Genomic DNA, 115,343 nt, shown 5'->3' on the forward strand with positions numbered 1-115,343 from the left:
GGTAAGGGAACGCAGCCGCAGCACATGCAACTTGAAGTATGTTACTGCAAGATACGCAATGGTTCAAAAGCGTCTTTATTCTGTCATCCGTATTAATTAAGATGTCACCACGACCAGAAAAATATCGGAACGAAGAGATGTATGACTAAAGAAGCTGTAATCTTTCTATTTATCGCCATCGTGGTAGAAGTTATCGCCACGATCTCATTAAAATTATCGGATAGTTTTACGCGTCTGGTACCGAGCATCGTTACCATCATCGGATATTGTATCGCGTTCTGGTGCCTTACCATCCCTATGCGAACCATCCCTGCGGGTATCATTTATGCCATTTGGTCTGGGGTAGGGATTGTTCTTATTGGATTGATAGGATGGTTGTTTCTTGGCCAAAAACTGGATGTGCCGGCTATTATTGGCATGTTGCTTATCATCTGCGGCGTAATCGTAATCAATCTGTTTTCAAAAAGCGTCAGTCACTAGGCGATGATGATGGTTGATTTGAGCCCGCACTCTCTTATGCGGGCTCGGGTATTTAGCGCACTACCAGTACGGAGCATTCCGCATGACGCACAACGGCTGCGGCGTTGGAACCCAACAGATAGGTAGTAATATCCGGACGATGCGAGGCGATAATCACCATATCGGCCGGTAATTTTTTTGCCATTTCCAGAATCTTATCTTTAGGAGAGCCTTCTGCCACGTGCGCCTGCACGCGGTCCGCGGGAAGGTTGAATTTCTTGATAATCGCTTCCAGTTGAGATTTGGCTTCGGCTTTCAAATCGTCCATTGCGGGAAGCTCTGCTGAATAAGCCAGTCCCAGGGAAGCGTAATAGGGCAAAGACGGGATTACAGTCAAAAAGTGCACTTTAGCGTCGTCAATCTTTGCTTCGGCTTCAACATGCGAAATCACGCGTTGAGTTAATTCTGAATCTGAAATATCGATGGGTACAAGAATCGTTCTGTTCATAAAACCTCCTGTTTAAGTATCCACTGAAATTCTACTCCCTAAAGGCACTTTATGTACAATGACATACGTCACATTTTAGGTGCTGCTCCACGATACTCTGCGGGGACTGCCTACAGGGGAGGGCGACGTAATATTACGCGTATTCCACGTAAATAATCAGCGAGTTGACGTTAAAACGTTATTTCTGCCTTGTCAGGAAAGACCTAAAAAGAGATGTTACCGTTTAATTCAATAATTAATGAAATAATTCGCAGTGAAATAGATATAATTTATACGAATGCTTTTGGGGGTATTATATGAAATAAAAATTATACAATATCATTCGGTTACGATATTCTACGCCTGTTATATGCCTTTATTGTCACATATTCATTTTGTCGCTGGGCCATTGCGTTAACCTTTGCTTTCCAGCGTATAAATTGACAAGCCCGAACGGATGTTCGGGCTTTTTTTGTTTCCAGGCTAATCCTTAGAATATTTTTTAATCTGCGCCGGGTTTTTCCGCTTTTCCTGCCAGCAAGGCAAGAAAGTCATAGCGTTTTTGCAAATCCAATGCGGCATCCCGCCATAATTGTTCAGCTACTTCAGGCTGTTGCGCATTCAGGCGACGGAAACGCTGTTCATTAAGCAACGTTTCCGCCAGGGCATCAGACGGTGGCCGAGAGTCCAGAGCCAGCGGCGGCTTGCCTTCATCCGCACGGCGGGGATCAAAGCGGTATAACGGCCAGAAACCAGTCGCCGTTAACTGGCGCATCTGGTCATGACTTAGCGCCAGATCGTAACCATGTTCCTCACAGGGGCTATAGGCAATGATCAGCGACGGCCCTGGCCAGGCTTCGGCCTCCTGGATGGCTTTCACCGTCTGGTTTAACTGCGCGCCCAGCGAAATTTGCGCGACATAAACATGACCATACATCATCATGCTGACGCCAAGATCTTTACGGGCTTTACGCTTGCCATGTTCGCCAAATTTAGTGACGGCGCCAAGCGGCGTCGCCTTCGACGCCTGGCCGCCAGTATTGGAATAACACTGCGTATCCAGAACCAGAATATTGACATTCTCCGTCAGGCTTAACACATGGTCTAAACCGCCAAAGCCGATGTCGTATGCCCAACCATCGCCGCCAATCAGCCAGATTGATTTTTCTACCAGCGCATCAGCATCCTTTAACAGTTCCTCTGCGCCCGCAACCGATTTCAGATGTTGGCGTAATGCGGCGACCTGTTCACGCCGAACGTCAGGCGTTGCTTCGGTATGCAGAGCATCGTTTAATTCCGCCGGAATGCGATCGGCGAATTGCGCCAGTAAACGCATGACGCGCGCCCGGTGCTGATCCACGCTCAGACGGAAACCGAGGCCAAATTCCGCGTTATCTTCAAATAACGAATTCGCCCATGCCGGGCCGCGCCCGTTGGCATCAGTGGTATAAGGCGTAGAGGGTAAGTTACCGCCGTAAATAGAGGAACACCCCGTGGCGTTAGCGATTAACATTCTGTCGCCATATAACTGAGTCAGCAGTTTAATATACGGCGTTTCACCGCAGCCGGAACAGGCGCCGGAATATTCAAACAGCGGCGTAATGAGCTGCGACGTGCGGATATCAATTCGTTCCAGTTTGCTGCGATCGATTTCCGGCAAGTCGAGGAAAAAGTCATAATTCACTTTCTCTTCTTCCACATGCTCAAGGCGCGACATCATGTTAATCGCCTTGATCTGTGGATTTTGCCGATCTTTAGCCGGGCAGACCTCTACGCATAAATTACAGCCAGTACAGTCTTCCGGCGCGACCTGCAGCACATATTTCTGGCCGCGCATATCGCGGGACTTCACGTCCAGCGAATGCAGACTGGCTGGCGCGTTCTCCATCGCCTGCGGGGAAACGACTTTCGCACGAATCGCCGAGTGAGGGCAGGCGGCGACGCAGTGATTACATTGTGTACACAGCTCCTCTTTCCAGACAGGAATCTCTTCGGCGATATTGCGTTTTTCCCAGCGGGTGGTGCCCATCGGCCATGTTCCGTCCGGCGGCAGGGCGGAAACAGGCAGTGCGTCGCCGAGGCCCGCCAACATGGCGGCGGTAACGGTTTTCACGAAATCCGGCGCGGCGTCGGAGACAACCGGCGGGCGATGCGCGCTGTGCGGATTAACCGCCTGCAACGGCACTTCCGCCAGCGATTCCTGCGCCAGAGCCAATGCCTGCCAGTTACGCTCAACCAGATCCTGACCTTTGCTGCTATAGCTTTTGGCAATCGCGCCCTGCAGCTCAACCAGGGCGCTATCGCCCGGAAGAATATGCGTCAGGTGGAAGAAAGCCATTTGCATGACGGTATTGATGCGGGCACCAAGTCCACATTCGCGGGCGATTTTCGCCGCGTTAACCACGTAAAAACGCGCCTTTTTCTGATTCAACACCGCCTGAACTTCTTGCGGCAGACGCGGCCAGACCTCGTCGGCGCTGTACGGCGTATTAAGCAGAAAGATACCGCCTGGCTTCAGACGTTCCGCCATCTGATATTTATCGATAAACTGTAATTGATGGCAGCCGACAAAATCCGCCTGAGCAATTAAGTAAGCGGAACGAATGGGTTTTTCGCTGACGCGCAGGTGCGATACCGTGAGCCCGCCAGCTTTTTTAGAGTCATAAACGAAATAACCTTGCGCATACCACGGCGTAGAATTACCGATAATTTTAATATTATTTTTCGTGGCGGATACGCTGCCGTCGCTTCCCAGACCGTAAAATAACGCTTCAAGTTTAGCGCTGCCGGGCAGGGTATTTTCCGGTAATGGCAGCGAGAGATTAGTGACGTCATCATAAATGCCCACCGTAAACCGTGGTTTGGGTTTCGCGCGGCTGAGTTCATTAAAGACCGCCAGTACGCACGCCGGGCCGAACTCTTTGGATGATAGCCCATAACGGCCGCCAATGGTGCGCGGTAATGTTTCGCGCTCGCCATTATTAAAGGCCTCCGCCAGTGCGGTCATCACGTCCAGATAAAGTGGCTCGGCCTGCGCGCCTGGCTCTTTAGTGCGATCGAGCACGGCGATAGCGCGAACGGTTTCCGGTAATGCCTGTAACAAGTGTTTGGCGGAGAAGGGGCGGAACAGACGGACTTTCAGAACGCCGACCTTTTCTCCGCGTATCAGTAGCTCGTCCACGACCTCTTCGCAGGTGCCGAGGGCGGAGCCCATCATAATGATGACGCGTTCAGCCTGGGGATGACCATAATATTCAAATGGCTGGTAGTGGCGGCCCGTAGCGTCGCCAAATGCCTTCATCGCCTCTTCAACATGATCATAAACGGCGTTGTACCACGGATTGGTCGCTTCACGAGACTGGAAGTAGGTGTCCGGATTCGCTGAAGTTCCACGAATCACCGGATGTTCCGGATTCAGCGCGCGGGCGCGGTGAGCGTCGATCTCCGCCTGCGGCATCAGGTTCAGAATGGTTTCATCCGTTAGCGGTATAATTTTGTTGATTTCATGCGATGTACGGAAGCCATCAAAAAAATGAATAAACGGAACGCGGCTTTTCAGCGTAGCCCTGTGTGCGATCAGCGCAAAATCCTGCGCTTCCTGAACGCTGGCGGCGCATAACATCGCGCAGCCTGTCTGGCGGACCGCCATCACATCGGAATGGTCGCCAAAAATAGAAAGCGCGTGTGTGGCGACGGTGCGCGCGGCAACGTGCAGTACAAACGGCGTGAGCTGCCCCGCCAGTTTATACAGCGTTGGAATCATCAGCAGCAGCCCCTGCGATGATGTAAATGACGTAGAAAGCGAACCGGTTTGTAACGCACCGTGAACGGCGGCGATCGCGCCGCCTTCCGACTGCATCTCTACCACACGCGGCGTATCGCCCCAGACATTTTTAAGCCCATTACCGGCCCAGGCATCCGCTTGTTCAGCCATTGTTGAACTGGGCGTAATCGGGTAAATGGCGATAACCTCGCTGGTACGGAACGCCACCGACGCTACTGCGCCATTACCGTCAATTGTTTGCATATGACACCCTTACATTGCGCAAAAAAGAGGGACACGCATAATCGTGAGCGCATCCTGTAGTTATCCTTTTATTTTAGCAAAGCCCTTCAAGCCCCATTTTCGCTTTTGTGTCCCTGGCGGGAGGAGAATGGCGATTTCTTGCCGAAAAGACGTAAAAAATTGCCAATAAATGTTAATGAAGCGCATAAATGCGCGCTTTGCCTCTCGACGCGTTAGTTTCTGCTGCCTATTATTTAGGGCGGTGTCGTTTGGATGAATAAACAGAGGGGAGAGAAATGCGCGCAGCGTTTTGGGTGGGATGTGCCGCGTTATTATTGTCGGCTTGCAGTAGCGAACCTGTTCAGCAGGCAACCGCGGCGCATGTTTCGCCAGGGATGAAAGCGGCGATGTCCAGCGCCGGCGAAGCGAATTGCGCTATGATTGGCGGTTCGCTTTCAGCGGCCCGGCAGCTTGATGGTTCAGTAATTGGTATGTGCGCGCTACCCAACGGCAAACGTTGTAGCGAACAGTCGCTTGCCGCCGGAAGCTGCGGGAGTTACTAAGCGCGGCGTTTCGCCTGACGCGTATAACTTTTCACTTAATGGCTTAGTGCGCTAAATCCGCCAGTTTATACATTAGCGTTGTTTCTGCCGTCGCCAGCGTTAATTGGTTCGCAGTTAAATCGACCTGCGCGCCTTTGCTGAAGAGCTCGCTGAGGGTGCCGTCCAGCGCATTAAGCTGCGGATCGGCGCACATCATTCGGGTCATCGCTAAATTTTTCACTTTTAATTCGCCGTCCGATAGTTTTCCTTCGCCGGTGAATTGATTGCACATTTTGCCGGATACCGTCATGTCCTCGCCAAAGCTGAGCTCCGGGCCGGTGACCGTTTTACCGTTTACGCTTTCCAGAACAAAGCGGTGGTGCTCCAGTTGCTCGCGTTTGACGGACACTTTTCCACTGCTCACACACCCCGTCATTATGATGCTCAGGGCGACCAGCGTGACGATTTTCTTCATTGATATTCTCTGTAATCTGATAGTTAACACTGACTATAGTAATGATATGACCGGATAGATCTTCAGGGGTTATCCGAAAATGCTCCCCTGAGCGCAGGGGAGCGACAGGATTAGAACAGCGCGTTCGGGCAGGCTTCGCCATTCTCAAGCTGGCTTAAGTTTTGTAACGTGGTTTCAGAGATGCTGATCAGCGCTTCTGCGGTCAGGAATGCCTGATGCCCCGTAAACAGTACGTTATGGCAGGCCGACAGACGGCGGAAAACATCATCCTGGATAACATCGTTTGACTTGTCTTCAAAGAACAGGTCGCGTTCGTTTTCATACACATCCATCCCCAGCGAGCCGATTTTCTGATTCTTCAGAGCTTCGATAGCCGCCTGGGAATCAATCAGCGCGCCACGACTGGTATTAATGACCATAACGCCATTTTTCATTTGATCGAATGCCGCATGGTTCAGCAAATGGTAGTTTTCCGGCGTGAGCGGGCAGTGCAGGGAAATGACATCCGATTCGGCAAACAACGTTTGCAGATCCACATACTCGACGCCGAGATCAAGCGCGGCGGTGCTGGGATAGGGATCAAACGCCAGTAAACGCATTCCAAAGCCTTTCAGGATACGCAGCGCGGCGACGCCGATTTTACCGGTACCAATGACGCCAGCGGTTTTTCCGTGCATGGTAAAGCCGGTCAGTCCCTCAAGGGAAAAGTTAGCGTCGCGGGTGCGTTGATAAGCGCGGTGAATACGGCGGTTCAATGTCATCATCATGCCAATCGCATGTTCAGCGACGGCTTCCGGAGAATAAGCCGGCACGCGGACCACCTGCAAACCGAGCTCTTTAGCGGCATCCAGGTCGACATTATTAAATCCGGCGCAACGCAGCGCGATGTATTTCACGCCGTGTTTTTTCAGCTCTTCCAGTACCGGTCGGCTCCCGTCGTCATTCACGAAGATACAAACTGCTTCACATCCATTGGCGGTTTTCGCTGTTTTCTCGGTCAGCAGAAAATCAAAAAACTCCAGTTCAAAACCGAACGCTTCGTTCACTTGCTGTAGATATTTCTTGTCATACTGTTTGGTACTATAGACGGCGAGTTTCATATGACCTTCTCCAGTGATGTTAGAATCACACAAATATGCTTAAAATTATCTTACAAAAAATCAAAAATAATTGATAGTCATACATATAATGAATAATTTTAGGTTATCATTCTCCACAACGCCTCAAATAGCCGGAGGGCGCCCCTGCAACATGAACTATTAGGCTATGTACGGGCAATCATGCCAAAATAAAGAGATAGCCGACTGAATTTTTCGTTAAATCAGGAAATTAATGGCCCATGAAGGGTAAATATAAAGCCGCCCTTGCGCTACTGTTACTGCTGATTCTTGTCCCTCTGACGCTACTGATGACCCTCGGGCTGTGGGTTCCCACTCTGGCGGGAATTTGGCTACCCGTCGGTACTCGTATCGCTCTGGAACAAAGTCCACGCCTGACACGTCATGGGTTAGTGATTCCCGATCTTCGCTATCTGGTCAATGATTGTTCGTTAGCGCATATTACCCAGGCGGAACTGACGCATCCCAGCCGTTGGTTGCTGAATATTAAAAGCCTCAAACTGGATGCCGCGTGCCTGGCGAAACTGCCCGCTACGGAAGCTTCTCCCGCCGCGCCGCGTACGCTGGCGCAGTGGCAGTCAATGCTGCCCAATACCTGGATTAACATCGATAATGTCATTCTCGCGCCCTGGCCGGAATGGCAGGGCAAGCTGGCGATCTCCATGACGCCGGTCATTCAGCAGATACGTTATCAGGGCGAAAAAGTAAAATTTCAAGGGCAGCTACGCGGTCAGGCATTGACGGTGAGCCAACTGGAGATCGCCGCGCTGGCCAACCAGCCTCCCGTTAGCCTGGCGGGGGAGTTTATGTTGCCGCTGGTACCGGATGGCCTGCCGGTCAGCGGTCATGCGGCAGCGACCTTGCGTCTGCCGCAGGAACCGTCGCTGGTGGATGCGGAACTGGAGTGGCGTGATAACGCCGGACAGCTCATCGTGATGGCGCGAGGTAATCCTGACCCGATTCTCGATCTCCCCTGGGCGGTAACGCGTCAGCGGCTTACCATCAGCGATGGCCGCTGGAACTGGCCATATCAGGGATTCCCCTTGAGCGGACGTCTGGCTTTTAATATCGATAACTGGCAAGCCGGGCCGGATAATGCGCGAGTCAGCGGACGCCTGAATATTCTGACCCAGGGCGATGCCGGTAAAGCGAACGCTGTACTGACTATCGGCCCGGGAAAACTCAGCATGGATAGCAGTGAGATGCCTCTACAGCTTACCGGCGAGGCTAAACAGAAGGATTTAATCTTTTATGCCGTATTGCCCGCTATGTTCCGCGGCAGTCTGGCTGATCCGCAGCTCACCTTTGCACCTGGCGCATTGCTACGCTCGCGCGGACGGGTGATTGATGCGTTAGATATTGATGAAATTCGTTGGCCGCTGGCGGGCGTTAAGGTGACGCCGCGCGGCGTTGATGGTCGATTACAGGCTATTTTACGGGCGCATGAAAATGAGATGGGCGATTTCGTTCTTCATCTTGATGGCCTGGCGAATGATTTTCTCCCTGATGCTGGTCGCTGGCGGTGGCGCTATTGGGGGCAAGGAAGCTTTACGCCAATGCGCGCCCGCTGGGATATTGCCGGACATGGCGAATGGCATGATAACACCATCAGGTTGACCAGTTTGTCCACCGGTTTTGATCAGTTGCACTATGGCGCAATGACCGTCACATCGCCAAGACTGGTGCTTAATAAACCTATTGTCTGGGTTCGCGACGCCACAACGCCGTCGCTACAGGGCGCGCTGTCTCTGGAGGCGGGAAAAACTGTATTTACCAGCGGGAGCGTGCTGCCGCCTTCTACCATTAATTTTAGCGTTGAAGGGCGCGAGCCAACCCTGTTTCAGTTTAAAGGCGACCTTCGGGCGGGGGCGATAGGGCCGGTACGGCTGAATGGGCGCTGGGATGGCGAACGCCTTCGCGGACAGGCCTGGTGGCCGAAGCAGTCGCTTATCGTTTTCCAGCCGTTGCTTCCACCAAACTGGAAAATGACGCTGCGCGAAGGCTCACTGTATGCGCAGGTGGCTTTTTCCGCCGCACAGGGGCAGGGGTTTGAAGCAGGTGGACACGGCGTGTTAAAAGGCGGTAGCGCCTGGATGCCGGATAACAAAATCAACGGCGTCGATTTCATTCTGCCATTTCGCTTCCACAACGGCGCGTGGCAATTGGGGACGCGCGGGCCCGTCTCGCTGCGTATTGCCGGGATAGTCAACCAGGTCACGGCGAAAAATATCACCGCTGATTTACAGGGCGGTTATCCCTGGAGCGAGTCGAATCCATTACTGCTAAGCGATGTCAGCGTAGACGTGCTGGGCGGTCAAATCATTATGAAACAGTTGCGAATGCCGCAGCACGACCCGGCGCTTTTACGGGTGCAAAATATTTCATCCAGCAAATTGATTAGCGCCATAAATCCAAAGCAATTCGCCATGTCTGGTCCGGTTAGCGGCGCGCTGCCGCTGTGGCTGAACAATGAAAAATGGATAATCAAAGATGGCTGGCTTACGAATCCTGGGCCCATGACGTTGCGTATCGATAAAGATACTGCGGATGCGGTGGTGAAGGATAATGTTACGGCAGGCTCGGCGATTAACTGGCTACGTTATATGGAGATTACGCATTCGTGGACGAAAATTAACGTTGATAACCTGGGCGTGCTAACGATGCAGGCGGCCATTACCGGCAAAAGCCGGGTAGATGGTAAAACCGCGATCGTTAACTTGAACTATACCCATGAAGAAAATGTGTTTACGCTGTGGCGCAGTTTGCGTTTTGGCGACAATTTACAGGCATGGCTTGAACAAAATACAGCGTTGCCGCAACCTCCTTGTCGGAAAGACAAGGACTGTGAGGATAAATAATGAAAATGAGTATTGCCATGCTGTCAGCGCTTGCGTCATTTATCGTGGTGGGGTGCACGCCACGTATTGAAGTCGCCGCGCCGGAACAGCCGATTACCATCAACATGAATGTAAAGATCGAGCATGAAATACATATCAAAGTCGATAAAGATGTTGAAGAACTCCTGAAATCACGCAGCGATCTATTCTGAGGCCATAATGAAAAAGTATTTAATGCTATGGGTGCTGACGCTGAGCTTGCTCACACCTTCTGTGTGGGCCTTAACCCTGGACGAAGCACGCACGCAGGGCCGGGTTGGGGAAACGCTGAATGGCTATCTGGTGGCCTTAAAGAATGATGCCGAAACCCAGAAGCTGGTGCTTGATATCAATCATGCCCGCCGCGCCAGTTATCAGCAGTTAGCGGATAGCAATCATCTTCCCGTGGACGAGGTGGCGAAGATGGCAGGGCAAAAACTGGTTGAGCGCGCCAGGCCGGGAGAATATGTCCAGGGAATTAATGGCAAATGGATGTGTAAATAACCGCTTCCCGACAATTTTTTTACCGCAAAATGCATTTTTATATGGGTAATTTCTGAATATGAAGGTCGTATTTACATTAGGCGAACCGGAAGGCTATTTCTATACTGTTGACTGGTATCACTATTCGCGAGAGTAACCAGGTATGACATCTGAAAAATTATCTGCTGCCTGCCATTGTGGCAGCGTCGTGTTTACCGTTCAACTTAGCGATGGCTTTCATACCGCCAGGCGCTGCAACTGTTCGTTTTGCCGGATGCGCGGAGCAGTGGCAGTGTCTGCGCCGCTATCGGGTATTAAAGTGCTAAAAGGGCAGGATAAGCTTACCGAATATCGCTTCAATACGGGCAAGGCGGTGCATTTTTTCTGTTCGGTATGCGGGATATATACTTTTCATCAGCGCCGATCCAATCCCGATCAATATGGGGTCAATGTGGCGTGCATCGAAAATGTGTCGCCTTTTGATTTCGCCTGCGTTGAAGTCAATGATGGGGTAACGCATCCCAGCGATGGCGGCAGTAGCGGCGTGGTAGGATATTTGCGCTACGAACCTAAGAAGTCACCTCCCGTCGAAACGGGAGGCAAAAATATTTAAGCGGCCACTACGCTGTCAATCGCGGCTTTTGCATCGGCCTGAGCTTTAGCCGCCACTTCCGGCCCGTAGGCGATGCCTTCGGCAAAGACAAAATTCACGTCGGTAATACCGATAAAACCAAGGAACACTTTCAGGTAAGGCGCAATCAAATCCGTCGGGGTGTCTTTATGGATACCGCCGCGACTGGAGAGAACCACCGCGCGTTTACCGGTTACCAGACCTTCCGGGCCTTTTTCGGTATAGCGGAAAGTGATACCGGCTCGGGCAATCAGATCAAAGTAGTTTTTCAGCTGCGTCGGAATATTGAAATTGTACATCGGTGCCGCAATAACGATGACGTCGTGGGCTTTCAGTTCAGCAATGAGTTCATCAGACAGCGCCAGAGCGTCCTGTTGACGTGGCGTTAAAGGCGCATCGCCCGGACGCATCGCGCCCACCAGCTCGCCATCCAGCACCGGAACAGGGTTGGCCGCCAGATCGCGGACAGTAATTTCATCTGCGACGTGTTTTTCGCGCCATTGTTCAATAAAATAGTCAGTCAACTGACCAGACTGAGAGTACCCTGCCAGAATACTGGATTTAAGAACTAATACCTTGCTCATGGGTGTTTCCTTTTATGTGTTTGAAGGGGCGTGCCCCGTTGCTTGTTGACACTTTATTCACAAATATGTCGCAGGGATAGCGCAATATATCGAACCCTTTGTTCGAAATTATTGAACAACACAAAAAAAGCCCCAATGTGGTACTCTATACCTATCATTTAAAACGATTTTAAACAGGCAGAATGCTGCCCAAGAGCTTTATGACTGAACAATCTACGTTGACGCTTCAGGTGTTACAGCAGCGGCTGGATGCACTGATGCTGCGCGACAAACAGCGCTTTGCGCGCCGCCTGCATGGCGTAAAGAAAGTAAAAAATCCTGATGCGCAACAGGCCATTTTCCAGACGATGGCGAAAGAAATTGAACAGGCTGCGGCGCAGGTCGCTCTCCGCGAAGCGGCGCGCCCCTCAATCACTTATCCGCAAAATTTACCTGTTAGCCAGAAAAAACAGGACATTCTGGAAGCGATCCGCGATCATCAGGTAGTGATCGTGGCAGGGGAAACCGGTTCCGGTAAAACCACCCAGTTGCCGAAAATTTGTATGGAGCTGGGACGCGGAATTAAAGGACTTATTGGACATACTCAGCCGCGTCGCCTGGCGGCGCGCACCGTCGCTAACCGCATTGCCGAAGAGTTGCAAACGGAGCCTGGCGGCTGCATCGGCTATAAAGTTCGTTTCAGCGATCATGTCAGTAGCAACACCATGGTCAAACTGATGACGGACGGTATCCTGCTGGCGGAAATCCAGCAGGACAGGCTGCTGATGCAGTACGACACCATCATTATTGATGAAGCGCATGAACGAAGCCTGAATATTGACTTCTTGCTCGGCTATCTGAAAGAGCTTCTGCCGCGTCGCCCCGATCTGAAAGTGATTATTACCTCTGCGACCATCGACCCGGAACGCTTCTCGCGCCACTTTAATAACGCGCCGATTATCGAAGTCTCTGGCCGAACGTATCCCGTAGAAGTTCGTTATCGCCCTATCGTGGAAGAGGCTGACGACACTGAACGCGATCAGCTACAGGCAATTTTCGACGCTGTTGATGAACTGGGGCGTGAAAGTCCCGGCGATATTCTGATTTTTATGAGCGGAGAGCGGGAAATCCGCGATACCGCCGACGCCCTGAACAAGCTGAACTTACGGCATACCGAAGTGTTGCCGCTGTATGCACGCTTGTCGAACAGCGAACAGAACCGCGTTTTCCAGTCGCACAGCGGACGCCGTATCGTGCTGGCGACTAACGTGGCGGAAACCTCGCTAACGGTGCCGGGTATCAAGTATGTGATCGATCCTGGCACTGCGCGCATCAGCCGCTACAGCTACCGCACTAAAGTGCAGCGCCTGCCGATTGAACCGATCTCACAGGCTTCCGCCAACCAGCGTAAAGGGCGTTGCGGACGCGTATCGGAAGGGATCTGCATTCGTCTGTATTCGGAAGATGACTTTTTGTCACGTCCGGAATTTACCGACCCGGAAATTCTACGTACCAACCTGGCGTCGGTTATTTTGCAGATGACCGCCCTGGGGCTGGGTGACATCGCTGCCTTCCCGTTTGTCGAAGCGCCGGATAAGCGCAATATTCAGGATGGCGTGCGTTTGTTGGAAGAGCTGGGGGCGATTACCGCCGACGAACAGCAAACGGCATATAAGCTGACGCCGCTGGGCCGACAATTATCCCAGTTGCCGGTCGACCCGCGCCTGGCGCGTATGGTTCTGGAAGCGCAAAAGCATGGCTGTGTGCGCGAAGCGATGATCATTACTTCCGCACTCTCTATTCAGGATCCGCGCGAGCGCCCAGTGGACAAGCAGCAGGCTTCCGATGAGAAACACCGGCGCTTCCATGATAAGGAGTCCGATTTTCTGGCGTTTGTTAACCTGTGGAATTACCTCGGCGAGCAACAAAAGGCCCTGTCGTCGAATCAATTCCGCCGTCTGTGTCGCACCGACTATCTGAACTATTTACGCGTGCGTGAGTGGCAGGATATCTATACCCAACTGCGTCAGGTGGTAAAAGAACTGGGGATTCCGGTAAACAGCGAACCCGCAGAGTACCGGGAAATTCACGTTGCGTTGTTAACGGGGCTGTTGTCGCATATCGGGATGAAAGATGCCGATAAACAAGAGTACACCGGCGCGCGTAACGCCAGATTCTCTATTTTCCCCGGTTCCGGTTTATTCAAAAAACCGCCGAAATGGACAATGGTCGCAGAACTGGTGGAGACCAGCCGTTTGTGGGGGCGCATCGCTGCCCGCATTGAGCCAGAATGGGTGGAACCGGTAGCCCAGCACCTGATTAAACGTTCATATAGCGAACCGCACTGGGAACGGGCGCAAGGCGCGGTGATGGCGACGGAAAAGGTTACTGTCTACGGTCTGCCGATTGTCGCCGCGCGCAAGGTGAATTACAGCCAGATTGACCCGGCGTTGTGTCGCGAGTTGTTCATCCGCCATGCGCTGGTGGAGGGGGACTGGCAAACCCGTCACGCCTTCTTCCGTGAGAATCTAAAATTGCGTGCGGAAGTCGAGGAACTTGAGCACAAATCTCGCCGCCGCGATATCCTGGTGGATGACGATACCCTGTTTGAATTTTATGACCAGCGTATTAGCCATGACGTTATTTCCGCCCGCCACTTTGATAGTTGGTGGAAAAAAATCAGCCGCGAGACGCCGGATCTGCTCAACTTTGAAAAAAGTATGCTGATTAAAGAAGGCGCGGAAAAAATCAGCAAACTGGATTACCCGAATTTCTGGCACCAGGGCAATCTCAAGCTGCGTTTGAGCTATCAATTTGAACCGGGCGCGGATGCTGACGGCGTGACCGTCCATATTCCGTTGCCGCTACTTAACCAGGTTGATGAGAGCGGTTTTGAATGGCAGATCCCAGGACTGCGCCGTGAATTAGTTATTGCGCTGATTAAATCGTTGCCAAAACCGGTACGTCGCAACTTTGTTCCGGCGCCAAACTATGCTGAAGCGTTTTTAGGTCGCGTAACGCCGCTGGAGCTGCCGCTGCTGGACGCTCTGGAGCGTGAACTGCGCCGGATGACCGGCGTCACGGTCGACCGGGAAGACTGGCATTGGGATCAGGTGCCCGAGCATCTGAAAATCACGTTTCGCGTGGTGAATGACAAAAACAAGAAACTGCAGGAAGGGCGTTCGCTCGCCGAGCTTAAAAATGCGCTGAAAGGCAAAGTGCAGGAGACGCTCTCGGCGGTGGCGGATGACGGCATCGAGCAGAGCGGGCTGCATATCTGGAGTTTCGGCGAGCTGCCGGAAAGCTACGAACAGAAACGCGGTAATTATAAAGTGAAGGCGTGGCCGGCGTTAGTGGATGAGCGTGACAGCGTCGCTATCAAATTGTTTGATAATCCGCTGGAACAACAACAGGCGATGTGGTGCGGTTTACGCCGTCTGCTGTTGCTCAACATTCCTTCACCGATTAAGTATCTGCATGAGAAATTGCCGAATAAAGCCAAGCTGGGACTGTACTTTAACCCGTACGGCAAAGTACTGGAGTTGATTGATGACTGTATTGCCTGCGGGGTAGATAAACTGATAGATGCCAACGGCGGACCGGTGTGGAGCGAAGCAGGTTTCACCGCGCTGCACGAAAAGGTACGCGCCGAGCTGAATGATACTGTGGTGGATATCGCGAAGCAGGTTGAGCGGATCCTGACGACCGTATTCAATATCAATAAGCGTCTGAAAGGGCGGGTGGATATGAGCATGGCGTTGGGGCTTTCCGATATCAAGGCGCAGATGAGCGGTCTGGTATACCGTGGTTTTGTGACTGGCAACGGCTTTAAACGTCTCGGCGATACGCTGCGTTATCTGCAGGCAATTGAAAAGCGGCTGGAGAAACTGGCTGTCGATCCGCACCGCGATCGGGCGCAAATGCTGAAAGTCGAAAGCGTCCAGCAGGCGTGGCAACAATGGATAAATAAATTGCCTCCAGCGCGTCGCGAAGATGATGATGTTAAAGAGATCCGTTGGATGATTGAAGAACTGCGTGTCAGTTATTTCGCCCAACAGCTCGGTACGCCTTATCCTATTTCCGATAAGCGTATTTTACAGGCCATGGATCAGATTACGGCCTAAAAAGCCAGGCGACGATGTCTTTCAAAGAGATCCGGTACAAGTTCGGAACAAAAAGGAGGAATTATGAATACAACGCCATTTCCGGTGCTCTCTGCGGAAACATTGCTGGCGGTGAATACCGTCGGACAGTGGCTGGCGCAAAATGATTTTTCCGGCGAACAACCTTATTCGTCGGATTGTGTCGTCCTGGCGGGCAATGCGGTGATCCCCACTATCGACGCTGCCTGTCGCATCGCCAAAGCGCAAGACGTTCCTTTACTGATTAGCGGCGGTATAGGTCATTCAACGCCGTTTTTGTACGCCGTGATTGCCCGGCATCCGCGCTACCACACAATTCGCACAAGCGGACGCGCTGAAGCCGCTATCCTCGCGGATATCGCGAACCAGTTCTGGCATATTCCGGCTGAGAAAATTTGGCTGGAAGATCGGTCAACTAATTGCGGCGAAAATGCCCGTTTCTCCTGCGCACTGATCCGTCAGGCGAAAGAAAACATTAACACGGCTATCGTTGTGCAAGACCCCACCATGCAGCGGCGCACTATCGCGGCGTTTCGGCGCGTGACAAACGACGACACCGATGCGCCACGCTGGCTGAGTTTTCCTGGCTTTGTTCCGGTACTGCGCCACCTTAATGACGGTACACGTTTTGCCAATGTTGAAGAGGGCATCTGGACGGTGGAGCGTTATCTGTCTCTGATTGCCGGCGAGCTGCCACGTTTGCGTGACGATGAAACAGGGTATGGACCGCGTGGTAAAGATTTTATCATTCATGTTGATATCCCACGCGATATTGAAAACGCATGGCAGGTATTGCAGGCAGATACGACGCTGTGCAGTGCGTTAGAACAGAGAGCTTTACGGTAAAAATCGCCCGTTTGCGAGGGTGAACGGGCAAGTGCGACCACCATCTCATAAATTTGATGAATTATTTATAAAAGCTGGTTATGTTGTCGCTTTACGGTTTTCATTCAGGACGCGCTATGGGCAATAAGTATTCCGGCCTGCAAATTGGTATTCACTGGTTAGTCTTTTTTCTGGTTATTGTGGCTTACGCCGCGATGGAGCTACGCGGTTTTGCGCCGCGTAGTTATCGGCCCTGGTTTAATATGACGCACGTTTCATGTGGTATCACTATTTTGCTTTTAATGGTGGCACGCTTGTTTATTCGGCTGAAATATCCCTCGCCGCCCATTGTTCCTCGTCCAAAACCGATGATGACCGGAATGGCGCATTTAGGACATCTGGTGATTTACCTGTTATTTATCGTGCTGCCTGTTATTGGTCTGGTCATGATGTATAACCGCGGCAATCCTTGGGTCGCATTTGGCATTACTATGCCCCATGCCGCCGAAGCTAACTTTGAACGCGTAGATATGCTGAAATCCTGGCACGTCACGCTGGCGAATCTGGGCTATTTTGTTATTGGACTTCATGCCATCGCTGCTTTGATGCATCACTATTTCTGGAAAGACAATACGCTGTTACGGATGATGCCGCGTAAGCGTGACTGACCGTCCTGTATGACGTTTGTCGCAGGCGGGGTTAACCGCTTTAGGCAAACAAGGCATCTATCAGAGGGGATGGCGTATTCCATACAGAAAACGCCTGCGTCTAACCAAGACCCGTGACGCAGGCGAAGGAGGACGGGTCTACATCGGAAGCGGGTATTATACTTATTTGTATGACAAATAAAATAAGCAATTGCTATTCCGTAATCCAATGTTTAATCAACGGGTTAAACCCACATGATCGCGCTGCCCGACCGCTCGGGAGTGCCTATACTTACGATGAACGTGGCGTAGTGGCGGAAAATAGCGCAACGGCGCCATGTTGCTCCAAAGTCACCTTAGCAAAATGTTCGTCCAACACGCTGCGTAACGTATCGGCTGAATCATTGGTATTACTGAATATTCCTTTCTTGTTATAAACAGCCATCAATTTCTTGCCAAAAGCATTGTGAGGAACCTCTTTGCCCAGAATCGTGGCACCAAAAAGTGTGCCGCCGGGTTTAAGCGCCATACCGGCATTTTTAATTGCCTTCGCTTTTGTTGTCATCTCACCAGGTAAGCAGTGCAGAAGATAGTACATCGAAACGGAATCGAAGCGCCCGTGCCAGTCCGCCGGGAACGTGTCGAAAACATCGTGTTGTAGTGTGGCGCAGATTTTTGTATTACCCACTCGGCTGGCGGCTATTTTCAGGCTATCCGGATTTAAATCCATCAGCGAAATGGCATGAGTCGCAGGTGCATGCTTCAGGTAATAACCTGTACCTACGCCAATATCCAGGTGAGTCTCGCCCATGTGATGCAGGAAGAAAGGAAGTAGTCGCGTATCAGTAGGGCACTTCCAGGCATATTTGTTTGAGATATTGAGTACCCACCAGTCATATAAGCTAAGCGTGAATGGGTTATAGACTTTTGCGCCTGATTGTTGTGTATGCTTCATTGTTCTCTCACTAAATAATTTCGCGCTGGAATTAAAACAACGAAGCAATCGTTAGGCAAGCATTAATCAGGTGAGTGAGTAATTTAATGCGACGAATAAAGGCGATATTATGAGTTAAGCGGTTATCTTAAAGAAGATAGAGGATAATAATAGCTGGCAAATGAATTGGACAGTTATATTATTATAAGCTGATAATTAATAATCGTTAATATACACATATTAAGCCCTATGATAATAGCATGCAATTAAATGCAGGAGGAACAATATTTATTCATACACATAAAGCGATTATTGCACATTAATTGATATTTTAAATGTTACGATGAGATAGCCATCGTGATTTAATATCACCTACCCGGAGGCGATATGATTGAGGTTTTTGAAGCGTTTGGCTGGACCTTACTTTTAGGCGGTCTGGCAGTGGCAGTACTGTTTATCACTGCACTGGATAAAAAACGGTAATCATTGCATTTGACGCGCCTGTTGAGTTGGTATTACAAATAATTGTACCTGAAATCTACCACTTCTGAAGTTTGCGATATTTTGCCATTCTGACGGCAAGGGGGAATCCTGACTAAAGTTACCGCCGCTTATCAACCAGACACGATGGTAACTTTTTGAAAGCGTTGTCAGAGTATCAATATATGTCTGATCGGCTTGCGCATAAAACAGTGATCCAAAGCCATAGGCATTCGGTCTGCCTGATGTTCCGTGTGCGTTAGGCGGTGTATAAAGAAACGTACGATAATCTCGCTTATTATAATACACATAACTTAAATAATCGAACATTTTACTGACTACCACGGCATCATTAGGCTGGTGACGGGTATTAATATAGTTTACCAGTGGTTTAAACTCGTCTATGTGCTCAGGGTTATTATGATATGAACCATAGCCGAATAATAAGGTGAATAAGATAAACCAGAAGCCACAAACCGCTTTTTTTGCGCGGGTAAGTAATACCGCGAGCAGGGGAGGAATGCTCAGCGATGAGAAGAAGAAATAACGATCGATAAATAACGGCATCCACCAGGAAATGATGAAGACCAGCATTACAGGGATGACCAGATTACAAAATAATATCAGCTGATATCTTTCATATTCTCCGTTGCATAAAGATATTCGCCCCACAGTACCGATAAAACTTCCCACAGCCAGCCACAGAATGATCGACGGAAAACCCTGTCCGTTGTTTCCGGTAAAGAAATGCCAGTACATTGCAGGCAGATCACGCCATGTTACGGGGGGAATCCAACCGATATCATTACCGGCTCTCAACTGCGCCAGATGAGTCAGTAAATTAAACAATACGGGTAACCAGGGGAGATAAGCGACAGCAATTGCCAGGTTAGCAAACCACCAGCCAGGAAGTTTAAGGTAGCAGGCCGTTTTATGGCTTTGGCAGGATAATATTGTTACTGCGATCCAGTGGGCAATAAGTGCAAATAGGGTGAAATAATGGGTGTAAAAACTGAACGTCATAAGTAAAGCATACGCGACAAGATAGCGATTATGGGTGGGTGTTTTTATCCACATCATCAATGCTAACGCGGCAGCGAGCGTTAGCATTCCCATTAACGCGTACATGCGCGTTTCTTGACTGTAATGGACTGCCATCGGCATCAGGGCGGCGAACCATCCCGCCAATAAGGCTGTACGCTCATTTGCCAGCCATCGCGTAAGCGCGATAACCAGCACAACTGTCAGGATCCCAAAGAGTAGACTGAGAGAGCGTACCGCTGCAATGCTATCACCCCATAATATCATCCAGTCATGCAGTAACAGATAATAAAGTGGAGGATGCACGTCAAAAGCGGCATGGAAGAGCAGATTGTTTACGTTATGGCGACTAATCAGCACGCTGGACGCTTCGTCACACCAAAGGTAGCGGTCAGTTAAAAATAGCAACCGTATAAGGGCGGAGAACATGACAATGAGACAAACATGATATTTATATTTTATTTTTCTTAACCCATCGCCGGGCTGCCATATTGATAGTTGTGGTAGCGCCATAATATCCTCAATGGAGTAAGATTTAGACCAGAATGGACACCTGACGCAATAATGAAGGTTAAAATCTTAACCAACACTAAATAAAAATAACTTTGATAATGTCAGCGGTGAATTAATCAGAATAGTGCAGTGCAACTCAGTAATCCTGACCGTAATGGCGAAGCAGTCTATGCTCTAAAAACCGGGTCAAGCCGACAATAAAGGTAACGCCAATAAGATACACTATGGCGGCAAAAAGGTAAGCATGGAAGAATTTAAAGCTAGTTGCAGCAACCTCCTGAATTCGCGCGAAAAACTCAGTATATTGGATAAGAAAAACGATGGTGCTGTCTTTAAGATTATTAATCACCTGATTCGTTAAGGCTGGAATGGAAGACAGCAATACCTGAGGCAGTATAATCCACAAAAAGACCTGCCGTTTGTTCAACCCCTGAACGACTGCGGCCTCCGTTTCATACTTATTTAATGCGTTATAGGCCGTTGTCATGTACGCGGCATTATATGCGCCGACATTTAAGGTAAACCCTGTAACCGCCACGGTAAAAGAGGACAGGTGAATGCCAGATTGAGGTAAACCATAATAGATAACAAACAGAATAAGAATGAGTGGCGTACCGATAAAGAAATCCATGTACAGTCGAGTTAAGGCTTTTACCACGGGTCGATGGCTCAGGCTCAGAAAAAAAATGATAATTCCCCACAAAAAACCGGTGATGGAAACAATCAGCGCAAGTTTACAGGTTTCTTTAATACCGTCCACAACAAGTGGCAGTTGTTCAGTCAGGTCATTAAAGAAGAGAGACCAGCCAGCGATCATCGTTGTGCCTCGCTAAAAAAACAGTGGATATCTGGATCCGTTTCTCGTAAAGCAAGATCGGTAAAAGCACCTTCTGCACGAATCTTGCCATGATTAAGAAACGTTACGTTATCGCTTAGTAATCTGGCGAGGTGAACATCATGAGTGACGCATAATATAGTGACGCCATTGTCGTGAAGTTGCTTAATCAACATTCCGACTTCACGAGTCATGAGCGGATCAAGCGCAGACGTCGGCTCATCAAAAATAATGAGTTCTGGGTCGGTGACCATTGTGCGGGCCAGGGCGACGCGCTGTTGCTGCCCGCCCGATAATTGCGAAGGGTATTTCGCGCTATGCGAGACCATATCAAGTTTTTGTAGCTCATGTAAGGCTTTCTCCCGGGCTAGTTGTCCCGACATGCCAAACACTTTACATAGGGCAAGGGTAATGTTATCCATGACGTTAAGATGGCGATACAAAGCGTAATTCTGGAAGACACAACCAACTTTTTTTCTGAACTCAAGAAGAGTAAATTCCTTGTCATAAATATTTCTCCCGTGAAAATAAATATCACCATAATCAGGCTCTTCTAATCGAAGCAGACAGCGTAAAAGCGTCGTTTTTCCACTACCGGATGGCCCCATGACTACTTTCATGTCTCCCGATTGAATTTTCAGACTAACCGTATCAAGAACCTTTTTTCCTGAATATTCCTTACTTATCTCTTTTAGTTCCAGTAAAGCCATGAGTATCACCTCTATTTTTATGCTTCAACTGATGCGATATTTTTTCTCAAGCACTCCGGCCAGAAGAGTAAAAACTTTATAAATAATGAAATATAATACCCCGGCAAGAGTATAGATCTGTAACCCGTTCAGCGTGATGGCTGTCAGTGACATTGCCTGCTTCGTTATTTCAGCGATACCTACAGTATAAGCAAAGGGCGTCGCTTTTAATACAGAAGAAAACTCATTGATAATACCGGGCACAGAAAATCGCAACATCTGTGGCAACTCAATATTTAATATAATCTGTAATTGACGCATTCCTGCTACTTTCGCTACCGTGATTTCGAATGGCTCAACTAATTTAAGCGCCCCTCTGAACACCTCGGCAAGATAACTTCCGCTGATTAAGCCGACGCTGAGGTTCATGGCCACCAGAGGTGAAACATATATGCCAATCGATGGCAATCCAAAATAAATAAGAAAAACAGCAATAAGTATTGGAATTCCCCGAAGAATAAAGACCAGTACGTCGAGTATCTTCTGTAGTGGAAGGGGGGATAGTCGCCGTAATACGGCGACTGTAAGCCCGGTCAAAAACGCTGAGAGAAAACAGGTAAAGGTTACAAGCAGCGTATTACCAATCCCTTCCAATAGGAAATAAAAGATAGCCAGCATATTACCTGATGACATAGCTTACTATTTCATCCAGCTATCGACGATGCCAGATATTTTTTGTGGCCCTTGCTCTTTAAGCCATAAGTTAAAATCATCGCGCACGGGGGAGCCTTTCTTAAAGGCAATGCCAAGTTGATCAACATTCTTGAAAACATAACGACTTTCTATCGGCATCTTTTTCTTATTTTTGAAGGTAAAATAAACCGGCTCTTCTATAAAAGCCAGATCAAGATTACCATTTTTTAGATCAGCCATCGTCTCATTATATGTTGGATACAATTTTACTTTACTTAACGAGTAGTATCCTTTGGGCTCCAGATCGTTTTTGATAAGGTCGGAGTAAGCCATTCCTCGAGGGTATCCAATAGAATATTGATTTAATTCATTGAGGTTATTGAGCGTTATTTTATGATTGGCCATACTGACCAGATAAAAAGAGTTGATGTAATAAGGTTCAGAAAAATCAATAACTTTCTTACGTTTATCTGTGATTGAAATTCCCGAAAATGCGACATCTGCCTGACCACTCGCCACTGCGCCAAGCATTCCATCCCAGGCATATTCGGTGATGTTTAGCTTACAATGCCGTGACTGACAGTAAGACGAAAAAAGCTCCAGATCTATCCCCTGCAATTTGCCATCAGCACTTTTAAATAACATAGGGGGAGAGGCCGGTGATACTGCGACATTGAGTGTTTTCCCTTCAACGAAGCTATCAGCAAAAGCTGAAGACGACATTATTCCCAACACTATCATCGATAAGCCAATTTTTTTGGATAACATGCTATCTATTTCCTGTGGTAAGGTAATGCGTATTATAAATTAAGCATTAGGGCGTGAACCTGACATTTGCAGGCGTAAAGTGCTTAACGTTATGTATTCCATCGCTGTTAACTAATTTAATCAGGAGGTTTGACAGGAATCATCAAAGGGAATGGATTGAATATACCATGAGATATCAACTGGATATGAGTGCAGCGACCCCATGAAAGGTGAAAATGTAAAGATACCATAGACATTAGTATACTGGACATAGTTTATGCTCCATTTACGCATATATATTTACATGATAAGCAGATAAATGCTTCAGTGACGGTGCCTTTAATGTCTCTAAGTATCATCTTGCCACTCTATCCAGGGCCAATATAAAGACTTATCTTTGCTTGTCAAATACATTTTCTGAGCTAAGTTGATTTGCGTGCTATCTATATTTGCAAGCATATAAATTATTTGTCTTATGAACAAGCGACAACAAATCAGGAGTTCTGACGATGTTGTTATGTTTATCAAAACGTTAACTTGTTTTAATCGATAATAATCTTAATTCAGAAATATCTTAATATATACGGTTTTCGAGATAAAATTCTCAAATTAACATCGTACATCTTATGTAATAAATATAAATACGATAAATAAATCCAAAACTAAGACTGCCAACCGGATAACAAACAGCAATAAAGAGGGTTCTTCATTAAGTTATCCTGGCAACGGTTAAGGTGGTAACATTTTCGGTGGCTTTACCCATTTTAATCGTGTTCACAACACGTTAATTACCTTATGATTACCATGGTAATTAAAAATGAATCCTTGATGACTCGTTGGCTGAGTGAAAAGAAAATTCTACATCACATAGGCGCATGTATCGCGTATAATGGGCTTCGATGCCCCTAATCCTTGCTATGACATAATAATATGTATCTTAACCGCTTTTGTTATTTGCTCCTGATCTCCGCTGCGGTCGGAAGCATTTTTACATCGCATCCCGTCGCGATGTGGTTCCTGCTTGCCAATGTGCTAACGCTGGCGATCTACGGTATAGACAAAACGGCGGCACGTAAAACCTGGCGCAGAGTGCCGGAATCCACTTTATTGGTGTTTGGGGTTGTCGGTGGGTGGCCTGGTGCGATTGTTGGTCAACAACTCTTCCGTCATAAAACGCAAAAGCAGCCATTCAAAACATACTTTATCGTCAGTGTGATAGTGAGTATTGTAGTTACGGTGGCGATCTATCGACTCTATCCATTTTTGTCCTACTGAACATAGAGTATGGATCACTTATTGACCAACCGGCAGCAAAGACAACCTCATATTTTCATGCCACTGGCACTATGATATTGAACGATGTTTTACTCACGGCGTACCGCAGCCGATGGAACTTTATTCAGTGGAATAATGATGAGCTATAAAACTTTCTAACATTGTGGCAAAACAATGATGGACTTCTTGGGTTGGATGGACCAGGTCGTTGAAGACGTATTGTGGACGTATATCCAGCTGAGGGTCTTTAGCCCCGGGAACATGTACATAGCCGTGATGTGTATAAGGGTTTTCCGTATCATAACCAATATTACTGGCCACATCCATTATCACCTTAAATGCATCGGCAGTCTCGTAATAGCATATTTTGTGCTGGGGGTATTTTTCTTTTAATTCTTCAACATTAGTTTTTAACAGGGCATTGTGAGCGATGCTTTCATCCTTAAGTTTTCTTTTTTCATCAGAATGTTTGCCATAGGGTGTTAAAGACAAATCGGGAATTCCCAAGACCAATACATTATTAACTCCACCGGAAATTATTTTTTCAATATCATCAATTTGTTTCTCAACGACCATCATTACATTGTCTTTGTGTAGTGTCATATAGTCATTAGCCCCCAATAAAAATATCGCCAGGTCCTGGTGAGAAGGGGTGTAAGATGCGATTTGTCTGTCCGTATTTGATACAAAGTCGCCGAGGCAATTAAAGCATGAATAGCTTGCCGATGTACTTCCCCCTTCAGCAAAATTAAGCATCTCTTTACCTAAGAAGTGTGGGGACGATAAAAACTCAGTCCAGGTAAATCCATTAGTAAACCTTCCGCCAAAGTATTGACCATAGGAGGGTAAGATATGATGTGTTTTTTCAAACATACGCCCCATGGAGTCAGATAAACTGTCGCCAAAAAATACCAGTCTGGTAATATCACCCAAAGAAATATTTTCTGGCTTGGGATGTAACTTATTGATTTCTTTGGCAAGGCCAAAAGCTTCCGGATGACATTCAACCTCAATAGATAGAATATCTTCACCATTATCACCTTTAATAATCAACTTGTCGGCGTGTTCCTGTGATTCTATAATAAACTGTTCTTTACATCCCTGAGACGCTAAGGCTCGAAGTTTGATGTAGGCTCCACGAACCTGTACCGGTGTTAGATTCAGTTCCTGATAGTGGTAAAGTTTAAAGATACATTCGAGCGCCTCTGCATGGTGGGTGGTGAAGAAGTACGCTTTGATTTTCTCCCATAAACTTAATTCCGGAAGGCGTGCGCTTTCTTTTATCGCATTAAATTTTTCAGAGCTGATAGATGATGTGAAATAACCCTGTCCAACACTTAATGGCATAGTGACCTCCTTACTATATTAAACGCTTTAGCAAAGTATTAACTAGCAAATATTAGCAAGAAAAGTAATCAGGTAAATAGTGTATATTGAACTACGCTTCTTTAACAGTTTGTCGCCGTCAATGAAATATATACAGCGTTTATTATTTTTCAGGGATGTAAATATATCATCAACAACGTGAAGTTAATACCGGGTACATATTATCTGACTACTATCATTATTGAGTGTGCGCCTGGCTGAGGAAAAGTTATCAAACAGTATGCATTCCTGTTTTTAGTGTGCTGGCGTGAGTATGAGCTGGCTTGATACTCAGGAAAAACAGATAAACTTATCATCCGACTAATATTGCTAAAGTGCTAGTGTTTTATGTAACGTCTTGATTTCTATTTTCATATTAAATGTTTTTTAAGTGAGCTAACTATAATGAGTGATGATTCAATTATTAAAAACTCTTCGATGCTTTTGGCCTATTTAGGTGGTTTGGGATGGGGAAGCGCCTATTTTTATGGTTGGGGCGTCTCCGCGTACTATGGTTTCCCGTGGTGGTATGTAGGCGTCGGCCCTGACAACATTGCCCGAAGTCTATTCCATGCGATTAGCCTGATGGTTATATTCATAATTGCGTGGGGGGTAGGTATTTTATTATTTTTTTTAGTAAAGCAAAAAGCACGTATCCACGACCTTAGCTTTTTACGTCTTTTTTTGGCAGCTGTTTTGTTCTTTATTCCAATTGTTATTGAGTTTTCTCTCTTAACAAAGTCGTTTTTGTGGGAGCTTTTTTTTATCATTTTACTGGTGGCTTTATGCTTATCGGTGGGGATGCGTTTTTATAGTAAATTGATGCCAGTGATTTGTTTTACGCAACTCAGTTGGGTGCGAAGACATTGTTTCACTATAGTTATGATTGGTTTTATTATATATTTTTTTATATTTTCTTTTTTTGTTGGGATCTATAAGCCACAATTAAAGAAAGAATACGAAATGATATTGTATGATGGAGGCTGGTACTACGTCCTGGCCAGGTATCATGATAGTTTTATTTTGTCGAAATCCTTTACTAAAAATAACAATAGATTTATTATTTTTAGACCAGAAGATGGACACTCTTATGAAATTACCCTGGTAAAAGTCAGACTTTAATAAAATACTGGTTGGCAAGAGCGTGAAATGACGCCAGAGCTTCCCATAGCAGGGATTAGAGAAAGAACTGAGCGCCCATATCTGTAGGCTGTGGAATAGCAATGCCGGGAAGGGCATGGCATGACACTTTATCTGACATTACCATCTGAGTGGCAGTTTAGCAGATGTTTCAGGCCAATCCCAAGCTGAATTGGAGCGCTCAGAAGCTGATTACCTATATAACAAATATTGGCCGCAAGCTTATGCTGTGGGCGGAATATACGACCGCTATTATCCAGATTGGCTGTTAACTTATTTATTTTCCCATAGTAACCTATAACAGGGCTCCCTGAGGCATTGGCTAGCATCTGTGCATTGGAAAAACAGCTTCCATTTGCACTATAGCAACTTATAAAGTTTATTGCCTCATGAGAGTTGCTAATATGGCGGATTGATTTGAAAAGTGATGATGACTGACTTGCACCGGAACCGTACCCATTTTCATGTTGAACAACAAAAGGAGCACCATGTTTACAAATCGAAATAGGCATGGATTATTACCTGAGATTGATTTCAAATTAACAATAATGATGACGCTTTTGGGTATTAAAAATCTTTCAAATAACGCTCATTTGATTTTTTGTCCACATTGACTAAGCCAGGAAAGACACAGGGTTGAGATATTTTCGCTAGCCGTCGGCGGTGTATCGCAGTTGTGATGTTACGTTCTTACAAGACTGACATCTGCATATCATAACCTTTATTCATTACCACCTGGTGAGTAAATAAAAACTATTGAGCAAATATTTACTTCTGGGTAATGGGACTGGATTCACCGGCATTACCTCTGTACTCCAGTCGGGCAAAACATTGCAGCATATAAAAGAAGCTTTGGCGTTTATTGTCTGTAGCCTGAAAAAGTTCTCGTGAGCTGAATATGCTGAATGTGAACTGATTCTTGATGGTCTATGCCGGAAATCTATAAGCTATTGATTTTTATATTGTGTGTAATTTTACAATTACATAAATATAAAATTCTGATAGTATACCCCCCTATAGTATATGGAGGTCGAATGCCGCATTCACCTGAAGATAAAAAACGTCTTCTTACCCGCGTTCGTCGCATTCGCGGGCAGGTCGAAGCGCTGGAGCGGGCGCTTGAGTCTGGCGAACCTTGTCTGGCTATTCTGCAACAGATTGCCGCCGTGCGCGGCGCGTCTAATGGCCTGATGAGTGAAATGGTTGAGATCCATCTGAAAGATGAGCTGGTCAGCGGGGAAACTACGCCAGATCAGCGCGCGGTTCGGATGGCGGAAATCGGCCATCTTCTTCGCGCTTATCTAAAATAACAATTTCCCTCACCGTAACAGGAAGAGATATATGAAATCACGTGCAGCAGTTGCTTTTGGTCCCGGTCAGCCGCTAAAAATTGTCGAGATTGACGTTGCGCCGCCGAAAAAAGGCGAAGTTCTGGTCAAAATCACCCATACCGGCGTTTGCCATACCGATGCTTTTACCCTTTCCGGCGATGATCCGGAAGGCGTATTCCCGGCAGTCCTGGGTCACGAAGGCGGCGGCGTGGTAGTCGAGGTCGGCGAGGGGGTCACCAGCCTGAAACCCGGCGACCATGTTATTCCACTGTACACGGCGGAATGCGGCGAGTGTAAGTTCTGTAAGTCAGGTAAAACTAACCTTTGCCAGGCCGTACGCGCCACTCAGGGAAAAGGGCTGATGCCGGATGGCACTACCCGCTTTTCTTATAACGGCGAACCCGTTTATCACTATATGGGAACCAGCACGTTCAGCGAATATACCGTTTGCGCGGAAATTTCTCTGGCGAAAGTGAACCCGCAGGCGCCGCTCGATAAAGTGTGTCTGTTGGGCTGCGGCGTGACGACGGGTATTGGCGCCGTCCATAACACCGCTAAAGTGAAAGCGGGCGACACCGTTGCCGTTTTTGGTTTAGGCGGTATTGGGCTGGCGGTTATTCAGGGCGCGGTTCAGGCTAAAGCCGGGCGTATTTTAGCTGTCGACACGAATCCGGAAAAATTTACGCTGGCGGGCGAAATGGGGGCTACGGACTTTATTAATCCGAATGATTACGACAAACCGATCCAGGACGTTATTGTTGAGCTTACTGATGGCGGCGTAGATTTCAGTTTTGAATGTATCGGCAACGTTAACGTGATGCGAGCGGCGCTGGAATGTTGTCATAAAGGCTGGGGCGAAAGCATTATTATTGGCGTAGCGGGAGCAGGGCAGGAAATCAAAACCCGTCCCTTCCAGCTAGTGACCGGTCGCGTCTGGCGTGGCTCCGCCTTTGGCGGCGTGAAAGGGCGCACGCAGCTGCCAGGGATGGTCGAAGATGCGATGAACGGTAAAATCCGTTTAGATCCTTTTATTACTCACCGCCTGCCGCTGGAGCAGATTAACGATGCCTTTGAACTGATGCATCAGGGTAAATCCATCCGTACTGTTATCCATTTTGGCGATAACTGATTCATCCGCCAGCGGATTTTCCGCTGGCGCTTTTCTGAATTTTCTGGAATGAATGTTGTGAAAATGTGACGAAGGCGATGCTTTTCGCGATAAGCAAACGTCACGAAGTGCCGATGACTATCTAACGGGCGTGTTTTACGCATAAAACTTACAAGAGAGTCGACGGTCATGGGCAACACATTCTCGATGCAAGCCTCGCATAAACTGGGCTTCCTGCATCATATTCGGCTGGTTCCGCTGTTTTCCTCCATTCTCGGTGGCATCCTTCTTCTTTTTGCTTTGAGCGCCGGGCTGGCAGGCTATTTTCTGTTACAGGCCGATCGCGATCAGCGTGATGTCACGGACGAGATTCAGGTACGGATGGGATTATCCAACAGCGCTAACCACTTACGTACCGCACGTATCAATATGATCCACGCTGGCGCGGCGAGCCGGATTGCTGAAATGGATGAAATGAAAGCCAATATTGCCGCTGCGGAAACGCGGATCAAGCAGTCTCAGGACGGCTTTAACGCTTATATGTCCAGAGCGGTGAAAACACCCGCCGATGACGCATTGGATAACGAGTTAAACGCCCGCTACACCGCCTATATCAACGGCCTGCAACCGATGCTGAAATTTGCCAAAAATGGCATGTTCGAAGCGATCATTAATCATGAAAACGAGCAGGCAAAACAACTGGATGCCGCATATAACCATGTCCTGTTGAAAGCGATTGAACTGCGCACCGAGCGGGCGAGACTACTTAGCGAGCAGGCTTACCAACGTACCCGGCTCGGTATGATGTTTATGATTGGCGCATTTACGCTGGCGCTGGTATTGACGTTAATGACCTTCATGGCGCTGCGTCGCACGGTGATACAACCCTTGCAGCAGTCTGCGTCACGTATCGAACGCATTGCGGCCGGCGATCTGACCATGGCTGACGAGCCCACAGGACGCAGTGAAATTGGTCGCCTGAGTCATCATCTTCAGCAGATGCAGCATGCGTTGCAACAAACGGTAGGGGCGGTGCGTCAGGGGGCGGAGGAAATTTATCGAGGCACCAGCGAAATTACTGCTGGTAATACGGATTTATCTTCTCGTACTGAACAGCAGGCTGCCGCCATTGAACAGACCGCAGCCAGTATGGAACAGTTGACGGCAACCGTTAAGCAGAATGCGGATAATGCGCATCACGCCAGCAAACTGGCGGAAGATGCTTCCGGTAAAGCCAGCCGCGGAGGCCAGATGGTTTCCGGGGTCGTACAAACGATGGGGAATATTTCCACCAGCTCGAAAAAAATCTCGGAAATTACCGCCGTCATTAACAGTATCGCTTTCCAGACCAACATCCTGGCGCTGAACGCGGCGGTCGAGGCGGCACGCGCCGGGGAACAAGGACGCGGTTTTGCGGTGGTCGCCAGTGAGGTTCGTACCCTCGCCAGTCGCAGCGCGCAGGCGGCAAAAGAGATTGAAGGCTTGATCGGCGCATCGGTCAGCCTGATTGAACAAGGATCTGAAGAGGTTATCGCTGCGGGGAGCACCATGAATGAGATTGTGGATGCCGTCAAACGCGTCACCGATATTATGCTCGATATCGCGGCAGCCTCTGATGAGCAAAGTCGCGGTATTGTTCAGGTCAGTCAGGCGATTTCTGAGATGGACAAGGTTACGCAACAAAACGCGTCGCTGGTCGAAGAGGCGTCCGCGGCGGCGGCTTCGCTTGAAGAACAGGCCGCCCACTTGACGCAAGCCGTTGATGCGTTTCGTTTACAGAATACTGGCGCGACGATGCGATCATCCTTCCTTTAATAAGCGTTGCGCCAGCGGGCTATTTTAGCCGCGGGCGCGCTTAATGTCCGACAGCCGCTATCACAGCGGCATCGATTTACGGATCGCCGCAATCAGCATTTGCGCCCCGGTTGAGAGCGGGATATCAACTCGCGTAAGAATACCTATCGGTTCGCCTGCGCTCTGGGTCGGCACGGGTAATGAGACCAGCGTCGCCTGGCGAAGATCTTCTTTAACCGCGCCAGAGGGGACGAACCAGACGTAATCGTAATCTACGGTCAGTTGTCGTGATAACGATGCGGATAGCGTTTCGATACATCCGGCAGGCATTTTACACCCCTGGCTTTGCAACAGGGCTTCCGCATTCTGGCGCGGTACCGTGCCTTTTGGCGAGACGACTACCGGCCACTCCATAACCCGACTGAGCGTGATCGTCTCCTGTAACAGGGGATGACCGGGGCGTACCACTAATTTAAGCGATTCTAAAAACAGCAGTTCGTAATTTAAACCGCCCATTAATTCCGGGTCCGACATACGGCCAATACCCAGATCGATCTCGCCTGATTTCAGACCTGCAAGCAACATCGTATTGTTCATGGTCGCGACCTGTAACGAGGTCGATTTTTGCTGTTGATGGAACCGCCCAATAGCCGCCGGGAGTATACCCAGCGCAGCGGTGGGGAGCGCGCCAATACGTACCACATCGGCGCTGGCGTCCTCTTTGCGATTCAGCGCCTGCCCGGCGGTATTTAATGCATCTAATACTTTTACCGCATGAGTCAAAAATTGTTCGCCAGGAACCGTTAATTGCGCGCCCAGTCGCCCGCGTTCAAACAGCCGGGTTCCGGTGAGTTGTTCCAGTTCGTTCAGCGTTTTAGAAAGCGCTGGCTGGCTCAGGTTAAGGGTTTCAGCCGCGCGCCCCAGAGTTCCCTGTTGCGCAACGGCGACAAATGTATGAAGGTGGCGCAACCGAATGCGCTGACTAAACAGACCATTTTTTTCCATAAGCGATGTTAAAAACAGATCCGTGCGGGTGACAAGTAAAGTTGTTTGTTTTTGATAACCTGATAGCAAAATATTATTAACATTTTACCATTTCAAGTTACAACTGTTTTATTTTACTGATGATTCAACTGCCGTTAAGCGTGTTAAGCCGCGATCTGGTCGGGGATACGCCAGCTCATGTCAATCCGTCCTACACAATGAATTCAGGCCGGATCACAGTTTGTAAATTCTTCTCCCCGGAATGGATGAGGTTTTCTACACTCCAGGTAACATTCACTGGAGGCATGACATTATGGCGAACACCATCACGGCAGATGAGATTCGGGAACACTTTTCGCAGGCAATGTCAGCAATGTACCAGCAGGAAGTTCCGCAGTACGGTACGTTACTGGAACTTGTGGCTGACGTGAATCTGGCGGTGCTGGAAAATAATCCCAAACTGCATGAGCAGTTGGCTAATGCCGATGAACTGGCGCGATTGAACGTGGAACGACATGGTGCCATTCGTGTTGGAACCGCAGAAGAACTTTCTACCTTGCGTCGGATATTCGCCATCATGGGGATGTACCCAGTAAGTTATTACGATCTCTCTCAGGCGGGCGTGCCTGTGCACTCCACGGCATTTCGTCCCATTGACGAGGCTTCGCTCTCGCGTAATCCCTTTCGCATGTTCACTTCGCTATTACGCCTGGAGCTCATTGAAAACGCGGCATTACGCCAGCGGGCGGCGGAAATCTTATCGCAGCGGGATATTTTTACATCGCGCTGCCGACAATTGCTGGATGAGTACGACGAGCAGGGCGGTTTTAGTGCTGCTCAGGTCGAAGAGTTCGTCCGTGAAACGCTGGAGACTTTTCGCTGGCATCGTCAGGCTACCGTTGATGAAGAAACGTACCGCAGCCTGCATCGTGAGCATCGTTTAATTGCCGATGTGGTCTGTTTTCCGGGATGTCACATTAACCATCTGACGCCGCGTACTCTGGATATCGACCGGGTACAGGCCATGATGCCGGAGTGCGGCATTACGCCTAAAATTCTTATCGAAGGTCCGCCTCGCCGCGAAGTGCCTATTCTGTTGCGGCAAACCAGTTTCAAAGCCCTGGAAGAGCAGGTGCTCTTCGTTGATGAAAAGCAGGGTACGCACACGGCGCGCTTCGGCGAAATTGAGCAACGTGGCGTCGCGCTGACGCCAAAAGGTCGTCGATTATATGATGAACTATTGCACAAGGCGGGAACGGGTAAGGATAACTTCACGCATCAACTCCATTTGCAGGAGGTCTTTAACGCCTTTCCGGATAGCGAATTTCTGCTTCGCCAGCAGGGGCTTGCCTGGTTCCGCTATCGCTTAACGCCTTCCGGCGAGGCGCATCGTCAGGCGATCCATCCTGGCGACGATCCGCAGCCGCTTATTGAGCGCGGTTGGGTGATCGCGCAGCCGATTACCTATGAAGATTTTCTTCCGGTCAGCGCAGCCGGCATTTTTCAGTCGAATTTGGGAAATGAAACGCTGGCCAGAAGGCACGGTAATGCCAGCCGCGACGCCTTTGAACAGGCGCTGGGATGTGCAGTACGGGATGAATTTTCGTTATATCAGGAAGCGGAAGAACGCAGTAAACGCCGTTGCGGTCTGCTTTAAAAGCGGTAAGCTTCACAGGCTGTGAGGATACTGTAAAAGGAAGGCGTTATGTTGAATCCCTCCATCCCGCTGGTGGCGACGCGTCACGGTAAAATCGTGGGCGTCGTACAGGAAGAGATCCATATCTGGCGCGGTATACCTTATGCCGCGCCGCCAACAGGGGAGCTACGCTGGCGTGCGCCGCAGCCTGTTACGCCCTGGCAGGATGTGCGCCAGGCGGATTGTTTCTCCTGCGCCAGTTGGCAGGATATTACCTGGTGTCGTGAACTCGGCGGTGGCGATCCGGGAAATTTTTCCGAAGACTGTCTCTATCTGAACGTCTGGGCTCCCGCCGTGCGTCATGAACCGTTGCCGGTCATGGTCTGGCTACACGGCGGCGGTTACACCATTGGCGCGGGGAGTTTGCCGCCCTATGACGGTCAAGCGCTGGCAAAGCGCGGCGCGATCGTGGTGACGGTCAATTATCGGCTTGGCCATCTGGGCTTTTTCGCGCATCCGGCGCTGGAAGGCGAAGGGGCGGAGTGTATTCATAATTTCGCTTTACTCGATCAAATCGCTGCGCTGCGTTGGGTGCAGGACAATATTGCCGCGTTTGGCGGCGATACGCAGAATGTGACGTTATTTGGCGAATCCGCCGGCGCCCGCAGCGTGCTGTCGTTGATGGCTTCGCCGTTGGCGAAGGGGCTTTTTCATAAAGCGATTATTCAGAGTGGTTATACGCTGCCGGATACGCCCCGCGAGGTGGCGCTAAAAAAAGGCGTTGCGCTGGCGGAACATCTTGGCTTAGCCCATGCCACTGCCGAACAGCTACGCGCTTTACCGGCAGAGACGTTTTGGCCGCTGGACGCGCCTTTTAAAATTGCGCCGACGCCGATTTCCGGCGACGTCGTACTGCCGCATCCGATGCTGGAAACCTTCTTTGCGGCGAAACAGCATCCGATACCGGTGATGATCGGCTCGAATAGCGATGAAGCCAGCGTATTGGCAGTTTTTGGCGTCGATATTGCCGGTCAAATTCAAAAAATGCGCCGTGAGCGGCGTGTTGGTCTGGGGTTAATCCGGCTGCTTTATCCTGGAGTGAAAGGCGACGAAGCGCTAGGGCGGCAGGTCTGTCGGGATATGGTATTTACCACGTTGGGTTATGTCGTCATGCAAGCGCAGCAGCGGATCGGCGAACCGTGCTGGCGTTACTGGTTTGATTATGTCGCCGAAGCGGAGCATAACACTTACGCGAATGGTGCCTGTCATGGCAATGAAATACCGTATGTATTCGATACGTTAACGCGGGCTGAGCCCACATGCCATTATGTGAATGAGAATGACCTGGCCTTTGCCTCGCAGGTGGCGGATTACTGGGTGAATTTCGCTCGTCATGCCAGCCGCACGCGCGACGTGCTGCACGGCCCGGTTCGCTGGCCCGCCAGCATTCGGGGGCGAGATCGTCTGTTGCGGATTGGGCTGAACAAACTTGCCGGTTTTAAAGTGGAAAACCGCTTTATGCGTGCGCGTCTGGCGCTGTTTAAACGAGTCATGAAACATCACGTTAGTCTGGAATAAACTTTTCATAACCTGAAGAATGCTGCGTGAGGTTTACATCCGATTAGGTCGGTTCTTATCGACATAAAATATTTACGCTTTTGCACAGTTTCCAGGCGACCAACAATTGGATTATTAATGAATTTTGTCTAGAGTGAGCGGTCAGAAACGGGCACATTCTTGCTGCTGAAAAAACCAGCGCGGGACCATTCACAAGACCAGAAGGACTCATTTTCAGGTATGAATCGTAGACGATTTATTAAAGGTTCAATGGCAATGGCCGCCGTGTGCGGTTCCAGCGGTATTGCTTCCCTCTTTTCTCAGGCCGCGTTTGCCGCGGAATCCGATATTGCGGATGGTAAAATTGTCCGTTTTGATTTTGCTGGTCTGCAATCAATGGCCCAGGCGTTAGCGAAAAAGCCCTGGGGCGGCGCGCCGGGACCCTTGCCGGATACGCTCGCCAATCTGACGCCGCAGGCCTATAACAGCATTCAGTATGACGCGGCGCATTCACTCTGGAACGGTGTTGCCAACCGGCAGCTCGATATTCAGTTTTTCCACGTAGGGATGGGCTTTCGTCGTCGCGTACGCATGTTTTCCGTTGATACGACGACGCATCTTGCTCGCGAGATTCATTTTCGCCCGGAACTGTTTAAATACAACGATGCCGGCGTCGATACGACGCAACTGGAAGGGCAGAGCGATCTCGGTTTCGCCGGTTTCCGTGTCTTTAAAGCGCCGGAACTGGCGCGGCGCGATGTCGTCTCCTTCCTGGGCGCCAGTTATTTCCGGGCGGTAGATGATACTTATCAGTATGGCCTGTCGGCTCGCGGGCTGGCGATAGATACCTATACTGACGGTCAGGAAGAGTTCCCTGACTTCACCGCATTCTGGTTTGACACCGCGAAGCCGGGCGATACTACGTTTACCGTTTATGCTTTGCTGGACAGCGCCAGCGTGACGGGCGCGTATAAATTTGTGATTCATTGCGAAAAATCGCAGGTGATCATGGATGTAGAAAACCATCTCTACGCCCGTAAAGATATTAAGCAACTTGGCATTGCGCCGATGACCAGTATGTTTAGCTGTGGGAATAATGAACGCCGGGTATGCGACACCATTCATCCACAAATTCACGATTCCGATCGGCTGGCGATGTGGCGGGGTAACGGCGAGTGGATTTGCCGCCCGCTGAATAATCCGCAGAAATTGCAGTTCAATGCATATATGGACGATAACCCGAAAGGGTTCGGCCTGCTGCAACTCGATCGCGATTTCTCGCATTATCAGGATGTGATGGGCTGGTACAACAAACGTCCGAGCCTGTGGGTGGAGCCTCGCAGTAAGTGGGGGAAAGGCGCGGTTAGCCTGATGGAGATCCCAACCACTGGTGAAACTCTGGATAATGTGGTCTGTTTCTGGCAGCCGGAAAAAGCGATCAAAGCCGGGGATGCGCTGGCGTTCAATTATCGTTTGTACTGGAGCGCGCAGCCGCCGGTACAATCGCCGCTTGCGCGGGTCATGGCGACCCGTACAGGGATGGGCGGCTTTCCCGAAGGTTGGGCGCCGGGCGAACATTACCCGGATAAATGGGCGCGCCGTTTTGCTATTGATTTTGTCGGCGGCGATCTGAAAGCGGCCGCGCCAAAAGGCATTGAGCCGGTAATTACGCTCTCCAGTGGCGAGGCGAAGCAGGTTGAGATCCTCTACGTTGAGCCTTTCGACGGTTATCGTATCCAGTTTGACTGGTATCCGACCTCGGATTCTACGGCACCGGTGGATATGCGTATGTTCCTGCGCTGTCAGGGGGAGGCTATCAGCGAAACCTGGCTGTATCAGTATTTCCCGCCTGCGCCGGATAAGCGCCGTTATGTCGACGATCGTATCATGCGTTAGTCTGTTTGCCTTCTGTACCGCCACAAAGGCGGTACAGGTTCCGGAAATTGCCCTGGCATAAACTCATCCGTGAGCCGCTGTTTTTGTGACACGGCCTTTCCATCGTTCTATTTTTGCAACAGTCCTTCCTGTTTATCCCTCTCGATCCTGCGGACAGGGGACATTAAGATAGCTTCACCTTATTTAAGATATAAAGTGAATATAATGAAAAAGAGTTTTCTTGGTGCTGTCCTGTCTCTGGGTTTATTAAGTGCTGCTCATGCAGATGTATATAAATTTGATAATACGCATACCAATGCGGTATTTAATATCGATCATTTCCAGACCTCAACCAATCATGGCGGGTTTTATGCTATTAGCGGCGAACTGAAATATCAGCCGGAAAAGCAAGTCGCAGAGATGCGTGTGACGATTCCTGTGAGCGCCTTAAATACCGGGGTGGATGCGTTTGATAACCATATCCGCAGTAGTGATATTCTGGATGCGGAAAAATATCCAGAAATAGTATTTAAATCGACAAAATGGCATTTTGAAGATAATAAACCAGTTTCAATTGACGGTTTGCTAACAATGAAGGGAGTAACTAAGCCCGTTACCTTAACCACCACCAAGTTTGGCTGTTATATGAGCCCGATATTCAAGGCGCAGGTTTGCGGTGGTGATTTTGTCACGCAAATAGATCGCACCCAGTGGGGTGTAGATTATCTGGTCGATATGGGGATGACGAAAGTTGTCGATATAAAAATCCAGGCAGAAGCGGTTAAGCAATAAAAGGAATAATGATGAAAACTCATCACCTCATTCGGGTAGTGGCCTCGCTGGCGATGTTGGCAACGTCAGGCCTGGCTTATGCTGAAGAGTACAAAGCCAGCACGGACGAAAAAGCAATAAAAATGACGAACGTAGCCTCTCTGGAAGCGCGCGTTCAGGCCAGAATGGAGAAAGGGGCATTTGGTTATATTCGCGGTGGAGCCGAAGATGAGAATAACCTTCGCAGCAACACCGAAAGCTTTGACAAAAAATATATTATGCCGCGCGTATTACAGGGCATTGAGTTAAAAGAGATCGATTTATCAACGCAGCTACTGGGTATTCCGCTTAAAACGCCTATAATCCAGGCACCGATGGCAGCGCAGGGCCTGGCCCACGCCTCCGGAGAGTTGGCGACGGCGAAAGGCATGGCGCAGGTCGGTTCGATTTTCTCGTTGAGCACTTATGGCAACAAGACCATCGAAGAGGTGGCTAACGTTTCCGGGAAAAATCCGTTCTTCTTCCAGCTTTATATGAGTAAGAATAATCAGTTTAACGAATTTATTCTTGCACAAGCGGTAAAGCATGGCGCTAAAGCGATTATTCTGACCGTAGATTCGCCTGTCGGTGGTTATCGGGAAGAAGATATTAAAAATAACTTCCAGTTCCCGTTGGGCTTTGCAAACCTGGAAATGTTCGCCAGAAAAAATGACGATGGTTCAAAAACCGGCAAAGGGGCAGGGATAAGTGAAATTTACGCGCAGGCTAAACAAGCCTTTACGCCGGAGGATATTGCCTATGTACATCGTGTTTCCGGTCTGCCGGTTATCGTAAAAGGCATTCAGTCGCCGGAGGATGCTGAAATTGCTATCCAGGCCGGAGCCGCAGGAATATGGGTTTCTAATCATGGTGGTCGTCAATTAGACAGCGGGCCGTCCTCATTCGATATGCTTCCTGCGATTGCAAAAGTCGTCAACAAGCGAGTGCCTGTTATTTTTGACAGTGGAGTACGCCGTGGTTCGCACGTATTCAAAGCGTTAGCCAGCGGGGCGGATATTGTGGCGGTTGGCCGGCCTGTATTATACGGTCTTAATCTTGGCGGCGCTCAGGGTGTGGCATCAGTGATTGAACAGCTAAACAAAGAGCTGACAATTAACATGATGTTGGGTGGCGCCAGGAATATTGAACAAGTGAAAACGACACGCTTGTTAACTGAAAAAGAGCTGCCCCAGTAATATAAAGGTCGGGTACTATACCCGACCTTTTCCTGTATGATTTTCCTCAACAACGCTTCCGGTAGAAAATGACGCGTTCTGTTTCCTCAAATCCTAACGCCTGGTGAACTTTCTGGGAAATTGTATTTTCCGGCGAGGTATCGGAGGCCATTTCCCGACACCCTTTATTCGTTCCCCATCGTTGCACCGCTGCAATCAATTGTTTCGCTACGCCGCGTTGACGGAATGAGGGGAGAACAAAAATACCTTCAAGGAAAACCACGGGCGAACTGTCACAGCCATTGACATAATCGTGGCGGATTGAGGCATCCGCAAAGCCAATCGCCACCCCGTCTGCCATCGCAATAAATGATGCCAAATGATCGGCTTGCAGGATTTCTTCGCCGTCTGCCAGATGGGCGTCATCCGGGTGACCGGGCCAGAGCTGTTTTCGCAATCCGCGCCAGTGCTCCAGATGGGTTTTGTTCATTTGCCTGATGTCCATTAACGCGCTCCTGATGAGGGGTCTGACATGATGAGACGGCATCCCGCCTGCTGATAACGTCGCGCGATAGCAGACGGGAGCGCACTGTCGCTAAGAATGGTAGTAATACAGGACAGCGTCGCAACCGCATGGGGTTCTACAGTATCAAACTTTGAATGATCGGCCATCAATATGACCTCGCGTGAGCGCTGAATAATGCGCGTTTTAACGCCCACTTCAAACATGGTAGCGTTGGTGATGCCCGTTTCAATCGACAGCGCATCGCAGGAGATAAAGGCGCGTTCAACGGCAAAGGCGTTAATCATCTCCAGCGCCAGACTCTCGCCCACCGAAAAGTAACCGGGGCGGATCAGTCCGCCGATAATGTAACTCTCTACGTGTGGGAAGCCACCCAGTTCATTAGCGATTTTGATGTCATTGCAAATGACTTTTACTTTGGCGTCGACCAGACATTTTGCCAGTTCCAGACAGGTGGAGCCGGAGTCGAGAAAAAAGCAGTCTCCATCCTTGATGAACGTGCGGGCGAGGGCGGCGATTTCGCGTTTCGCCTCGCTTTGTAACGTTCGCTTAACGTCGAAAACATATTCTTTATCTTCCGTACTGTCGTCGAAGTCAATACAACCATGGCTGCGAACCATACCGGGATAACGGCTGGCGATATAGTGAAAATCCCGGCGCACGGTTGCCTCTGCATAGCCAAAAAGCTCAATAGCTTGTTGTGTTGAGAGGTGCCTGTGTTGCCAAAGGTAATGCAACATCTGTTTGATACGGTCGGGGCGCTGTTGGCTCATCAGCATATGACTCCTTTATAGCGCGGTGAATTGTGACAACGTCACATCATAGTTCGCCGTCGTGAATAACGCCCGGCCGATCACCAGATGCTGTGCGCCTGCGGCGGCAAGCAGCCGTGCGGCGCGAAGTGTAATACCGCCGTCCGCCCAGCATTCCGCAGCAGGGAAATGCTCTCTGCTCTGGCTCACTTTTTCACACATCGCGGCGATAAATTGCTGTCCGCGTCCGTCGGGTTCGCTGGTCATGATCATCAGCGCATCCAGTTGCAATGCCAGATAACGATAAGGCAATAGCGGCGTTGCCGGGTTAAGCGCCAGTCCTGCTTTCGCCCCGATAGCGCGAATATCCGCCAGAATCTCCGAGGGGTTTTGCACGCTTTCGGCATGAATGAAAATCCAGCCGGGGCGAATAGCTGCAAGCCAGGGTAACCAGCGTTGCGGTGATGAGACCATCAGGTGCAATGAGAGCGGATGGCGAGTGTATTGTGCGACTGCCTGAATGGTTTTCATACCGAAGGTAATATTGTTGATGAAACTGGTATCTTCGATATCCAGATGCAGCGAGCCGAGGGGCGCATCGTGTAAAGCGGTCAACGCCTCGGCATAGCGCAGCGGATCGGCGGAGGCCAGTGAAGGGTGCAGGATCATCGAAACCTCCATCAGCGCAATGCGGTTAATTGCGCGAAAAGCGCGGCATCATTTGGCGCATCTTGCAGCATCGCGACGCTTTCTGGTGAGTCGAGCCACTGGCTGATGCGTTGAATGGTACGAATATGTGCTTCGGCATCCGTGGCGCTGGCGCAAAGCAACAGCCAGATGGGATCGCAATCCGCATTGCCGAAAGCGACCGGCGTTGCTAACGTAGTGACGCTGATTTGATTATGGTTGGCGCCTTGCTCCGGTCTGGCATGGGGCAGCGCAATCCCCGGCGCGATAAGATAATATGGCCCCCATTTAAGGGTGTTCTCAATAATACCGTCCAGGTAGCAGGGGGCCGCCGCGCCGAAGGTAATCAGCGGACGAACGGCGATATCCAGCGCGTGTCGCCAGTCGCTGGCATGGCGTTGCGCCTGAACCCACTTAACATCATTAATCATCGATCGTTGACTCCTTGCCGGTTCGGGTTACTCTGAAACCGATCCCCGGCGTGTCTTTTGGCGAAGGCGACGGAGATCGGCAGAAGAGTTATCGCTCTCTGCAGGGGATAAGCGTTTTGCTTATCCCCATTTTATTGTCGGATATGGCGTACTTTCTCCATAAACTTCGCCACGCGCGCCTGGTCGACAAAGTTGGCGAAGACGCCGTCTTTTTTAAACGTGGTTGCCGTTACGCATCCGTCGGCAATGCAGATCTGCTCCTCGACGTTTTCCAGACACACCCCGGTATTCGCCAGCACGACCGTGTCGGGAACGGTCTCTTTTACCCGCTTCAGTATGGCGCTATCCGTGCGGGCGCCCGCCGTCAGCCCCGAGACGCACAGGGCATCGGGGTTATTGTTAAATACGGTCGATTTCGCAATTGAACAGACATCCCGGTTTCCCAGATACACCGCCGCTTCCGGCACGATGTTAAACAGCGTTTTCACGTGGCCTGCGCCGATGCGATGCTGATGGCGAATGGTTTCGCCGACATTCGTATCCCAGACGCCAAAATCGCTGGCGTAAGCGCCGGTGAAAATTTCGCGAATAAATTTTGCGTCGGTCGCCATCGCCAAATCAAACGAGGCCACAGGGTCCCACAACACGTTTACCCCAAACGGTACGCGAATTTCACTCATTAACTGACCGATGATTCTTGCCATCGCGGTGGTCGTTTCCGGTCTGACTTTCGTTAAATAAGGCAGACTAAATTCGTTGGAGAACATCACCGCATCCACGCCGCCATTTTGTAGCGCCATTAAATCGTCATGGGCGCGGTCAATTACCCAGTTCATGCCTTTCCTGGTATCGAACCCGGGATCGCCCGGCAACGCCCGTAAATGGCACATGGCGATAACGGCTTTTTCTGTTCCTATTACCTCTTTTAGCCAACTCATTCTGGGTTGCTCCTTATTCCGGTAGTTCACGTTTACGTAAGACAAGTATGATGCTGGCGACAATGCCGACCACAATAACCACGCCAATCATGCCCAGCGACATCAATTCAGATATTGACCAGCCAAACATATTTCCCACCGACAGCGCGGTAATTTGCGCGTTTTCAGCGGCGAAGCTAAAGCCGCCTTTGAGCGCCATATCGGTAAAGTACGGTGCGAACTGGGTGGCGATCAGCAAAACGGTAATCATGACAATGATGCCGCTGAGCAGAGTACGAATCAGATCGCCGCGATGAATAACCGTGGCCATGCAGATAAAAAACGGCGCAACCGGTAAATCAGCCAGCGGCAGGACTTTATTGCCCGGCAGTATGCTCGCCAGAATTAACATGATGGGAATTAACAGCAGCCCAACCGCGATGGTGGTCGGGTGGCCTAACGTCACTGCGGTATCCAGACCGATAAAGACTTCGCGCCCTTTAAAGTGTTTCTGGAAGAACTTACGCGCGCCGTCGGAAATGGGCATTAACCCCTCAACGATAAGGCGAATCATGCGCGGAAACAGCACCATAATCGCCGCCACGGTAATCATTAAGGTTGCGCACCCTTTAAAGCCTTCGCCTGCGGCAAGTCCGAAGATCAGCCCGAGAACAACGCCAATGATCACCGGGTCGCCGACCATCCCATACCGTTTTTGGATCTCCTGAGCGTCAATATTGCGTCCTTTCATAAACGGTATTTTTTCGTATATCGCATCCAGCAATACGAACAACGGCACGGAACTGGAGCCATACCCTTGCGGAATAGAAATCCCTTCCAGACCCACAATGTTCTGTACTCGTTTCGCCGTCCAGTCGGCCATTTTCAACGACAAGGCGGCGTGACAAATCGCGCCCAGTACGCCATAAATCAGACTGCCGGTCATCAACTGGACGACCGTTCCGGTAATGGCGTAGTGCCAGTAGTTATAAATATCAACGTTCATGGTTTTGGTCAGACGAGTCACCAACATACCGACGTTGAGCAGAAAGATAACGGGAATGATCATCGCGCCGATGGCCGTCGCATAGCCGACGCCGGACGCGGGCCCGGCGCCGACGTCAAACACATGCAGCGTCAGGCCAAAACGCTCAATCATCACTTTAATCGGCGGACTGAGACTGTCGATCGCCATGACGATCACCAACCCCATGCCGACAAAACCGATGCCGACCGTCACCCCGGCTTTCACCGCCTGCAGCCAGGGAATACGAAAGATTAAGCCGATGATAATCATAATGATGGGCACAAAGACGGTGCCGCCGAGAGACAGGATGTAATCAAACATAATGCCCCCTTTATTGTGTTAACAGCGCCTTGATTTCTTGTTTTAATGCGTCGTCGTTGATGCCTGTCAGCAGGGCGGCGCCGTTGAGCGTCGGGATGCCATAGTCACTGTGCGTACGCATGGACGTTACGATGAGATCCATACCGTTACAGTTCAACGGGATCTCATTCAGACAACATTGCGCCGTGGTTGCCGCAATGCCTTGCTCCGCAAGAAAGTCCTGCAGTTTTTGTGCAATCATGGTTGATGTCGACATGCCGGTACCACATGCCACAAGGATCTTTTTCATCATGGTCGTGCCTCTTGTGTTGCGCCTGTTTCAGGCTCAATGGGAAACTGTTCTGGCGACATATTGGCCAGCGCAGTCAGTAAACGGATACAATCAGTCAGGTCGCGCAGGCTGGCGACTTCGGCTGGCGAGTGGGTATAGCGGCAGGGAATAGAAAGACTGGCGCAGGGAATACCGTCCAGTTCAACCTGAATGTAGCCGGTTTCGGTGATGACGCCTGGCGCGACTTCTCGCTGTACGGGAATATTATTTTCGTGCGCGGTGGTCTCCAGCATCCGCAGCAAACGCGGCGGCGTAATCAGTCCCGCCAACGTACCGCGTCCGTGATAGTTCAGACAGGTGATGCCGACGCCGTGGTTGACCCGCACATCTGAGTAATCCTGCAGGTCAGGCGTGTCGCAGGATGGGGTGATATCAATACCAATCGCCAGGTCGGGGCGCACGCGTCGTAAAACGGGAATAATACCGCGAATATTGAACTCTTCCTGTACCGACGCGACCAGGAATACCGCGATATCAAGCGGTGTGGAGGCGAGGGCCTCGGCGACGCCCAGTAGCGCCGTACACCCCAGCCTGTCATCCAGCGCCTTACTGCATACCAGGTCGTTGCCCAGACAGTGCGGCGGGTTGTAAAGGGTTACTGGCGTCCCCACCTGAATACCCATTCGTTCGGCATCCGCTTTATCTTTTGCGCCGATATCAATCCAGAGTTTATCGAGCGCGGGTGGCTGGGTGCGCTCGTCACCCTTCGCGAAGTGATATGCTTTAATACCGATACAGCCCATGATATCGCCTGAACGTCCGGCAAGCGTCACAACCGAACCGGGCATAGTAATTTGCGCCGGGCCGCCCACGCGTTCAAAACGTAAAAAGCCCGAGGGTTCGATCTTGCGTACCATAAACCCCACTTCATCCATATGCGCAAAAATCATCAGGCGAAGCGCGTCGGATTTGTCGCTGCCATAACGGGCGACAACATTGCCTAAGCGATCCCGCCAGACGTCTTTGGCCTGCTGTTCAAACGCGTGCTGCATAACGTTTGCAATACTGCTTTCATGTCCTGAAATCCCGTTTAGCCGCAGTAAAGAAAAAAGCGTTTCCTGCACAGAAAAGGTCATTGGCGTCTCCGTGGTGATAAAACAATCAGTCGTTGAGCGTTTTATAGGCGGAGAATGGTTGGATAAGTGTGAAATGTGTCACGCGGAAATACGCTAAATATGGCCAATAAAAAATAATGTGATGGCGATACAATAAAAACGCTCATATCACCTGCGGGTTATCGGTAAACCAGGCTATTTATGTGATCACGACCAACAACGAAGAAGGGCAACGCGATGGTGGAAATTATTCCTGTTAGCACGACGCTGGAACTGCAAGCGGCAGATGAAAGTCATGTTCCGGCGCTGCACCAACTGGTACTCAAAAACAAAGCGTGGCTACAACAGTCGCTCGACTGGCCGCAATATGTCACGTCGCAGGAGGAAACGCGTAAGCATGTGCAGGGTAATATACTGTTGCACCAGCGTGGTTACGCCAAAATGTACCTGATTTTCTGCCAGAATGAGATGGCGGGCGTACTCTCATTTAATGCCATCGAACCGATAAACAAAGCCGCCTATATCGGTTACTGGCTGGATGAGTCCCTCCAGGGACAAGGGATAATGTCGCAATCATTACAGGCGCTGATGACACATTATGCCCGGCGCGGCGATATTCGGCGCTTCGTCATTAAATGCCGCGTTGATAATCAGGCCAGTAATGCGGTCGCACGGCGCAACCATTTTACGCTGGAGGGCTGTATGAAGCAGGCGGAGTATCTTAACGGCGACTATCACGACGTTAATATGTATGCCCGCATTATTGATGCGGATTAAAGGGAACCGACTAAGGGGGTACGCGTAATACGATCCTCGCCATTGATCACTTTTGGGCCGCGCAGGTGAATAGTATTGCCGTCAAAGGCTATCACCGCCGCCCGTCCGCTAATCTCGACCTGGTGCTCAATCAGAATTTCGCCCTGTATACAGGCATGGCCTTCAATCAGCACGCGGTCGTCCAGTAAAATCGGGCCTCCGCGTACCTCAGCATGTCCGCCTACCAGCACATGATGTTTTAACACACAGTTGCCTTCGATTAACGCATGTTCCGCTACCTGCGAGCTGTAGCGAAGGGTAGGGATAGCATCTTCCTCTGTGCCGGCGATAACCCGCGCATGGCCATAGACTTTGGCGCAGTCACAGATCCAGACATTATTGTCTTTGTTGCCTTCGATGAGCGCGAAATCAAAAACCTCCGCCCGGTGCTCAATAAAAGCGTGTGTGATAGTGGCGTCGCCATAAAGCTGTACCTGATGGACAATCCGCGAATGGTTCACGGTGGCGCGATCGTAAATTTGTAAAATCTGCGCATGTTCATGCGTTAGTCCCTGAACGGCGAGAATTTCTGACTGGTTTAACACGCGGGCATCGCCATAAATCGCACACTCTCCGCGCACGGAAGAGGACTGAATGGTGACGTTGTCACTTATCCGTGCGCCATCGCTGATATCAGCGCGATCAATCCAGACGTTATCGCCTATTCGCACGTTATTGTAGAGCGTGCACGGCTGCGTGATACGCGCATTGCCCGTAATTTCCGTGCCCGCAAAGGCCATCGCGTTTTCGTCATAAATCCAGCAATCCCCCTGTTGTGACAGCACATTATCGGCATCAACCCAGCCGCCGGAGGTTCCGGCTTTAACATCGTTAAAATCCGTTACGGCAATAACTTGTCGTAATAAGACGCTTTTCTTCTCACCGTCTACCTGATAAGTAAAAGCACGAGGTTCTTCACTCAGTCGATATTTGGTCATAGGGAAATTCCGTGTGAACGATTAAGATAACCGTAGCAAAGGTACTGGCGAAACAACCAGAAATTCCATAAAATGCATTTCAAATATACTTTATAAATTAAACAAAATGCGTAATCACAAGCAGAGCGATCGCGTGCTCAATCTGCCTGCGGGCTATTTTGGCATCGTCCTTGGCACTATCGGTATGGGATTCGCCTGGCGTTATGCCAGCCAGATATGGGCAATAAGCCACTGGCCCGGCGACATCATGGTGATCCTGGCGATGATTATTTGGGCACTCTTGACCCTGGCGTTCCTTAGCCGTCTAGTGCGCTTTCCCCATAGCGTGATGGCTGAAGTGCGACATCCGGTAATGAGCAGTTTTGTCAGCCTGTTTCCCGCCACCACGATGCTGGTCGCGATCGGTTTCGTTCCCTGGTATCGCCCGTTGGCCGTTGCGCTATTCAGCGTGGGGGTCGTCATACAACTGGCGTATGCCGCATGGCAGACGGCGGGACTTTGGCGCGGAGCGCATCCGGAAGAAGCGACAACCCCGGGGCTTTATCTGCCCACGGTAGCGAATAATTTTATCAGCGCCATGGCCTGTGGAGCGCTCGGCTACAATGATGCCGGACTGGTGTTTTTAGGCGCAGGCGTCTTTTCGTGGTTAAGTCTGGAACCGGTTATTTTGCAGCGACTGCGTAGCTGCGGCGAATTACCGGCGGTGCTGCGTACGTCGTTGGGTATCCAACTGGCGCCCGCGCTGGTCGCCTGTAGCGCCTGGCTGAGCGTCAATGGCGGGGAGGGCGACACGCTGGCGAAAATGCTATTCGGCTACGGTCTGTTACAGCTTTTATTTATGCTGCGATTAATGCCCTGGTATTTATCACAACCGTTTAATGCTTCCTTCTGGAGTTTTTCGTTCGGCGTTTCCGCGCTGGCGACCACGGGGTTACATCTTGGTCACGGTAGTGAATCAGGGCTTTTCCATATTCTGGCCGTCCCGCTGTTTATTTTCACTAACGCTATTATCGCCTTATTGCTGGTTCGTACATTTCTATTGCTGGTGCAGGGGACGTTGCTTATTCGCACTGAGCGCGCTGCACTGTTGAAAACGGAGGAAAAAAATGACCGTTCGTGACGAAAATTACTTTACTGAGAAATATGGATTAACCCGCACGCATTCGGATGTGCTGGCGGCGGCAAAGGTTGTCGCGCCGGGCCGAACGCTGGATTTGGGATGTGGCAATGGCCGCAATAGTCTGTATCTGGCCGCGAACGGTTATGACGTTACCGCGTGGGATAAAAATCCGGCCAGTATGGCTAACCTTGAGCGTATTAAAGCGGCAGAAGGGCTGGATAATCTGCAAACCGACATTGTCGATCTGAATACATTGACCTTTGACGGCGAGTACGATTTTATTCTCTCGACGGTGGTTATGATGTTTCTTGAGGCGCAAACCATTCCCGGTTTAATTGCCAATATGCAACGCTGCACAAAACCCGGCGGGTATAATTTGATTGTTGCGGCAATGGATACGCCGGATTTTCCCTGTACGGTGGGATTCCCGTTTGCTTTTAAAGAAGGCGAATTACGCCTCTATTACGAAGGATGGGACATGCTGAAATACAACGAAGATGTCGGCGAGCTTCACCGCACGGACGAAAACGGCAACCGTATCAAACTGCGCTTTGCTACGATGCTGGCGAGAAAACCGGCCTGACCGATGCAAGTTCTGTAAGTCTCGCTGCGTTCGGCATTTTTTTGTCGGGCGCCGCGTTCAAATTGTGCTGTCGTTACCATTTTTAGTGCATCCAGAATGATTTCGTTTTGCTATTATTTCCTTTGCATCATTGCGAAGACTAAAGGGATCGTTTCATGCGTACTCATACTTTATTTAAAGTTGCAGTGCTTACTGGCTTGCTGGCGTTATCCGGCTGTGCGTCCAAAGTCACACAGCCGGATAAGTATTCTGGATTCTTAAAAAATTATTCGGACCTGCAGGAAACTACCTCCGCCACGGGAGAACCGGTGTTGCGCTGGGTAGATCCACATTTCAATGACTCTAACTATGACAATATTGTTTACAATCCGATAACGTACTATCCCGTCCCCAAGCCAACGACCCAGGTCGGGCAGCAAGTTCTTGATAAACTGCTGGCTTATACGAACAGTAAAGTAAAATCAGCAATTGAACAGCGCAAACCGCTGGTTACGACGTCAGGGCCGCGCAGTTTGATTTTCCGCGGGGCGATTACGGGCGTGGATACCAGCAAAGAAGGGCTACAATTCTATGAGGTAATCCCTGTAGCGCTGATTGTGGCGGGCACGCAAATGGCGACGGGCCACCGGACCATGGATACCCACCTCTATTTTGAAGGTGAGCTGATAGATGCCGCGACCAACAAGCCGGTCGTCAAGGTAGTACGCCAGGGTGAAGGTCAAGACCTGAGTAATTCCAGTACGCCAATGGCGTTTGAGACGTTGAAACAGGTCGTGGATGATATGGCGACGGATACCTCTATGTTTGACGTTAACAAAAAATAATTCTGCGGCGCCATCGCAAGATGGCGCAAACCCCGGCAGATTAGCGGTCACCATCAGCCAGACAACGATGGGCGGCGCGTTCTCGTTAATACTGCGTAGCCTATCCCGCCAGCGATCAACCCCCAGAATGCCGATCCGATGCCCATCAGCGTTAGCCCGCTGGCGGTGACGAGAAATGCGATAACTGCCGCGTCACGCTCATTTTCGTGAGTAAGCGCCTGATACAGGCTACCGCTAATCGTACTTAACAGTGCCAGACCAGCCAGCATTTGCACCCAGCTAACCGGCAGGGCGACCATCAGCGCGGTTATCGAACCGCCAAACCACCCGGCAAGTAAATAAAAAACGCCTGCGGCGGCGGCCGCTAACCAGCGACGCGTTGGATCGGGGTGCGCGTCCGGGCTTTGACAAATGGCGGCTGTAATGGCGGCAATGCAGATAGAATAAACGCCAAATGGCGAAAGCAGCAGCGCCAGCAATCCGGTAAAAATCATTAACGGAGAGACAGGAAGCTGATAGCCAGACGCCTTCATTGTGGCGACGCCGGGGGCGTTTTGCGATGCCATCGTCACCAGAAAGAGCGGTACCGCGACGCTCAGGCTTTGCGCGAATGAAAAGTGGGGGGGAACGAAGGTGGGCCACACCGGCGCGAAATGAATACCGCTCATCGCCACCTTACCCTGGATGAGCGCCACCGTTATTCCCATCACCATGGCAGCAATAACGGCATAGCGGGGCGCGAATACTTTAAAGAGTAGCCACGCCAATAGCATACCGCCGCACATGACAAACTCTCCGTTGAGCGTCCCGAACGCCTGCAGGCCGAAGCGTAGCAGTATTCCCGCCAGCATTGCGGCGGCAAGAGAATGGGGGATTATCCGCATCAAACGCGCAAACAATCCCGTGACGCCGCACAGCACAATCAGGGCATTGGCGACAATGAATATGCCCACCGCGTCTGGCAACGATAATCCCTGAAGCCCTGTTACCAACAGAGCGGCGCCAGGCGTTGACCAGGCGGTTAAAACCGGCGCACGATACCACAAGGTTAATGTTAGTGTGCTTATGCCCATGGCTATACCGAGGGCGGTCATCCAGCCGGCGATCTCTGCGGGTGTTGCGCCAGCGGCGAGCGCCGCCTGCCAGATAATGGCGGCGGAACTTGCATAGCCGACCAGAACGGCGACCAGACCAGATAATACAGTAGGTAACGGCAGTGATAACAGACGCATGATCGCCTCTTGTGCGTTATAACGGTCAGTCAATGTAGCATTGTGCGTTATAGCGTACAAGTGATACGCTATGGCCTTACAGGGGGGAAAAATGGATAACCTGACACACTATCTGGCGACCACGTTAAGAACGCTACGCCATCAGCGAGGCTGGAGTTTATCGCGTCTGGCGGAGATCTCCGGCGTCTCAAAAGCCATGTTGGGGCAGATAGAGCGTAATGAATCCAGCCCGACAGTCGCAACGCTGTGGAAAATTGCGACGGGCCTGAACGTTCCATTCTCAATGTTTATTTCGCCTCCGCAGGCCGAATTTCCTCCGACCTTCGATCCCCAGCAGCAAGCGATGGTAATCACACCGCTGTTTCCGTGGGACCCTGAACTCTGTTTTGACTATTTTTCCCTATTGCTGGCGCCAGGCGCGGTCAGCGAATCAACGCCGCATAAAACCGGCGTTATCGAACATGTGGTGGTGATTCAGGGTCGGCTGGACATGTGTACTGGTGGGGTATGGCAAACCATAGACGCCGGTAAAGGTTTGCGTTTTGCCGGTGATATGGCGCATACCTATCGCAACAGTAGTGACCAGACGGTTCATTTTCACTCGCTGATCCATTACCCGCGTGATTAAGCGGGAAAACTATTTCGTTAGTTTGCGCTTCTGACTACAATAGCCGCCATTTCGCTGCTATTGGATAAGAAAGACTGTATGCGCCAGCAACCTCACTATCTCGAATTGTTAAGTCCGGCCCGTGACGCCGCAATTGCTCGCGAAGCGATTTTGCATGGCGCAGATGCCGTCTACATCGGTGGACCCGGTTTTGGCGCGCGTCATAACGCCAGTAACAGTCTGCGCGATATCGCCGATCTGGTCCCGTTTGCTCACCGTTACGGCGCCCGGGTTTTTGTCACGCTGAATACTATCCTGCATGATGATGAGCTGGAGCCCGCGCAGCGGTTAATCACCGATTTGTACAACACCGGGGTGGATGCGCTGATTGTGCAGGATATGGGCATTCTGGAGCTGGATATCCCGTCGATTGAGCTTCACGCCAGTACACAGTGTGATATTCGTAGTGTGGAAAAAGCGAAATTTCTTGCCGATGTCGGTTTTTCACAGATTGTACTGGCGCGCGAGCTTAATTTGAGTCAGATAGCGGCTATTCATCAGGCTACTGACGCCACGATTGAGTTCTTCATTCATGGCGCGCTGTGTGTCGCTTATTCTGGGCAGTGTTATATCTCTCATGCGCAAACCGGTCGCAGCGCCAATCGGGGCGACTGTTCGCAAGCCTGTCGCTTACCGTATACGTTAAAAGACGATCAGGGGCGGGTGGTCTCTTACGAAAAACATTTGCTATCGATGAAAGATAACGACCAAACGGCTAACCTCGGCGCGTTGATCGATGCAGGCGTACGTTCCTTCAAGATTGAAGGGCGCTACAAAGACATGAGCTATGTCAAAAACATCACCGCGCATTATCGTCAGATGCTGGACGCGATTATCGAGCAACGTGGCGATCTGGCGCGTGCGTCGGTTGGTCGGACCGAGCACTTTTTTGTTCCCTCCACGGAGAAAACCTTCCACCGCGGCAGCACCGACTATTTTGTTAACGCGCGGAAAGGCGATATTGGCGCATTTGATTCACCAAAATTTATTGGCTTGCCGGTAGGCGAGGTGCTGAATGTGGCGAAGGATTATCTCGATGTAGAAGCTACGGAGCCGTTGGCGAATGGCGATGGTCTGAACGTGTTGATTAAGCGTGAAGTGGTGGGTTTTCGCGCCAATACGGTGGAGAAAACCGGTCATAACCGCTACCGCGTTTGGCCAAATGATATGCCTGCCGACCTGCATAAAGTCCGTCCGCATCATCCGTTGAATCGTAATCTGGATCATAACTGGCAGCAAGCGCTGACAAAAACCTCCAGTGAGCGCCGTGTGGCGGTTGATATCATGCTGGGCGGCTGGCAGGAACAGCTTATTCTGACGCTGACCAGTGAAGACGGTGTCTGCATCACGCATACGCTTGACGGGGTATTTGAGGAAGCCAATAACTCTGAAAAAGCGTTGAATAACCTAACAGCCGGACTGGCGAAGCTGGGACAGACGCCTTACTACGCACGTGATATGCAGGTGACATTACCGGCGGCGTTGTTCGTGCCAAATAGCCTGCTCAATCAGTTCCGTCGGAAGGCGATTGATATGCTTGACGCGGCGCGGCTGGCCCATTATCAACGAGGTCGTCGGAAACCCGTGGCGCAGCCTGCGCCGGTCTATCCGCAAACGCATCTCAGCTTTCTCGCTAATGTCTACAACCACAAAGCGCGGGAATTTTATCACCGTTACGGCGTACAATTGATTGATGCGGCCTATGAGGCGCATCAGGAGAAGGGCGAGGTACCGGTCATGATCACCAAACACTGCCTGCGTTTTGCGTTCAACCTTTGTCCTAAGCAGGCGAAAGGAAATATTAAGAGCTGGAAAGCCACGCCGATGCAGTTGGTGCATGGCGATGAGGTACTGACGCTAAAATTCGACTGCCGCCCTTGCGAAATGCATGTCATTGGCAAAATTAAAAACCATATCTTAAAAATGCCCCAGCCCGGCAGCGTTGTCGCTTCAGTGAGCCCTGAAGCGCTGATGAAAACGCTGCCGAAGCGCAGGGGCGTTTAATTAACGAAAATAGCTTTCTGGTTTGCGCGATTTCTGCCAGTTGTGGTGCTCGCGCAAGCCTTCCGCTGATTCTTCCGCTGCCGCCCGTAATTCATCGCTGTCGGCTTCATGTCTAAGTTGGTGCCCTCCCGTCGCAAACCATACGAACGCATGGTCTTGCTGTTTCGCCAGTAACTGGCCTGAAAACAGCGCACAGGTCAGTAAAACTACTGATAACGTTTTTGTAAGCATCATGCCACCTTCCAGTTACGTCGTGAGGCTATGATGCCAATAATTTCTTTGAGTTATTATTCAACACTTCAAATTAGCGAAAACGGTTTGTCAATAAGTGCGATAAGTTGTATGAGAAAATATACTTATACTCAGTATATCAATTATAAAAATAACGAGCCAATTAGCTCCATAGTAAATCCATTATTCCATGGAAGTATATTTTAAAGGTATTATATTAGATGGTTTTGGTATTGCCAGGGGATTGTAAGCCATAATATTTATGGTGTGGTCAACGCTGGTGATGAGCCTCATTTTTTGCTGTTTCAACGAGTGAAGATAAATCTTCAGAAAAAAGGCTGTTATGAACTTGTAACGCTACATATTCAACAAGGTCGTTTAAACATAGCAGGTCATGAGAGGAATTTTCCTCAAGCATATTCATTAATATCTCATTCTTAAACAAACATGAATAAACTAGTTGAGTAACTGAGCTTTGTGTATGATTTGCATGAAATGTTGCATTCTTTAAGTTAGTATTCTCAATAACCTTTGCGGCTATTTTGTTTTTAATAGCGTCGTCAATAGGTAGTACACCTGCCTGGGCGATGCCCAGATTAATCCTGGAGGAGATGGCGGCTTTTCTTTCCTGTTCCTTCCAGTCACATAAATTACCCTTTTCTGCCATGTCGATAAGCGTCTCTTTTATATTTTTTAGGTCAACGGAAAATGTTATACCGCCGGATAGCGAGAGTAGTAACCGCTCAGGGAACAAGCAACATAGTGGTTCACAAACATAAGTGCTAGCTTTTATATTAATATCAGAATATCTTTTCAGGTGGGCAGACTGAGTATCAACACAGAGCACTGTTCTATTCATTATCTCATAATAGTAGTGATCCTGACGTATCACAATGCATAACGGAATATCTTCGTCATTTTTAATGCAGAGATTTGTATATTGATACTCAGCATCTTTATAGTGCTGAAAATGGAAATTTCCTCTGCATGATGGTGATGATAATTCATATAACTTGCAAAATAAATCAAATAAACGTTGCGCGTCAGGCGGAGAGGCAACATCACATAATTCCTTTATATATTGATCGGCAGCGGATCTTCGCGTGCTACAGAAAAAATCTTTAATCTTTTCCCATAGTAACGTAAAGAAGGAGCGTTGAGAGATGGCACTTTGAGAAAACATCTCACTCTTTAAAAACCCTCTCCCGATAGTAATTGGCATAATTTAGACCACAAGTGATTATATAATACTTCATTACTGGAATAGGTGGTATTAAAAATATTATCCCATGTTGCCCATCGGTTTGCCTATCGGTGAAACACCTGATTTTTGCTTTGTCCTGAACGTTCAAATCGACCCGTAGCTTTAGTCATGCCCATGCCTCCTGGACATGAAATATGTCAGGTAAAACGAATGAAACTAAAACGGTTTTCTTAATTTTTACATCATCATGTACCATAAGTAATGTTTAATTACACGCTATATTATTTTTAGAGAAAGTAAATTGTTGCTCAACCGTGTAGAAATTGTCTTATAAGAAGTTAAACTGAAAGTATTATTAGGCTAACAACAATGAGATATTTAGCGGTAGGGCAGAGAAGGCCAATGCTGATGGTACTTTGATATAAATATCTTACTCTTTAATTTCTGTCTTAATTATATTTGTTGTAACGATTAGCTGACAGGTTTATTTCCAGTTGGGCGATAAAATTATAAAAACCTGCGAGGAGGCTCAAAATGAAAAAATCAGATGGTGAAATTCACGAAAAAACAGCATCCTGGGGCATTCTGCAGTCAGAATGGCTAAGAAAATGTGGACGGCTATTATTGTTGTTACTTTACCGTTTCGTTATCGGATGGGCTTTTTTTCAGTTACTCGCCATGATTGTGGCAGGGTTATTTTTGTTAGGCGTCTTATTATTTCACCCTATAATATTTGTACAGACTATCGCAATCACCGAGAAGTTAAATCATGCTTCTCTTGATTTATGGCATATCCTTAAGTTATGCCTATGGCATTACGGTATCATCGCCGGGTTTATTTTTATGGCGGAGTGTACGTTAAGTAAAAGTATACGGCAGGTTCAGCGCTTGTCCAAAAAGTTTGGGGCACAGGATTTTTCTTCACGCCCGTGATCCGCCGTTGCAACCTGCGTTCTTACTGAATAATGGCTATGACCAGCAGACCGAATTATCTCGGTTTGAGGGGGGATTCTATGTGTTTGAACAACCGCGGTGAGTCGTAATTAAAGATGCCTTATCGCCGACAATCGAAGCGTTCCTCGCTAATTGCCTTCCTGACTATATAGTGGTCTTATCTTTGGCGAAACAATCTTATTTAGTTATGGAAGGCGACAACAACTTTCCTGCTGATTATCAAATAATCTTTCTGGTCCGGTAGACTCGACTTTGTGAAAACACATCGTTATCTGTGCTCCTGGGACTCACTCCCTTGCCGCCTTTAAGCAACTCGAATTATTTTGGGTATAGAACAGGCGGCGTAATGGTCATATAAGCAAAATATAACCTCTCCGTTTGTAATAAGGCACAGATTACAGGGGGGAATGATGTTTATTTTAACCATCTGTTTAAGCGTTGTCCGCTAATCTTTACCTGCTCAAATACATAATCACCCCTGTGACTCTCGCGAGGTGTAACATATGGTAAAATGCGTATCTTCTTTGCTCCTGTTCAGTCTGTTGTCCGTTCAGGCAATATCAGCTGAAAGCCATATTGATCTCCACCAGCCAAAAGACTTTGTCGATATTACTACGGTCGCCCCCGACGTACAGGTGGACATGCGATACTTCACTTCCCATAACTTTATTGGTCGCCCCATTAAAGGCTATAACGCGCCTGTTTGCCTGTTAACACGACCAGCCGCAAACGCAGTGAAGCAGGTCGCCGATCGTCTACGCCCCTTCGGACTTACCTTAAAAATATATGATTGCTACCGTCCGCAAAGCGCAGTGAACGACTTTATCGCGTGGGCCAAAGATCCTTCTCAAAACCAAATGAAAAACGAATTTTATCCGCAGGTAGAGAAAAATCGTCTGTTTGAGGAGGGTTATCTTGTCGCCAGATCCGGCCACAGTCGGGGAAGTACGCTTGATCTAACGATTGTTCCACTCGACAGTAAAATACCGATATACCATCCCGGACGACCACTGGTGAATTGTACTGCGTCAGCGGCGCAACGCTCGCCAGATAATAGTCTGGATTTTGGTACCGGCTTTGACTGTTTTAGTCCGTTATCCCATCCCGATAATGTCATGCTTACCGCTCAGCAACGCGCAAATAGGTTGTTATTACAAACATTGATGCGTGATGCGGGCTTTACGCCACTGGATACCGAATGGTGGCACTTCTCCCTTATTCATGAACCATACCCGAACACCTGGTTTGACTTTCCCGTTAAGCAGAGACCCTGAAACGGCGTTTTGTTGCGAAATCTAATCATTACGCCTGTTGGAAAGCACCATAACAGTTAGCAAATCATTGTTAATTTTAACAACTGATATACACTGCGGTTGCCACCTGCAAGCAGCGCTCAATGAGAACGAATAATGAAAAAATATCAACGTCTGGCGGAGCAAATTAGAGAACAAATCGCCTCTGGCGTTTGGCAGCCCGGCGATCGATTACCCTCGCTGAGGGAGCAGGTCGCCAGTAGCGGCATGAGTTTTATGACTGTCGGTCATGCGTACCAGTTGCTGGAAAGTCAGGGACGGATTATCGCCCGTCCGCAATCCGGTTATTATGTCGCGCCGCATCCGGTTTGTCGGTCAGTCGCGACGGCAGCGCACGTTATTCAGGATGAAGCCGTAGATATCAATACCTATATTTTTGAGATGCTGCAGGCCAGCCGTGATACCTCAGTGGTGCCCTTTGCGTCAGCGTTTCCCGATCCGCGTCTGTTTCCCTTGCCGCAATTGAACCGCTCTCTGGCGCAGGTCAGTAAAACCGCGACGGCAATGAGCGTCATCGAAAACTTGCCGCCAGGTAATGCAGAATTGCGCTATGCGATAGCACGCCGTTACGCGCAGCAGGGGATTACCGTTTCTCCTGACGAGATTGTCATTACCGCCGGCGCGCTGGAAGCGTTGAATCTTAGTTTACAGGCGGTGACAGCGCCGGGAGACTGGGTGGTGGTGGAGAACCCCTGTTTCTACGGTGCGCTACAGGCCCTGGAGCGATTGCGCCTGAAAGCGTTGTCGATACCCACCGATGTTAAAGAAGGTATCGATCTTATGGCGCTGGAACAGGCGTTACAGGAGTATCCGGTGAAAGCGTGCTGGTTAATGACCAACAGCCAGAATCCGTTAGGGTTCACGCTGAGTGCTGAGAAAAAAGCGCGGCTGGTTGCGTTACTCACGCACCATAACGTGACGCTAATTGAAGACGATGTTTATAGCGAACTCTACTTTGGCCGCGAGAAACCTCTGCCCGCCAAAGCATGGGATCGCGACGATACCGTGTTGCATTGTTCGTCTTTTTCCAAATGTCTGGTTCCAGGTTTTCGCATTGGCTGGGTTGCGGGAGGAAGCCATGCCAGACAAATTCAGCGTTTGCAGTTAATGAGCACATTATCCACCAGTTCCCCCATGCAATTGGCGTTAGTGGATTATCTCTCGACACGTCGATATGACGCGCATCTGCGCCGATTGCGAAGGCAGCTTGCCGAACGTAAACAGCAAGCCTGGCAAACCCTTTTGCGCCATCTCCCGGCGGAAGTAAAAATTCACCATAACGATAGCGGTTATTTTCTTTGGCTGGAGCTACCTGAGCAGCTTGATGCCGGTGAACTTAGCGCCAAAGCGCTTGAACACCTTATCAGTATCGCGCCGGGGAAAATGTTTTCAACGTCCGGCGCCTGGACGCGTTTCTTTCGTTTTAACACCGCATGGCATTGGGGAGAACGGGAAGAACAGGCCGTAAAACAGCTTGGCAGCCTGATTCGCGAGATGCTGCGCGCTAAAAGCCTTGTGTGAGGTGGAATGCGTGTCAGCTCACAACCTGACTAAATTTCCCGAGTGTGCCGGGTGAGCATCTGGCGCGCCGTCTATTTTTAGGAAAGCGGCGGCCCGTTCGCCGGAAATCGATTAATGACGATATGGGAAAATGCTATGCAATATCAATTACTGATTAATGGCGTGCTGGTGGACGGCGAGGGAGAAAGGCAGTCTGTTTATAACCCGGCGACAGGCGAGGTCATACTTGAGATTGCGGAAGCGTCGCCCGCGCAGGTTGACGCCGCAGTGCTGGCCGCCGATAGCGCGTTTGCCGAATGGGGGCAGACCACACCCAAAGCACGGGCGGAATGTCTGTTAAAACTGGCGGACAGCATCGAGCAAAACGCCCTTGAGTTCGCCCGGCTTGAATCGCAAAACTGCGGTAAGCCTTTGCACTGCGTAATTAATGATGAAATTCCGGCAATCGTGGATGTCTTTCGCTTTTTTGCCGGCGCGGCCCGTTGTTTGAGTGGGCTGGCGGCGGGCGAATATCTGGAAGGGCATACGTCGATGATCCGCCGGGATCCGATTGGCGTGGTTGCCTCTATCGCGCCGTGGAATTATCCGCTCATGATGGCGGCCTGGAAGCTGGCGCCAGCGCTGGCGGCAGGTAACTGCGTGGTGATTAAGCCTTCTGAAATCACGCCGCTGACGGCGCTTAAACTTGCCGCGCTGGCGAAGGATATCTTTCCGCCGGGGGTGCTCAATGTCCTGTTCGGACGAGGGCAGACTGTTGGCGATGTATTGACCGGTCATGAAAAAGTACGCATGGTCTCTTTAACCGGTTCTATCGCGACCGGGGAACATATTCTGCGCCATACTGCGCCAGCGATAAAACGTACGCATATGGAACTCGGTGGTAAAGCCCCGGTGATTGTTTTTGATGACGCCGATCTGGATGCGGTGGCGCAGGGCGTCCGGACTTTTGGTTTCTATAATGCCGGACAGGATTGTACTGCGGCGTGCCGTATATACGCGCAGCGCGGTATCTATGATGCGCTGGTCGAAAAGCTAGGGAACGCGGTGAGCAGCCTGAAAATGGGCGCGCCGGAGGATGAGTCGACAGAGCTGGGGCCGTTAAGTTCGCTGGCGCACCTGAAGCGCGTCACAGCGGCTGTAGAGGAGGCGAAGGCCCTCAGCCATATCCGCGTGATTACTGGTGGAAGTCAAACGGAAGGTAAAGGTTACTATTTCGCTCCGACGTTGCTGGCAGACGCAAAACAGGAAGATGCCATCGTGCAACGCGAGGTCTTCGGCCCGGTGGTCAGTATAACCGTCTTTGATGATGAAGATCAGGTTCTGAGGTGGGCCAACGATTCTCGCTATGGTCTGGCATCCTCCGTCTGGACTCAGGACGTCGGGCGGGCGCACCGGCTTAGCGCCAGATTGCAGTATGGCTGTACCTGGATTAATACCCATTTCATGTTGGTTAGCGAAATGCCGCATGGAGGGCAAAAACAGTCGGGATACGGCAAAGATATGTCATTGTATGGTCTGGAAGACTACACCCTTGTCCGCCACATCATGGTTAAGCATTAAGGATCATTTACTGTTCAGAAAAATCGTGAAAAAATAGGCGGGTGTCGGCGGAGAGGGGGACCTCCCCGCCAACATGCGCAGCAAGTACTCAAAGGTTGAACACCTCAAGCAAACCAGCCGAATCTCAACGAGATCAGACCCAAAAGTCCTGCAGCAGCAAAGACATTAATCAGCACGACGGTTTTACTGGAAACATTCATTTTCGCCACCTTTCATCATAACCCCTATGGGTATAGTACGGGTTGGCGAGATCCGCAATAATACGTAAACAGGATATTCTGTGAGCGGAGCCGTGCATTGAGAACGTTTTGCTGTCAAGGCTGATAAACCTTGATGTGTGTCAAATAAAAAGAGCATATTGCGCGCGTTTTTTCCTCTGGTTGGCGCGGATGCCTGATATGACCCTCTTTCAAAAGATATTAATTTTTTACGCCGTCATGGCGGTGATATCATTCCTGATCACCTGGTTTTTGACTCATGACAAAAAACGAATTCGTTTCCTGAGCGCTTTTTTGGTTGGCGCGACATGGCCGATAAGTTTCCCCGTCGCATTGCTGTTTTCGCTTTTCTGACCTCAAGCCCGATACAAGTTACCGGGCATGGTTTTTCCGCCAGGTCAGGCTATCAGGGCAATTAATTGCGCTCTGTCTACGTCGGTAACGTCCTGCGGATGCCGATATCCTGCGTTCTCATTGGCCAGGGTATACAGCGCAACAAGCCAGTCATAGACATAGCGGCTGGCGGCGTGAACGGGCTGTTCGTCAAGCTTTGTTAGACGCAACATTGTCGAGCGCGGTGTTGCGGCGAAAATGGCTGCGCCTTTCTGAACGCGGCTGGCCGGGCGTTGGGCCTCCTCGATATTTGCGTAGCCGAGCCAGGCGATGAAGTTACCAATGATGGCATGAAGCTGCGCGCCGCTAACCTCCTCACGCTGCATGGTTTTCTGTAACTGCTGAGGTAAACCGAGGCGATAGCTGGCGGTAATTAAAATCTCCGCCACGGCGTTGAGCATCTGCGGTTCCAGCCCCAGACGCTGCGCATTATCCCGGCAGTGGGCCCACTGGCGCAGATGATTGATCCACATTTTGTGCGCCTGGTAGCCTGTTTCATGACCTTCTGACGCTGAAGCGCGCGTTGGTTCGTCGGCAAAGAGATCGATCGCGTCATTAAATAAACCGCTGACCTGTTCTTCTCGTGACTGTCGGGTGCGCAGCAACGCGTCGAAGTTCTGTACCGGCGGTAACAGCCCGGCCAGCAGGTCGCCATGTCTGGCGGCCTGGGCCTGAAGACGCCGGATCACGGTTTCAACCGGTAGCCGCGCGTCATCAAACATCGGTAACAGATCGCGCACGCGGCCTCGCAGTTGTTCGCGTAACGCCTGTAAGCGCGCCTGTCGCTGTGGTGCCGATGTCGCCTGCGATAACCACTCCACCAAACGCTGCATACTGTGTTTATCCAGCGCCTGCAACGTTCCCCAGTGCACGCCAGGTTTACCCATCAACTGCTGGACGGCTTCATCCAGATTTTGCTGGGTGGCAAAACGGGCATCCTGTGGAGTAATAGCCCAGACGACGCCGGGTAACGCTGATTCGTGCTGCGGCTGCGTGGCGTTAATCCACTCCAGTAAGTGACGGGCGGCAGTGGACGTTTGCGAGCGAGATGCCAGAGCATTGCAAATCACCAGAACATCGGGCTGTATCTGCTGACGGTAATGGGCCAGCATCCAGCCTAATTTCGCCCGCCATAACGGATGAGGATGACTGTCTGGCGCGACCGGAATATCCAGTAAATCAACGTTATCCAGTACGCTGTTTTCAACGGTTAGCACCAGTTCGCGGGTAAGCAGCGCCAGAGAATCAAGCGAAAGGCTGACCGCATTGAGCAGTCGGCCTTCCTTAACCGGATGCACCACCACATCGCTTTGCGTATCGCTGGCGGTTAGCGCCATTTGCGTCAGGAAGTTTTCCGCCGGTAAGCCAAAATGATCGACCAGCAGGCTGAGCGGCGCCGCCAGTTCCCCGGCATGACCGGTTTGTTGCAACATATGCGCCAGCGCCAGCCATTGCTGGGTGATCTCCGGTTGCTCTCCCCACAGTAATGCCCAGGCGTGCGCCCGTGTCGTGAGATCCAGCGCAGGCAAGAGCGAGGCAAAGTGTTGCCATGTCGCATCATCAATATGTTGTCTGGCGGACGGAAGACAAGAGCGCCAGAAACTCGCGATGGTCGCAACCTCTTCAGCGGTAACGCCGGGGACGGGCTGCGGTTGGCGAAGCGATTGCCATTTCTCCAGGCGTGATGTGATAATGGATTTTTCGACCTGGCGACAAACGGGGGACGAGCTGGTCCAGGCAATAAAGATCTGCACCAGTTCAGCTTCACTGATCAAGCGCAGGCGCAACGGCCAGCCGTTCTCGTTTGAAAAAATGTCGCGCGTAAAGCGAATAGCCATATTCGCTGGCGCATGACCCGGATTGATGTGGCTGAAATAATCATAGTCACGGTCCGGCGTGATAATTTCCAGCTTGCCATTCTCGTTACCGCATAGCGTCGTTAACAGATGCGCTTTTGCGGATTGCGCATACCCGTACAGACCAACGCAGCCATGTGATGCGCAGGCGGCGTTGAGCGCTGACTCATCCGCCGCGGCAAGCGTAAGTTGCGCCAGCAGAGCGTCGGCTTCATCATCCAGCCGCGTTGCGTAACGGCGCGTGTTGTTAACCCACTCGATAACAGCCTGGGTGGTGTTTAACGGTTTTGTCATTTCAGGTATACACTCCCGCTATCTATCCAGTAGTGGCTGCCGCTGTGGCGACGGTCAGCCAGCGTATTCAATTTTAATGTCAGTGCATCGGCGGCGACCGGCGTCCCGTCCTGGAGCCAGGCATCACTTAATATGAACGATTCCGGGGCGCTATCTTTGCTACTGCCGCGTAATTTCAGTCGCACATTCAGTACGCCGTCGCCAGCGATGGTTTTCGCCAGTTCGGCGGAGTTAATGCTCAGGCAATAGAGTGGGGTCGCAGGCCAGCGACTGTTCGCCAGTTGACGAAAGCCCAACGTCACGTTGCCGCGTAGCGGAAAATGCAGGCGAGCGTCCAGCGTCGCGCCGGGTTTATCCAAATCGATCTCGTGATACCAGATGTTTTCATCGCGAAGCGTATTAACGGTATTATCCAGTACGCCAAGATAACGCACAGTCGAATACGCGCCGATATCAGCCGCTTTAAAATTGAAACGCGGCAGACGTAAGTCCAGCGCCAGGCTGCATAACATCGCGCCCACCGCGGCAGTGGATTTTGGATTGCCGATACGCCCTTGCTGACTGAAGGGATACCATTCATGTACCTGATACTTATCCATCCACACAATGCGATTAACCGGCACCGGTTGTAAGTGCCGGATGAGCGCCTGTACGCCGGGTAAACAGGTCGGTCTCCCCGTCACCAGCAAGATATCGCAGTGATAGTGGGAGATCGCTTCGCAGACCGCATGAAGCGGCGTTGTCAGCGTAAACTGACCGGCCAGCAGAGCCTCCTGAAGCTGGCTAAACTGGATTTGCAACGGCACATTGAATATATCAAATGTCGGCGAACCAGACGGTAAGGCATGATCGATCGCCTGCTGGATATAGTTCATCACGTTGCTCGTTGGGCGGCGGATCAGCAGATCGCCAAATGTCGCATGTAAACCGGCAAACGGATCGTTAATGTCGCTTTGCTCCCAGGCGGAAAGTACCGCATGGCCCAGCGGCATAAATAATTGCAGCGCCGTTTGCTGGCGCAAAATGGCCTGAGTATCAATTCGTCCCGAATCGCCAAATAAGGTCGCCAGCAGGGCGGCGGCATCCGTAACGCCTGCCCGTTGCAACGCCGTTTGCAGGGAAGGGAGTACGCAACGCTGAATGATATCCAATAGCAGATCGTCCCCGGCGACTTTAAAACCTTCGCGAAACAGGAGATGAGGCGTAATTTTTACATTGGCCCCCACGCCGTCATCTAACTGATAGTGAACGATCGCCATATCCGTCGTGCCGCCGCCGATATCAATCGATGCCACGCGCAACGCGCGTCCGGGGACGACGCCGGGTTCAGGCTGGCGATCCGGTCTGGCGAGCGCATTAAAAAAGGATTCGGTACGCCCGGCGTAATGCGAAATGGCTTCGTTATAAAGCCATACCAGTTGGCCGCAACTTGCTTCGTCCCATTCCATCTGTATTTCTGGTACCGGCACCACGCTTTTTTCACGCTGCTTAGGCGTGGTGAAATCCTCATCCTGCGGATGCCAGCCCATAGCTTTCCAGACCAGCGCCAGCGCTTCAAACATTCGCTGGCGGAAAATTTCTCGCTCCTGTTTCGGCATAGCGGAAGGCAGCGTTAAAATCAGGGTGCGTAGCTGGCGCGGCGAGGCGGGAAAGCCGAGTCGCAGCCGGGTGGCGACGCTGTTAATTTGCCCCAGCGCCTGAGCCAGAATTTCGCACAACATATGCGTCATCAAGGTGCTACGGCTGTATTGCGGCGAAAAAACCGGTAGCCTTTCTTCATGCGGCAGGCGGAATAACGGCTGTCCGTCGTCGTTCATCAGATTCATCAGCGGAAACGCGGTGGCAAGCGGTTCGCGCTGCGTTTTACCGTGGATCTGGCTAAAGCGCCAGTCCTGCAAGGCGGGGGTTTCATCCCACAGGTAGCGGCGTGGGCTGGAGATGCCGCTGCTGCCTTCGGTGCCCACACGCTGCATAGCAAGGGCGCGAGCCTCGTCGCCCACACGCACAATCGAAGGCCAGACAAAAGCGTCGTCTCGTCCGCTTTCGACAGAAAAGTGTTGCTTGCCAAAGCGCGCTTCTGAGAATTCTACCCGGCTGGTAAATAAAGGATCGTTCAGATACTGCGGCTCGCTTAAAGAACGCACCTGAAGCTCTGCCGTCTGGCGTAACCCGTCATTCGCATCGCCATGATCCTCGATCAAGACGCCGCAGGTATGCGTATTGCCGACATCCAGAATCAGATCGACCGGGATTGCGGGCGTGCTTAACGTATGTGTCACAAACTTTACTTCCGGCACCGTAAGCTGTTCGCCTAACAGCGTCAGTAAATTCAACCAGTGCGCCTGATACTCAAAGCTACGCAGCGCTTGTTGAATGGCCTGTTCCGGACGGTTTTCCACCTGTGAGGCATACTGAAGAAACGACTCGCGCAGCCAGCCGTCAATCCATGTCTGGTCAAGAAAATCGGCAACTTCTTCATCGCGCCAGGCGAGCGCAAAACGTGTGCCATTGAGCAGATCGTTTTCGCAAGGCGCCAACACCGCAGGCATATTTTTTGCCAGTTGACTGTCGAAGGCGAGGGTGATGCGGTGTGTGTTTCCGGCGCTATCTGGCTCGCTGAGTTTACGTACCTGAATGCGCGCCCAGTTATCCGGCCCGTCAATAAAGGTACGCGGCGGATTAAAACGCAGGAACGGCAGGGGGAGCCAGATTCCGTCGAGTACATCCAGAGAATAGTGCAGCGTCTGAGTGCTTTCTGGTTTCACGACTTCGGGTTGGCCGCCAGCACGTCCAGGCAACGTGTAGCGCCCGCTGGTCAGATCAAAATCGAGGCGCAGTAGCGGGCCGTTTGCCGTTTTGCGCACAAAACGTCCGTAGTGGGCCGACTCTTGCGGCGTTAAGCCAAAATCAAGAAACTGGACGCCGCTGTTTGCAATGAGCGTGACGCTCTGTTTGTAATCACACAGATTGACCAACATAAAATCAGGCACCTATCTTTTTAAACGTCAACGGAATTGCCGCGTGGTCGCCATAACGGGCGGTACAGGTTGCGACGTCATTGACGCCTGCTTTACAGGTAATTTCCGGCATCGGATAACGTGAACCGTCGGTGCAGCGCGCATTGCCGCGACTTTTAATCATCAGCTCGCCCGTTTGATGCAGACCAGAGAAAATTTCCGCCCGACAAACCACGTTATCGCCATGTACTACGCGCGCGATACCTTTGTTATTTTGGATCTGATAACGCAGAGAGGGCGGCTTGCCGGTAATCGGATCTTTGACATCCACGCTGACCCGCCAGCTACCGTTTAAAAAGCGCGTGGTTCCAAGCTTCATCTGCGTACTGTCCATCACCAGCGCGTCTTTGGGGATAGCGGCAATGATAACAGGCGCTTCCGGCAGCGGCGCCGCTTTGGGGGCGGGCGTCACCTCAGCGCGATGCAGCGGCAAATGCGCGGTGAGTTCAGGCAATGGGGTAACGTCAGTTTTCGCGGTAGCGACAGGCGCGGCGCGAACAGGAGAGGACCCGTCAACGGATGAAGATGGCCAGAAAAAAGGCGTGGCGACGGCGGCGATAACCACGGCAGCGACAGGTAAGCTCCACAGCGGTAGGCGGCGAGCTCTTTTCGCCTCAGCAACCGGGATGGGTGTGGCTGGCTTCGGCTCGCTAACGATAACGGGCGGCGCAACAGGTTCCTCCGGCATTTTCGGCGGCTCGATGACAGACGTTAACAAAGGTTCATCCGCCTGACTAAACGCCGCCTCTACCAGCGGCTTTTCTTCGGGCTCCGGCTCCGGCTCGACCAGAGGGATGTCGGGGATTGCCTCGGTTACCCGCAGGCAGTCCAGCACATCATCGCGTGTATTTTCGTTGAGATTAACGAATCCCCAGAAGGTGATAACCGGTTTGCCGTTAACCAGGAAAACATGATTTTCGCCGGGAAATTGCGTCGCTTTCTCAAGTAGCGAACCAAATAGCTGGAGCGCTGTTTTACCGGATTGCAGACTTTTTCGACTGAGTGCAGCCGCGCTTTCAAAAGTGCTGGCTAAATAACGTAAAGCCCGAGAGCGTGTCTCTTCGTCAGCCGCTTTCCACGCTATCGCCTGACCTTCAATCGGCGAATACCAGTCAACCCGATCGCCATTATCGTTAAGTTGCGGAATCGCCAGACAGTCAACCATCGCCTGCTGTTTACGCAGACGAAGCGTTTCGCGAATTTGCAATGCTGATTCAAATACGGCCTGACCGCCGCCGCCCACGGCCTGATAATCATCCAGATTGCCGCTGCGCAAGAGAGATTTTGCCACGTTGTTATCCCTTAGACTTCTTCACGCGTCTACTTTACGGGGTCTATACGCAAGCAAACGGCGGAAGAAAGGCAAAAAGGCGCGAATTCTCGGTCTATTAAGCCCCGTGTTTCCACTTGACGTAAGTTAAATCAGGAGGGCGGCGGCGAATTACCGCATCGGGCGACAATAACGCGTATAATAGGCGAATCATGCTGTTACAGAATAAAGAGTAGGAGAGCTTATGTCGCACCTGGAGGAAGTGAGCGCCCGCGTGGATGCCGCCATCGCGGAGAGCGTAATTGCCCATATGAATGAATTGCTGATTGCCTTGAGCGATGACGCTGAATTACGTCGCGAAGATCGTTATGTGCAGCAGCAGCGTTTACGCACGGCTATCGCGCATCACGGCAGGCAATATCAAGAAGATCGGGACGCGCGCCGCGAGCAGCTCACCAAAGGCGGCACGATCCTGTAACCCATTAAAACTGGCGCTTCGCAATCAGCCATGCGCCAATGACCAGCAACAGCGCGCCAAACGCCGGCCCGACCATTGCGCGTAACGTGACGCCGTGGCTACGCGCGATATCCAGCGCCAGTCCGCCGATTAACTGGCTGGCGACCAGTACCGCGATAGTCGTCGCGGCGCCAACGTTCTGATACCCGCTAATGCTGGCAAATACAAAAAATGACCCCAGAAAACCGGGGATCAATGTCCACCAGCGCACGCTGGCGACCAGCTCGCCGAAGCCCGTAGCGCCTTGCTTAAACCACAATATCGTCACAAATAAAACGATCCCTACCAGCGAGTTCAACAGCATAGCGATCAGAATCGTCGATGATGTCTGCGTAATACGCACCATAATACTGTTTTGTACCACCAGCCCGACGCCGGCGGCGATCAAAAAGATAAGCGTCAGCGACTGGTTCATCAGCAGGCGTCCGGCGCGGCGTGTTCATCAAGCTGGAGCTGCATAAACGTAAGATCTAACCAACGGCCAAATTTTACGCCGACCTGCGGCATTTGCGCGGTGACGGTAAACCCCAGCGAATGATGCAGGCGTATTGAGGCGGCATTCTGTGACTCAATACCGGCCACCATCACATGCTTGCCGCAGCGTCGGGCTTCGTCGATCAGTCTGCTGAGCAGTTTTCGCCCCAGTCCTTTCCCCTGGTGCGCTGGATGAACATAAACCGAGTGCTCGACGGTATAACGAAAACCGTCGAAACTGCGCCAGTCGCCAAATGATGCATAGCCAGTCACCACGCCATTTTCTTCGCTTACCAGCACCGGATAGCCCAGTAATTGACGGGCCTCATACCAGGCAAGGCGATTATCCGTATCGACCGTCCGATCGTTCCAGATGGCCGCAGTATGTAATACCGCATGGTTATAGATTTCGGTAATCGCGGCGCAGTCTGCTTTATCGGCAAAGCGAATCGTCATAGGGAACCCCAGGGAATGTTTACGATAGTGTTAGAAATACTATTGAAGGCGGCATAAATCAACGAATTAGCGCAAGAATTCATGTTTAGCGAGGAGGGGGAGAAAGTCGTTCAAAAAAGCGCACAGCCTGATATCTGAGAGTGTTTAACTCCCTCAGAAAGCTAATGTTCGACTATTATTGATGGATTATGCCAGGCATGAGGAGAATAGAATGAAGCAACAGACCAACCGAAATCGTCGTTGGGTTTTGGCCTCGCGTCCCCACGGCGCGCCGCAGATGGATAACTTCCGCCTCGAAGAAGATGACGTCGCGACGCCCGGTGAAGGGCAGGTGCTATTGCGTACCGTTTTTTTATCACTCGACCCTTATATGCGTGGCCGCATGAGCGATGAACCCTCTTATGCGCCGCCTGTTGAACCTGGCTGCGTTATGGTTGGCGGTACGGTCAGTCGCGTTGTTGCGTCAAACCATCCTGATTACCGACCAGACGAATGGGTGTTGAGTTACAATGGTTGGCAGGATTATGACATTTCAGATGGCGAAGGGTTGGTAAAGCTGGGTGATAATCCGCAACATCCTTCCTGGTCGCTGGGTATTTTAGGAATGCCGGGATTTACCGCCTATATGGGGTTACTGGATATCGGCCAGCCGAAAGAGGGCGAAACGCTGGTTGTCGCCGCCGCCACCGGCCCCGTAGGCGCAACGGTTGGGCAAATTGGCAAGCTGAAGGGCTGCCGGGTCGTGGGTATTGCCGGCGGCGCGGAAAAATGCCGTCATGCGACAGACGTTTTGGGATTTGATCTGTGCCTTGATCATCACGCTGATAATTTCCCACAACAGCTTGCGCAGGCCTGCCCGCAGGGTATCGATATCTATTATGAGAATGTCGGTGGTAAAGTCTTTGACGCCGTCTTACCGCTACTGAATACGTCGGCGCGGATTCCGCTCTGCGGTCTGGTCAGCGGCTACAATGCGACAACGTTGCCGGACGGTCCAGACAGACTGCCACTGCTGATGGCGACATTACTTAAAAAGCGTATTCGCCTGCAAGGTTTTATCATCAACCAGGACTATGGTCACCGGATACATGAGTTTCAGCAAGAAATGGGGCGTTGGATCAAAGAAGGGAAAATACATTACCGGGAGCAGATTACTGATGGGCTGGAAAATGCGCCAGAAGCGTTTATGGGGCTGCTGGCGGGGAAGAACTTTGGCAAAGTCGTGATACGTTTAGCGGACGATGCGTAAAGAAAAAATGGCGGCATTATGTCGCCATAAAAATGTGCAAATTTTAAAATTCCGGCTTTACTTATATTCATCATTCAGATCGCGGTGGGGCAGCTTATCTCCCTCAGCGGCCTGAACCGATCAAAAATCTCGATACATGAAGGAATGACGGAGATAAAACGGTTGCCATAAAGAAACCTGTATTGTTGTAAAAGATGAGAATATCACGCAAGTAAATTATCACTTTTATTTATTTGGCCGTTCGGGCCAGGATTATCTTTTTTACAATTAAGTTCCGAAACTTCTTCGGGACTCGATTGCGATGTTGTTCTGCCAAGAGGTGAAGGAAGGAAAATGCCGGGTACGGAAAAAACACAACATATAAGCCTGACCACACAGGTTGAAAATCGGTTAAAGCATCAATTGTCTATTGGCGCATTAAAACCAGGCGCAAGGCTTATCACTAAAAATATCGCTCAAGAGTTAGGCGTCAGTATTACGCCGGTGCGTGAGGCCCTGTTAAGGCTGGTCTCTTCCAGTGCTTTGGCGGTGGCGCCAGCACAGGCGTTTATGGTGCCGGAGATCTCGCTGGAAAGTTTGCTGGAAATTAATACGATTCGTACTGCCCTGGAGGAGATGGCGGTGGTCGCCGCTGCGGGTAAGATTACCCCGGATCGCGAGCAGACGCTGAATGCGCTATTAGATGAATTTCAACAGGCGCTGGAAAGTGGCGTTATGGAGAAAATTCTTTTGACCAACCGCGCATTCCGCTTTGAGATCTACCACTACGCGGATATGCCAACGCTGTATGCCATGATCGAGCAATTATGGGTACGCCTGGGGCCAAGCCTGCATTTTTTATATGATAATTTTAAACTTGATGATTATCAAAACGGCGTTAATCTGTACAGAAAATTGCTTAATGCGTTAGTGACTGGTGATAAAGAAGCCAGTCGCCACTGCCTACAGAACGTTTTGCAACAAAACGTAGCGACGATTAAAAATCAGTACTTCATGTAACCTTCATGCAACTATGACTTATCAATAGCGGGGGTTCCCCGCTATTGCCGGATATTTATTCAAATTGCCATGCCAGATTAATCCCCACGCCATAGTTACGCCCTGGCGCTGGCTCATAATATCGGCCATTAGATTCATTAACGATCACCGAACCGATATATTCTTTATCAAATAGATTATCTACCCGCCCAAAAATATCGACGGTAAGCTGACTGTAATTAAATTTATACCCTGTATTTAGTCCAACAACGGTATACGAAGGCGCTTTGGCGGTATTTTCATCATTGGCCATGATATCGCCCATATAGCGAACGTCTGTTCCGGCATACCACCCCTCATCCGGGATAAAACCTAATGAGGCGAATCCCATATTACGGGCGATGCCGGGCATTCGGTTTCCATCACAGTTTTGCCCCTGACAAACGTTACTGCGATAGGTCGCATCCAGCCAGGTCCATGATGCTTTCACCCGCCAGTCGCCGGCGAAGCGCTGGTCCAACGCGAGTTCTGCGCCCTGGCGGCGTGTTTTACCCGCGTTTTTGTAGGTAGTGCGTCCTCCCATACTACTGGCGACAACAATTTCATCATCGGTATCGGTTTGAAATAACGCGGCGGTCAACAAGCCGTTGCCAATCCGCGTTTTACTGCCGACTTCCACCGTATCATTGGTCGACGGTTTGAGGTCAAAGTTGAACCCGCTTTGGCCGTCAGCGCGATAAGAAAGCTCATTAATAGTGGGAGTTTCAAATCCGCGACCGGCAGCAAGATAGAGATTCCAGGCGTCAGTTAACGCATATTTTAGCGATCCGGCGGGTAGCCAGTGGTGATAGCTGGCGTCGCCGCTGTCATCGCCATTGCCGGGCGCGATATAGTGATCGTTAGAATCGAACCACACAGAACTGTAGCGCACGCCAGCATCCAGCGAGAGTTTTTGCGTAAGCTGCCACTGGGTTTGCAGATAAGGATCGACATTCCACATCAGGTTACGCTCATTCCGGCGTAAATCGCCTTTATGCCCGAACTCAGGGGTGCCGTTGTTGAGACGGAAGTTATTGTAACCCTTGCGGTTTTCGCTCATATTTTCATAATTTAATCCGCCAGTGAAGGTGACTGGCACACCTAATTCTCCCCGGTGAGTCCAGCGGGAATCAATGCCCTGATAGTGGCGTTGCAGTGTAATTACGCCGCCAGCCTGGGCTGGTTTTAGCTGTGCCACCAGGGGAATAGACTGGTATTGCGTGGTTTCCCGCTCTCCGGCGTAGGCCATCACGCTGATATCATCCTGCGCGCTGAGCTGACGTTCATAACGCAATCCTGCCTGAGTTTGTTTGATGGTTTTACGCGTATTGTACTGTTCAGCGCGCGGCGCCTGTTGCGGATCGGCTTTCCATTCAGATTCGGTAAGTCCGCCGGGATCGTCCGCCTTAATGTCCACACTATTAAAAATCAGCGAGAGTTTACTGGCCTCGTCAAGGCGCACGCCCAGTTTGGCATTAGCCAGATTTTTTCGCGCGCCGCTGTGATCGCGGTAGCCGTGGGTGGTGAAACGGGTAGTCGATACCGTGTAATCCACGTCGCCTGGCTGTGTGCCGTCACCCATCGCGCCCGTGGCTTTTAGCGCATAGCGCCAGCTTCCATAACTGCCGTAGTAGCTGCTGGCCTCAAGGGTAGGCGGCTGTCTGCCGGTTTCGGTGGTGACATTTATCACGCCGCCGGAAGCATTGCCGTATAGCGCTGAGAAAGGACCGCGTAACACTTCAACGTCTTGTATGCTGTTAATATCAATATTCGAAATCTGGCCTTGCCCATCCGGCATGGTGGCGGGAATGCCATCAACATACAGACGAATGCCGCGCACGCCAAAGGCGGAACGCGAGCCAAATCCGCGGATAGAGATTTGCAGATCCTGCGCGTAGTTCTGCCGGTTCTGCACCTGCAATCCCGGGACGCTGGTTAAAGACTCAGATAAATTGACGCGCGGCGTCGCCAGACGCATGTCTTCTCCCTCAATGACGCTAACGGCGGCAGGTGTATCCAGTTCGGATACGGTTTGCGGCGTTGCGGTGACTATCATGGTTTGTTCATTGGGCGCGCTGGCGGCCTGAAGGACCGGGGAGAAGGTCAGAGGCAATAAGAGGGCGGGATAAAGTCGCTGTCTAACGGAAATAATTTTCATGAAAATGCCGGATAAATGTAAGCGTATCAACGGAAAACGTGACATTAAGGGTAGTCAATATGTAAAGTTTTGAAATTTTAATCGCACATTAAGTTAAGAAAATGTGCGGTATTTAAGAGCCATGACATTCGCAGGCGAGGAAAAGCTCCACTTTCTGATAAATAATGATTATTATTCTCAACTTATAATAAGTGCGGAACGAAGATCCCGCGCAGTGAAGTAGTGTGAAGCAGCTATACACGTTTTGATCAAAGGGAGTCGTCATGCACTTACGTCATCTTTTTTCGCCGCGCCTGCGTGGTTCTTTATTGTTAGGTTCGCTCCTCGTCGCATCCTCATTTAGCACGCTGGCGGCGGAAGACATGCTGCGTAAAGCGGTAGGCAAAGGCGCTTATGAGATGGCCTGGAGTCAGCAAGAAAACGCTCTCTGGCTGGCTACATCGCAAAGCCGTAAACTGGATAAAGGCGGCGTAGTTTATCGTCTCGACCCGGTGACGCTGGAAATCACGCAAGCGATTCATAACGATCTCAAGCCGTTCGGCGCCACCATCAATGCTGCGACCCAAACGCTGTGGTTTGGCAATACCATTAACAGCGCTGTTACCGCGATTGATGCCAAAACGGGTGATGTAAAAGGTCGTCTGGTACTTGATGCGCGCAAACGTACTGAAGAGGTTCGTCCGTTACAGCCCCGTGAGCTGGTTGCCGATGCGGCGACCAACACGATCTACATTAGCGGTGTTGGTAAAGAGAGTGCTATTTGGGTAGTGGATGGCGAAACCATCAAACTGAAAACGACGATCGAAAATACCGGCAAAATGAGTACGGGTCTGGCGCTCGACAGTAAAGCGCAACGCCTGTACACCACCAATGCGGATGGCGAATTTATCACCATCGATACCGCCAGCAATAAAATTCTCAGTCGTAAGAAGTTGCTGGATGACGGTAAAGAACACTTCTTTATTAACCTGAGTCTCGATACCGCAGGTCATCGCGCGTTTATCACCGACTCGAAGGCGACTGAGGTTCTGGTTGTCGATACCCGTAATGGCAATATTCTTGCCAAAATCGCGGCGCCTGCTTCTTTGGCCGTCCTGTTTAACCCGACACGTAACGAGGCGTATGTGACACATCGTCAGGCAGGGCAGGTCAGCGTGATCGATGCGAAGACCTATAACGTTGTTAAAACGTTCGATACGCCGACGTACCCGAATAGTCTGGCGCTATCGGCAGACGGTAAAACGCTCTACGTCAGCGTGAAGCAGAAATCGACACGTGAGCAGGAAGCGACGCAGCCGGATGATGTTATTCGCATTGCTTTGTAAATAGGGTATGGAGGGGGAAACCCCTCCAGTCATCTCTTTAAACGCACCGATACGCCTCGTTACACCCCGCCGATAGCCTGATGATTCTGTGAGAATTACACTGCCTTTTTGCTGTAGTTAACTCATTATATTCACGAGGAAAATATGAAAAAGTTATTTATATGCTCAGGTTTGGGCATGATGTTTTTTATGCTTGCGGGTTGCACAACCAACTATGTGATGACGACGAAGAATGGGCAAACGATCGTAACTCAGGGTAAGCCGCAGTTAGATAAAGAGACGGGGATGACCAGTTATACCGATCAGGAAGGCAACCAGCGGGAAATTAACAGCAATGATGTGGCGCAGTTGATTAAGGCTGACTAAGCATTGGGCGCGATACGGTGTTGGCGGCAACGCGCATTAAACCCGGCAGGCCTGGGGCTGCCGGGGAAGGGGAGTGTTATGTCGCTGCTTCTTCTTTCAATACGACACTCTCTGTCGAATCCGCCGTCACTGGCGCAGTTCGATGGATCTCCGCCACGCGACGTCGCACGCCAAACCAGCCGGCAACCAGCAGAATGGCGATCAGCGGCAACGAGGCGATAGTGTAAGTTCCATTCGGGTAGTCAAACGCCATGAGTACCAGCACGCTTAGTAAAAACAGCAGCGTTAGCCAGGAGGTAAAAGGCGCGCCGGGCAGTTTAAAACTGACGTCTGCGGCTTTGCCTTCTTTTATCGCCTGGCGTAAACGCATCTGGCACACCATGATAAACGCCCACGACGCGATAATGCCGAGCGAGGCAAAATTAAGAACGATCTCAAACACGCGGGAGGGGACCAGGTAATTCAGGAACACGCCGACCACGTAAACCACCAGAGTCGCCAGAATACCCGCATAGGGCACATGCTGACGGCTCATTTTCGCCATGAATTTCGGCGCGGAACCCCCCATCGACATTGAACGTAAAATTCTCCCCGTACAGTAAAGCCCGGAGTTCAGGCTGGAAAGCGCGGCGGTTAACACCACGATATTCATAATACTGCCGATATAAGGCACGCCAAGTTTAGAAAAGAAGGTGACAAACGGACTTTGCCCCGCCTGGTAGGCGTTCCACGGCAGCAGCAAAACCAGCAATACGACCGATCCTACATAGAAAAGACCAATACGCCAGATCACGCTATTGATGGCTTTTGGCACCATCGTCTGTGGATCTTTGCACTCCCCAGCGGCGGTACCGACCAGTTCAATCGAAGCAAAAGCGAACACCACGCCCTGAATCAGTACCAGCGCGGGCAACAGGCCGTGCGGGAAAAAGCCGCCATTATCTGTAATCAGGTGAAAACCGGTGGCATTACCCTCAAGCGGTTGACCGGTACCGAGAAAAATCGTGCCTACCACCAGGAAGATAACAATGGCGAGTACTTTTATCAGCGCGAACCAGAACTCCATTTCGGCAAACCATTTTACGCCGATCATGTTCATGGTACCGACAATGGTTAACGCGCCGAGCGCGAACACCCATTGCGGAACGTCGCCAAATGCGCCCCAGTAGTGCATGTATAACGCCACTGCGGTGATATCGACGATCCCGGTCATCGCCCAGTTAATAAAGTACATCCAGCCTGCGACGTAGGCCGCTTTTTCACCCAAAAATTCACGGGCGTAGGAGACGAAACTCCCGCTGGAAGGACGGTGCAATACCAGTTCGCCCAGCGCGCGTAAAATGAAAAAAGAAAAAATGCCGCATATCAGATAGACCAGCGCCAGTGCCGGTCCGGCCATTTGCAATCGGGCGCCTGCACCTAAAAATAAACCGGTGCCAATCGCGCCGCCGATAGCAATCATCTGAACCTGACGATTCCCCATCGCTTTGTGATACCCCTCTTCATGGGCGTTCAGCCAGCGTCGTTTCGCCGCATGTTGTTCTGCGGCGTGCGTAGTCTGTGTTTTCATTACGTTACCTGTTATAGCCTGTCCTGACAGAAAAATTCCTTATGCCGCGACGGGCGCTCACCAATCGATTGCCTGCAATGGCGAATGCCGCTTTTCCCTGATTCTGTGACAGGGATAAAACCGCCGGCGGAGCATCCTACCTGCAATTGTTAAATGACGCAAAACATACGGAAAGAACAAAATGAGAATGTCGAGTTTATTTGTGTGGTCAGATGTGGTGCGGTGTGGTCACGATTCAGCCAGATAAGACGCCAGCACAAATCCGCAGTGCTTGCGTTGCGCAATAATTAACCAGCGCTAATCACTTGTGGGATTTATGGTCATAGATATAACCTCGAACGGTAAACTACCTGACGATATTGCAGCAGCATAAGATAAGGCCGTTGCGCCTGTTATTCTCATTTTCTCCTGAAAATATATGCCTTTGAGCAATTTTGTTGATTGACATATCGTCATAATGAGAGAGGAGTAGGACATATAAAGCTATTGAGCAAAATTTGAAGGAGCAGGATATGCCACATACATCAGTTTCTACCTATGCCAGAGCTTTATCAGGAAATAAGCTACCTCATGTTGCTGCAGGAGATTACGAAAATAAATTATCAACAAAAATCATGAAAGGCATCTTGTATGTGCTTACAGCAGGATTAGCCTACGGATTTACAAGAGTAATTGAACATTATTGCAATGTTACGCCTAAAGTTGCGGAGTTCTGTGCCAATGCAGGGACTATCCATAATCACCTTGCAGATGCTGTACGTGATGAACAATTTATTATAGATGTCGAGCTTTCTGATGGTCGGATGTTAACATTCGAACAACTCTCGCTGATGGCTGGACGTGAGCCAATCGTCAGGATATCGGATGGCGAACATACCGTAGAGGTTAAGGGGTCCTTTGAAGATATTTGTATGAGACTGGAAGAGGGCTTTTTTGAAGCGCCAGCGTACTATCATTATGATATTGATGAAAAATATAAAACCGTCAGAGAGCGAATAGCAGAATATAATGCCTTACCTCAGGCATTAGGCGCCATTCCGAGTTTAGAACATTATATCGCTCGGGCCAGCGACATGCAGGAGGCGAAAGTGCAATGGGCGGCCGACATAAAAGATCGTTACCATAACTATTTGGACAAGTATTAAAAAGCGTTTATGTTTAGCCAGTTTTGTTAGAAATCAGATTCGCTGAGCTGGCGTTAAAAATTTTAACACGCCGCTATTTTGGCGGCGTGTCGCAAAGAGATTCTCAGAACCCGACTTCCGTTTGTAGGCCAAAATCCCACGTACCTCCGGCGCTGTAGCCGGCCTGTCTTATTTTTTTCAAAAGTATCCAACGCTATTCCACGGATAGGGTATCCTGTTGCGCAGCGATATCCGCCTCAGCCTGTGTGCCGAACGCAAGCATTAATGTTAATGGAAGCCTCAGATGACCTCTTTTTTACATGCTTATTTTACGCGATTACATTGTCAGCCGTTGGGGGTTCCTACGGTTGAAGCGCTCAGGACGCTTCACTTAGCGCACAACTGCGCGATTCCTTTTGAAAATCTGGATGTGCTACTGCCTCGTGAAATACAGCTCGATGAGACGGCATTAGAGGAGAAACTGCTTTATGCCCGACGCGGTGGATACTGTTTTGAACTGAATGGCCTGTTTGAACGTGCGTTACGCGACATCGGTTTTAACGTCCGAAGCTTATTGGGGCGGGTCATTCTGTCTCATCCCGCCAGTTTACCGCCGCGCACGCACCGTTTGCTGCTGGTTGATGTTGAGGACGAGCAGTGGATCGCTGACGTGGGGTTTGGCGGCCAAACGCTAACCGCGCCGCTTCGTCTGCAGGCTGAAATTGCTCAGCAAACGCCGCATGGCGAATACCGCCTGATGCAGGAGGGGAGCACATGGATTTTACAATTCCGCCACCATGAGCACTGGCAGTCGATGTACTGTTTTGATCTGGGGGTGCAGCAGCAGAGCGATCATGTGATGGGCAATTTCTGGTCGGCTCACTGGCCGCAATCCCATTTTCGTCATCATTTGTTGATGTGCCGCCATTTGCCTGATGGCGGCAAGCTGACATTAACGAATTTCCACTTCACGCGTTACCACCAGGGACATGCCGTTGAACAGGTCAATGTACCGGATGTACCGTCGTTGTATCAGTTACTTCAGCAGCAGTTTGGTCTCGGCGTAAATGATGTAAAGCACGGTTTTACCGAGGCGGAGCTGGCCGCGGTAATGGCTGCATTTGATACCCATCCGGAGGCGGGAAAATAGTTTTTTGCCGCGAGGATTTGCGGGCCTGACAAAGATTAAAAAGTAATGGCCCATTCGGCATGAAACAGAATGACCGCCTGGCCGGAGATGGTGACGTTGTCCGGCTGGTTATCGCGAATGGTGACGGTAACATCAACAGTACCCTCTTTGCCTAAAGCGCGCCCCTGATGGCCTTGAATCTGCAGCGTTTTACCGTCATGCGCCATCAGGCCATGATGGACGAGCCATGCTCCCATCGGGCCATTGGCGTTTCCCGTTACCGGATCTTCCACAATCCCTATCGCCGGGGAAAACATTCGCCCATCGGTTTCGTTTTTTCCCGGACGAATCTGGAAAGGAAAAAAGCCGTTACAGCCAATTTGCTGGCTGATTGCCGTCAGGGCTTCCAGATTCGGAGAAAGGGCATCAATATCAACGTCTGGTTTGAGCAGGATCATCACTTTTGCATGTCCTGTTGAAGCCACCTGAATTGGCGCTCCCGGCACGATATCATCTTCAGTCAGGTTCAACGCGGTGATGATGGCAGCCCGAATCTCTCCGACTAGCGGTGGTTCAAAAGAGGGCTGACCTTGTTCCAGCGTGATGCGATAGTCATTGTGTTCGGCATGAATTTCAACGCGATGACGGCCCGCTAACGAGGTTTGCCAGACGGTGGTGTTTCCCAATCCCAGTACCGTTGCCCGAACATAATGCGCGGCCACGGTGGCATGACCACAGATGGGGACTTCTACTGTCGGTGTAAAATAGCGTATGCGCACATCACTCTCTTCGCTTTTTAGCAAAAAGGCGGTTTCCGAGTGACGAAGTTCACGGGCAATCAGCTGCATCTGCGCGTCGCTTAGCGTATCCGCATGTAAGACAACGCCAGCAGAGTTGCCGCGAAAGGGTTCGCTGGTGAAGGCGTCAACATGGTAAATCTGCGGTTTCATTGATGTTCTCCTTTGGCTGAAGAATCATCATAGCCTGCGCGTTGCCGAATGACGACGCCCAGGCGTTTTTCTTTGCCCGGTAAGCGTACGCCCCGGGCAAAGAGAATTAGCGGCGGGTACGAACAATCTGGTAGCGACGGGTGAAATACTCAAACGGCGCGCTCCAGACATGAACCAGACGGGTGAACGGGAAGAGCAGGAAAATAGTCATTCCCAGCACCAGATGAACGCGGAAAACAAACGCCACACCGTTCAGCATTTCCGAAGACCCGCCGCGGAAGGTGACAATACTTTGCGCCCAGCCCACCAACTTCATCATTTCGCTGCCATCCGGATATTGCGCCGAAAACGGAATGGTGCTCAGGCCAAGCAGGCACTGAATCAGCAAAATGCTCATGATGATAATATCAGGTGTAGTGGATGTCGCCCGCACACGCTGATTGGTCAGACGACGCCACAGTAATCCCGCGCCGCCGATCAACGTTAATACGCCGCACACGCCGCCGAGGATCATCGCCATCTGCTGTTTTACCGCAATCGGCAGGAACCAGGCATACATCCAGTGTGGCGTCAGCATCCCGAACAGATGGCCAAAAAAGATCCCCAGAATGCCAATATGGAACAGATTCGACCATATCACCATCCCACGCTTATCCAACATCTGGCTGGACGACGCGCGCCAGGTATATTGTCCGTAGTCATAGCGCAGCCAACTGCCGAGGAAGAAGACCGTGGCGCAAATATAGGGGTAGATATCGTAAAAAAAGACGTTCAGGTACTGTATCATTTCGGGCCTCCCGCGCTGACGTCGACGTACTGCGGCGCTGCGTCCTGGCTAAAGCGTCGTTGATAATGGTGTAACGGTGAACTGTCACAGGTCGTGGCGTTATCTTCGATAAACTTCACCTGCTCTTCTTCCCAGACGGCATCCAGTGCCTGACGGGTATCATCCCGCGATTCCTGAACAATTTGCTTGGTGACACTGTCACTTGTAAGCGTACTGCCCGCCAGCGTCAGCAGGGCGTCAAACAGTTGATACCACGGCGCTCCTCGCTGTTTCAGACGACCGCCCAGCAGCGCCAGAATAGGGGCAATATTCTGTAATCCCTCGCGCGCTTCCGCTTCCGGCAACACGCTTAAGTACTCCAGATAGAGCGGCAGGTGATCCGGCAGTTCGCGGCAGTTGAGCTGCAGGCCCACGGTTTCATACTGACTTAACAAATCGACCATCGCCTGGCCGCGATCGCGGGACTCCGCATGAACATGCTCGAATAACAGCAATGAAGTGGCGCGCCCGCGGTCAAACACTTCGCACCATTCTGCTTGTTTATCCAGTAACGGCGCATAAAGCAGCTCGCGAGTGAAGTCGGCCAGCATTGGCGCATCGTGTTGGATAAGGGCAAGCGCTTCATCCCGACATTCCCACAACTCGTCGTCCGGATATTCCATCAACAGGCCAATCGCTTTGAGGATTTGCATTATTCCCCCTCCGCTTTATCACGCACTTCGGTGATATTGATGGCATCAATACGGCTACTGTTGAACAGGTTGAATTTAGTATCCGAGCCGTGACAACCGTCGCCAAAAGTAAAGCCGCAGCCGTTGCGCTCCGGAAAGGCGTCGCGCGCCATTTCCCGGTGGCTGGTGGGAATGACAAAACGATCTTCATAATTGGCAATCGCCAGGTAGCGATACATCTCTTCAACCTGTTGTACGCTCAGACCCACTTCGTCAATCGCGCGGGTATCCGTCACGCCTTCAACCGTCTGCGAGCGCATGTAGTGGCGCATCGCCATCATCCGCTTTAGCGCCCGAATGACCGGGCCGGTATCGCCCGCGCTGAGCATATTGGCCAGGTACTGGACCGGAATACGCAGCGTTTCCACCGCCGGCAGAATATTGCCATTGTGCGGCAACCCGCCCGCGTCAGCGTATGACTGTATGGGCGACAGCGGCGGTACGTACCAGACCATCGGTAGGGTACGGTATTCCGGGTGCAGCGGAAGCGCCAGCTTCCAGTCCATCGCCATTTTGTACACCGGCGACCGTTGGGCGGCGTCGATGACGTTTTGCGGGATGCCCTGTTTAAGCGCCTCTTCGATGACCGCCGGATCGTGCGGATTGAGAAACACATCGCACTGACGTTCATACAAATCTGTCTCGTGTTCGGTACTGGCCGCTTCTTCAATCCTGTCGGCGTCGTAGAGCAGAACGCCAAGATAACGGATGCGCCCGACGCAGGTTTCCGAGCAAACGGTCGGCTGGCCGGATTCAATACGCGGATAGCAAAATATGCATTTCTCAGACTTGCCGCTCTTCCAGTTAAAGTAGATTTTTTTGTACGGGCAGCCGCTGATACACAAACGCCAGCCCCGGCATTTATCCTGGTCGATTAGCACGATGCCGTCTTCTTCACGCTTATAAATAGCGCCACTTGGGCAGGTGGCGACACAACTGGGGTTCAGGCAGTGTTCGCACAGGCGCGGCAGGTACATCATGAAGGTGTTTTCGAACTGACCGTACATCTCCTTTTGTATGTTGTCGAAGTTACGGTCGCGGGCGCGTTTTTCAAACTCGCCGCCGAGCAGCTCTTCCCAGTTTGGCCCCCAGATCACCTTGTCCATCCGTTTTCCGTCAATCAGTGAACGAGGACGGGCGGTGGGCTGATGCTTACTCTCCGGCGCATTATGTAAATGCTGATAATCGAAGGTAAAGGGTTCATAGTAATCATCGATTTGCGGAATCACCGGGTTGGCGAAAATTTTGCTAATTACCCCCATTTTGCCGCCCAGACGGGGCCTTATCTTGCCATTAACATCACGAACCCAACCGCCTTGCCACTCCTGCTGGTCTTCCCAGTTTTTGGGATAGCCGATGCCCGGTTTAGTTTCGACGTTATTGAACCATGCGTATTCCATCCCTTCACGTCCGGTCCAGACGTTTTTACAGGTGACGGAGCAGGTGTGACAGCCAATACATTTATCGAGATTCAGTACCATCCCAACCTGTGAGCGTATTTTCATTTTTTCGACTCCTGTACCTGATCCCGGCCCTCATCATCCAGCCAGCTAATGTTTTTCATTTTCCTGATCATGATGAATTCATCACGATTCGAACCCACGGTTCCGTAATAGTTGAAGCCGTAAGCCAGTTGCGCATAGCCGCCGATCATATGCGTCGGTTTTGGACAGACCCGGGTCACGGAGTTATGGATCCCGCCGCGCATCCCGGTCACTTCCGAGCCCGGAATGTTCATAATCCGCTCCTGGGCGTGGTACATCATGGTCATACCCGGCGGAACGCGCTGGCTGACCACCGCACGAGCGGTAAGAGCGCCATTAGCGTTGAAGGCTTCAATCCAGTCGTTATCTTCAATACCCAATTCACGGGCATCGGCTTCGCTGATCCAGACAATCGGCCCGCCGCGCGACAAGGTCAGCATCAGCAGGTTTTCGCTGTAGGTGGAGTGAATTCCCCATTTCTGGTGCGGCGTCAGGAAGTTAAGCGCTTTTTCCGGGAAACCGTTGGGCGGAATTTCTCGCATTTCGCTGACGCTGCGGGTATCAATCGGCGGACGATATGCCACCAGGCTTTCGCCAAAAGCGCGCATCCACGCATGATCCTGATAGAGTTGTTGCCGCCCCGACAACGTGCGCCACGGGATCAGTTCATGTACGTTGGTATACCCGGCGTTATAAGAGACATGCTCGCTTTCCAGCCCTGACCAGGTCGGGCTGGAGATAATTTTGCGCGGTTGCGCCTGGATATCACGAAAGCGAATTTTCTCATCTTCTTTATTGATGGCCAGATGGGTGTGCTCGCGCCCGGTCATCTCGCCCAACGCCTGCCAGGCTTTCACCGCCACCTGGCCGTTGGTTTCCGGCGCTAAGGCAAGAATCACTTCCGAAGCATCCAGCGCGGTGTCGATGCGCGGACGTCCTTTCGCCGGACCATCGTGTTTGGTGTAATTGAGCTTACCGAGGAAATCGACTTCATCTTGCGTATTCCAGGCAATCCCCTTACCGCCGTTGCCTAATTTATCCAGCAGGGGACCCAGCGAGGTAAAACGTTCATAGGTGGCCGGATAATCGCGTTCAACCACGACGATATTGGGGGCGGTTTTGCCCGGAATAAGTTCGCACTCGTCTTTACGCCAGTCGAGAATATCAAATGGCTGCGCCAGTTCCGCCGGGGAATCATGCTGGAGCGGGTGTAACACCACATCGGTTTCCTGTCCGAGATGTCCGACACACATCTCAGAAAAGACGCTGGCGATACCTTTGTAGATCTCCCAGTCGCTTTTGGATTCCCAGGCAGGATCGACCGCGGCGGAAAGGGGGTGGATAAACGGATGCATATCCGAGGTATTCATATCGTCTTTTTCATACCAGGTGGCAGTCGGCAAAACGATATCGGAAAACAGACAGGTACTGGACATACGGAAATCAAGCGTGACCAACAGATCGAGCTTGCCCTCAATCGCGGCGGACTGCCATTCCACCTCTTCAGGCTTAATTCCTTCGCTGGAGCCCAGCGCTTCGCCCTGGATACCGCTGTCGGTGCCCAGCAGATATTTGAGCATGTACTCATGACCTTTCCCGGAGGAGCCGAGCAGGTTAGAGCGCCAGACAAATAAATTTCGCGGGTGATTATGACCACTGTCAGGCTGTTCGCAGGCAAAACGGATAGCGCCTGATTTCAACGCTTGCACGGTATAATCCGCCGCAGACAGCCCGGCTTTATCGGCGCTCGCTTTCACACTGAGCGGGTTAAGATTAAGCTGCGGCGCCGAGGGTAGCCAGCCCATACGTTCCGCGCGCACGTTGAAATCGATCAGGTGTCCGGAAAATTTAGCCGGATCGGCCAGCGGCGACAGCAACTCTTGCGCAGTCAGTTTTTCATAGCGCCACTGGCTGGCATGGTTGTAGAAAAACGAGGTACTGTTCATCTGACGCGGCGGGCGATTCCAGTCCAGCGCGAAGGCCAGCGGCAGCCAGCCGGTTTGTGGCCGCAGCTTCTCCTGGCCGACATAGTGCGCCCAGCCGCCGCCGGTTTGTCCAACACAGCCGCAGAACACCAGCATGTTAATCATCCCACGGTAATTCATATCCATGTGATACCAGTGATTCACTCCCGCGCCGAGGATGATCATCGAACGACCGTGAGTTTTATGGGCGGTCTCGGCAAATTCACGCGCAATAGTTTCGATATGTCGACGCGGCACGCCGGTAATCTGTTCGCCCCAGGCCGGCGTGTAGGCTTTTACGTCGTTATAATTATTGGCGCTATGGCCGTCATCCAGACCACGATCCAGCCCATAATTCGCCAGCACCAGATCGTAAACGCTGACGACCATCCGCTCGCTACCGTCCGCCAGAGCCAGGCGTTTCACCGGTAACTGACGTACCAGCACCGGTTCCTGCCGCACGCTGCGAAAATGTGGGTTTTCGTTGCCGCCAAAATAGGGGAAAGCGACACCCGCCACGTCATCATGCTGACCAAGTAAAGAGAGCGACAGTTCAGTTTCGACGCCCGCCGCCACCGGTTCCAGGTTCCATTTTCCCTTTTCGCCCCAGCGAAAACCGATAGAACCGTTGGGCGCGACCAGTTCGCCCGTACTGTTGAGCGCGACGGTTTTCCATTCCGGATTATTGGCTTCTCCCAGTCCATCCACCAGATCCGACGCGCGCATCATACGCCCCGGTACATAACTGCCGTCTGCGCGCTCATCCAACAGGACCAGCATTGGCATATCGGTATAACGGCGGCAATAGTTAAGAAAATAGTCGCTGGGATTATCGAGATGAAACTCTTTTAAAATGACGTGACCCATGGCCATCGCCAGCGCGCTGTCGGTACCTTGCTTTGGCGCCAGCCACTGATCGCACAGTTTAGCGACTTCGGAATAGTCCGGGGTGATGGCGATTGTCTTGGTGCCTTTGTAGCGCACTTCGGTAAAGAAGTGGGCGTCCGGGGTACGCGTCTGCGGCACGTTAGAGCCCCAGGCAATAATGTAGGCTGAGTTATACCAGTCGGCGGACTCCGGCACGTCAGTCTGCTCGCCCCAGGTCATTGGCGACGCGGGCGGAAGATCGCAATACCAGTCATAGAAGCTCAGGCAAGTACCGCCAAGCAATGACAGATAACGTGTTCCGGCGGCGTAAGAAACCATCGACATCGCCGGAATAGGTGAAAACCCCGCCACACGATCCGGACCATAGGTTTTGATTGTCCAGACGTTAGCGGCGGCAATGAGCTGATTCAGCTCTTTCCAGTTCGAACGAATAAAGCCGCCATGTCCGCGCACCTGTTTGTAACTTTGGCATTTTTGCGGGTCGTTCATTATAGATTCCCATGCCAGTACCGGATCGCTGTGCCGGGAAAGAGCCTCGCGCCACAGTTCTATCAGCCGCTTACGCACCAGAGGGTATTTCAGACGATTGGCGCTATAGAGATACCAGGAGTAGCTGGCGCCGCGCGGGCAGCCGCGCGGTTCATGGTTCGGTAAATCGGGACGCGTGCGCGGGTAGTCGGTTTGCTGGGTTTCCCACGTCACCAGACCGTTTTTGACATAAATTTTCCAGCTACAGGAGCCCGTGCAGTTGACGCCGTGGGTTGAGCGCACGATCTTATCAAACTGCCAGCGCTGGCGATAACTGTCTTCCCAGTCGCGGTTGGTATGCATCACCTGACCATGGCCGTCGGCAAAGGTATCGCCTTTTTGTTTAAAGTAACGAAAGCGATCCAACAGTTTACTCATGACATTTCTCCTGCTTCGATAAATTTTCCGCCATCCTGTCGATTTGGCGTTAAACCATTGCCGGATGGCCGTCCTACAGGTGTGTATGTTGTTATTGTTGTTTAGGCTTACGACGCCCGTAGACCAGCCAGGTCAGCAGGACGCAAGCGATGTAAAACAGCAAAAAGATTTTCATGGCGCCCACCGGCGAGCCGGTCAAGGCCAAAGAGGTGCCAAACGCTTTTGGAATAAAGAAGCCGCCCACAGCGCCAATAGCGGAGATAAAACCGAGCGCGGCGGCGGTATCCGTCACCGCTTCGCGCTGCGCCTGCTCATCGCTCCCGCCGCGCAGTTTGACGTTGTAGAGCGTGATCTGCCGGAAGATCACCGCAATCATCTGGAAGGTAGAACCGCTGCCGAGACCCGCTGTCAAAAACAGGCCCATAAAAACAAGATAGAACGCGCTAAAGCTGCCTGCGCCGGAGCCTGGCAGCGTGAGGAATAGCAGGGCGGTAAACAGCGCCATAAAGATAAAATTAATGAGCGTTACGCGAACGCCGCCGAATTTATCGGAGATCACGCCGCCTGCCGATCGCGCCAGCGCGCCGATAAAAGGGCCAAAGAACGCCAGTTGCAGAATGTTTACGTCGGGAAATTGCGTTTTGGCGAGCATGGCGAAACCTGCGGAAAAGCCGATGAATGACCCGAATGTCGCCAGGTACAGCAGGCTAAGCAGCCACAGGTGCAGTCGTTTTAGCACCGGCAATTGCGAGGCGACAGACGCTTTTGAACTGCCGATATCGTTCATACCAAACCAGGCGGCAAGCGTCGCGACAGCCAGTAACGGCACCCAGATCCAGGCGGCGTTAGTGAGGGCGAGCAGGGAGCCATCAGGTTGCGGCACGCCCCGGACGCCTAAAAAAGTAAATATCGGCAGAAAAATAACCAGCGGCGCAATCAACTGCATCACACTGACGCCAAGATTTCCCAGTCCGCCGTTAATACCCAACGCGCTACCTTGTCTGGCCTTTGGAAAGAAAAAACTGATGTTGCCCATACTGGACGCGAAGTTTGCCCCCGCAAAACCGCACAACAGAGCGATGAGCATAAATACCCCGAAAGGGGTGGCGGGATTTTGCACGGCGAATCCCAGCCAGGCGCAGGGAATAATCAATATTACGGTACTTAATACGGTCCATTTACGGCCACCAAACAGTGGTACCATAAAGGAGTAGGGAACGCGTAATATTGCGCCGGAAAGAGAAGGTAATGCGGTTAATAAAAAGAGTTGGTCGGTGGTAAAATTAAATCCAATTTTATTGAGGTTGACGGCAACAGCGCTAAACAACATCCAGACGCAAAATGCCAGAAGCAAACAACTTACTGAAATCCATAAGTTTCTTCTGGCGATGCCTTTCCCTTTATTCTCCCAGAAGGCTGGATTTTCGGGTCGCCAGTCACTCAAGAGATAACGGTTATAATTCTCGTTTTGTCGTGTCATTTTACCCCTCACATGCGCATATCATTTGAAAAAAACACAAAAAAGAGACAGAGCGTTACGCGCTCTTTTGAGAACTTATTGAAGTTTTTTTAGAATATTGAGTGAAAGAATAGATAAAAAACCAGGCCAGCGCGGCGCGAAGAGGAGATATGATGTTTCTTAATTGTTACTATTTGTAAATTAAAAGTGATTTTTATTAAATTATTTGTAACTTTACGCAAAGAGTTCAAGCGTAATCATACGATCCAGATGGTATTTAAACGCGGGATCGGCCATTTCCGGAATACCCAGCACATACATACCGTCCAGCCCGCACACCAGTGCGATAAGCCGCCAGGCGATATCCGTGGCGTTAGCAGTAAACGTAAATTCTCCTGCCTGTTTGCCCTGCTCAATAATTGTGACCGTTTCCTCATGCCACATCTGCATCGTAAGGAGATAAGCATCTCTGATGTGCGGATCCCGGTCGGCCAGAATTTGCGCCTCTCGCCACAATTTTATGTAAGGCTCAAAGCCGCCGTCTTCGCTACCCAACATAGCGTGAAGCCGTGCACGCCAGGTGGCGGGCGGCGGAACTTGCCCGGCATCAAGCAGGGTACGGATCAAATGGACAAAGGCCAGCGCTTTGAGCTCGCCCGCCGAGCTGAAGTGGTGATGCACCTGGCCGGCGGCGACATCGGCTTCTGATGCGATTCGTCGCACCGTCATGGCGGTAAACCCCTCTGCCAGCGCCACGCGCATCGCCGCTTGCAGGATCACTTCGCGGCGTTCATCCCGGTTAAGGTAACTCATATTTTCCCCACATTAGCCAATGCGCGCAGTGTAACAAAAAGCTGGACATTCGTTCAACTTACCGTAGGATCCTGAAACTGGACAAGCGTCCAAATTTGAGTTTTTGAAGGGAGAGTTATGTTTCGTCAGTGGTTAACGTTAGTCATTATTGTGCTGGTCTATATTCCTGTCGCCATTGATGCCACGGTCTTGCATGTCGCCGCTCCGACACTGAGTATGACACTGGGGGCCAGCGGCAACGAGCTGCTGTGGATCATTGATATTTATTCTTTGGTCATGGCTGGCATGGTGTTGCCGATGGGCGCGCTTGGCGATCGTATCGGTTTTAAACGCCTGCTGATGCTGGGCGGGACGCTCTTTGGCCTGGCGTCACTGGCGGCGGCGTTTTCGCATACCGCCAGTTGGCTTATCGCCACCAGGGTATTACTGGCTATTGGCGCGGCGATGATTGTACCGGCGACGCTGGCCGGGATACGCGCCACCTTTTGTGAAGAGAAGCATCGCAACATGGCGCTGGGCGTCTGGGCAGCGGTAGGTTCGGGCGGAGCGGCGTTTGGGCCGCTCATCGGCGGCATATTATTAGAGCATTTTTACTGGGGATCGGTTTTCCTGATCAACGTGCCGATTGTGCTGGTCGTCATGGGCTTAACCGCCCGCTATGTTCCTCGCCAGGCGGGCCGTCGCGATCAACCGCTCAATCTTGGCCATGCGGTGATGCTGATTGTTGCTATTTTGCTGTTAGTCTATAGCGCTAAAACCGCGCTGAAAGGGCATCTGTCGCTGTGGGTCATCTCGTTTACCCTGCTTACCGGCGCGCTGCTCCTGGGACTCTTTATCCGCACACAGCTTGCGACATCGCGTCCGATGATTGATATGCGACTATTTACCCATCGCATTATCCTGAGCGGCGTCGTGATGGCGATGACCGCGATGATCACTCTGGTGGGTTTTGAGCTGCTGATGGCGCAAGAGCTGCAGTTTGTTCACGGGCTATCGCCTTATGAGGCCGGGGTATTTATGCTGCCGGTGATGGTCGCCAGTGGATTCAGCGGGCCGATTGCGGGCGCGCTGGTCTCGCGTCTGGGACTACGGCTGGTCGCGACGGGCGGCATGGCGTTAAGCGCGCTGAGTTTTTATGGCCTGGCGATGACGGATTTCAGCACCCAACAATGGCAGGCCTGGGGGCTGATGGCGCTGCTGGGATTTAGCGCCGCCAGCGCATTGCTGGCTTCCACGTCGGCAATTATGGCCGCTGCGCCGGCAGAAAAAGCGGCGGCGGCCGGCGCGATCGAAACGATGGCTTATGAACTGGGCGCGGGACTGGGCATCGCCATTTTCGGTCTGTTGTTAAGCCGTAGCTTCTCCGCGTCTATCCGTCTGCCTGCCGGGCTTGAGGCGCAAGAGATTGCCAGAGCGTCATCTTCAATGGGGGAAGCCGTGCAGTTGGCGAATAGCCTGCCGCCCACGCTGGGGCAGGCAATACTGGACGCCGCCAGACACGCCTTTATCTGGTCGCATAGCGTGGCGTTAAGCAGTGCCGGGAGTATGCTTCTTTTGCTGGCGGTAGGGATGTGGTTCAGCCTGGCAAAAGCCCAACGCCGATAACATAACGCCTGATGAGATAAGCGCTTAATGCGCTAGCTGGCAGGGGGAGTCCATTTCCTCAACCTCTTTACCGCTGAGGCGTGCGTATTGCCCCGTCAGTCGCCAGAAAGCAGGCTGGGTTTCGGTATAAATTTCCGCAGCCAGAATCAGCCGACGGCGATCAACTTCGTTCAGTTCCAGTAAGGTCCAGGGAATAAAATAGCGATCGGTATCGGTAAGCCGAAACCACAGCGGACACCCGCAGCCGGAACAGAAGTAGCGTTCGCCGCGTGAAGAGGATGAAAAGTATGGCGGTTCCGGGGAAAGGGGGTCTAGCTGTGGTTGCCCGCAGGCTTCCAGATACATGGCTATTCCACCCGACCATTTTTGACACAGCGTACAATGGCAGGCATAGACATCCAGCATTTCGACGTCAACGGTAAAATGGCTCTGTCCGCAAAGACAACGACCAGTGAACGTCTGCACGGCATACTCCTTATGACCGAGTCTACATCAAGAGAAAAAGCCAGCCCTGAAAGGACTGGCTTTGTATTCAGACTACAACAAAATTAGAACTGGTAGTTCAGACCAACAGCAACGATGTTGTCGGTAGACACTTTAGCCGCTTTGGTGAAGTCGCTGTCGTCCAGCAGGTTGATTTTGTAATCAACGAAGGTGGACATGTTTTTGTTGAAGTAGTAGGTTGCGCCAACATCGATGTACTCAACCAGATCCTGGTCGCCGTAAGTACCCAGGTTTTTACCTTTGGATTTCAGGTAAGCGATGGACGGACGCAGACCGAAGTCGAACTGATACTGAGCAACCGCTTCGAAGTTCTGGGTTTTATTCGCGATAAACGCATCACCCGCTGCATCTTCACCGAAGGTGGTCATGTTCAGCGTTTCGGAGTAGGTGGTCGCCAGGTAGATGTTGTTCGCATCATATTTCAGACCAGCAGCCCAGACTTCAGCGTTTTTACCCGCAGCATTCAGGTTGCTCGCTGCTTTCACCTGGTTGTTAGTACGGTCAGACTTCGCATAGGCCGCACCTACGCCAAAACCTTCGTACTCATACGTTGCGGACAGACCGAAACCGTCGCCGTTAGACTCGTACGCGCCGTCACGGTCGTTTTTGCCCTGGTACTGCGCGGCAAAGTTCAGACCTTCAACCAGGCCAAAGAAGTCAGTGTTACGGTAGGTGGCAACACCAGTAGTACGGCCAGTCATGAAGACGTCAGTCTGAGTCCAGGTATCGCCACCGAACTCTGGCAGAACGTCGGTCCATGCGCCGATGTCGTAAGCAACGCCGTAGTTACGACCGTAGTCGAAAGAACCGTAGTCAGCGAATTTCAGACCAGCAAACGCCAGACGGGTTTTGTCTTTGTCAGCGCCCTGGCTTTCAGTACGGTTGCCTTTGAATTCATATTCCCACTGGCCAAAACCGGTTAACTGATCGTTGATCTGCGTTTCGCCTTTAAAGCCCAGACGCGCGTAAGTTTTGTCACCATCACTTCCGTTATCATCAGAGAAATAATGCTGAGCGTGAACTTTACCGTACAGATCCAGTTTATTGCCGTCTTTGTTATATACCTCGGCTGCATTTACAACGCCTGCTGCCAACAGGGAAGTCACTGCCACTGCCACTAACTTAAGTTTCATTTTAATAATCCTTATAATTTTCTTAGCGTGTTTCCTCAACCATTGTTAAACGAGGCGTTTGTCAATGGCAGACTATTTTTAAATGACGGAGTGGCATAAGTTCAATAATAAGTTTCATAAGATTACAAATTATTTTAATTTGTGTGATCGAGATCTCCTTAATACATTTGAGAGTATTAATTCAAATAGGGACTGTCTAATAAGATATATTTTCGGAGGGGACTATTGGGCTGTTTATGGTTTTATTTTTGGTAGTAACGACTGATTATTATATGCACTAATACAGTTGCGAGACAACGTTAATTATATATTTATTAATATAATTATATCATAATATTAACATATTTAACGATTTTATAAAATCCATTTTTACCAGCGCATCCTGATATGGCGCAGGGGGTGCTCGTGAAAATGGAAAATCGTCAAATACACACAGGCGATAGATAAAAGCGTAGTTGTGTTGTGAAGGGTGTCAAGGTGCAGCGGGCGGATTTTATATCAACATCGGCCCGCCCGTCGCTATTAGCGCCGCCGCGTTGCCAGCCAACAAAGTAGCGAACCTACGCAGACCATGACTGCGCCTTGCCAGAAGGAGAATGACAGTGGTGAGCTGAGTAACAGCGCAGCCAGAGCAGAGGACATGACGGGGGTAAAATAAGACCCTACGGCCATGATAGTCACATTGCCATGAAGTATGCCCACATTCCATGCGGCGTAGGCAAACCCTAACGTTAATGCCGCGGTAAAAAGTTTAGCAATCACCGGTAGGCTAAATATCATGGCAGGTTGCGGCGTAAGAAAATAGTGGAACCACAGCGCCACGGCGGTGAGTAACACAAAGACGGTGATACCGTTAAAACCACGCGCATATTTATTGGTGACCGTGCAGTACGTCGCCCATATAAACGCCCCAAGAAATGCCAGTAAATAACTTAGCGGACTGGTGGCGACATTGCTGATAATTTCTCTCGGATTAAGACCATTCTCGCCCCCCAGAACCCAGCAAACGCCAGTAAGTGCAATAAGCAATCCAGGAACAATAAGCCAGTTAGTTTTTTGCCCGTTAAAAAGAATGGCAAACAAAATGGTCAGGCTGGGCCATAAATAGTTAACCATGCCGACTTCGATAGCCTGATGGCGAGTGGCGGCATAACCGAGAGAAAGCGCCAGGCATATTTCATAACTGACAAACAGTACGCTGCCTGCGATGAGGTATCGCCCCGGGAAACGACGGATATCAGGTAATCCGACGGTAAAAATCAGCAGCAGGCCGCTTAATGAATAGATCATGGCTGCGCCGCCTACCGGTCCGAGACCTTCGCTGACGCCGCGAATTAACCCAACCATCGTGCTCCACAGAACGATGGCAACAAGCCCTATTAGCGTTGCTTTTTGTGATGTCATGCTTTGTGACTGTCCTGAATACCGCGCAAAATAAACTGCCACTTATAGCACTTTTTCCGGGGGCGATGCCATGCAGTGTCATTTTTTAGTACCTCCCTGGAGTTATTGCAGTTTAAAAATAGGGCTATTTAATAGCGGAACCGTTTCAATATTGATTTGACGCAAAAAAGTTATCGATTTTGCTGTTAGTTTCCTCGCGAAGTTATACACGCATCCTGGACTGAGGTTTTGCTGCAGGTCGAAGGAGGCGTGCATCCGTGGAAAAAAGAGGAAAGCAATGGACGTCAGCCGCAGACAATTTTTTAAAATCTGCGCGGGCGGTATGGCAGGAACAACGGTGGCCGCACTGGGTTTTACCCCTAAAATGGCCCTGGCTCAGGCGCGAAACTATAAGCTGTTGCGCGCAAAAGAGATCCGTAACTCCTGCACATACTGTTCCGTAGGTTGCGGGCTATTAATGTATAGCCTGGGAGATGGGGCAAAAAACGCGAAAGAAGCGATTTACCATATTGAAGGCGACCCGGATCATCCGGTAAGCCGTGGCGCGCTGTGCCCGAAAGGGGCCGGTTTGCTGGACTATGTTCACAGTGAAGATCGCCTACGCTATCCGGAATACCGCGCGCCGGGTTCCGACAAGTGGCAGCGCATTAGCTGGGATGACGCTTTCACTCGTATTGCTAAATTAATGAAAGCCGATCGTGACGCCAACTTTATTGAAAAGAATGAGCAGGGCGTCACGGTTAACCGCTGGCTCTCTACCGGGATGCTGTGCGCCTCGGCGGCCAGCAATGAAACGGGTATGCTGACGCAGAAGTTTGCGCGTTCTCTCGGTATGCTGGCGGTAGATAACCAGGCGCGCGTCTGACACGGACCAACGGTAGCAAGTCTTGCTCCAACATTTGGTCGCGGTGCGATGACCAACCACTGGGTGGATATTAAAAACGCCAACGTCGTGATGGTGATGGGCGGCAATGCCGCAGAAGCGCATCCGGTGGGTTTCCGCTGGGCGATGGAAGCGAAAAACAACAACGATGCGACGTTGATCGTCGTTGATCCACGCTTTACGCGTACGGCGTCGGTGGCGGATATCTATGCGCCAATACGTTCCGGTACAGACATTACCTTTCTGTCCGGCGTGTTGCTGTACCTGATCGAAAATAACAAAATCAACGCTGAATACGTTAAGCATTACACCAACGCCAGCCTGCTGGTGCGGGATGATTTTGCCTTTGATGACGGTCTTTTCAGCGGCTATGACGCCCAAAAGCGTCAGTACGATAAATCCTCCTGGAACTACCAGTTCGATGAAAACGGCTATGCCAAACGTGATGAAACGTTGACGCACCCACGCTGTGTGTGGAATCTGCTGAAGCAGCACGTTTCGCGCTATACGCCGGACGTCGTGGAAAACATCTGCGGTACGCCGAAAGCGGACTTCCTGAAGGTGTGTGAGGTGTTGGCCTCTACCAGCGTTCCGGATCGCACTACGACCTTCCTGTATGCGCTGGGCTGGACGCAACATACCGTCGGGGCGCAGAACATCCGTACCATGGCGATGATCCAGTTGCTGCTCGGCAATATGGGGATGGCTGGCGGCGGTGTGAACGCTTTGCGCGGCCACTCTAATATTCAAGGCTTAACGGATTTAGGACTGCTCTCCACCAGCCTGCCGGGTTATCTGACGCTGCCATCGGAAAAACAGGCCGATCTGCAAACTTATCTGGCCGCGAATACCCCCAAAGCGACGCTGGCCGATCAGGTCAACTACTGGGGTAATTATCCTAAGTTCTTCGTCAGCCTGATGAAATCTTTCTATGGCGATGCGGCGCAGAAAGAGAATGACTGGGGCTTTGCCTGGCTGCCTAAGTGGGATCAGTCCTATGACGTGATCAAATATTTCAACATGATGGATAGCGGGAAAGTCACCGGCTATTTCTGTCAGGGCTTTAACCCGGTGGCGTCCTTCCCGGACAAAAACAAAGTGGTGCAAAGCTTAAGCAAACTGAAGTATCTGGTCGTTATCGATCCGCTGGTGACTGAAACGTCGACGTTCTGGCAGAACCACGGCGAATCTAATGATGTCGATCCGACAACGATTCAGACCGAAGTCTTCCGTCTGCCGTCTACCTGTTTTGCGGAAGAGGATGGCTCTATCGCTAACTCCGGTCGCTGGTTACAGTGGCACTGGAAAGGTCAGGACGCGCCGGGCGAAGCGCGTAACGACGGCGAGATTCTGGCCGGTATTTACCATCGTCTGCGTGAAATGTATCGCGCAGAAGGCGGTAAAGGCGCCGAACCACTATTGAAGATGAGCTGGAACTACAAGCAGCCGGATGAACCGCATTCGGAAGAAGTGGCGAAAGAGAACAACGGCTATGCGCTGGAAGATCTCTATGACGCCAACGGTACACTGCTTGCCAGGAAAGGCCAGTTGTTGAGCAGTTTTGCATTACTGCGCGATGACGGTACGACATCCTCCTCCTGCTGGATTTATACCGGTAGCTGGACGGAGCAGGGCAACCAGATGTCCAGACGTGATAACGCCGACCCGTCAGGGCTTGGCAATACACTGGGTTGGGCGTGGGCGTGGCCGCTAAACCGTCGCGTATTGTATAACCGCGCTTCGGCGGACCCGCAGGGTAAACCGTGGGATCCAAAACGGATGCTGATCCAGTGGAACGGCGCGAAGTGGACAGGGAACGATATTCCGGACTTTAACAACGCGGCGCCGGGGAGCGGGACCAATCCGTTTATCATGCAGCCGGAAGGGCTGGGACGTCTGTTTGCTATTGATAAAATGGCAGAAGGACCGTTCCCTGAGCACTACGAGCCGATGGAAACGCCGCTGGGCACTAACCCGCTGCACCCGAATGTGGTCTCGAACCCGGCGGCGCGTCTGTATGAAGAAGATGCGCTGCGCATGGGTAAGAAGGAGCAGTTTCCGTACGTGGGCACGACTTACCGCCTCACAGAGCATTTCCATACCTGGACCAAACATGCGCTACTTAACGCTATCGCTCAGCCGGAACAGTTTGTGGAGATCAGTGAGACGCTGGCGGCAGCGAAAGGTATTGCTAACGGCGACTATGTGAAGGTGAGCAGTAAACGCGGGTTTATTCGCGCGGTCGCGGTGGTAACTCGTCGTCTTCGCACCCTGCATGTCAACGGTCAGCAGGTTGAAACGGTGGGGATCCCGATTCACTGGGGCTTTGAGGGTGTCGCGCGCAAAGGCTATATCGCCAATACTCTGACGCCAAATGTCGGTGATGCCAACTCGCAAACGCCGGAATACAAAGCGTTTTTAGTTAACATCGAGAAGGCGTAAGGGAGGCGAACATATGTCTATGGAAACGCAGGACATTATTAAACGGTCCGCAACAAACGCCATCACGCCGCCTCCGCAGGCGCGTGATTACAAAGCCGAAGTCGCGAAACTGATCGACGTCTCCTCCTGTGTCGGCTGTAAAGCCTGCCAGGTAGCCTGTTCTGAATGGAACGATATTCGCGATAACGTTGGTCATTGTGTCGGGGTGTACGATAACCCTGCCGATCTCAGCGCCAAGTCCTGGACGGTGATGCGCTTTACCGAAACCGAGCAGAACGGCAAGCTGGAGTGGCTGATTCGTAAAGATGGTTGTATGCACTGTGAAGATCCAGGCTGTCTTAAAGCCTGTCCATCTGCCGGGGCTATCATCCAGTACGCTAACGGGATTGTTGATTTTCAATCTGAACACTGTATCGGCTGTGGTTACTGTATCGCCGGGTGTCCATTTAATATTCCGCGCCTCAACAAAGAGGACAACCGCGTTTATAAATGTACGCTTTGCGTCGATCGCGTCAGCGTGGGCCAGGAACCGGCCTGCGTCAAAACTTGTCCGACCGGGGCTATTCATTTCGGCACCAAAAAAGAGATGCTGGAACTGGGTGAGCAACGCGTGGAGAAGTTAAAAGCGCGCGGCTTTGAACATGCCGGTATCTACAACCCGCAGGGCGTTGGCGGTACGCACGTCATGTATGTGCTGCACCATGCCAATCAGCCGGAGTTGTACCACGGCTTGCCGAAAGATCCGCAGATCGATACCTCAATCAATCTGTGGAAAGGGGCGCTAAAACCGCTGGCCGCAGCGGGCTTTATCGCCACTTTCGCCGGTCTGATTTACCACTACATCGGTATTGGCCCGAATAAAGAAACGGACGACGATGAGGAGGATCATCATGAGTAAGTCGAAAATGATTGTGCGCACGAAATTTGTCGACCGCGCCTGTCACTGGACGGTGGTGATCTGCTTCTTCCTGGTAGCGCTGTCGGGGATTTCGTTTTTCTTCCCGACGCTACAATGGTTGACGCAAACTTTCGGCACGCCGCAGATGGGACGTATTTTGCACCCGTTCTTCGGTATTGCCATCTTCATCGCGCTGATGTTTATGTTCGTGCGTTTCGTCCACCACAACATCCCGGATAAAAAAGACATTCCGTGGCTGAAAAATATTGTCGAAGTATTGAAAGGCAATGAGCATAAGGTGGCAGATGTCGGCAAATACAATGCCGGACAGAAGATGATGTTCTGGTCCATTATGAGCATGATTTTTGTGCTGCTGGTGACTGGCGTGATTATCTGGCGTCCGTATTTCGCGCAGTATTTCCCCATGCAGGTGGTGCGTTATAGCCTGTTAATTCATGCGGCGGCGGGCATTATTTTAATGCACGCGATCCTCATCCATATGTATATGGCGTTTTGGGTGAAAGGCTCGATTAAAGGCATGATCGAAGGGAAGGTCAGCCGTCGCTGGGCGAAGAAACATCATCCACGCTGGTATCGTGAAATCGAGAAGGCGGAAGCAAAAAAAGAGAGCGAAAAAGGTATTCAGTAATTCTTTCGCGATCTGATAAACAAGGCGCTATCCTCGTAGCGCCTTGTTTTCATCTGCTGTCTGTATACTCAGACGACCACAGCAAATCGTTTAACGACGGAAATCGATGACCATACGGCCACGAATTTGCCCTTGTTCCATCTCTTTAAAAATAACGTTGATATCTTCAAGCGGACGTAAAGCGACTTTTGGCACGACTTTTCCTTCCGCCGCGAACTGGAAGGCTTCGGTCAGATCCTGGCGTGTCCCCACCAACGAACCGACAACCTGAATGCCATCCAGCACCAGGCGAGGGATATCAAGGTTCATGGCTTCTGGCGGCAGCCCGACTGCCACCACGCGACCTCCGGCGCGAACGGCATCTACTGCGGAATTAAACGCCGCCTTAGCGACCGCGGTAACCACCGCTGCGTGCGCGCCACCGGTTTTTTCCTGCACAATTTTAGCCGCATCTTCCGTACGTGAATTAATGGTCAGATCTGCGCCCATTTCCTCGGCCAGTTTCAGCTGTCCATCATTGACATCAATGGCGATCACTTTCGCATTGAAAACGTTTTTCGCGTACTGCAAGGCCAGATTACCCAGACCGCCCAGACCGTAGATGGCAATCCACTGGCCAGGTTTAATATGAGAAATCTTCACCGCTTTATACGTGGTAACGCCCGCGCAGGTAATACTACTTGCCGCCGCAGAGTCCAGACCTTCCGGTACTTTCACCGCATAATCCGCGACGACAATACACTCTTCGGCCATGCCGCCATCTACCGTGTAACCGGCATTTTTCACGTTGCGGCATAAGGTTTCATTGCCCGTATTGCAATACTCACAGTGTCCGCATCCTTCATAAAACCACGCGACACTCGCGCGATCGCCGGGTTTCAGCGAGGTGACACCGGGACCGACTTCCGCCACGACGCCAATGCCTTCGTGTCCCAGAATGACGCCGGTTTTGTCACCGAAATCTCCGTTTTTCACGTGTAGATCGGTATGGCATACGCCGCAGCACTCCATTTTCAGCAAAGCTTCACCGTGGCGAAGGGGACGCAGCGTTTTCTCAGTAACATCAACCTGATGATCTTGTGTGACAACAGCAGCTTTCATAACCTTCTCCTTTTATTAATAGTGAACTGCATAGCAGGTAATAGCAGGTAAGGTGCTATTACCTCTTTAGGATTAATATTTCTGATGAGTTATGCAAGGCGGCAGAAATACAATGTAATAGTTTAGCCAGGATTATCCTGATAAATCCCCGTTCAATACATAAAGGTGGCTAATATTAGTAGCTTGACAAATAAGCAGGGAAAGGAATTCAGGTGTGTCGACAGACTCGCCAAAACTAAAGAAGAAAGTGATATCCGGCGGCATTCACCGCCGGGTACGTATTAAATGGAAGTCCGACGGTAGTCGCGGTATTCCGGTTTCCAGAAGTTATCGTCAATCGCCTGCTGCAGCGCTTCCGCAGAGGTTTTCACCGCTACGCCTTGTTGCTGCGCCATTTTGCCTACGGCAAAAGCGATAGCGCGCGACACGACCTGGATGTCTTTAAGCGCTGGCAACACTAATCCTTCGCCGTTATTGACCAGCGGAGAATGTTTCGCCAGCGTCTCACTGGCTGACATCAGCATTTCATCAGTAATGCGCGATGCGCCGGAAGCGATAACCCCCAGACCGATGCCGGGGAAAATATAGGCGTTATTACATTGTGCGATCGGATAAACCTTATCTTTCCAGATGACCGGCGAGAATGGACTGCCGGTTGCCACCAGCGCGTTGCCTTCCGTCCAGGCGATAATGTCCTGTGGCGTGGCCTCCACGCGAGAGGTGGGATTAGAGAGCGGCATGACGATCGGGCGAGGGCAATGCTTATGCATCTCGCGGATGATCTCTTCAGTAAAGAGCCCGGTCTGGCCGGAAACCCCGATCAGAATATCCGGCTTCACGTTACGCACCACATCCAGCAGCGACAGCACGTCATTTTCGGTATCCCAGTTCTGGAGATTGTCGCATTTCTGCACCAGTTTTGCCTGGAACGGCAATAAATTAGGCATCCGGTCCGTCAACAGGCCGAAGCGATCGACCATAAAAACGTTCTGTCGAGCGGCGTCTTCGCTTAAACCTTCACGCTGAGTCTGCGCGATGATTTGTTCAGCAATCCCACATCCGGCGGAACCCGCGCCGAGAAAAACGATTTTCTGCTCGCTAAGCTGACTGCCGGCAGCGCGGCTGGCGGCGATCAACGTACCAACGGTCACGGCTGCGGTGCCCTGAATATCATCGTTAAAGGAGCAAATCTCATCACGATAGCGCGTCAACAGCGGCATTGCGTTTTTCTGCGCGAAATCTTCAAACTGTAGCAGGATATCTGGCCAGCGCTGCTTAACGGCCTGAATAAACTCATCGACAAACGCATAATACTCATCGTCGGTAATGCGCGGATGACGCCAGCCCATGTAAAGCGGATCGTTGAGTAACTGTTGATTGTTGGTGCCGACATCCAGCACAACGGGAAGGGTATAGGCCGGACTAATGCCGCCGCAGGCGGTGTATAATGACAGCTTACCGATAGGGATCCCCATCCCGCCGATGCCCTGATCGCCAAGCCCCAGAATCCGCTCGCCATCCGTCACCACAATAACTTTAATGTTGTGGTTAGGCACATTCTGCAAAATGTCGTCCATATTGTGACGGTTCGGATAAGAGATAAATACGCCGCGCGCCCGGCGATAAATCTCAGAGAAGCGCTCACAGGCCGCGCCCACGGTCGGGGTATAGATAACCGGCATCATCTCTTCAAGATGGTTTTGCACCAGTCGATAAAAGAGCGTTTCGTTGGTATCCTGGATGTTACGCAGGTAAATATGCTTATCGATTTCTGTTTTAAACCCCTGATACTGGAGCCAGGCGCGTTCGGCCTGTTCTTCAATCGACTCGACGACCTCTGGCAGGAGCCCTGACAAATTGAAGTTGCGGCGCTCTTCTACGCTAAAAGCGCTGCCTTTGTTTAACAGGGGGAATTCCAGCAATACAGGGCCAGCGTAAGGGATATAAAGGGAACGTGCTTTCTTGGTTGTAGTTTCCATGTTACTCACTCTTTTTCGAATAACTGTCCCTGGCATCGTCGTTTATCATCATATATTGCCTTCCACCAGGGAACCGACCCTGAGTATAAAGCATTGTGAGACGTTAAGGTCATTCCTATAAACAAAAACACCATTGCATCTGCAATGGTGTTTAACGTCATTTCAGGACTGTACGATTACTTTTGGCTATCGGCGCGGCGCTTTCTGCCGGTTGGGTTATTCACCACGCTGCTGGTGTCGCCTTCAGTAACAACCTTACGCTGGTTGGAAATTCTGTAATCCAGTCCAAGTATATGACGAGCCTGACGGTTCGATTTCATGTTAACTCCTCAATCCTGTTGCTAGTTTTAAGGACAAATTCGCTTACGCGAAAGAAACGTAACCCCTAAGGTTGCCGATACAGCATAGCAGGTTTTACAGAGTCGGGTGCTGCCCGCTTACCACATAGTTGATGGTCTGCTGGTAGATGTCACTGAGGATGTCATTGTCGGAAGCCTCAACCCATTTGGTCAGCTCCATTAAAATATCATCTTCGGTGACAACGCCTAACTCCGCGCGTAATCCTTGCTCAATCGCGTTGACCAGGGCCGGTTGTGCTGCTGAGGTATTTGCTGAGTGATAAGTAAACATATAATGCCTCCGTGAACATGTATTTATTTAGTACGGCTCGCAGAAAATTAATTCGTATTCAGCATGGCAAATAATTTTGCGGCTGTGGTTAAGATTAGTCCTGGAGTTATTTTAACGCAAGGCGGAGCTCTAATTGCTTACCCCAGAAGAAAATATATTACGTTTGCCAATTACATATCCTCATACTAGTAGTGGTCAATTAATATACATTCAAAAGGCTACTTATTGCGATTTTTATCCTTTATTACAACGAGATAAGACAAATCTTAATTTGAATGAAAATATACATAATGGAATACTCCTCCGGAAGAAAAAGTAAGGATAAAAAGAAGGATATATTCTTTAAAGAAAGGGAGGCCTGTTGGTTTAATATTCATCACTGAAAAAGCATACAACTATTTTCTATATCTGAAGTGCGGGTAATCGACAACATGCTACCTCCATCGGCATGGACAACGCAGATTAGCAGCATGGTCTATACTTTATTTTTTGAGCCAACAGGAGAGCAAAAATGACAATCCATAAGAAAGGTCAGGCACACTGGGAAGGCGATATCAAACGAGGTAAAGGCACTGTATCAACAGAAAGCGGCGTGCTTAATCAACAACCGTATGGATTCAATACCCGGTTCGAAGGCGCGCAGGGAACCAACCCGGAAGAGTTAATTGGCGCCGCACATGCGGCCTGTTTCTCCATGGCGCTATCACTCATGCTGGGAGAGGCTGGATTTACGCCGACATCCATTGACACAACCGCTGACGTATCGCTTGATAAGGTGGATGCGGGCTTCGCCATTACCAAAATTGCGCTACAAAGCAAAGTTGCGGTAGCAGATATTGATGCTTCAACTTTCGATCAAATCATCCAGAAAGCAAAAGCCGGGTGCCCGGTATCGCAGGTTCTGAATGCGGAAATCACCCTCGACTACCAGCTTAACGCCTGATAACCTCGCCAGCCCGGTAACGACTCTTGTTTATCGGGCTGTTGAATATCGCTTTTTCTCCGTCTCTCATTTTCTTCACGCTATCGGGCGTTAAAAGTAAACAGAGCGAATGAAAATGTATCAGACGTCAGGAACCTCGAGAAGCGTCTTCTTACCGTGCCTTTGTTGGTATTCATTACAGGTGTTAATCATTTTCTTTGCAGCTCCTTTTAGTAAAGAAAGCATTAAATCATCATAATCAACGTAGAATCTGGTTGTTTCGGTTTCCGTTTTTATCTCCCCAATTGCTGCTATTTCAGTGGCTAATTTCAATTTTGCCGCATCGATATCTTTATTCGCTTGTTTCACTGTGGCTGATAAGCTAGTAAAGAAATTTTGCACTGCTTTTAGCCTGTCATTCAATTCTGGAATCAATTTCCCTTCAATCACGCCCGCAGCAATAGAATAGGAAATAATTAATCCAAACGGACCGGCGACTATGCCTGCTGCAGCACCGGCATAAGCTTCCTTACGAATTCTATCCACCTGTGACTGGAAATAACTACTTTTTTCCGAGAAATCATTAGTTAACTGGCTATCTAATGCCAGCAGTTTTCCTGAAGCGTTGTTGAAACTTTGTGAACTTCCCAGGAGAGATTTTTGCGCTTCATTCAGTTTATTGACGCCATCATCTAATATCCTGATGAGAATGTCTTTCTGCGCTGATGCTTTTTTCTCATTATATTCATCAAATAGTAAAATATACGCTGAGAGTAATTGCGTCACGACACCACACCATTCATAAACAGTTTGTGTCGCTTCAAAATACTTGTCCTGGCTGTCCATAAGCAAAACTTTAATATCACCAACTAAAACAGAAGCTTCCTGCGAGTACTCCTGTTTAAAACGGCTTAACTCTTTTATGGTTTCATCAAAAGTCTTCCAGGGGATGACCTGGTCGAGGTATTTGTTATAAAAATCTAATGCCCCATCTGCGGTTTCGATCGCGCTTTTAACTACCTCTACAGTTTGTTCTGCAAATATTCCAGTCATAATCATTTGCCTCTTTAAATATATAAATTGCAATTAAGCTATTGTTTTATAACTTATTCCTACCTATTACCTCCAGACAGCTTTTGTAGCTTAAGTTAGCATTCCAGAATGCTGGAAATACTGCCAACTTCCTGCTTATCTACGCTGGGTACGATTACTCTGCTGCATTTTCTCCAGAATACGACCAAAAGAAACTGTTTTGCTTCCTACTTTCACCATCCCATCTTCCGGTAAGTAGCTAAATTTAACGTACAGTATATTGTTGCTGGTTTTATCTTTTGGCTTCATAGCCAAAATGGCTTGCTGTAATGCTTTTAGGTCAGAGGGGATACCCACCGCATCGGTGATATCGGTACCGGGCACAAATTTCGATACCTGATCAACAGTTTGAGTCAATATATCCTGTAGCGGAAATAAGCCGGTAAAACGTTGTTTGGGTTTATATTTTGTCACTCCCATATAAATGTCAGGTAGACCTTTAATGTGGTTTTCAATGCTGCGAGTTTTATTTTGCAACATAAATTCGCTAATCTCTACCGGAGAGCCGATCAATACCAGCGGTTTCACTCCTGCACCTTTTTCGGAAAAGAGATAGTTGTTATTGCTGCTTTTTACTGCTTTCTGCAACTCGCCACGATCCATGATTAAGCTGTAATATTTACCCTCTTTCACAACAGGTTTGGGTTCACGCCACATATTGATATCGCCAGCTTGTGCCATACTGGATACCATCATGTAACCGAAAAACGCCAATGTTACGGATAGTTTCATTAACTTTACCTTTTTAATTAGCCAAAAAAATAGCACTCGTAAAAAGTATAAAGCCGTGGTTGCAACAAAACTTAAACGTCGCTCACTTCACCGATAAGCATTTATTTATCTTAATAATGTAAATTACCCTTCCAATAATGCCTGAATTATTACCCTTTGGATTCAACTGCTTGCAGTTATAGTGCTAAATAACAATAAATCTACTGGAAGTATACAGTTCGTGTACGAAAGGTATTTTTATGATTACGGAAACCTGAAATTGTCCGACTATCTGTAAATGCTATGAAATTGCATTGTAGATCCGATTGCGCCCGGTGTTGATGACTACCGGGGCAATAGTGTTTGGTTTAGTCCTGATAGGATTCGCCAGCGGCGTAAACGCCGCAAGCCGTTTTGGCCAGGGTTGGTGGTTGCCTCCGGAATGCTGACAGGCAATCTGTTTTACGATGTTTGTTCTGCCCACCGTTTGTGTCTGGCTGGCGCGCGATCGCGACGGCATGTCAGAGCGAAGTTCTCTTTCATCAGCTCAACGTAGTGCATACCACATCAGTGGCTATTGTCGTGGTCTACTTTTTCGCCTTAAAATCTGCTCGCCATGTTGCTTTATTCATCAAACATCAAAATCAGTCAACGTAAATATCAATAATAGCCAAATCACGGAGGGTGATCTTTATTCCTGAGAGAGGAGGGGTATTATTTTCTGCGTTCTACATTAACGGGTTAACGCGCAGATGTAGAGGTTATTTATATAATTATTGGAGTAACAACAATGAATAAATTCTCCCTTGCTACAGCAGGTATTATCGTGGCAGCGCTGGTAACCAGTGTTAGCGTGAATGCGGCAACAGATACTACTAAAACAAACGTTACGCCTAAAGGTATGAGCTGCCAGGAGTTTGTTGACCTCAATCCGCAGACGATGGCGCCAGTCGCTTTCTGGGTGCTGAATGAAGATGAAGATTTTAAAGGCGGGGACTACGTTGATTTCCAGGAAACTGAGACGACAGCAGTGCCGCTAGCCGTTGAGCTTTGTAAGAAAAACCCGCAGAGTGAATTAAGCAAAATAAAAGACGAAATCAAGAAAGAACTCTCAAAATAAGAGTAAACTGATATCAAAACCCGGCCTGTGTGTCGGGTTTTACTATTTGTGACACCGTCACAAATAACATCTTCCATTTCTTCTACCAATCACGTGGTATTGCACTATTTTCATTAGAGCCCTTTCACTATATGGAGACCTAATGAAAATTTTACCGCTGGCACTCTTTATCATTTCTTTTCTGGCCGGATGTGGCGCCAATAATACGCCGCCGCAAACGCCTATTCCTGGGGAAAAAACCTCTGCCAAATTACGTACCCTGGAAACAGGCGCGGCGGCTATTCAATCCAGACCACCTGTCGATGCCATCAGTACCTACCTTGATGGGTTCCATTTTTATAGCGGTGATAAAAACGGACAGATGGAAGCGCACCATTACGTTACCGTCCTGAACGAAGATGTCATGCAGGCGGTGATTTACGACGGCAATACGAAAAACGCGCGCCTGATGGGGGTGGAGTACATTATCAGCGAACGTTTATTTAAAACGCTTCCTCCCGAGGAGAAAAAACTGTGGCACAGCCACCAGTACGAGGTGAAATCCGGTAGCCTGGTGGCGCCTGGCTTACCGCAGGTCGCTGATAAGGCGTTGATGAGTAAGATTGTTAATACTTATGGCAAGACCTGGCACACCTGGCATACCGATCGGGATAAAACCCTGCCAATGGGTATCCCTGCGCTGATGATGGGCTTTACTGGCGACGGGCAGCTTGACCCCGCGCTGCTGGCCGATCGGGATCGCCGTCTGGGAATTGATACCCAAGCCATTAAACGCGAGCGGCAGGATCTGCCTGAGCATCCCGTTATCAAGGGGGCTAACGCCTGGGAGCAGGGAGAGGTTATCCAGCTACAGCGTGTTCAGGGCGCTGGCGAACACGGGCGAGGCGATACCGCGCACTTCGGTACATCTGAGCAATCCCGACAATAATTCCACGCTTTTACACGCAGATACGAAAAAGAATGCCTGTTAAGTGACAGTGTCACGTAAAGATTAGCCCCATAGTCTATGCTTGTTCTTCGGATGCTGTAGAGGTTATGGGTTAAACGGAGCGACAAATGAGTTCAAAAATTTTTTGCAAAAGCTGGGGGGCTGAATATATCGCCGCTGATGTTGTCCGCTTTCGTCTTTGGGCCACCGGTCAGCAAAAGGTTATGCTCAGGCTTGCGGGTAAAGACCAGGAAATGCAGGCGAGCGGTGACGGCTGGTTTACGCTGGACGTCTCCGGGGTGAGGCCAGGTACGGAGTATAACTTTGTACTCAGCGATGGCATGGTGGTCCCCGATCCGGCTTCCCGCGCCCAAAAAACTGACGTCAACGGCCCGTCATATGTGGTTGATCCAGGCAGCTACGCGTGGCGCAACACCGGGTGGAAAGGTAGCCGTTGGGAGCGGGCCGTGGTGTACGAGATGCATACAGGCACGTTCACTCCGGAAGGCACCTTCCGCGCCGCAATAGCGAAGCTGCCTTATCTCGCTGAACTCGGCGTTACCGTTATTGAAGTGATGCCCGTTGCGCAATTTGGCGGCGAGCGCGGCTGGGGCTATGACGGCGTACTGCTTTACGCGCCGCATTCTGCCTATGGGACGCCGGATGATTTCAAAGCGTTTATTGACGCCGCGCATGGGTATGGTCTTTCCGTCGTCCTGGATATTGTGCTGAACCATTTCGGCCCGGAGGGAAATTATTTACCGCTATTGGCGCCGGCGTTTTTCCACAAAGAGCGCATGACACCGTGGGGAAATGGTATCGCCTATGATGTCGACGCCGTGCGGCGCTATATCATCGAGGCGCCGTTATACTGGCTGACAGAATACCATCTCGACGGCTTACGCTTTGACGCTATCGATCAGATTGAGGACAGTAGCGCCAGGCATGTGCTGGTTGAAATCGCACAACGTATTCGGGAAGACATTACCGACAGACCCATTCATCTGACCACCGAAGATAGCCGCAATATTATTTCTCTGCATCCCCGAGATCAGGATGGCAATGCGCCGCTGTTTACCGCCGAATGGAATGACGATTTTCATAATGCCGTCCACGTTTTTGCGACCGGAGAGACCCAGGCCTACTACAACGATTTTGCTGATGCCCCGGAAAAACACCTCGCAAGGGCGCTGGCCGAAGGATTCGCTTATCAGGGAGAAATTTCACCACAAACCGGCGAACCTCGCGGCGTAAAAAGTACCGGACAACCCCCGGTCACCTTTGTGGATTTTATTCAGAACCACGATCAGGTCGGTAACCGCGCCCAGGGCGACAGACTGATAACCCTGGCGGGCGCTGAACGAACAAAAGTATTGCTCGCCACGTTGCTGCTTTCACCGCATATTCCGCTGCTTTTTATGGGCGAAGAGTATGGCGAAAGCCGTCCTTTTCTTTTTTTTACCGATTTCCATGGGGATTTAGCCCGCGCCGTTCGTGAAGGTCGCGCAAAAGAGTTTGCCGATCATGCAGGGGAAAATGTTCCGGACCCGAATGCGCCAGAGACCTTTCAACGCTCAAAACTTAACTGGAAGCAACAGCACAGTGAAGAGGGTAAAGCGTGGCTGGCGTTTACCCGCGAACTACTGCTTTTGCGCCAGAAGCATATCGTGCCGCTGTTGTCCGCTGCCCGTGAGAGCTCAGGAACGGTATTGCAAACCGCGCCCGGGTTTATTGCCGTTAGCTGGCGTTTTCCGGGAGGAACACTGTCACTGGCGCTGAATATTAGCGCCACGACGGTATTGCTGCCCGATTTACCAGGTAAGACTCTCTTCGCCTGGCCGAATGAATCCACCGGGTCGCTTTCCCAACATTCTCTTATTGTCCGCTTAGCCCAGGGAGAGTCTGCATCATGATCCCAACTGCAACGTATCGCCTTCAGTTTCGCAATGGCATGACCTTCGATCGCGCTGCGGCGCTGGTGCCTTACCTTAAAAATCTGGGTATCAGCCATCTTTATGCCTCACCCATCTTTACCGCCACCAAAGCGTCAACGCATGGTTATGATGTCACCGATGCGAATGAGATTGAGCCTTCTATTGGCGGGCGTGAAGGATTTGAAAGACTGGTGGCTGAACTTAAAGCGCAAGGTCTGGGATTGATCATCGATATTGTGCCTAATCACATGGCCAGCTCGCTGGAAAACGCCTGGTGGCGCGACGTGCTTGAATATGGCAAGGAGAGCCGTTACGCGCGCCATTTCGATATTGACTGGTCGCGCCGACTGACGCTGCCTTTTTTAGGCGACACGTTTGATGCCGTGCTGGAAAACGGAGAAATTGCGATCAAGCCCGATCCCGCTACGGGTAAACCCACGTTCGCCTATTATGATAACTATTATCCGCTTGCGCCGGCGACGTGGCAGGGGCGCGAGGCCGAAATACTGGCGCTTACCGATAAAGCCGCTATTGCTGATTTGCATGAGCGCCAGCCGTGGAAATTAATGTCCTGGCGCGATGCCGCTCGCTCGCTTTCATATCGGCGTTTCTTTGAGGTCACAGGGCTGGTAGGAATGCGGGTGGAAGATAAAACCGTCTTCGACGATACACATCGGCTGATTCTGGAGCTGGTCAGAACGGGGGCGGTTGACGGTTTACGTATCGATCATATCGACGGCCTTGCCGATCCGAAAGCCTATCTTACGCGTTTACGTCAGGAAGTGGGGCCGGCGTGCTATATCACCGTGGAAAAAATTCTCGCTAAAGGCGAGCAACTTCCTGATGACTGGCCGGTTTCTGGCACCACAGGCTATGAATTCATCGCCTCGCTGGCGGAGGTGCTGGTTGACGATGAGCAGATAGACAATCTGCGCCAGGCTTACGAGACCGTTAAAGGCGCGCCAGTGGATATGCGGGCGGAATTACGGGCAGCTAAATTGCTGATGGTCGATCGCAATTTCGAGGGGGAATTTACCCGGCTGCTCGCGCTTGCGCTGTCGATTGCCAGCGAGCTACAGATCGCACAGGAAGAGAGCGTCGTTCGGCAGGCGTTACGCGAGTTATTAATTGCCTTTCCCGTATATCGCACTTACGGCACAGCAGAAGGGCTACCGCCGACCGATATTTGTCTGTTACACCGTATTGTGGAACGGGTAAAGACGCTTGAAAATCCTCCGCAGCCAGAAGCGCTTACATTTCTGAGCCACCTTCTTACCGGCGATGTTCCCGCCTCCAGCCAGGAGGAGGCGACACAGTTTCGCGTTCGGTTCCAACAACTCACCGGTCCGCTGATGGCGAAATCGGTAGAGGATACGCTTTTCTTTCGTCAAAACATGGGACTGGCGTTAAATGAAGTCGGCGCCGAGCCCGTCACGCATCACTTCTCCATTGAGCGCTTTCACCATGAGATGAAAACTCGACAGGCGCGACAGCCTGATGCGTTATCCGGTACGTCGACCCACGATACCAAGCGAGGCGAGGATGCGCGAGCACGGTTGTATACGCTTACCGAAGCGCCGGAACAGTGGAGCGAATGCCTTGCCCGCTGGCGGCAGATGAACCAGACCCATGTCAAATTTTTGAATGATGGCACTGCGCCAAAATCGGCGGATACGTGGATGTTATATCAGGCGCTGACCGGCGTCTGGCCCCCGATGCTACAACCACAGGACGAAACAGGTTTAAACGCGCTGAAAACACGCTTTGAAGCTTTTGTGGAGAAAGCGCTACGCGAAGCGAAGCTACGTACCGATTGGGTGGACAGTAATGAGGCTTACGAAACGGCAATGCTTGATTACGCCCGTTATTTACTGGCGCCGGATAATCAGACATTTTTGCAGGATTTTTATCGTTCCTTGCAACCCTTCATCCGCGCAGGGCTGGTTAACAGCCTGACGCAGACCGTTATCAAATTAACCGCGCCGGGAGTACCTGATATCTATCAGGGGAGCGAGGCGTTGAATTTTAGCCTTGTCGATCCCGACAACCGCCGCGAGCCGGATTTCGCCACGCTGGCGCAGCAGTTAGACCAGCTAACGCCGGGAGTTTTCTCGCGCGAAGAGAGTTGGCTGAACGGGCAGGTGAATCAGTATGTCACAGCCGCATTACTGCGTCTGCGTCAGCAGAATCATGAGCTCTTCCGTTTTGGCGACTATATACCGCTGCGGGCTGTTGGTCAGCGTGCCGACAAGGTCATCGCTTACGCCAGAGTCAATCATGATGATGCGCTGATTGTTGTTGCGCCCCGACTGGTGTTCGCCGAATGTGACGGCTTATTGTCACAATCGCATAGCGGTTTCTGGGCAGGAACCGACATTATTATACCCGGACAGCTTAATCAGCATCGTTATCGCAATGTGCTTACCCAGGAGAGGTTAATGCCTGGTGAACACCTGTCGTTGGCCTCACATCAGGGCGGCGTACTGGTTTTAATGAGCGACTGAGTTTATGTGTTGATGTGCCGTGACAGGACAACGTTTACCGTGGGTGGAGAAAGAGAATGACAACAAACAGGGCTTTTGAAATCAGATCAGGATACAACCATACGCTTGGCGCAAATTATGACGGCGAAGGCGTGAATTTCGCTATTTTTTCCGCCCATGCGGAACGCGTCGAGCTTTGCCTTTACGATCCGAGCGGGGAGCATGAAATCGCTCGTCTGGAGTTACCGGAATATACCGACGAAATATGGCACGGCTATGTCCCGAAGTTGCAGCCCGGCGCGCTGTATGGGTACCGCGTTTACGGTCCTTATGACCCGGAAAATGGTCATCGTTTTAACCCCAATAAGCTGCTTATTGACCCTTATGCCCGTGAGCTGGTGGGCGATATTCAGTGGAACGATGCGCATTTCGCGTATCAATTACTTCATGACGATAAAGATTTGACCTTTGATGACCAGGATAGCGCGCCATTTACGCCTAAATGCCGGGTGATTGATCCGGCTGAGGCGAATTGGGAGGATAGACAACGGCCTTCCATACCGTGGTCGAACGCCATTATTTATGAAACGCATGTAAAAGGCTTTACCCAGCTTAATTCCGCGATCCCTGAGCCTATACGCGGTACGTTTGAGGGCATGGGGCATAAAGCCAGCGTGGATTACATTAAAAGTCTGGGGATTACCTCCGTCGAGCTTTTACCCGTTCACTGGTTCCCGGACGATCAGCATCTGCTCGATAAAGAACTGAAAAATTTCTGGGGATACAACTCGCTGGGCTTTTTTGCACCGGCGACGCGCTACTATGGTCCAAAAGGTATTCAGGGATTCCGCGATATGGTGCGCGCTTTCCATGATGCCGGCATCGAAGTGATACTGGATGTGGTCTATAACCATACGGCAGAAGGGAATGAGCTTGGTCCCACGCTGTCATTTAAAGGTATCGATAACTTCTCTTACTATCGCACCATGCCCGATCAGCATCGCTATTACATTAACGATACAGGGACAGGTAATACCGTCAATACCTCTCATCCACGGGTACTGCAAATGGTGATGGATTCGCTTCGCTATTGGGCGGAGTCAATGCATGTCGACGGCTTTCGTTTTGATTTGGGCACCATTCTTGGTCGTGAGCCGGAAGGCTTTGATCAGAGAGGCGGCTTTTTTGATGCGGTAACGCAAGACCCGGTACTGGCAAAACTGAAACTGATTGGCGAACCCTGGGATATCGGACCGGGTGGCTATCAGGTTGGCGGTTTTCCACCAGGGTGGGGCGAATGGAATGATAAATACCGCGATACGGTGCGCGAATACTGGAAAGGTGACAACGTCACAAATGATTTCGCTGCACGCCTGCTGGGGTCCGGCGATCTCTATGATTTGCGTGGCCGTCGCCCCTGGTCAAGCGTTAACTTTATTACTGCCCATGACGGCTTCACGCTGAACGATCTGGTGTCTTATAACGACAAGCATAATGAAGCCAATGGCGAAGATAATAATGACGGGCATAATGATAACCGCTCCTGTAACTATGGCGCAGAAGGGCCAACCGACGACGAAGGCATCAATGCGATACGCGAGCAACAGAAACGTAATTTCCTGACCACCTTGCTTTTCTCGCACGGCACGCCGATGTTATTAGCGGGCGATGAGTTTGGCCGCAGTCAGATGGGCAATAACAATGGCTACTGTCAGGACAGTGAAATATCGTGGGTCCACTGGGATAATTTGCCGGAAACCGCCAATGCGCTACGAGAGTTTACCCGTCATCTGATTCAACTGCGCGCCACGCAACCGTTGCTGCGCCGGGAGAGCTGGCGTGACGGTCTGGAGATCCGCTGGTTTAACGCCGGCGGAGGGGCGCAGCAATCCGAACAATGGGATGAGGGATCGACGATAGGCGTATGCATTAGTCGACCCGATCTACAGCCGGAAGCGGGGATCTGGCATGACGCCTTACTGCTTTTCAATCCGTTTGAAGGCAGCGTACCGTTCCGTATTCCGATGTGGGGAGAAGGCGGCTGGGTACTTGAACTGACGACTGCCGATAACGCGCAGCAGGGAATGCGGATTACCGAAGAAATGGATTTCGATCTGGCCGGGCGCAGCATCGTGTTATTCAGACGCCCCTGATAGTGAAACCGCGCTCCGGACCCAACCGGCCTTGATGGCCGGTTTTTTTTACTGGCGCTCAGGCGATATCATGCCGCAGAAATAACACCGTTGTCAGTTTACCGCCCGAAAAATTCATCCGCCTGTTGGTATTCCTTTGATTGTCTTCACCGATATTCGCTTCAGGCCGTCTATTGCCATTTCAAGGTAGGTACGTGGACATCCCAGATTTAAACGGATAAATCCGCTGCCCGCCGGGCCAAAGCTGCTGCCCATTGAAGGAGCAATACCCGCGACATCCGCCATTACCCATTTTAGCTGTTCGTCATCCAGTCCCAGTTTTTTACAATCCATCCATAATAAATAGGTTCCCTGCGCCGGGACAATTCTTGCCCAGGGGAGATGCTCTGTCGCCTGTTCAACAAACCAGCGACGGTTTTCCGCCAGGTAATCCAGTAGCGAATCCAGCCACTGTCTGCTTTCATTCCATGCGGTAGTCGCCGCCTGAACGGAGAGGGCGTTAAAGACGTCCAGCCCATGAGCGTCCAGACGAGACAGGAAACGCTGGCGAAGCGTAGGATCGGGAATGAGAAAATTAGAAATTCGCAACGACGATAAGCCAAACGTTTTGCTGGCCGCAGTGGCGGAAATGACCCGTTTATGCCAGCGCTCCCCTAAATGCAGTACCGAGGTAAAGGTTTCGCCGGGCAGCAATAGATCGGCCCATATTTCATCCGAGATGAGAGTGACATCATAAACTTCACATAATAAAAGCAGTTTCTCCAGTTCGTTGGCCGACCAGCAACGCCCGGTTGGATTATGTGGATTACACAAAATCATCAGCGGAGGGCGCTCATGGCGAAACAGCCTTTCCAGTTGGCAAAAATCCATCTGGTAGCCTTCGTCCGGCGACTCGCTAAGGGGATTCTCCAGCAGTTTTCTACCATTAAGCGTGATTATTTTGGCGAAGGAGCCATAGTATGGCCCCTGTACCACTACGCCGTCGCCTGGATGCGTCAACATTTGCACTAAGAGCGCCAACCCTGGTACGACGCCTTCCACGCTGCATACCCATTCCTGTTTTAACGTGAGCTGGTGGCGTGACGAAAACCAGTGAAGCAGGGCGTTAAAATAGGCCTCATCGCGTTCGCTATAGCCAAATACGCCGTGCTCGATTCGCTGATGCAATGCCGCCTGAACCTCAGGCGGGCAGGCAAAATCGAAATCAGAAACCCACATCGGCAGCAATTTCCCTGCGCCATCGCCAAAGTGACGCTCAATAAAATCCCACTTTACCGAACCAGTATTGTTGCGATTGATAATCTGGTTAAAATCCATCTTGTTTCCTTATTATTTCGTCACTGACGTTTGCGGCGACTTTTCTGAAGCGGAGGCAGTTCTGGCAATACCAATTCCGCTAAAACCATAAATTAATGCGAAGAAGATCGCCGCATAGCACTGGATAGCCCAGGGCAGAAGATCAAGCGTGCTAACGCCCAGCGTGGTCGCCATGTAGACGCCAGCCGAGGTCCACGGCAGGAGAGGTTCGATAACGGTACCGGCATCTTCTATCGTCCGTGAAAGGTTTTTAGTATCCAGCCCCATACGACGATAGGCATCTTTAAACAGTTCGGCGGGAACTAACAATGCCAGTTTACCGTCGCTGGTCGCTCCTGTGACCAAAATTGTGGTGCCGATAGTGGCGGCAATGAGTTGACCAACGCTATGAATAATGGTCAGCAGTCGGTTAATGATGATCGTTAACGCGCCGGTTAACGTTAGCGCTCCGGCAAATGAAAAAGCGCAGAAAACTAACAGTATTGTTCCCATCATCGAGAACATTCCGCCCCGGTTTAGCAGGCGCGGAACATCGGCCACGACACCTTCTGCGCCTTGTGGGAACATGGCGATATCAAATCCATCAATGAAAGCGTCCAGTCCCTGTTTGATGCTCAGTCCCTGCATGATGACGCCGAGGAACAAGGCAAGTACGCAGGCGCTTAACATTAATGGGATGACAGGCTTCTTGCGAATTGCGCCCCACAGTACGATCACCGGCGGCAAAATAAGAACAATATTAAAATGGTATAGCGACTCCAGCGAGTGGATGATGTCCGTAACGCGCTGCGGC

The 115,343-nt window shown here is 50.7% G+C and carries 100 protein-coding genes and 1 pseudogene (1 of these 101 running past the window's edge); 48 read left to right on the forward strand and 53 right to left on the reverse strand.

The window, feature by feature from the left end; genetic code table 11:
• Nucleotides 1-141: 141 nt before the first annotated feature.
• Nucleotides 142-480, forward strand: coding sequence for an SMR family transporter (locus NAZ64_RS01060; RefSeq protein WP_000159237.1), 339 nt, complete (start codon nt 142-144; stop codon nt 478-480).
• A 52-nt stretch (nt 481-532) separates the two neighbouring features.
• On the opposite strand, the gene uspF is transcribed toward NAZ64_RS01060, so the two are convergent.
• From uspF to NAZ64_RS01075, 3 genes are all read right to left on the reverse strand, one after another.
• Nucleotides 533-967, reverse strand: a complete 435-nt coding sequence (gene uspF / locus NAZ64_RS01065) for a universal stress protein UspF (RefSeq protein ID WP_001082296.1) — start codon at nt 965-967, stop codon at nt 533-535.
• Between the two features lie 481 nt (nt 968-1,448).
• Nucleotides 1,449-4,973, reverse strand: a complete 3,525-nt coding sequence (gene nifJ / locus NAZ64_RS01070) for a pyruvate:ferredoxin (flavodoxin) oxidoreductase (RefSeq protein ID WP_024797913.1) — start codon at nt 4,971-4,973, stop codon at nt 1,449-1,451.
• Between the two features lie 60 nt (nt 4,974-5,033).
• A complete protein-coding gene (locus NAZ64_RS01075) occupies nt 5,034-5,345 on the reverse strand; it encodes a hypothetical protein (protein ID WP_031601775.1) in 312 nt (103 codons plus the stop codon).
• Here NAZ64_RS01075 and NAZ64_RS01080 point away from each other — a divergent pair.
• Nucleotides 5,249-5,515, forward strand: coding sequence for a putative hemolysin (locus tag NAZ64_RS01080; protein ID WP_001200680.1), 267 nt, complete (start codon nt 5,249-5,251; stop codon nt 5,513-5,515). The genes NAZ64_RS01075 and NAZ64_RS01080 overlap by 97 nt on opposite strands.
• Nucleotides 5,516-5,558: 43 nt before the next feature.
• Here the strand turns inward: NAZ64_RS01080 and hslJ are convergent, their stop codons facing one another.
• Nucleotides 5,559-5,969: a heat shock protein HslJ gene (hslJ, locus tag NAZ64_RS01085; RefSeq protein ID WP_000725242.1), complete on the reverse strand. Its 411-nt coding sequence runs from the start codon at nt 5,967-5,969 to the stop codon at nt 5,559-5,561.
• Between the two features lie 110 nt (nt 5,970-6,079).
• Nucleotides 6,080-7,069 (reverse strand): D-lactate dehydrogenase, encoded by a 990-nt coding sequence (ldhA, locus tag NAZ64_RS01090; protein WP_024797914.1) that lies wholly within the window; start codon nt 7,067-7,069, stop codon nt 6,080-6,082.
• Nucleotides 7,070-7,308: 239 nt separating this feature from the next.
• Between ldhA and NAZ64_RS01095 the strand changes: the two genes are divergently transcribed.
• From NAZ64_RS01095 to NAZ64_RS01110, 4 genes are all read left to right on the forward strand, one after another.
• A complete protein-coding gene (locus NAZ64_RS01095) occupies nt 7,309-9,945 on the forward strand; it encodes a YdbH family protein (protein ID WP_483640844.1) in 2,637 nt (878 codons plus the stop codon).
• Nucleotides 9,945-10,136 carry a YnbE family lipoprotein gene (locus NAZ64_RS01100; protein ID WP_000784063.1) on the forward strand — a complete coding sequence of 64 codons (192 nt, stop codon included), beginning with the start codon at nt 9,945-9,947 and terminating at the stop codon, nt 10,134-10,136. Before NAZ64_RS01095 ends, NAZ64_RS01100 begins: the two co-directional genes overlap by 1 nt.
• Nucleotides 10,137-10,143: 7 nt before the next feature.
• Nucleotides 10,144-10,467 carry a YdbL family probable chaperone protein gene (locus NAZ64_RS01105; RefSeq protein WP_220569874.1) on the forward strand — a complete coding sequence of 108 codons (324 nt, stop codon included), beginning with the start codon at nt 10,144-10,146 and terminating at the stop codon, nt 10,465-10,467.
• Between the two features lie 142 nt (nt 10,468-10,609).
• Entirely contained in the window at nt 10,610-11,059 is a 450-nt protein-coding gene (locus tag NAZ64_RS01110; protein ID WP_001518898.1) for a GFA family protein, read from the forward strand.
• Here the strand turns inward: NAZ64_RS01110 and azoR are convergent.
• Nucleotides 11,056-11,661 (reverse strand): FMN-dependent NADH-azoreductase, encoded by a 606-nt coding sequence (gene azoR, locus NAZ64_RS01115; protein WP_000048924.1) that lies wholly within the window; start codon nt 11,659-11,661, stop codon nt 11,056-11,058. The two genes, NAZ64_RS01110 and azoR, sit on opposite strands and share 4 nt — an antisense overlap.
• A 200-nt stretch (nt 11,662-11,861) precedes the next feature.
• Here azoR and hrpA point away from each other — a divergent pair, with 200 nt between their 5' ends.
• From hrpA to cybB, 3 genes are all read left to right on the forward strand, one after another.
• A complete protein-coding gene (gene hrpA, locus NAZ64_RS01120) occupies nt 11,862-15,764 on the forward strand; it encodes an ATP-dependent RNA helicase HrpA (RefSeq protein WP_001550139.1) in 3,903 nt (1,300 codons plus the stop codon).
• 63 nt (nt 15,765-15,827) lie between these two features.
• Nucleotides 15,828-16,628: a YdcF family protein gene (locus NAZ64_RS01125; protein ID WP_220569875.1), complete on the forward strand. Its 801-nt coding sequence runs from the start codon at nt 15,828-15,830 to the stop codon at nt 16,626-16,628.
• A 116-nt stretch (nt 16,629-16,744) separates the two neighbouring features.
• On the forward strand, nt 16,745-17,275 hold the full coding sequence (cybB, locus tag NAZ64_RS01130) for a cytochrome b561 (RefSeq protein ID WP_220569876.1): 531 nt from the start codon (nt 16,745-16,747) through the stop codon (nt 17,273-17,275).
• Between the two features lie 271 nt (nt 17,276-17,546).
• Here the strand turns inward: cybB and NAZ64_RS01135 are convergent, their stop codons facing one another.
• From NAZ64_RS01135 to NAZ64_RS01160, 6 genes are all read right to left on the reverse strand, one after another.
• Nucleotides 17,547-18,209, reverse strand: a complete 663-nt coding sequence (locus NAZ64_RS01135; protein ID WP_023233339.1) for a class I SAM-dependent methyltransferase — start codon at nt 18,207-18,209, stop codon at nt 17,547-17,549.
• Between the two features lie 462 nt (nt 18,210-18,671).
• Nucleotides 18,672-20,222, reverse strand: a complete 1,551-nt coding sequence (locus NAZ64_RS01140) for a glycosyltransferase family 39 protein (RefSeq protein ID WP_220569877.1) — start codon at nt 20,220-20,222, stop codon at nt 18,672-18,674.
• A 136-nt stretch (nt 20,223-20,358) separates the two neighbouring features.
• Entirely contained in the window at nt 20,359-21,039 is a 681-nt protein-coding gene (locus tag NAZ64_RS01145) for an amino acid ABC transporter permease (RefSeq protein WP_076935273.1), read from the reverse strand.
• Nucleotides 21,036-21,767, reverse strand: a complete 732-nt coding sequence (locus tag NAZ64_RS01150; RefSeq protein WP_076935272.1) for an amino acid ABC transporter ATP-binding protein — start codon at nt 21,765-21,767, stop codon at nt 21,036-21,038. Before NAZ64_RS01150 ends, NAZ64_RS01145 begins: the two co-directional genes overlap by 4 nt.
• Before the next feature lie 24 nt (nt 21,768-21,791).
• A complete protein-coding gene (locus NAZ64_RS01155) occupies nt 21,792-22,439 on the reverse strand; it encodes an amino acid ABC transporter permease (protein ID WP_220569878.1) in 648 nt (215 codons plus the stop codon).
• 6 nt (nt 22,440-22,445) lie between these two features.
• Nucleotides 22,446-23,207 carry a transporter substrate-binding domain-containing protein gene (locus NAZ64_RS01160; RefSeq protein WP_220569879.1) on the reverse strand — a complete coding sequence of 254 codons (762 nt, stop codon included), beginning with the start codon at nt 23,205-23,207 and terminating at the stop codon, nt 22,446-22,448.
• A gap of 909 nt (nt 23,208-24,116) precedes the next feature.
• On the opposite strand from NAZ64_RS01160, the gene NAZ64_RS01165 reads away from it, so the two are divergent.
• On the forward strand, nt 24,117-24,461 hold the full coding sequence (locus NAZ64_RS01165) for a DUF1294 domain-containing protein (protein ID WP_000281190.1): 345 nt from the start codon (nt 24,117-24,119) through the stop codon (nt 24,459-24,461).
• Nucleotides 24,462-24,581: 120 nt separating this feature from the next.
• Here NAZ64_RS01165 and sseJ read toward each other — a convergent pair whose 3' ends face one another.
• The gene (gene sseJ / locus NAZ64_RS01170; protein WP_115285995.1) at nt 24,582-25,808 is read right to left on the reverse strand and encodes an SPI-2 type III secretion system effector SseJ; all 1,227 of its coding nucleotides are present in this window, start codon (nt 25,806-25,808) and stop codon (nt 24,582-24,584) included.
• Between the two features lie 423 nt (nt 25,809-26,231).
• Here sseJ and NAZ64_RS01175 point away from each other — a divergent pair, with 423 nt between their 5' ends.
• Entirely contained in the window at nt 26,232-26,948 is a 717-nt protein-coding gene (locus NAZ64_RS01175) for a hypothetical protein (protein WP_076935269.1), read from the forward strand.
• 128 nt (nt 26,949-27,076) lie between these two features.
• Here the strand turns inward: NAZ64_RS01175 and NAZ64_RS01180 are convergent, their stop codons facing one another.
• Nucleotides 27,077-27,478: an effector protein gene (locus NAZ64_RS01180; protein ID WP_078054926.1), complete on the reverse strand. Its 402-nt coding sequence runs from the start codon at nt 27,476-27,478 to the stop codon at nt 27,077-27,079.
• Nucleotides 27,479-28,000: 522 nt separating this feature from the next.
• Here NAZ64_RS01180 and NAZ64_RS01185 point away from each other — a divergent pair.
• The 3 genes from NAZ64_RS01185 to NAZ64_RS01195 all read left to right on the forward strand — a co-directional run bounded on the left by NAZ64_RS01185 (nt 28,001) and on the right by NAZ64_RS01195 (nt 31,220).
• On the forward strand, nt 28,001-28,276 hold the full coding sequence (locus NAZ64_RS01185) for a metal/formaldehyde-sensitive transcriptional repressor (RefSeq protein ID WP_115285997.1): 276 nt from the start codon (nt 28,001-28,003) through the stop codon (nt 28,274-28,276).
• Between the two features lie 31 nt (nt 28,277-28,307).
• A complete protein-coding gene (locus NAZ64_RS01190; protein WP_000842141.1) occupies nt 28,308-29,426 on the forward strand; it encodes an S-(hydroxymethyl)glutathione dehydrogenase/class III alcohol dehydrogenase in 1,119 nt (372 codons plus the stop codon).
• A gap of 168 nt (nt 29,427-29,594) precedes the next feature.
• On the forward strand, nt 29,595-31,220 hold the full coding sequence (locus NAZ64_RS01195; protein ID WP_115285998.1) for a methyl-accepting chemotaxis protein: 1,626 nt from the start codon (nt 29,595-29,597) through the stop codon (nt 31,218-31,220).
• Between the two features lie 60 nt (nt 31,221-31,280).
• Here the strand turns inward: NAZ64_RS01195 and NAZ64_RS01200 are convergent, their stop codons facing one another.
• Nucleotides 31,281-32,204, reverse strand: a complete 924-nt coding sequence (locus tag NAZ64_RS01200; protein WP_000414251.1) for a LysR substrate-binding domain-containing protein — start codon at nt 32,202-32,204, stop codon at nt 31,281-31,283.
• A 292-nt stretch (nt 32,205-32,496) separates the two neighbouring features.
• Between NAZ64_RS01200 and hglS the strand changes: the two genes are divergently transcribed.
• The 5 genes from hglS to NAZ64_RS01225 all read left to right on the forward strand — a co-directional run bounded on the left by hglS (nt 32,497) and on the right by NAZ64_RS01225 (nt 39,257).
• The gene (gene hglS, locus NAZ64_RS01205; protein WP_115285999.1) at nt 32,497-33,840 is read left to right on the forward strand and encodes a 2-oxoadipate dioxygenase/decarboxylase HglS; all 1,344 of its coding nucleotides are present in this window, start codon (nt 32,497-32,499) and stop codon (nt 33,838-33,840) included.
• 48 nt (nt 33,841-33,888) lie between these two features.
• Nucleotides 33,889-35,397 carry a carboxylesterase/lipase family protein gene (locus NAZ64_RS01210; protein ID WP_000933983.1) on the forward strand — a complete coding sequence of 503 codons (1,509 nt, stop codon included), beginning with the start codon at nt 33,889-33,891 and terminating at the stop codon, nt 35,395-35,397.
• Between the two features lie 219 nt (nt 35,398-35,616).
• Entirely contained in the window at nt 35,617-37,272 is a 1,656-nt protein-coding gene (locus NAZ64_RS01215) for a glucan biosynthesis protein D (RefSeq protein ID WP_079943594.1), read from the forward strand.
• 195 nt (nt 37,273-37,467) lie between these two features.
• Nucleotides 37,468-38,043: a YceI family protein gene (locus NAZ64_RS01220; RefSeq protein WP_001024319.1), complete on the forward strand. Its 576-nt coding sequence runs from the start codon at nt 37,468-37,470 to the stop codon at nt 38,041-38,043.
• A gap of 11 nt (nt 38,044-38,054) precedes the next feature.
• Complete coding sequence (locus NAZ64_RS01225; RefSeq protein ID WP_070801257.1) at nt 38,055-39,257, forward strand: lactate oxidase; 1,203 nt, start codon at nt 38,055-38,057, stop codon at nt 39,255-39,257.
• 46 nt (nt 39,258-39,303) lie between these two features.
• On the opposite strand, the gene NAZ64_RS01230 is transcribed toward NAZ64_RS01225, so the two are convergent.
• The 8 genes from NAZ64_RS01230 to NAZ64_RS01265 form a co-directional block, all read right to left on the reverse strand.
• Entirely contained in the window at nt 39,304-39,741 is a 438-nt protein-coding gene (locus tag NAZ64_RS01230; protein ID WP_000354853.1) for an aminoglycoside 6'-N-acetyltransferase AAC(6')-Iy, read from the reverse strand.
• Complete coding sequence (locus tag NAZ64_RS01235; RefSeq protein WP_076728183.1) at nt 39,741-40,532, reverse strand: DeoR/GlpR family DNA-binding transcription regulator; 792 nt, start codon at nt 40,530-40,532, stop codon at nt 39,741-39,743. Before NAZ64_RS01235 ends, NAZ64_RS01230 begins: the two co-directional genes overlap by 1 nt.
• Nucleotides 40,533-40,547: 15 nt before the next feature.
• Nucleotides 40,548-41,180 carry a ribulose-phosphate 3 epimerase family protein gene (locus NAZ64_RS01240; protein ID WP_024156955.1) on the reverse strand — a complete coding sequence of 211 codons (633 nt, stop codon included), beginning with the start codon at nt 41,178-41,180 and terminating at the stop codon, nt 40,548-40,550.
• 11 nt (nt 41,181-41,191) lie between these two features.
• Nucleotides 41,192-41,629, reverse strand: coding sequence for an SgcA family PTS sugar transporter subunit IIA (gene sgcA / locus NAZ64_RS01245; protein WP_000606454.1), 438 nt, complete (start codon nt 41,627-41,629; stop codon nt 41,192-41,194).
• A gap of 131 nt (nt 41,630-41,760) precedes the next feature.
• Nucleotides 41,761-42,567, reverse strand: a complete 807-nt coding sequence (gene sgcQ / locus NAZ64_RS01250) for a BtpA family protein SgcQ (RefSeq protein ID WP_220569882.1) — start codon at nt 42,565-42,567, stop codon at nt 41,761-41,763.
• A gap of 13 nt (nt 42,568-42,580) precedes the next feature.
• A complete protein-coding gene (gene sgcC / locus NAZ64_RS01255) occupies nt 42,581-43,894 on the reverse strand; it encodes a PTS sugar transporter subunit IIC SgcC (protein ID WP_000460835.1) in 1,314 nt (437 codons plus the stop codon).
• 10 nt (nt 43,895-43,904) lie between these two features.
• Complete coding sequence (gene sgcB, locus NAZ64_RS01260; RefSeq protein ID WP_000976132.1) at nt 43,905-44,186, reverse strand: PTS sugar transporter subunit IIB SgcB; 282 nt, start codon at nt 44,184-44,186, stop codon at nt 43,905-43,907.
• The gene (locus NAZ64_RS01265; RefSeq protein WP_220569883.1) at nt 44,183-45,301 is read right to left on the reverse strand and encodes a M42 family metallopeptidase; all 1,119 of its coding nucleotides are present in this window, start codon (nt 45,299-45,301) and stop codon (nt 44,183-44,185) included. Before NAZ64_RS01265 ends, sgcB begins: the two co-directional genes overlap by 4 nt.
• Nucleotides 45,302-45,517: 216 nt before the next feature.
• Here NAZ64_RS01265 and rimL point away from each other — a divergent pair, with 216 nt between their 5' ends.
• A complete protein-coding gene (rimL, locus tag NAZ64_RS01270) occupies nt 45,518-46,057 on the forward strand; it encodes a 50S ribosomal protein L7/L12-serine acetyltransferase (RefSeq protein ID WP_000229293.1) in 540 nt (179 codons plus the stop codon).
• On the opposite strand, the gene ydcK is transcribed toward rimL, so the two are convergent.
• Nucleotides 46,054-47,034 carry a YdcK family protein gene (ydcK, locus tag NAZ64_RS01275; RefSeq protein ID WP_000170584.1) on the reverse strand — a complete coding sequence of 327 codons (981 nt, stop codon included), beginning with the start codon at nt 47,032-47,034 and terminating at the stop codon, nt 46,054-46,056. The two genes, rimL and ydcK, sit on opposite strands and share 4 nt — an antisense overlap.
• Nucleotides 47,035-47,140: 106 nt before the next feature.
• Between ydcK and tehA the strand changes: the two genes are divergently transcribed.
• From tehA to NAZ64_RS01290, 3 genes are all read left to right on the forward strand, one after another.
• Nucleotides 47,141-48,154, forward strand: a complete 1,014-nt coding sequence (gene tehA, locus NAZ64_RS01280) for a dicarboxylate transporter/tellurite-resistance protein TehA (RefSeq protein WP_001243996.1) — start codon at nt 47,141-47,143, stop codon at nt 48,152-48,154.
• Nucleotides 48,141-48,737 carry a tellurite resistance methyltransferase TehB gene (gene tehB, locus NAZ64_RS01285; protein WP_079981204.1) on the forward strand — a complete coding sequence of 199 codons (597 nt, stop codon included), beginning with the start codon at nt 48,141-48,143 and terminating at the stop codon, nt 48,735-48,737. Before tehA ends, tehB begins: the two co-directional genes overlap by 14 nt.
• 155 nt (nt 48,738-48,892) lie before the next feature.
• Nucleotides 48,893-49,561: a DUF3313 domain-containing protein gene (locus NAZ64_RS01290; protein ID WP_220569884.1), complete on the forward strand. Its 669-nt coding sequence runs from the start codon at nt 48,893-48,895 to the stop codon at nt 49,559-49,561.
• 53 nt (nt 49,562-49,614) lie between these two features.
• On the opposite strand, the gene NAZ64_RS01295 is transcribed toward NAZ64_RS01290, so the two are convergent.
• The gene (locus NAZ64_RS01295) at nt 49,615-50,793 is read right to left on the reverse strand and encodes a benzoate/H(+) symporter BenE family transporter (RefSeq protein ID WP_001238500.1); all 1,179 of its coding nucleotides are present in this window, start codon (nt 50,791-50,793) and stop codon (nt 49,615-49,617) included.
• Nucleotides 50,794-50,884: 91 nt separating this feature from the next.
• On the opposite strand from NAZ64_RS01295, the gene NAZ64_RS01300 reads away from it, so the two are divergent.
• Both NAZ64_RS01300 and NAZ64_RS01305 read left to right on the forward strand, forming a co-directional pair.
• On the forward strand, nt 50,885-51,421 hold the full coding sequence (locus NAZ64_RS01300; RefSeq protein ID WP_000369550.1) for a helix-turn-helix domain-containing protein: 537 nt from the start codon (nt 50,885-50,887) through the stop codon (nt 51,419-51,421).
• Nucleotides 51,422-51,499: 78 nt separating this feature from the next.
• On the forward strand, nt 51,500-53,464 hold the full coding sequence (locus tag NAZ64_RS01305) for a peptidase U32 family protein (protein WP_220569885.1): 1,965 nt from the start codon (nt 51,500-51,502) through the stop codon (nt 53,462-53,464).
• Here NAZ64_RS01305 and NAZ64_RS01310 read toward each other — a convergent pair whose 3' ends face one another.
• The gene (locus NAZ64_RS01310) at nt 53,465-53,695 is read right to left on the reverse strand and encodes a DUF2554 family protein (RefSeq protein ID WP_000956438.1); all 231 of its coding nucleotides are present in this window, start codon (nt 53,693-53,695) and stop codon (nt 53,465-53,467) included.
• A 271-nt stretch (nt 53,696-53,966) separates the two neighbouring features.
• Nucleotides 53,967-54,917, reverse strand: coding sequence for an SPI-2 type III secretion system effector SifB (gene sifB / locus NAZ64_RS01315; RefSeq protein ID WP_115286008.1), 951 nt, complete (start codon nt 54,915-54,917; stop codon nt 53,967-53,969).
• 516 nt (nt 54,918-55,433) lie between these two features.
• Here sifB and ugtL point away from each other — a divergent pair.
• The 5 genes and pseudogenes from ugtL to patD all read left to right on the forward strand — a co-directional run bounded on the left by ugtL (nt 55,434) and on the right by patD (nt 60,247).
• Nucleotides 55,434-55,832 (forward strand): regulatory protein UgtL, encoded by a 399-nt coding sequence (gene ugtL, locus NAZ64_RS01320; RefSeq protein ID WP_024797933.1) that lies wholly within the window; start codon nt 55,434-55,436, stop codon nt 55,830-55,832.
• A 32-nt stretch (nt 55,833-55,864) separates the two neighbouring features.
• Nucleotides 55,865-56,097: pseudogene (locus tag NAZ64_RS01325) on the forward strand (hypothetical protein).
• 259 nt (nt 56,098-56,356) lie between these two features.
• On the forward strand, nt 56,357-57,127 hold the full coding sequence (locus NAZ64_RS01330) for a M15 family metallopeptidase (RefSeq protein WP_220569886.1): 771 nt from the start codon (nt 56,357-56,359) through the stop codon (nt 57,125-57,127).
• 135 nt (nt 57,128-57,262) lie between these two features.
• Nucleotides 57,263-58,687 (forward strand): GntR family transcriptional regulator YdcR, encoded by a 1,425-nt coding sequence (gene ycdR, locus NAZ64_RS01335; protein ID WP_024797935.1) that lies wholly within the window; start codon nt 57,263-57,265, stop codon nt 58,685-58,687.
• 114 nt (nt 58,688-58,801) lie between these two features.
• Entirely contained in the window at nt 58,802-60,247 is a 1,446-nt protein-coding gene (gene patD / locus NAZ64_RS01340; RefSeq protein WP_000158093.1) for an aminobutyraldehyde dehydrogenase, read from the forward strand.
• A gap of 104 nt (nt 60,248-60,351) precedes the next feature.
• On the opposite strand, the gene yncL is transcribed toward patD, so the two are convergent.
• Nucleotides 60,352-60,447 carry a stress response membrane protein YncL gene (gene yncL, locus NAZ64_RS01345; protein WP_001103198.1) on the reverse strand — a complete coding sequence of 32 codons (96 nt, stop codon included), beginning with the start codon at nt 60,445-60,447 and terminating at the stop codon, nt 60,352-60,354.
• A gap of 198 nt (nt 60,448-60,645) precedes the next feature.
• On the opposite strand from yncL, the gene NAZ64_RS01350 reads away from it, so the two are divergent.
• Nucleotides 60,646-60,819 (forward strand): GhoT/OrtT family toxin, encoded by a 174-nt coding sequence (locus NAZ64_RS01350; RefSeq protein WP_001522647.1) that lies wholly within the window; start codon nt 60,646-60,648, stop codon nt 60,817-60,819.
• A 44-nt stretch (nt 60,820-60,863) separates the two neighbouring features.
• Here the strand turns inward: NAZ64_RS01350 and srfC are convergent, their stop codons facing one another.
• From srfC to srfA, 3 genes are read right to left on the reverse strand one after another with little or no spacing between them, the layout of a single operon-like run.
• Nucleotides 60,864-63,008, reverse strand: coding sequence for a virulence-associated effector SrfC (gene srfC / locus NAZ64_RS01355; RefSeq protein ID WP_220569887.1), 2,145 nt, complete (start codon nt 63,006-63,008; stop codon nt 60,864-60,866).
• Nucleotides 63,005-65,986: a virulence factor SrfB gene (locus NAZ64_RS01360; RefSeq protein WP_220569888.1), complete on the reverse strand. Its 2,982-nt coding sequence runs from the start codon at nt 65,984-65,986 to the stop codon at nt 63,005-63,007. Before NAZ64_RS01360 ends, srfC begins: the two co-directional genes overlap by 4 nt.
• A 4-nt stretch (nt 65,987-65,990) precedes the next feature.
• Complete coding sequence (srfA, locus tag NAZ64_RS01365; RefSeq protein WP_001129957.1) at nt 65,991-67,316, reverse strand: virulence-associated effector SrfA; 1,326 nt, start codon at nt 67,314-67,316, stop codon at nt 65,991-65,993.
• 223 nt (nt 67,317-67,539) lie between these two features.
• On the opposite strand from srfA, the gene NAZ64_RS01370 reads away from it, so the two are divergent.
• A complete protein-coding gene (locus tag NAZ64_RS01370) occupies nt 67,540-67,773 on the forward strand; it encodes a YdcY family protein (protein ID WP_000018720.1) in 234 nt (77 codons plus the stop codon).
• Nucleotides 67,774-67,777: 4 nt separating this feature from the next.
• On the opposite strand, the gene NAZ64_RS01375 is transcribed toward NAZ64_RS01370, so the two are convergent.
• On the reverse strand, nt 67,778-68,227 hold the full coding sequence (locus NAZ64_RS01375; protein ID WP_017441332.1) for a DMT family transporter: 450 nt from the start codon (nt 68,225-68,227) through the stop codon (nt 67,778-67,780).
• Entirely contained in the window at nt 68,227-68,742 is a 516-nt protein-coding gene (gene mddA, locus NAZ64_RS01380) for an L-methionine sulfoximine/L-methionine sulfone acetyltransferase (RefSeq protein ID WP_000155373.1), read from the reverse strand. The genes NAZ64_RS01375 and mddA overlap by 1 nt, the downstream gene beginning before the upstream one ends.
• 211 nt (nt 68,743-68,953) lie before the next feature.
• Here mddA and NAZ64_RS01385 point away from each other — a divergent pair, with 211 nt between their 5' ends.
• Together NAZ64_RS01385 and mcbR are read left to right on the forward strand one after the other, a co-directional pair.
• Entirely contained in the window at nt 68,954-69,991 is a 1,038-nt protein-coding gene (locus NAZ64_RS01385) for an NADP-dependent oxidoreductase (protein WP_017465903.1), read from the forward strand.
• 333 nt (nt 69,992-70,324) lie between these two features.
• Nucleotides 70,325-70,990 carry a colanic acid/biofilm transcriptional regulator McbR gene (gene mcbR / locus NAZ64_RS01390; protein WP_220569890.1) on the forward strand — a complete coding sequence of 222 codons (666 nt, stop codon included), beginning with the start codon at nt 70,325-70,327 and terminating at the stop codon, nt 70,988-70,990.
• Nucleotides 70,991-71,045: 55 nt separating this feature from the next.
• Here the strand turns inward: mcbR and pqqU are convergent, their stop codons facing one another.
• On the reverse strand, nt 71,046-73,166 hold the full coding sequence (pqqU, locus tag NAZ64_RS01395; protein ID WP_220569891.1) for a TonB-dependent receptor PqqU: 2,121 nt from the start codon (nt 73,164-73,166) through the stop codon (nt 71,046-71,048).
• Nucleotides 73,167-73,429: 263 nt separating this feature from the next.
• Between pqqU and yncE the strand changes: the two genes are divergently transcribed.
• Nucleotides 73,430-74,491 carry a 7-bladed beta-propeller protein YncE gene (gene yncE / locus NAZ64_RS01400; protein ID WP_000550636.1) on the forward strand — a complete coding sequence of 354 codons (1,062 nt, stop codon included), beginning with the start codon at nt 73,430-73,432 and terminating at the stop codon, nt 74,489-74,491.
• Nucleotides 74,492-74,635: 144 nt separating this feature from the next.
• Nucleotides 74,636-74,857 (forward strand): YgdI/YgdR family lipoprotein, encoded by a 222-nt coding sequence (locus NAZ64_RS01405; RefSeq protein ID WP_000732362.1) that lies wholly within the window; start codon nt 74,636-74,638, stop codon nt 74,855-74,857.
• Nucleotides 74,858-74,933: 76 nt separating this feature from the next.
• On the opposite strand, the gene ansP is transcribed toward NAZ64_RS01405, so the two are convergent.
• On the reverse strand, nt 74,934-76,427 hold the full coding sequence (gene ansP, locus NAZ64_RS01410) for an L-asparagine permease (protein WP_000857112.1): 1,494 nt from the start codon (nt 76,425-76,427) through the stop codon (nt 74,934-74,936).
• 512 nt (nt 76,428-76,939) lie between these two features.
• Here ansP and steA point away from each other — a divergent pair.
• Together steA and nhoA are read left to right on the forward strand one after the other, a co-directional pair.
• Nucleotides 76,940-77,572 (forward strand): type III secretion system effector SteA, encoded by a 633-nt coding sequence (steA, locus tag NAZ64_RS01415; RefSeq protein WP_001120860.1) that lies wholly within the window; start codon nt 76,940-76,942, stop codon nt 77,570-77,572.
• A gap of 283 nt (nt 77,573-77,855) precedes the next feature.
• A complete protein-coding gene (gene nhoA, locus NAZ64_RS01420) occupies nt 77,856-78,701 on the forward strand; it encodes an N-hydroxyarylamine O-acetyltransferase (RefSeq protein WP_000200329.1) in 846 nt (281 codons plus the stop codon).
• Nucleotides 78,702-78,736: 35 nt separating this feature from the next.
• Here nhoA and NAZ64_RS01425 read toward each other — a convergent pair whose 3' ends face one another.
• From NAZ64_RS01425 to NAZ64_RS01455, 7 genes are all read right to left on the reverse strand, one after another.
• On the reverse strand, nt 78,737-79,630 hold the full coding sequence (locus NAZ64_RS01425; protein ID WP_000804302.1) for a PhzF family isomerase: 894 nt from the start codon (nt 79,628-79,630) through the stop codon (nt 78,737-78,739).
• A gap of 106 nt (nt 79,631-79,736) precedes the next feature.
• A complete protein-coding gene (gene narI, locus NAZ64_RS01430; RefSeq protein WP_000617103.1) occupies nt 79,737-80,417 on the reverse strand; it encodes a respiratory nitrate reductase subunit gamma in 681 nt (226 codons plus the stop codon).
• Nucleotides 80,414-81,109, reverse strand: a complete 696-nt coding sequence (gene narW, locus NAZ64_RS01435) for a nitrate reductase molybdenum cofactor assembly chaperone (protein WP_001166287.1) — start codon at nt 81,107-81,109, stop codon at nt 80,414-80,416. Before narW ends, narI begins: the two co-directional genes overlap by 4 nt.
• Nucleotides 81,109-82,653: a nitrate reductase subunit beta gene (gene narH / locus NAZ64_RS01440; protein WP_000702595.1), complete on the reverse strand. Its 1,545-nt coding sequence runs from the start codon at nt 82,651-82,653 to the stop codon at nt 81,109-81,111. The genes narW and narH overlap by 1 nt, the downstream gene beginning before the upstream one ends.
• Nucleotides 82,650-86,390 carry a nitrate reductase subunit alpha gene (locus tag NAZ64_RS01445; RefSeq protein WP_220569892.1) on the reverse strand — a complete coding sequence of 1,247 codons (3,741 nt, stop codon included), beginning with the start codon at nt 86,388-86,390 and terminating at the stop codon, nt 82,650-82,652. Before NAZ64_RS01445 ends, narH begins: the two co-directional genes overlap by 4 nt.
• Before the next feature lie 91 nt (nt 86,391-86,481).
• On the reverse strand, nt 86,482-87,870 hold the full coding sequence (locus NAZ64_RS01450) for a NarK family nitrate/nitrite MFS transporter (RefSeq protein ID WP_000198255.1): 1,389 nt from the start codon (nt 87,868-87,870) through the stop codon (nt 86,482-86,484).
• Nucleotides 87,871-88,083: 213 nt separating this feature from the next.
• Complete coding sequence (locus NAZ64_RS01455; RefSeq protein WP_000121049.1) at nt 88,084-88,662, reverse strand: TetR family transcriptional regulator; 579 nt, start codon at nt 88,660-88,662, stop codon at nt 88,084-88,086.
• A gap of 117 nt (nt 88,663-88,779) precedes the next feature.
• Here NAZ64_RS01455 and smvA point away from each other — a divergent pair, with 117 nt between their 5' ends.
• A complete protein-coding gene (gene smvA / locus NAZ64_RS01460) occupies nt 88,780-90,267 on the forward strand; it encodes a methyl viologen efflux MFS transporter SmvA (RefSeq protein WP_220569893.1) in 1,488 nt (495 codons plus the stop codon).
• Between the two features lie 24 nt (nt 90,268-90,291).
• Here smvA and NAZ64_RS01465 read toward each other — a convergent pair whose 3' ends face one another.
• From NAZ64_RS01465 to yddG, 3 genes are all read right to left on the reverse strand, one after another.
• Nucleotides 90,292-90,672 carry a GFA family protein gene (locus NAZ64_RS01465; RefSeq protein WP_077905442.1) on the reverse strand — a complete coding sequence of 127 codons (381 nt, stop codon included), beginning with the start codon at nt 90,670-90,672 and terminating at the stop codon, nt 90,292-90,294.
• Nucleotides 90,673-90,815: 143 nt separating this feature from the next.
• Nucleotides 90,816-91,904, reverse strand: a complete 1,089-nt coding sequence (gene ompD, locus NAZ64_RS01470) for a porin OmpD (RefSeq protein ID WP_000769035.1) — start codon at nt 91,902-91,904, stop codon at nt 90,816-90,818.
• A 522-nt stretch (nt 91,905-92,426) separates the two neighbouring features.
• On the reverse strand, nt 92,427-93,308 hold the full coding sequence (gene yddG / locus NAZ64_RS01475; RefSeq protein ID WP_115286019.1) for an aromatic amino acid efflux DMT transporter YddG: 882 nt from the start codon (nt 93,306-93,308) through the stop codon (nt 92,427-92,429).
• Nucleotides 93,309-93,585: 277 nt separating this feature from the next.
• Here yddG and fdnG point away from each other — a divergent pair, with 277 nt between their 5' ends.
• Genes fdnG through fdnI form a run of 3 tightly spaced genes read left to right on the forward strand, consistent with a single transcriptional unit; the run spans nt 93,586 to nt 98,180 of the window.
• A complete protein-coding gene (gene fdnG, locus NAZ64_RS01480; RefSeq protein ID WP_077684034.1) occupies nt 93,586-96,633 on the forward strand; it encodes a formate dehydrogenase-N subunit alpha in 3,048 nt (1,015 codons plus the stop codon).
• Nucleotides 96,634-96,646: 13 nt separating this feature from the next.
• Nucleotides 96,647-97,531 (forward strand): formate dehydrogenase subunit beta, encoded by an 885-nt coding sequence (gene fdxH, locus NAZ64_RS01485; RefSeq protein WP_000061599.1) that lies wholly within the window; start codon nt 96,647-96,649, stop codon nt 97,529-97,531.
• A complete protein-coding gene (gene fdnI, locus NAZ64_RS01490; RefSeq protein ID WP_000045658.1) occupies nt 97,524-98,180 on the forward strand; it encodes a formate dehydrogenase-N subunit gamma in 657 nt (218 codons plus the stop codon). The genes fdxH and fdnI overlap by 8 nt, the downstream gene beginning before the upstream one ends.
• Before the next feature lie 90 nt (nt 98,181-98,270).
• Here the strand turns inward: fdnI and adhP are convergent, their stop codons facing one another.
• From adhP to bdm, 4 genes are all read right to left on the reverse strand, one after another.
• The gene (adhP, locus tag NAZ64_RS01495; RefSeq protein WP_000642447.1) at nt 98,271-99,281 is read right to left on the reverse strand and encodes an alcohol dehydrogenase AdhP; all 1,011 of its coding nucleotides are present in this window, start codon (nt 99,279-99,281) and stop codon (nt 98,271-98,273) included.
• Nucleotides 99,282-99,562: 281 nt separating this feature from the next.
• Nucleotides 99,563-101,260 carry an NAD-dependent malic enzyme gene (locus NAZ64_RS01500; protein WP_000450513.1) on the reverse strand — a complete coding sequence of 566 codons (1,698 nt, stop codon included), beginning with the start codon at nt 101,258-101,260 and terminating at the stop codon, nt 99,563-99,565.
• A 176-nt stretch (nt 101,261-101,436) separates the two neighbouring features.
• A complete protein-coding gene (gene sra, locus NAZ64_RS01505) occupies nt 101,437-101,580 on the reverse strand; it encodes a stationary-phase-induced ribosome-associated protein (RefSeq protein ID WP_000841559.1) in 144 nt (47 codons plus the stop codon).
• 94 nt (nt 101,581-101,674) lie between these two features.
• The gene (gene bdm, locus NAZ64_RS01510) at nt 101,675-101,890 is read right to left on the reverse strand and encodes a biofilm-dependent modulation protein (RefSeq protein WP_000495700.1); all 216 of its coding nucleotides are present in this window, start codon (nt 101,888-101,890) and stop codon (nt 101,675-101,677) included.
• A 511-nt stretch (nt 101,891-102,401) separates the two neighbouring features.
• Between bdm and NAZ64_RS01515 the strand changes: the two genes are divergently transcribed.
• A complete protein-coding gene (locus NAZ64_RS01515) occupies nt 102,402-102,833 on the forward strand; it encodes an OsmC family protein (protein ID WP_023218048.1) in 432 nt (143 codons plus the stop codon).
• 120 nt (nt 102,834-102,953) lie between these two features.
• Here NAZ64_RS01515 and hlyE read toward each other — a convergent pair whose 3' ends face one another.
• Nucleotides 102,954-103,865, reverse strand: coding sequence for a hemolysin HlyE (gene hlyE / locus NAZ64_RS01520; protein WP_115400742.1), 912 nt, complete (start codon nt 103,863-103,865; stop codon nt 102,954-102,956).
• 135 nt (nt 103,866-104,000) lie between these two features.
• A complete protein-coding gene (locus NAZ64_RS01525) occupies nt 104,001-104,636 on the reverse strand; it encodes a hypothetical protein (protein WP_061383158.1) in 636 nt (211 codons plus the stop codon).
• 769 nt (nt 104,637-105,405) lie between these two features.
• On the opposite strand from NAZ64_RS01525, the gene hdeB reads away from it, so the two are divergent.
• The 5 genes from hdeB (at nt 105,406) to glgX (ending at nt 113,233) form a co-directional block, all read left to right on the forward strand.
• Nucleotides 105,406-105,735, forward strand: coding sequence for an acid-activated periplasmic chaperone HdeB (gene hdeB / locus NAZ64_RS01530; protein WP_001032161.1), 330 nt, complete (start codon nt 105,406-105,408; stop codon nt 105,733-105,735).
• Nucleotides 105,736-105,877: 142 nt separating this feature from the next.
• Nucleotides 105,878-106,663 (forward strand): OBAP family protein, encoded by a 786-nt coding sequence (locus NAZ64_RS01535; RefSeq protein ID WP_079944354.1) that lies wholly within the window; start codon nt 105,878-105,880, stop codon nt 106,661-106,663.
• Nucleotides 106,664-106,791: 128 nt separating this feature from the next.
• Nucleotides 106,792-108,576 carry a malto-oligosyltrehalose trehalohydrolase gene (treZ, locus tag NAZ64_RS01540; RefSeq protein WP_220569894.1) on the forward strand — a complete coding sequence of 595 codons (1,785 nt, stop codon included), beginning with the start codon at nt 106,792-106,794 and terminating at the stop codon, nt 108,574-108,576.
• Nucleotides 108,573-111,101: a malto-oligosyltrehalose synthase gene (gene treY / locus NAZ64_RS01545; RefSeq protein WP_220569895.1), complete on the forward strand. Its 2,529-nt coding sequence runs from the start codon at nt 108,573-108,575 to the stop codon at nt 111,099-111,101. The genes treZ and treY overlap by 4 nt, the downstream gene beginning before the upstream one ends.
• Before the next feature lie 56 nt (nt 111,102-111,157).
• Entirely contained in the window at nt 111,158-113,233 is a 2,076-nt protein-coding gene (gene glgX, locus NAZ64_RS01550) for a glycogen debranching protein GlgX (RefSeq protein WP_220569896.1), read from the forward strand.
• Nucleotides 113,234-113,347: 114 nt separating this feature from the next.
• Here glgX and NAZ64_RS01555 read toward each other — a convergent pair whose 3' ends face one another.
• Nucleotides 113,348-114,550 carry a MalY/PatB family protein gene (locus tag NAZ64_RS01555; protein WP_220569897.1) on the reverse strand — a complete coding sequence of 401 codons (1,203 nt, stop codon included), beginning with the start codon at nt 114,548-114,550 and terminating at the stop codon, nt 113,348-113,350.
• 12 nt (nt 114,551-114,562) lie between these two features.
• Nucleotides 114,563-115,343 carry the 3' portion of a Na+/H+ antiporter NhaC gene (nhaC, locus tag NAZ64_RS01560; RefSeq protein WP_001276632.1) on the reverse strand. The gene runs 671 nt beyond the window's last position, so only the last 781 of its 1,452 coding nucleotides appear in the window; the start codon falls outside the window, past its right edge — the gene reads right to left on this strand; it ends in the stop codon at nt 114,563-114,565.

It is taken from the genome of Salmonella sp. A1325, from assembly GCF_056991255.1.

Coding starts and splice junctions, on each gene's coding strand:
- NAZ64_RS01060 (WP_000159237.1), top strand. CDS start 142: ATGACTAAAGAAGCTGTAATCTTTCTATTTATCGCCATCGTGGTAGAA.
- uspF (WP_001082296.1), bottom strand. CDS start 967: ATGAACAGAACGATTCTTGTACCCATCGATATTTCAGATTCAGAATTA.
- nifJ (WP_024797913.1), bottom strand. CDS start 4,973: ATGCAAACAATTGACGGTAATGGCGCAGTAGCGTCGGTGGCGTTCCGT.
- NAZ64_RS01080 (WP_001200680.1), top strand. CDS start 5,249: ATGCGCGCAGCGTTTTGGGTGGGATGTGCCGCGTTATTATTGTCGGCT.
- hslJ (WP_000725242.1), bottom strand. CDS start 5,969: ATGAAGAAAATCGTCACGCTGGTCGCCCTGAGCATCATAATGACGGGG.
- ldhA (WP_024797914.1), bottom strand. CDS start 7,069: ATGAAACTCGCCGTCTATAGTACCAAACAGTATGACAAGAAATATCTA.
- NAZ64_RS01095 (WP_483640844.1), top strand. CDS start 7,309: ATGAAGGGTAAATATAAAGCCGCCCTTGCGCTACTGTTACTGCTGATT.
- NAZ64_RS01100 (WP_000784063.1), top strand. CDS start 9,945: ATGAAAATGAGTATTGCCATGCTGTCAGCGCTTGCGTCATTTATCGTG.
- NAZ64_RS01105 (WP_220569874.1), top strand. CDS start 10,144: ATGAAAAAGTATTTAATGCTATGGGTGCTGACGCTGAGCTTGCTCACA.
- NAZ64_RS01110 (WP_001518898.1), top strand. CDS start 10,610: ATGACATCTGAAAAATTATCTGCTGCCTGCCATTGTGGCAGCGTCGTG.
- azoR (WP_000048924.1), bottom strand. CDS start 11,661: ATGAGCAAGGTATTAGTTCTTAAATCCAGTATTCTGGCAGGGTACTCT.
- hrpA (WP_001550139.1), top strand. CDS start 11,862: ATGACTGAACAATCTACGTTGACGCTTCAGGTGTTACAGCAGCGGCTG.
- NAZ64_RS01125 (WP_220569875.1), top strand. CDS start 15,828: ATGAATACAACGCCATTTCCGGTGCTCTCTGCGGAAACATTGCTGGCG.
- cybB (WP_220569876.1), top strand. CDS start 16,745: ATGGGCAATAAGTATTCCGGCCTGCAAATTGGTATTCACTGGTTAGTC.
- NAZ64_RS01135 (WP_023233339.1), bottom strand. CDS start 18,209: ATGAAGCATACACAACAATCAGGCGCAAAAGTCTATAACCCATTCACG.
- NAZ64_RS01140 (WP_220569877.1), bottom strand. CDS start 20,222: ATGGCGCTACCACAACTATCAATATGGCAGCCCGGCGATGGGTTAAGA.
- NAZ64_RS01145 (WP_076935273.1), bottom strand. CDS start 21,039: ATGATCGCTGGCTGGTCTCTCTTCTTTAATGACCTGACTGAACAACTG.
- NAZ64_RS01150 (WP_076935272.1), bottom strand. CDS start 21,767: ATGGCTTTACTGGAACTAAAAGAGATAAGTAAGGAATATTCAGGAAAA.
- NAZ64_RS01155 (WP_220569878.1), bottom strand. CDS start 22,439: ATGTCATCAGGTAATATGCTGGCTATCTTTTATTTCCTATTGGAAGGG.
- NAZ64_RS01160 (WP_220569879.1), bottom strand. CDS start 23,207: ATGTTATCCAAAAAAATTGGCTTATCGATGATAGTGTTGGGAATAATG.
- NAZ64_RS01165 (WP_000281190.1), top strand. CDS start 24,117: ATGTATCTTAACCGCTTTTGTTATTTGCTCCTGATCTCCGCTGCGGTC.
- sseJ (WP_115285995.1), bottom strand. CDS start 25,808: ATGCCATTAAGTGTTGGACAGGGTTATTTCACATCATCTATCAGCTCT.
- NAZ64_RS01175 (WP_076935269.1), top strand. CDS start 26,232: ATGAGTGATGATTCAATTATTAAAAACTCTTCGATGCTTTTGGCCTAT.
- NAZ64_RS01180 (WP_078054926.1), bottom strand. CDS start 27,478: ATGCCTATTTCGATTTGTAAACATGGTGCTCCTTTTGTTGTTCAACAT.
- NAZ64_RS01185 (WP_115285997.1), top strand. CDS start 28,001: ATGCCGCATTCACCTGAAGATAAAAAACGTCTTCTTACCCGCGTTCGT.
- NAZ64_RS01190 (WP_000842141.1), top strand. CDS start 28,308: ATGAAATCACGTGCAGCAGTTGCTTTTGGTCCCGGTCAGCCGCTAAAA.
- NAZ64_RS01195 (WP_115285998.1), top strand. CDS start 29,595: ATGGGCAACACATTCTCGATGCAAGCCTCGCATAAACTGGGCTTCCTG.
- NAZ64_RS01200 (WP_000414251.1), bottom strand. CDS start 32,204: ATGGAAAAAAATGGTCTGTTTAGTCAGCGCATTCGGTTGCGCCACCTT.
- hglS (WP_115285999.1), top strand. CDS start 32,497: ATGGCGAACACCATCACGGCAGATGAGATTCGGGAACACTTTTCGCAG.
- NAZ64_RS01210 (WP_000933983.1), top strand. CDS start 33,889: ATGTTGAATCCCTCCATCCCGCTGGTGGCGACGCGTCACGGTAAAATC.
- NAZ64_RS01215 (WP_079943594.1), top strand. CDS start 35,617: ATGAATCGTAGACGATTTATTAAAGGTTCAATGGCAATGGCCGCCGTG.
- NAZ64_RS01225 (WP_070801257.1), top strand. CDS start 38,055: ATGAAAACTCATCACCTCATTCGGGTAGTGGCCTCGCTGGCGATGTTG.
- NAZ64_RS01230 (WP_000354853.1), bottom strand. CDS start 39,741: ATGGACATCAGGCAAATGAACAAAACCCATCTGGAGCACTGGCGCGGA.
- NAZ64_RS01235 (WP_076728183.1), bottom strand. CDS start 40,532: ATGAGCCAACAGCGCCCCGACCGTATCAAACAGATGTTGCATTACCTT.
- NAZ64_RS01240 (WP_024156955.1), bottom strand. CDS start 41,180: ATGATCCTGCACCCTTCACTGGCCTCCGCCGATCCGCTGCGCTATGCC.
- sgcA (WP_000606454.1), bottom strand. CDS start 41,629: ATGATTAATGATGTTAAGTGGGTTCAGGCGCAACGCCATGCCAGCGAC.
- sgcQ (WP_220569882.1), bottom strand. CDS start 42,567: ATGAGTTGGCTAAAAGAGGTAATAGGAACAGAAAAAGCCGTTATCGCC.
- sgcC (WP_000460835.1), bottom strand. CDS start 43,894: ATGTTTGATTACATCCTGTCTCTCGGCGGCACCGTCTTTGTGCCCATC.
- sgcB (WP_000976132.1), bottom strand. CDS start 44,186: ATGATGAAAAAGATCCTTGTGGCATGTGGTACCGGCATGTCGACATCA.
- NAZ64_RS01265 (WP_220569883.1), bottom strand. CDS start 45,301: ATGACCTTTTCTGTGCAGGAAACGCTTTTTTCTTTACTGCGGCTAAAC.
- rimL (WP_000229293.1), top strand. CDS start 45,518: ATGGTGGAAATTATTCCTGTTAGCACGACGCTGGAACTGCAAGCGGCA.
- ydcK (WP_000170584.1), bottom strand. CDS start 47,034: ATGACCAAATATCGACTGAGTGAAGAACCTCGTGCTTTTACTTATCAG.
- tehA (WP_001243996.1), top strand. CDS start 47,141: ATGCGTAATCACAAGCAGAGCGATCGCGTGCTCAATCTGCCTGCGGGC.
- tehB (WP_079981204.1), top strand. CDS start 48,141: ATGACCGTTCGTGACGAAAATTACTTTACTGAGAAATATGGATTAACC.
- NAZ64_RS01290 (WP_220569884.1), top strand. CDS start 48,893: ATGCGTACTCATACTTTATTTAAAGTTGCAGTGCTTACTGGCTTGCTG.
- NAZ64_RS01295 (WP_001238500.1), bottom strand. CDS start 50,793: ATGCGTCTGTTATCACTGCCGTTACCTACTGTATTATCTGGTCTGGTC.
- NAZ64_RS01300 (WP_000369550.1), top strand. CDS start 50,885: ATGGATAACCTGACACACTATCTGGCGACCACGTTAAGAACGCTACGC.
- NAZ64_RS01305 (WP_220569885.1), top strand. CDS start 51,500: ATGCGCCAGCAACCTCACTATCTCGAATTGTTAAGTCCGGCCCGTGAC.
- NAZ64_RS01310 (WP_000956438.1), bottom strand. CDS start 53,695: ATGCTTACAAAAACGTTATCAGTAGTTTTACTGACCTGTGCGCTGTTT.
- sifB (WP_115286008.1), bottom strand. CDS start 54,917: ATGCCAATTACTATCGGGAGAGGGTTTTTAAAGAGTGAGATGTTTTCT.
- ugtL (WP_024797933.1), top strand. CDS start 55,434: ATGAAAAAATCAGATGGTGAAATTCACGAAAAAACAGCATCCTGGGGC.
- NAZ64_RS01330 (WP_220569886.1), top strand. CDS start 56,357: ATGGTAAAATGCGTATCTTCTTTGCTCCTGTTCAGTCTGTTGTCCGTT.
- ycdR (WP_024797935.1), top strand. CDS start 57,263: ATGAAAAAATATCAACGTCTGGCGGAGCAAATTAGAGAACAAATCGCC.
- patD (WP_000158093.1), top strand. CDS start 58,802: ATGACGATATGGGAAAATGCTATGCAATATCAATTACTGATTAATGGC.
- yncL (WP_001103198.1), bottom strand. CDS start 60,447: ATGAATGTTTCCAGTAAAACCGTCGTGCTGATTAATGTCTTTGCTGCT.
- NAZ64_RS01350 (WP_001522647.1), top strand. CDS start 60,646: ATGACCCTCTTTCAAAAGATATTAATTTTTTACGCCGTCATGGCGGTG.
- srfC (WP_220569887.1), bottom strand. CDS start 63,008: ATGACAAAACCGTTAAACACCACCCAGGCTGTTATCGAGTGGGTTAAC.
- NAZ64_RS01360 (WP_220569888.1), bottom strand. CDS start 65,986: ATGTTGGTCAATCTGTGTGATTACAAACAGAGCGTCACGCTCATTGCA.
- NAZ64_RS01370 (WP_000018720.1), top strand. CDS start 67,540: ATGTCGCACCTGGAGGAAGTGAGCGCCCGCGTGGATGCCGCCATCGCG.
- NAZ64_RS01375 (WP_017441332.1), bottom strand. CDS start 68,227: ATGAACCAGTCGCTGACGCTTATCTTTTTGATCGCCGCCGGCGTCGGG.
- mddA (WP_000155373.1), bottom strand. CDS start 68,742: ATGACGATTCGCTTTGCCGATAAAGCAGACTGCGCCGCGATTACCGAA.
- NAZ64_RS01385 (WP_017465903.1), top strand. CDS start 68,954: ATGAAGCAACAGACCAACCGAAATCGTCGTTGGGTTTTGGCCTCGCGT.
- mcbR (WP_220569890.1), top strand. CDS start 70,325: ATGCCGGGTACGGAAAAAACACAACATATAAGCCTGACCACACAGGTT.
- pqqU (WP_220569891.1), bottom strand. CDS start 73,166: ATGAAAATTATTTCCGTTAGACAGCGACTTTATCCCGCCCTCTTATTG.
- yncE (WP_000550636.1), top strand. CDS start 73,430: ATGCACTTACGTCATCTTTTTTCGCCGCGCCTGCGTGGTTCTTTATTG.
- NAZ64_RS01405 (WP_000732362.1), top strand. CDS start 74,636: ATGAAAAAGTTATTTATATGCTCAGGTTTGGGCATGATGTTTTTTATG.
- ansP (WP_000857112.1), bottom strand. CDS start 76,427: ATGAAAACACAGACTACGCACGCCGCAGAACAACATGCGGCGAAACGA.
- steA (WP_001120860.1), top strand. CDS start 76,940: ATGCCACATACATCAGTTTCTACCTATGCCAGAGCTTTATCAGGAAAT.
- nhoA (WP_000200329.1), top strand. CDS start 77,856: ATGACCTCTTTTTTACATGCTTATTTTACGCGATTACATTGTCAGCCG.
- NAZ64_RS01425 (WP_000804302.1), bottom strand. CDS start 79,630: ATGAAACCGCAGATTTACCATGTTGACGCCTTCACCAGCGAACCCTTT.
- narI (WP_000617103.1), bottom strand. CDS start 80,417: ATGATACAGTACCTGAACGTCTTTTTTTACGATATCTACCCCTATATT.
- narW (WP_001166287.1), bottom strand. CDS start 81,109: ATGCAAATCCTCAAAGCGATTGGCCTGTTGATGGAATATCCGGACGAC.
- narH (WP_000702595.1), bottom strand. CDS start 82,653: ATGAAAATACGCTCACAGGTTGGGATGGTACTGAATCTCGATAAATGT.
- NAZ64_RS01445 (WP_220569892.1), bottom strand. CDS start 86,390: ATGAGTAAACTGTTGGATCGCTTTCGTTACTTTAAACAAAAAGGCGAT.
- NAZ64_RS01450 (WP_000198255.1), bottom strand. CDS start 87,870: ATGACACGACAAAACGAGAATTATAACCGTTATCTCTTGAGTGACTGG.
- NAZ64_RS01455 (WP_000121049.1), bottom strand. CDS start 88,662: ATGAGTTACCTTAACCGGGATGAACGCCGCGAAGTGATCCTGCAAGCG.
- smvA (WP_220569893.1), top strand. CDS start 88,780: ATGTTTCGTCAGTGGTTAACGTTAGTCATTATTGTGCTGGTCTATATT.
- NAZ64_RS01465 (WP_077905442.1), bottom strand. CDS start 90,672: ATGCTGGATGTCTATGCCTGCCATTGTACGCTGTGTCAAAAATGGTCG.
- ompD (WP_000769035.1), bottom strand. CDS start 91,904: ATGAAACTTAAGTTAGTGGCAGTGGCAGTGACTTCCCTGTTGGCAGCA.
- yddG (WP_115286019.1), bottom strand. CDS start 93,308: ATGACATCACAAAAAGCAACGCTAATAGGGCTTGTTGCCATCGTTCTG.
- fdxH (WP_000061599.1), top strand. CDS start 96,647: ATGTCTATGGAAACGCAGGACATTATTAAACGGTCCGCAACAAACGCC.
- fdnI (WP_000045658.1), top strand. CDS start 97,524: ATGAGTAAGTCGAAAATGATTGTGCGCACGAAATTTGTCGACCGCGCC.
- adhP (WP_000642447.1), bottom strand. CDS start 99,281: ATGAAAGCTGCTGTTGTCACACAAGATCATCAGGTTGATGTTACTGAG.
- NAZ64_RS01500 (WP_000450513.1), bottom strand. CDS start 101,260: ATGGAAACTACAACCAAGAAAGCACGTTCCCTTTATATCCCTTACGCT.
- sra (WP_000841559.1), bottom strand. CDS start 101,580: ATGAAATCGAACCGTCAGGCTCGTCATATACTTGGACTGGATTACAGA.
- bdm (WP_000495700.1), bottom strand. CDS start 101,890: ATGTTTACTTATCACTCAGCAAATACCTCAGCAGCACAACCGGCCCTG.
- NAZ64_RS01515 (WP_023218048.1), top strand. CDS start 102,402: ATGACAATCCATAAGAAAGGTCAGGCACACTGGGAAGGCGATATCAAA.
- hlyE (WP_115400742.1), bottom strand. CDS start 103,865: ATGACTGGAATATTTGCAGAACAAACTGTAGAGGTAGTTAAAAGCGCG.
- NAZ64_RS01525 (WP_061383158.1), bottom strand. CDS start 104,636: ATGAAACTATCCGTAACATTGGCGTTTTTCGGTTACATGATGGTATCC.
- hdeB (WP_001032161.1), top strand. CDS start 105,406: ATGAATAAATTCTCCCTTGCTACAGCAGGTATTATCGTGGCAGCGCTG.
- NAZ64_RS01535 (WP_079944354.1), top strand. CDS start 105,878: ATGAAAATTTTACCGCTGGCACTCTTTATCATTTCTTTTCTGGCCGGA.
- treZ (WP_220569894.1), top strand. CDS start 106,792: ATGAGTTCAAAAATTTTTTGCAAAAGCTGGGGGGCTGAATATATCGCC.
- treY (WP_220569895.1), top strand. CDS start 108,573: ATGATCCCAACTGCAACGTATCGCCTTCAGTTTCGCAATGGCATGACC.
- glgX (WP_220569896.1), top strand. CDS start 111,158: ATGACAACAAACAGGGCTTTTGAAATCAGATCAGGATACAACCATACG.
- NAZ64_RS01555 (WP_220569897.1), bottom strand. CDS start 114,550: ATGGATTTTAACCAGATTATCAATCGCAACAATACTGGTTCGGTAAAG.